Origin of the sequence: Afipia broomeae ATCC 49717, assembly GCF_000314675.2 — a bacterium.
Taxonomy (GTDB): Bacteria; Pseudomonadota; Alphaproteobacteria; order Rhizobiales; family Xanthobacteraceae; genus Afipia; species Afipia broomeae.
Genome location: NZ_KB375283.1, coordinates 555,565 through 665,457, shown reverse-complemented (window position 1 = coordinate 665,457; position 109,893 = coordinate 555,565). Strand labels below are relative to the sequence as shown.

General features: G+C 61.7%; 112 protein-coding genes, 1 other RNA gene and 1 riboswitch (1 of these 114 only partly in view). Of the genes, 62 read left to right on the top strand and 51 right to left on the bottom strand.

Annotation, left to right across the window (positions count from 1 at the left end; genetic code table 11):
• The 10 genes from HMPREF9695_RS15615 to HMPREF9695_RS15570 all read left to right on the top strand — a co-directional run.
• On the top strand, positions 1-30 hold the end of the coding sequence (locus tag HMPREF9695_RS15615) for a (2Fe-2S)-binding protein (protein ID WP_006021836.1). It extends 456 nt beyond the left edge of the window; 30 of the gene's 486 nt are visible here — the last part of the coding sequence; its start codon lies off the left edge, out of view; the stop codon is at positions 28-30.
• Complete coding sequence (locus HMPREF9695_RS15610) at positions 27-2,420, top strand: xanthine dehydrogenase family protein molybdopterin-binding subunit (protein WP_006021835.1); 2,394 nt, start codon at positions 27-29, stop codon at positions 2,418-2,420. Before HMPREF9695_RS15615 ends, HMPREF9695_RS15610 begins: the two co-directional genes overlap by 4 nt.
• Positions 2,421-2,457: 37 nt before the next feature.
• Positions 2,458-3,711, top strand: a complete 1,254-nt coding sequence (locus tag HMPREF9695_RS15605; RefSeq protein WP_006021834.1) for an ABC transporter substrate-binding protein — start codon at positions 2,458-2,460, stop codon at positions 3,709-3,711.
• Between the two features lie 58 nt (positions 3,712-3,769).
• Positions 3,770-4,654 carry a branched-chain amino acid ABC transporter permease gene (locus HMPREF9695_RS15600; RefSeq protein ID WP_006021833.1) on the top strand — a complete coding sequence of 295 codons (885 nt, stop codon included), beginning with the start codon at positions 3,770-3,772 and terminating at the stop codon, positions 4,652-4,654.
• A 15-nt stretch (positions 4,655-4,669) separates the two neighbouring features.
• Positions 4,670-5,656 carry a branched-chain amino acid ABC transporter permease gene (locus HMPREF9695_RS15595; protein ID WP_006021832.1) on the top strand — a complete coding sequence of 329 codons (987 nt, stop codon included), beginning with the start codon at positions 4,670-4,672 and terminating at the stop codon, positions 5,654-5,656.
• On the top strand, positions 5,653-6,420 hold the full coding sequence (locus tag HMPREF9695_RS15590; protein ID WP_006021831.1) for an ABC transporter ATP-binding protein: 768 nt from the start codon (positions 5,653-5,655) through the stop codon (positions 6,418-6,420). The genes HMPREF9695_RS15595 and HMPREF9695_RS15590 overlap by 4 nt, the downstream gene beginning before the upstream one ends.
• Positions 6,421-6,424: 4 nt before the next feature.
• Positions 6,425-7,129, top strand: coding sequence for an ABC transporter ATP-binding protein (locus HMPREF9695_RS15585; protein WP_006021830.1), 705 nt, complete (start codon positions 6,425-6,427; stop codon positions 7,127-7,129).
• 73 nt (positions 7,130-7,202) lie between these two features.
• Positions 7,203-8,153, top strand: a complete 951-nt coding sequence (locus HMPREF9695_RS15580; protein WP_006021829.1) for a cyclase family protein — start codon at positions 7,203-7,205, stop codon at positions 8,151-8,153.
• A gap of 15 nt (positions 8,154-8,168) precedes the next feature.
• Positions 8,169-9,476 carry a histidinol dehydrogenase gene (hisD, locus tag HMPREF9695_RS15575; RefSeq protein WP_006021828.1) on the top strand — a complete coding sequence of 436 codons (1,308 nt, stop codon included), beginning with the start codon at positions 8,169-8,171 and terminating at the stop codon, positions 9,474-9,476.
• The gene (locus tag HMPREF9695_RS15570) at positions 9,473-10,240 is read left to right on the top strand and encodes an SDR family NAD(P)-dependent oxidoreductase (RefSeq protein WP_006021827.1); all 768 of its coding nucleotides are present in this window, start codon (positions 9,473-9,475) and stop codon (positions 10,238-10,240) included. The genes hisD and HMPREF9695_RS15570 overlap by 4 nt, the downstream gene beginning before the upstream one ends.
• Positions 10,241-10,448: 208 nt before the next feature.
• On the opposite strand, the gene HMPREF9695_RS15565 is transcribed toward HMPREF9695_RS15570, so the two are convergent.
• The 5 genes from HMPREF9695_RS15565 to HMPREF9695_RS15545 all read right to left on the bottom strand — a co-directional run bounded on the left by HMPREF9695_RS15565 (position 10,449) and on the right by HMPREF9695_RS15545 (position 17,260).
• Positions 10,449-11,336 carry a 2-hydroxy-3-oxopropionate reductase gene (locus HMPREF9695_RS15565; protein ID WP_006021826.1) on the bottom strand — a complete coding sequence of 296 codons (888 nt, stop codon included), beginning with the start codon at positions 11,334-11,336 and terminating at the stop codon, positions 10,449-10,451.
• Positions 11,337-11,360: 24 nt separating this feature from the next.
• On the bottom strand, positions 11,361-12,146 hold the full coding sequence (gene hyi / locus HMPREF9695_RS15560) for a hydroxypyruvate isomerase (RefSeq protein ID WP_006021825.1): 786 nt from the start codon (positions 12,144-12,146) through the stop codon (positions 11,361-11,363).
• Between the two features lie 27 nt (positions 12,147-12,173).
• Positions 12,174-13,973, bottom strand: coding sequence for a glyoxylate carboligase (gene gcl / locus HMPREF9695_RS15555; RefSeq protein WP_006021824.1), 1,800 nt, complete (start codon positions 13,971-13,973; stop codon positions 12,174-12,176).
• A gap of 176 nt (positions 13,974-14,149) precedes the next feature.
• Positions 14,150-15,001: an IclR family transcriptional regulator gene (locus tag HMPREF9695_RS15550; protein ID WP_006021823.1), complete on the bottom strand. Its 852-nt coding sequence runs from the start codon at positions 14,999-15,001 to the stop codon at positions 14,150-14,152.
• A 90-nt stretch (positions 15,002-15,091) separates the two neighbouring features.
• Entirely contained in the window at positions 15,092-17,260 is a 2,169-nt protein-coding gene (locus HMPREF9695_RS15545; protein WP_006021822.1) for an acetate--CoA ligase family protein, read from the bottom strand.
• Between the two features lie 294 nt (positions 17,261-17,554).
• Here HMPREF9695_RS15545 and HMPREF9695_RS15540 point away from each other — a divergent pair, with 294 nt between their 5' ends.
• The 13 genes from HMPREF9695_RS15540 to HMPREF9695_RS15475 all read left to right on the top strand — a co-directional run bounded on the left by HMPREF9695_RS15540 (position 17,555) and on the right by HMPREF9695_RS15475 (position 32,271).
• Positions 17,555-18,280, top strand: a complete 726-nt coding sequence (locus tag HMPREF9695_RS15540) for a GntR family transcriptional regulator (RefSeq protein WP_006021821.1) — start codon at positions 17,555-17,557, stop codon at positions 18,278-18,280.
• Between the two features lie 37 nt (positions 18,281-18,317).
• Complete coding sequence (gene oxc / locus HMPREF9695_RS15535; RefSeq protein WP_006021820.1) at positions 18,318-20,060, top strand: oxalyl-CoA decarboxylase; 1,743 nt, start codon at positions 18,318-18,320, stop codon at positions 20,058-20,060.
• A gap of 92 nt (positions 20,061-20,152) precedes the next feature.
• Entirely contained in the window at positions 20,153-21,433 is a 1,281-nt protein-coding gene (frc, locus tag HMPREF9695_RS15530) for a formyl-CoA transferase (protein ID WP_006021819.1), read from the top strand.
• Between the two features lie 250 nt (positions 21,434-21,683).
• Positions 21,684-21,821 carry a hypothetical protein gene (locus HMPREF9695_RS26690; RefSeq protein WP_162832208.1) on the top strand — a complete coding sequence of 46 codons (138 nt, stop codon included), beginning with the start codon at positions 21,684-21,686 and terminating at the stop codon, positions 21,819-21,821.
• 524 nt (positions 21,822-22,345) lie between these two features.
• Positions 22,346-23,359, top strand: a complete 1,014-nt coding sequence (locus tag HMPREF9695_RS15520; RefSeq protein WP_006021817.1) for a Bug family tripartite tricarboxylate transporter substrate binding protein — start codon at positions 22,346-22,348, stop codon at positions 23,357-23,359.
• Positions 23,360-23,423: 64 nt separating this feature from the next.
• On the top strand, positions 23,424-23,930 hold the full coding sequence (locus tag HMPREF9695_RS15515; RefSeq protein ID WP_006021816.1) for a tripartite tricarboxylate transporter TctB family protein: 507 nt from the start codon (positions 23,424-23,426) through the stop codon (positions 23,928-23,930).
• 27 nt (positions 23,931-23,957) lie between these two features.
• Complete coding sequence (locus HMPREF9695_RS15510) at positions 23,958-25,469, top strand: tripartite tricarboxylate transporter permease (protein WP_006021815.1); 1,512 nt, start codon at positions 23,958-23,960, stop codon at positions 25,467-25,469.
• A gap of 253 nt (positions 25,470-25,722) precedes the next feature.
• A complete protein-coding gene (oxlT, locus tag HMPREF9695_RS15505; RefSeq protein ID WP_006021814.1) occupies positions 25,723-27,015 on the top strand; it encodes an oxalate/formate MFS antiporter in 1,293 nt (430 codons plus the stop codon).
• Between the two features lie 190 nt (positions 27,016-27,205).
• Positions 27,206-28,408 (top strand): ADP-forming succinate--CoA ligase subunit beta, encoded by a 1,203-nt coding sequence (gene sucC / locus HMPREF9695_RS15500; RefSeq protein ID WP_006021813.1) that lies wholly within the window; start codon positions 27,206-27,208, stop codon positions 28,406-28,408.
• Positions 28,408-29,292, top strand: coding sequence for a succinate--CoA ligase subunit alpha (gene sucD, locus HMPREF9695_RS15495; RefSeq protein ID WP_006021812.1), 885 nt, complete (start codon positions 28,408-28,410; stop codon positions 29,290-29,292). Before sucC ends, sucD begins: the two co-directional genes overlap by 1 nt.
• 553 nt (positions 29,293-29,845) lie before the next feature.
• On the top strand, positions 29,846-30,289 hold the full coding sequence (locus tag HMPREF9695_RS15485) for a CBS domain-containing protein (protein WP_006021811.1): 444 nt from the start codon (positions 29,846-29,848) through the stop codon (positions 30,287-30,289).
• Positions 30,290-30,381: 92 nt separating this feature from the next.
• Positions 30,382-31,356 carry a 2-dehydropantoate 2-reductase gene (locus HMPREF9695_RS15480; protein ID WP_006021810.1) on the top strand — a complete coding sequence of 325 codons (975 nt, stop codon included), beginning with the start codon at positions 30,382-30,384 and terminating at the stop codon, positions 31,354-31,356.
• Between the two features lie 141 nt (positions 31,357-31,497).
• Entirely contained in the window at positions 31,498-32,271 is a 774-nt protein-coding gene (locus HMPREF9695_RS15475) for a fumarylacetoacetate hydrolase family protein (protein ID WP_006021809.1), read from the top strand.
• Positions 32,272-32,454: 183 nt separating this feature from the next.
• On the opposite strand, the gene HMPREF9695_RS15470 is transcribed toward HMPREF9695_RS15475, so the two are convergent.
• Positions 32,455-33,114: a hypothetical protein gene (locus tag HMPREF9695_RS15470; protein ID WP_083875197.1), complete on the bottom strand. Its 660-nt coding sequence runs from the start codon at positions 33,112-33,114 to the stop codon at positions 32,455-32,457.
• A gap of 246 nt (positions 33,115-33,360) precedes the next feature.
• Between HMPREF9695_RS15470 and HMPREF9695_RS15465 the strand changes: the two genes are divergently transcribed.
• From HMPREF9695_RS15465 to HMPREF9695_RS15455, 3 genes are all read left to right on the top strand, one after another.
• The gene (locus tag HMPREF9695_RS15465) at positions 33,361-33,603 is read left to right on the top strand and encodes a hypothetical protein (protein WP_006021807.1); all 243 of its coding nucleotides are present in this window, start codon (positions 33,361-33,363) and stop codon (positions 33,601-33,603) included.
• An 81-nt stretch (positions 33,604-33,684) separates the two neighbouring features.
• Entirely contained in the window at positions 33,685-34,176 is a 492-nt protein-coding gene (locus HMPREF9695_RS15460; RefSeq protein ID WP_006021806.1) for a glutathione peroxidase, read from the top strand.
• Positions 34,177-34,222: 46 nt separating this feature from the next.
• Positions 34,223-34,462 (top strand): DUF3297 family protein, encoded by a 240-nt coding sequence (locus tag HMPREF9695_RS15455; protein ID WP_006021805.1) that lies wholly within the window; start codon positions 34,223-34,225, stop codon positions 34,460-34,462.
• Between the two features lie 35 nt (positions 34,463-34,497).
• Here the strand turns inward: HMPREF9695_RS15455 and HMPREF9695_RS15450 are convergent, their stop codons facing one another.
• From HMPREF9695_RS15450 to HMPREF9695_RS15440, 4 genes are all read right to left on the bottom strand, one after another.
• A complete protein-coding gene (locus HMPREF9695_RS15450; protein WP_245258781.1) occupies positions 34,498-35,139 on the bottom strand; it encodes a tetratricopeptide repeat protein in 642 nt (213 codons plus the stop codon).
• Positions 35,140-35,219: 80 nt separating this feature from the next.
• A complete protein-coding gene (locus HMPREF9695_RS27110; RefSeq protein WP_006021803.1) occupies positions 35,220-35,354 on the bottom strand; it encodes a hypothetical protein in 135 nt (44 codons plus the stop codon).
• 65 nt (positions 35,355-35,419) lie between these two features.
• The gene (locus HMPREF9695_RS15445; RefSeq protein ID WP_006021802.1) at positions 35,420-35,674 is read right to left on the bottom strand and encodes a DUF2188 domain-containing protein; all 255 of its coding nucleotides are present in this window, start codon (positions 35,672-35,674) and stop codon (positions 35,420-35,422) included.
• A gap of 97 nt (positions 35,675-35,771) precedes the next feature.
• Positions 35,772-36,683 carry a dihydrodipicolinate synthase family protein gene (locus tag HMPREF9695_RS15440; RefSeq protein WP_006021801.1) on the bottom strand — a complete coding sequence of 304 codons (912 nt, stop codon included), beginning with the start codon at positions 36,681-36,683 and terminating at the stop codon, positions 35,772-35,774.
• Positions 36,684-36,984: 301 nt separating this feature from the next.
• Between HMPREF9695_RS15440 and HMPREF9695_RS15435 the strand changes: the two genes are divergently transcribed.
• The 6 genes from HMPREF9695_RS15435 to HMPREF9695_RS15410 all read left to right on the top strand — a co-directional run bounded on the left by HMPREF9695_RS15435 (position 36,985) and on the right by HMPREF9695_RS15410 (position 41,114).
• Complete coding sequence (locus tag HMPREF9695_RS15435; RefSeq protein WP_006021800.1) at positions 36,985-37,338, top strand: hypothetical protein; 354 nt, start codon at positions 36,985-36,987, stop codon at positions 37,336-37,338.
• Positions 37,339-37,501: 163 nt separating this feature from the next.
• Positions 37,502-37,870 carry a GIY-YIG nuclease family protein gene (locus tag HMPREF9695_RS15430; protein WP_006021799.1) on the top strand — a complete coding sequence of 123 codons (369 nt, stop codon included), beginning with the start codon at positions 37,502-37,504 and terminating at the stop codon, positions 37,868-37,870.
• A 107-nt stretch (positions 37,871-37,977) separates the two neighbouring features.
• Positions 37,978-38,940 (top strand): bifunctional Delta(1)-pyrroline-2-carboxylate/Delta(1)-piperideine-2-carboxylate reductase, encoded by a 963-nt coding sequence (gene lhpI / locus HMPREF9695_RS15425; RefSeq protein WP_006021798.1) that lies wholly within the window; start codon positions 37,978-37,980, stop codon positions 38,938-38,940.
• A gap of 208 nt (positions 38,941-39,148) precedes the next feature.
• Positions 39,149-39,331 carry a hypothetical protein gene (locus HMPREF9695_RS15420; RefSeq protein ID WP_006021797.1) on the top strand — a complete coding sequence of 61 codons (183 nt, stop codon included), beginning with the start codon at positions 39,149-39,151 and terminating at the stop codon, positions 39,329-39,331.
• An 86-nt stretch (positions 39,332-39,417) separates the two neighbouring features.
• Complete coding sequence (locus HMPREF9695_RS15415) at positions 39,418-40,350, top strand: SMP-30/gluconolactonase/LRE family protein (RefSeq protein WP_006021796.1); 933 nt, start codon at positions 39,418-39,420, stop codon at positions 40,348-40,350.
• Between the two features lie 170 nt (positions 40,351-40,520).
• Positions 40,521-41,114, top strand: coding sequence for a GNAT family N-acetyltransferase (locus tag HMPREF9695_RS15410; protein WP_006021795.1), 594 nt, complete (start codon positions 40,521-40,523; stop codon positions 41,112-41,114).
• Between the two features lie 91 nt (positions 41,115-41,205).
• Here HMPREF9695_RS15410 and HMPREF9695_RS25300 read toward each other — a convergent pair whose 3' ends face one another.
• The 4 genes from HMPREF9695_RS25300 to HMPREF9695_RS15380 form a co-directional block, all read right to left on the bottom strand.
• A complete protein-coding gene (locus HMPREF9695_RS25300) occupies positions 41,206-43,245 on the bottom strand; it encodes a hypothetical protein (RefSeq protein ID WP_006021794.1) in 2,040 nt (679 codons plus the stop codon).
• A gap of 615 nt (positions 43,246-43,860) precedes the next feature.
• Positions 43,861-45,276 (bottom strand): alpha/beta fold hydrolase, encoded by a 1,416-nt coding sequence (locus HMPREF9695_RS15390; RefSeq protein WP_006021792.1) that lies wholly within the window; start codon positions 45,274-45,276, stop codon positions 43,861-43,863.
• A 315-nt stretch (positions 45,277-45,591) separates the two neighbouring features.
• On the bottom strand, positions 45,592-46,434 hold the full coding sequence (locus HMPREF9695_RS15385) for an AAA family ATPase (RefSeq protein WP_006021791.1): 843 nt from the start codon (positions 46,432-46,434) through the stop codon (positions 45,592-45,594).
• Between the two features lie 124 nt (positions 46,435-46,558).
• On the bottom strand, positions 46,559-46,804 hold the full coding sequence (locus HMPREF9695_RS15380) for a GlsB/YeaQ/YmgE family stress response membrane protein (RefSeq protein WP_006021790.1): 246 nt from the start codon (positions 46,802-46,804) through the stop codon (positions 46,559-46,561).
• 468 nt (positions 46,805-47,272) lie between these two features.
• Between HMPREF9695_RS15380 and HMPREF9695_RS15375 the strand changes: the two genes are divergently transcribed.
• The 3 genes from HMPREF9695_RS15375 to sseA all read left to right on the top strand — a co-directional run bounded on the left by HMPREF9695_RS15375 (position 47,273) and on the right by sseA (position 50,136).
• A complete protein-coding gene (locus HMPREF9695_RS15375) occupies positions 47,273-48,448 on the top strand; it encodes a vWA domain-containing protein (RefSeq protein WP_006021789.1) in 1,176 nt (391 codons plus the stop codon).
• Positions 48,449-48,758: 310 nt separating this feature from the next.
• A complete protein-coding gene (locus HMPREF9695_RS15370) occupies positions 48,759-49,181 on the top strand; it encodes a rhodanese-like domain-containing protein (protein ID WP_024920414.1) in 423 nt (140 codons plus the stop codon).
• Positions 49,182-49,281: 100 nt separating this feature from the next.
• Positions 49,282-50,136, top strand: coding sequence for a 3-mercaptopyruvate sulfurtransferase (sseA, locus tag HMPREF9695_RS15365; protein ID WP_006021787.1), 855 nt, complete (start codon positions 49,282-49,284; stop codon positions 50,134-50,136).
• 10 nt (positions 50,137-50,146) lie between these two features.
• Here sseA and HMPREF9695_RS15360 read toward each other — a convergent pair whose 3' ends face one another.
• Positions 50,147-51,049 carry a prolipoprotein diacylglyceryl transferase gene (locus tag HMPREF9695_RS15360; protein WP_006021786.1) on the bottom strand — a complete coding sequence of 301 codons (903 nt, stop codon included), beginning with the start codon at positions 51,047-51,049 and terminating at the stop codon, positions 50,147-50,149.
• Positions 51,050-51,393: 344 nt separating this feature from the next.
• Here HMPREF9695_RS15360 and HMPREF9695_RS15355 point away from each other — a divergent pair, with 344 nt between their 5' ends.
• Together HMPREF9695_RS15355 and HMPREF9695_RS15350 are read left to right on the top strand one after the other, a co-directional pair.
• On the top strand, positions 51,394-52,647 hold the full coding sequence (locus tag HMPREF9695_RS15355) for a L,D-transpeptidase (RefSeq protein WP_006021785.1): 1,254 nt from the start codon (positions 51,394-51,396) through the stop codon (positions 52,645-52,647).
• Positions 52,648-52,825: 178 nt separating this feature from the next.
• The gene (locus HMPREF9695_RS15350; RefSeq protein ID WP_006021784.1) at positions 52,826-53,566 is read left to right on the top strand and encodes an outer membrane protein; all 741 of its coding nucleotides are present in this window, start codon (positions 52,826-52,828) and stop codon (positions 53,564-53,566) included.
• Positions 53,567-53,597: 31 nt separating this feature from the next.
• Here HMPREF9695_RS15350 and HMPREF9695_RS25855 read toward each other — a convergent pair.
• Positions 53,598-54,739 (bottom strand): IS3 family transposase gene (locus tag HMPREF9695_RS25855; RefSeq protein ID WP_085947356.1). Its coding sequence is split into 2 segments (ribosomal slippage): positions 53,598-54,475 and positions 54,475-54,739, totalling 1,143 coding nucleotides; the frame shifts between segments, so codons are not numbered across the junction.
• Positions 54,740-54,753: 14 nt separating this feature from the next.
• Here HMPREF9695_RS25855 and HMPREF9695_RS15335 point away from each other — a divergent pair.
• Positions 54,754-55,218, top strand: a complete 465-nt coding sequence (locus HMPREF9695_RS15335; protein ID WP_085947403.1) for a VOC family protein — start codon at positions 54,754-54,756, stop codon at positions 55,216-55,218.
• A 103-nt stretch (positions 55,219-55,321) separates the two neighbouring features.
• On the opposite strand, the gene HMPREF9695_RS15330 is transcribed toward HMPREF9695_RS15335, so the two are convergent.
• Positions 55,322-56,278, bottom strand: a complete 957-nt coding sequence (locus tag HMPREF9695_RS15330) for a D-2-hydroxyacid dehydrogenase family protein (protein WP_006021782.1) — start codon at positions 56,276-56,278, stop codon at positions 55,322-55,324.
• Between the two features lie 241 nt (positions 56,279-56,519).
• A complete protein-coding gene (locus HMPREF9695_RS15325; RefSeq protein ID WP_006021781.1) occupies positions 56,520-56,729 on the bottom strand; it encodes a hypothetical protein in 210 nt (69 codons plus the stop codon).
• A 281-nt stretch (positions 56,730-57,010) separates the two neighbouring features.
• Between HMPREF9695_RS15325 and ettA the strand changes: the two genes are divergently transcribed.
• The 5 genes from ettA (at position 57,011) to HMPREF9695_RS15300 (ending at position 62,168) form a co-directional block, all read left to right on the top strand.
• Positions 57,011-58,660, top strand: coding sequence for an energy-dependent translational throttle protein EttA (ettA, locus tag HMPREF9695_RS15320; protein WP_006021780.1), 1,650 nt, complete (start codon positions 57,011-57,013; stop codon positions 58,658-58,660).
• 24 nt (positions 58,661-58,684) lie between these two features.
• Complete coding sequence (locus tag HMPREF9695_RS15315) at positions 58,685-59,197, top strand: MarR family transcriptional regulator (protein ID WP_006021779.1); 513 nt, start codon at positions 58,685-58,687, stop codon at positions 59,195-59,197.
• Between the two features lie 93 nt (positions 59,198-59,290).
• Positions 59,291-60,061, top strand: a complete 771-nt coding sequence (tam, locus tag HMPREF9695_RS15310; RefSeq protein ID WP_006021778.1) for a trans-aconitate 2-methyltransferase — start codon at positions 59,291-59,293, stop codon at positions 60,059-60,061.
• Positions 60,062-60,200: 139 nt separating this feature from the next.
• Entirely contained in the window at positions 60,201-60,821 is a 621-nt protein-coding gene (locus HMPREF9695_RS15305) for a TIGR00645 family protein (RefSeq protein WP_006021777.1), read from the top strand.
• Positions 60,822-60,926: 105 nt separating this feature from the next.
• Entirely contained in the window at positions 60,927-62,168 is a 1,242-nt protein-coding gene (locus HMPREF9695_RS15300; protein ID WP_006021776.1) for a lytic murein transglycosylase, read from the top strand.
• A gap of 166 nt (positions 62,169-62,334) precedes the next feature.
• Here the strand turns inward: HMPREF9695_RS15300 and HMPREF9695_RS15295 are convergent, their stop codons facing one another.
• The 5 genes from HMPREF9695_RS15295 to HMPREF9695_RS15275 form a co-directional block, all read right to left on the bottom strand.
• A complete protein-coding gene (locus tag HMPREF9695_RS15295) occupies positions 62,335-62,625 on the bottom strand; it encodes a hypothetical protein (RefSeq protein ID WP_006021775.1) in 291 nt (96 codons plus the stop codon).
• A 273-nt stretch (positions 62,626-62,898) separates the two neighbouring features.
• Positions 62,899-63,210, bottom strand: coding sequence for a hypothetical protein (locus tag HMPREF9695_RS15290; protein WP_006021774.1), 312 nt, complete (start codon positions 63,208-63,210; stop codon positions 62,899-62,901).
• A 200-nt stretch (positions 63,211-63,410) separates the two neighbouring features.
• On the bottom strand, positions 63,411-63,806 hold the full coding sequence (locus HMPREF9695_RS15285) for a hypothetical protein (protein ID WP_041712528.1): 396 nt from the start codon (positions 63,804-63,806) through the stop codon (positions 63,411-63,413).
• A gap of 278 nt (positions 63,807-64,084) precedes the next feature.
• Entirely contained in the window at positions 64,085-64,579 is a 495-nt protein-coding gene (locus tag HMPREF9695_RS15280; RefSeq protein WP_006021772.1) for a CinA family protein, read from the bottom strand.
• A 163-nt stretch (positions 64,580-64,742) separates the two neighbouring features.
• Complete coding sequence (locus HMPREF9695_RS15275; protein ID WP_006021771.1) at positions 64,743-65,408, bottom strand: pyridoxamine 5'-phosphate oxidase family protein; 666 nt, start codon at positions 65,406-65,408, stop codon at positions 64,743-64,745.
• 189 nt (positions 65,409-65,597) lie between these two features.
• Here HMPREF9695_RS15275 and HMPREF9695_RS15270 point away from each other — a divergent pair, with 189 nt between their 5' ends.
• The 3 genes from HMPREF9695_RS15270 (at position 65,598) to HMPREF9695_RS15260 (ending at position 67,415) form a co-directional block, all read left to right on the top strand.
• A complete protein-coding gene (locus HMPREF9695_RS15270; RefSeq protein ID WP_006021770.1) occupies positions 65,598-65,870 on the top strand; it encodes a (2Fe-2S)-binding protein in 273 nt (90 codons plus the stop codon).
• Between the two features lie 135 nt (positions 65,871-66,005).
• Positions 66,006-66,512, top strand: coding sequence for a bacterioferritin (gene bfr, locus HMPREF9695_RS15265; protein ID WP_006021769.1), 507 nt, complete (start codon positions 66,006-66,008; stop codon positions 66,510-66,512).
• Positions 66,513-66,644: 132 nt separating this feature from the next.
• Positions 66,645-67,415 (top strand): DUF169 domain-containing protein, encoded by a 771-nt coding sequence (locus HMPREF9695_RS15260; protein WP_006021768.1) that lies wholly within the window; start codon positions 66,645-66,647, stop codon positions 67,413-67,415.
• Between the two features lie 147 nt (positions 67,416-67,562).
• On the opposite strand, the gene HMPREF9695_RS15255 is transcribed toward HMPREF9695_RS15260, so the two are convergent.
• From HMPREF9695_RS15255 to HMPREF9695_RS15225, 7 genes are all read right to left on the bottom strand, one after another.
• Positions 67,563-67,916 (bottom strand): hypothetical protein, encoded by a 354-nt coding sequence (locus HMPREF9695_RS15255; RefSeq protein WP_006021767.1) that lies wholly within the window; start codon positions 67,914-67,916, stop codon positions 67,563-67,565.
• Between the two features lie 124 nt (positions 67,917-68,040).
• Positions 68,041-68,652 carry a hypothetical protein gene (locus HMPREF9695_RS15250; protein ID WP_006021766.1) on the bottom strand — a complete coding sequence of 204 codons (612 nt, stop codon included), beginning with the start codon at positions 68,650-68,652 and terminating at the stop codon, positions 68,041-68,043.
• Between the two features lie 58 nt (positions 68,653-68,710).
• On the bottom strand, positions 68,711-69,403 hold the full coding sequence (locus HMPREF9695_RS15245) for a YoaK family protein (RefSeq protein ID WP_006021765.1): 693 nt from the start codon (positions 69,401-69,403) through the stop codon (positions 68,711-68,713).
• A gap of 36 nt (positions 69,404-69,439) precedes the next feature.
• Positions 69,440-69,835, bottom strand: coding sequence for a hypothetical protein (locus HMPREF9695_RS15240; protein WP_006021764.1), 396 nt, complete (start codon positions 69,833-69,835; stop codon positions 69,440-69,442).
• 30 nt (positions 69,836-69,865) lie between these two features.
• Positions 69,866-70,816 (bottom strand): hypothetical protein, encoded by a 951-nt coding sequence (locus tag HMPREF9695_RS15235; RefSeq protein WP_006021763.1) that lies wholly within the window; start codon positions 70,814-70,816, stop codon positions 69,866-69,868.
• Positions 70,817-70,832: 16 nt separating this feature from the next.
• Positions 70,833-71,054, bottom strand: coding sequence for a hypothetical protein (locus tag HMPREF9695_RS15230; protein WP_006021762.1), 222 nt, complete (start codon positions 71,052-71,054; stop codon positions 70,833-70,835).
• A 114-nt stretch (positions 71,055-71,168) separates the two neighbouring features.
• Positions 71,169-71,423 carry a helix-turn-helix domain-containing protein gene (locus HMPREF9695_RS15225; protein ID WP_006021761.1) on the bottom strand — a complete coding sequence of 85 codons (255 nt, stop codon included), beginning with the start codon at positions 71,421-71,423 and terminating at the stop codon, positions 71,169-71,171.
• A 277-nt stretch (positions 71,424-71,700) separates the two neighbouring features.
• Here HMPREF9695_RS15225 and HMPREF9695_RS15220 point away from each other — a divergent pair, with 277 nt between their 5' ends.
• The gene (locus HMPREF9695_RS15220; protein ID WP_006021760.1) at positions 71,701-71,967 is read left to right on the top strand and encodes a DUF2277 domain-containing protein; all 267 of its coding nucleotides are present in this window, start codon (positions 71,701-71,703) and stop codon (positions 71,965-71,967) included.
• A 333-nt stretch (positions 71,968-72,300) separates the two neighbouring features.
• A complete protein-coding gene (locus tag HMPREF9695_RS15215; protein WP_006021758.1) occupies positions 72,301-72,741 on the top strand; it encodes a hypothetical protein in 441 nt (146 codons plus the stop codon).
• 9 nt (positions 72,742-72,750) lie between these two features.
• On the opposite strand, the gene HMPREF9695_RS15210 is transcribed toward HMPREF9695_RS15215, so the two are convergent.
• A complete protein-coding gene (locus HMPREF9695_RS15210; RefSeq protein WP_006021757.1) occupies positions 72,751-73,449 on the bottom strand; it encodes a class I SAM-dependent methyltransferase in 699 nt (232 codons plus the stop codon).
• A 231-nt stretch (positions 73,450-73,680) separates the two neighbouring features.
• Between HMPREF9695_RS15210 and HMPREF9695_RS15205 the strand changes: the two genes are divergently transcribed.
• Positions 73,681-74,118, top strand: a complete 438-nt coding sequence (locus HMPREF9695_RS15205) for a hypothetical protein (protein ID WP_006021756.1) — start codon at positions 73,681-73,683, stop codon at positions 74,116-74,118.
• A 90-nt stretch (positions 74,119-74,208) separates the two neighbouring features.
• Here the strand turns inward: HMPREF9695_RS15205 and HMPREF9695_RS15200 are convergent, their stop codons facing one another.
• The 5 genes from HMPREF9695_RS15200 to HMPREF9695_RS26415 all read right to left on the bottom strand — a co-directional run bounded on the left by HMPREF9695_RS15200 (position 74,209) and on the right by HMPREF9695_RS26415 (position 76,632).
• On the bottom strand, positions 74,209-74,715 hold the full coding sequence (locus HMPREF9695_RS15200; RefSeq protein WP_006021755.1) for a collagen-like protein: 507 nt from the start codon (positions 74,713-74,715) through the stop codon (positions 74,209-74,211).
• 139 nt (positions 74,716-74,854) lie between these two features.
• On the bottom strand, positions 74,855-75,322 hold the full coding sequence (locus tag HMPREF9695_RS15195; protein WP_006021754.1) for a DUF6691 family protein: 468 nt from the start codon (positions 75,320-75,322) through the stop codon (positions 74,855-74,857).
• Between the two features lie 4 nt (positions 75,323-75,326).
• Positions 75,327-75,755 (bottom strand): YeeE/YedE family protein, encoded by a 429-nt coding sequence (locus HMPREF9695_RS15190; RefSeq protein WP_006021753.1) that lies wholly within the window; start codon positions 75,753-75,755, stop codon positions 75,327-75,329.
• A gap of 89 nt (positions 75,756-75,844) precedes the next feature.
• Entirely contained in the window at positions 75,845-76,399 is a 555-nt protein-coding gene (locus tag HMPREF9695_RS15185) for a dTDP-4-dehydrorhamnose 3,5-epimerase family protein (protein WP_006021752.1), read from the bottom strand.
• A 95-nt stretch (positions 76,400-76,494) separates the two neighbouring features.
• Positions 76,495-76,632, bottom strand: a complete 138-nt coding sequence (locus HMPREF9695_RS26415; protein ID WP_192824440.1) for a hypothetical protein — start codon at positions 76,630-76,632, stop codon at positions 76,495-76,497.
• A 186-nt stretch (positions 76,633-76,818) separates the two neighbouring features.
• On the opposite strand from HMPREF9695_RS26415, the gene HMPREF9695_RS15180 reads away from it, so the two are divergent.
• Entirely contained in the window at positions 76,819-77,511 is a 693-nt protein-coding gene (locus HMPREF9695_RS15180) for a hypothetical protein (protein WP_024920393.1), read from the top strand.
• A 14-nt stretch (positions 77,512-77,525) separates the two neighbouring features.
• Here the strand turns inward: HMPREF9695_RS15180 and thiC are convergent, their stop codons facing one another.
• From thiC to HMPREF9695_RS15155, 5 genes are all read right to left on the bottom strand, one after another.
• The gene (thiC, locus tag HMPREF9695_RS15175; RefSeq protein WP_006021750.1) at positions 77,526-79,457 is read right to left on the bottom strand and encodes a phosphomethylpyrimidine synthase ThiC; all 1,932 of its coding nucleotides are present in this window, start codon (positions 79,455-79,457) and stop codon (positions 77,526-77,528) included.
• A 23-nt stretch (positions 79,458-79,480) separates the two neighbouring features.
• On the bottom strand, positions 79,481-80,089 hold the full coding sequence (locus tag HMPREF9695_RS15170; protein WP_006021749.1) for a thiamine phosphate synthase: 609 nt from the start codon (positions 80,087-80,089) through the stop codon (positions 79,481-79,483).
• The gene (locus HMPREF9695_RS15165) at positions 80,076-80,858 is read right to left on the bottom strand and encodes a thiazole synthase (RefSeq protein WP_006021748.1); all 783 of its coding nucleotides are present in this window, start codon (positions 80,856-80,858) and stop codon (positions 80,076-80,078) included. Before HMPREF9695_RS15165 ends, HMPREF9695_RS15170 begins: the two co-directional genes overlap by 14 nt.
• A 171-nt stretch (positions 80,859-81,029) precedes the next feature.
• Positions 81,030-81,227, bottom strand: coding sequence for a sulfur carrier protein ThiS (gene thiS, locus HMPREF9695_RS15160; protein WP_006021747.1), 198 nt, complete (start codon positions 81,225-81,227; stop codon positions 81,030-81,032).
• Complete coding sequence (locus tag HMPREF9695_RS15155) at positions 81,218-82,252, bottom strand: FAD-dependent oxidoreductase (RefSeq protein ID WP_006021746.1); 1,035 nt, start codon at positions 82,250-82,252, stop codon at positions 81,218-81,220. Before HMPREF9695_RS15155 ends, thiS begins: the two co-directional genes overlap by 10 nt.
• A riboswitch (TPP riboswitch) is annotated at positions 82,241-82,350 on the bottom strand. It overlaps the preceding gene by 12 nt.
• A 254-nt stretch (positions 82,351-82,604) precedes the next feature.
• On the opposite strand from HMPREF9695_RS15155, the gene HMPREF9695_RS15150 reads away from it, so the two are divergent.
• Genes HMPREF9695_RS15150 through HMPREF9695_RS15140 form a run of 3 tightly spaced genes read left to right on the top strand, consistent with a single transcriptional unit; the run spans position 82,605 to position 87,060 of the window.
• The gene (locus HMPREF9695_RS15150; RefSeq protein ID WP_006021745.1) at positions 82,605-84,101 is read left to right on the top strand and encodes a hypothetical protein; all 1,497 of its coding nucleotides are present in this window, start codon (positions 82,605-82,607) and stop codon (positions 84,099-84,101) included.
• Complete coding sequence (locus HMPREF9695_RS15145; protein WP_006021744.1) at positions 84,098-85,591, top strand: hypothetical protein; 1,494 nt, start codon at positions 84,098-84,100, stop codon at positions 85,589-85,591. Before HMPREF9695_RS15150 ends, HMPREF9695_RS15145 begins: the two co-directional genes overlap by 4 nt.
• Positions 85,588-87,060: a hypothetical protein gene (locus tag HMPREF9695_RS15140; RefSeq protein ID WP_006021743.1), complete on the top strand. Its 1,473-nt coding sequence runs from the start codon at positions 85,588-85,590 to the stop codon at positions 87,058-87,060. Before HMPREF9695_RS15145 ends, HMPREF9695_RS15140 begins: the two co-directional genes overlap by 4 nt.
• Positions 87,061-87,078: 18 nt before the next feature.
• On the opposite strand, the gene HMPREF9695_RS15135 is transcribed toward HMPREF9695_RS15140, so the two are convergent.
• The 4 genes from HMPREF9695_RS15135 to HMPREF9695_RS15120 form a co-directional block, all read right to left on the bottom strand.
• Positions 87,079-87,579 (bottom strand): transglycosylase SLT domain-containing protein, encoded by a 501-nt coding sequence (locus tag HMPREF9695_RS15135; RefSeq protein WP_006021742.1) that lies wholly within the window; start codon positions 87,577-87,579, stop codon positions 87,079-87,081.
• Between the two features lie 235 nt (positions 87,580-87,814).
• On the bottom strand, positions 87,815-89,371 hold the full coding sequence (locus tag HMPREF9695_RS15130; RefSeq protein ID WP_006021741.1) for a DUF4403 family protein: 1,557 nt from the start codon (positions 89,369-89,371) through the stop codon (positions 87,815-87,817).
• Positions 89,372-89,456: 85 nt separating this feature from the next.
• The gene (locus HMPREF9695_RS15125; RefSeq protein ID WP_245258780.1) at positions 89,457-90,986 is read right to left on the bottom strand and encodes a FecR family protein; all 1,530 of its coding nucleotides are present in this window, start codon (positions 90,984-90,986) and stop codon (positions 89,457-89,459) included.
• Between the two features lie 155 nt (positions 90,987-91,141).
• Positions 91,142-92,185: an MBL fold metallo-hydrolase gene (locus HMPREF9695_RS15120; RefSeq protein WP_006021739.1), complete on the bottom strand. Its 1,044-nt coding sequence runs from the start codon at positions 92,183-92,185 to the stop codon at positions 91,142-91,144.
• A 344-nt stretch (positions 92,186-92,529) separates the two neighbouring features.
• Here HMPREF9695_RS15120 and HMPREF9695_RS15115 point away from each other — a divergent pair, with 344 nt between their 5' ends.
• Positions 92,530-93,771: an extensin-like domain-containing protein gene (locus HMPREF9695_RS15115; protein ID WP_006021738.1), complete on the top strand. Its 1,242-nt coding sequence runs from the start codon at positions 92,530-92,532 to the stop codon at positions 93,769-93,771.
• 3 nt (positions 93,772-93,774) lie between these two features.
• Here HMPREF9695_RS15115 and HMPREF9695_RS15110 read toward each other — a convergent pair whose 3' ends face one another.
• Entirely contained in the window at positions 93,775-94,416 is a 642-nt protein-coding gene (locus HMPREF9695_RS15110; protein ID WP_041712525.1) for a TetR/AcrR family transcriptional regulator, read from the bottom strand.
• A 194-nt stretch (positions 94,417-94,610) separates the two neighbouring features.
• On the opposite strand from HMPREF9695_RS15110, the gene HMPREF9695_RS15105 reads away from it, so the two are divergent.
• The 5 genes from HMPREF9695_RS15105 (at position 94,611) to HMPREF9695_RS15085 (ending at position 101,401) form a co-directional block, all read left to right on the top strand.
• The gene (locus HMPREF9695_RS15105) at positions 94,611-95,864 is read left to right on the top strand and encodes an HlyD family secretion protein (protein ID WP_006021736.1); all 1,254 of its coding nucleotides are present in this window, start codon (positions 94,611-94,613) and stop codon (positions 95,862-95,864) included.
• 40 nt (positions 95,865-95,904) lie between these two features.
• Complete coding sequence (locus HMPREF9695_RS15100) at positions 95,905-97,497, top strand: DHA2 family efflux MFS transporter permease subunit (RefSeq protein ID WP_006021735.1); 1,593 nt, start codon at positions 95,905-95,907, stop codon at positions 97,495-97,497.
• Positions 97,498-97,554: 57 nt separating this feature from the next.
• A complete protein-coding gene (locus tag HMPREF9695_RS15095) occupies positions 97,555-98,691 on the top strand; it encodes a thiolase family protein (RefSeq protein WP_006021734.1) in 1,137 nt (378 codons plus the stop codon).
• Positions 98,688-99,050 carry a Zn-ribbon domain-containing OB-fold protein gene (locus HMPREF9695_RS15090; protein ID WP_006021733.1) on the top strand — a complete coding sequence of 121 codons (363 nt, stop codon included), beginning with the start codon at positions 98,688-98,690 and terminating at the stop codon, positions 99,048-99,050. Before HMPREF9695_RS15095 ends, HMPREF9695_RS15090 begins: the two co-directional genes overlap by 4 nt.
• Before the next feature lie 554 nt (positions 99,051-99,604).
• Positions 99,605-101,401: an ABC transporter ATP-binding protein gene (locus tag HMPREF9695_RS15085; protein ID WP_006021732.1), complete on the top strand. Its 1,797-nt coding sequence runs from the start codon at positions 99,605-99,607 to the stop codon at positions 101,399-101,401.
• Between the two features lie 50 nt (positions 101,402-101,451).
• Here HMPREF9695_RS15085 and HMPREF9695_RS15080 read toward each other — a convergent pair whose 3' ends face one another.
• Positions 101,452-102,291 carry an alpha/beta fold hydrolase gene (locus HMPREF9695_RS15080; protein WP_006021731.1) on the bottom strand — a complete coding sequence of 280 codons (840 nt, stop codon included), beginning with the start codon at positions 102,289-102,291 and terminating at the stop codon, positions 101,452-101,454.
• A 64-nt stretch (positions 102,292-102,355) separates the two neighbouring features.
• Positions 102,356-103,192: a class I SAM-dependent methyltransferase gene (locus HMPREF9695_RS15075; RefSeq protein WP_006021730.1), complete on the bottom strand. Its 837-nt coding sequence runs from the start codon at positions 103,190-103,192 to the stop codon at positions 102,356-102,358.
• Between the two features lie 97 nt (positions 103,193-103,289).
• Between HMPREF9695_RS15075 and HMPREF9695_RS15070 the strand changes: the two genes are divergently transcribed.
• Entirely contained in the window at positions 103,290-105,356 is a 2,067-nt protein-coding gene (locus HMPREF9695_RS15070; RefSeq protein WP_041712523.1) for a transcriptional regulator, read from the top strand.
• A 16-nt stretch (positions 105,357-105,372) separates the two neighbouring features.
• Here the strand turns inward: HMPREF9695_RS15070 and HMPREF9695_RS15065 are convergent, their stop codons facing one another.
• Entirely contained in the window at positions 105,373-106,581 is a 1,209-nt protein-coding gene (locus HMPREF9695_RS15065; RefSeq protein WP_006021728.1) for a GGDEF domain-containing protein, read from the bottom strand.
• A gap of 182 nt (positions 106,582-106,763) precedes the next feature.
• An RNA gene (gene rnpB / locus HMPREF9695_RS25310) (RNase P RNA component class A) lies at positions 106,764-107,181 on the bottom strand.
• 151 nt (positions 107,182-107,332) lie between these two features.
• Between rnpB and HMPREF9695_RS15060 the strand changes: the two genes are divergently transcribed.
• Together HMPREF9695_RS15060 and HMPREF9695_RS15055 are read left to right on the top strand one after the other, a co-directional pair.
• Positions 107,333-107,686 (top strand): YciI family protein, encoded by a 354-nt coding sequence (locus tag HMPREF9695_RS15060; RefSeq protein ID WP_006021727.1) that lies wholly within the window; start codon positions 107,333-107,335, stop codon positions 107,684-107,686.
• Between the two features lie 36 nt (positions 107,687-107,722).
• Positions 107,723-108,964: an RNA polymerase sigma factor gene (locus HMPREF9695_RS15055; protein ID WP_041712815.1), complete on the top strand. Its 1,242-nt coding sequence runs from the start codon at positions 107,723-107,725 to the stop codon at positions 108,962-108,964.
• On the opposite strand, the gene HMPREF9695_RS15050 is transcribed toward HMPREF9695_RS15055, so the two are convergent.
• The gene (locus HMPREF9695_RS15050; RefSeq protein WP_006021725.1) at positions 108,961-109,734 is read right to left on the bottom strand and encodes an N-acetylmuramoyl-L-alanine amidase; all 774 of its coding nucleotides are present in this window, start codon (positions 109,732-109,734) and stop codon (positions 108,961-108,963) included. The genes HMPREF9695_RS15055 and HMPREF9695_RS15050 overlap by 4 nt on opposite strands.
• Positions 109,735-109,893: the final 159 nt, after the last annotated feature.

Below are 109,893 nucleotides of genomic sequence, written 5' to 3'. Positions count from 1 at the left end.
GCACGCGCACGCGCGGGGCGGGTGCGATGAACGATAGCTCAATGAAGCAGCGCGGTCTTTCCGTTCTCGACCGCCCGAATTCATATATCGGCAAGACGGTGCCCCGCCCCAACCTGGGACGGCTCATGCAGGGTCGCGGCCAGTATGTCAGCGATCTGACGCTTCCGCGCATGGCGCACGTCGTATTTCTGCGTTCGCCTTACGCTCATGCCAGGATTCTGAAGATCGATGCGACCGAGGCGAAAGCGATGCCCGGCGTGATCGCGGTCGTGACCGGCGTTGAGCTCGCGAAGGTCATTTCGCCGTGGGTTGGTGTCCTGTCGCATCTCAAGGGCCTGAAGTCAGCGCCGCAGCATGCAATCGCCGTCGACCGGGCTTGCTGGCAGGGCGAAGCGGTGGCCGCCATTATTGCGACCAGCCGCGCGCTCGCCGAGGACGCCGCCGAACTTGTCTCGGTGGATTACGAAGAGCTCGTGCCGGTGACGGACATGCGCACGGCGCTCGATCCTGCAACACCGGTGATCCATCCCGATCTCGGCGATAATCTGGCTTTCGAGCGTAATCTCGATGCCGGAGCTGTTGATCAGGCGTTCAGGGAGTCCGACGAGGTCGTGGAAGCCGAGTTTGTGTTCGGCCGCCACACCGGTGTCACGCTCGAGCCGCGCGCGGTGCTTGCGGACTGGAACAGCGGCGATGAGCGTCTCACCGTTTATCTGGGCACCCAGGCGCCACATATGGTGCAGAACATTGCCGCCAAGCATCTCGGTCTTGATGAGCCGCAGGTTCGGGTTGTCTGCAAGGACGTCGGTGGCTCATTCGGCATCAAGGTCCATATCTACGCGGACGAAATGGCGACATTGGCGCTGTCGAAGCTGCTGCGCCGCCCGATCAAGTTCGTTGCGGATCGGGTTGAAAGCTTCAACACTGACATTCACGCGCGAGATCACGTTTGTAAGGCGCGCATCGGCGTCAGCAAGAACGGCACGATCAATGCATTCGAGATCGACGACGTCACCGGTATCGGTCCGTATTCGATGTATCCGCGCACCAGCGCGATCGAAGCCAATCAGGTCGTCAATTTGGTCGGTGGACCCTACACGACACAAAACTATCGGGCGCGGACCCGCGTCGTTTTCCAGAACAAGAACGTCACCTGCCAATATCGCGGCGTGGGGCATCCGATCGCATGCTCGATCACCGAGGGTCTGGTCGATCTTGCCGCTCAGCGGATCGGGATGGATCCATTCGAAATTCGGCGACGCAACCTGATCCGTGATGACGCCTATCCGTGCGGTTCGCCATCCGGGTTGAAGTTCGAGGCGCTGTCGCATCACGCCTCGCTCGACAAATTGTACGCGATGATGAATTACGGTGCGCTGCGCGCCGAGCAGGCGGCCCTGCGCAAGCAGGGAATCTATCGCGGCATTGGCATCGCCAGCTTCATCGAGGTGACTAACCCGAGCGCAGCGTTCTATGGCGTTGGCGGGGCGCGGATTTCCTCGCAGGATGGCGTCGCCGTCCGCCTGGACGCCACAGGTCGCGTAATCTGCCAAACCAGCATCACCGAGCAGGGGCAGGGATCGGAATCCCTCACCGCACAGATCGTCGGCAGCGTGCTTGGCGTATCGATGGAGCGTGTGCGAGTCATTCTTGGCGATACCGACAACACGCCTTACGGCGGTGGCACCTGGGCGTCGCGCGGCGCCGGCATCGGCGGCGAAGCTGCGTTGCAGGCGGCCAAGGTTCTGCGCAACAACATTCTGGATGTCGCGGCTGCTATTTTACAGGCCAAGCCGGCGGACCTGGATATCGTTGACAACGCCGTCGTTGACGTTCATGGCGGCCAGCAACGTATCGAGCTGCATGAGCTCGCTCGAATCGTTTACTTCAGGCCCGATACCTTGCCGCCGGGCTTCCAGCCCGAGCTGATGGCGACACGCCATTTCGTGCCGCGCGAGTATCCGTTTGCATTCACCAACGGCATTCAGGCTTCCTGGCTCGAGGTCGACACCCGCACTGGCTTTATCAAGCTGCTCAAGCACTGGGTTGTCGAGGACTGCGGCACCATCATCAATCCGCAACTCGTGGACGAACAGATCCGCGGCGGCGTCGTGCAGGGACTTGGCGCAGCGCTGTACGAACACTGCATCTACGATGAACGCGGACAGCTCACCAACGCCAACATGGCGGACTACCTGGTGCCGATGTCAGGCGAAATGCCGGATATCGATGTCGGGCATATCGTTTCTCCGACGCTGGATGGCGAGCTTGGCGCCAAGGGGGCCGGAGAAGCCGGGACAGCGGCGGCCGCCGCCGTTGTGGCCAACGCAGTGAATGATGCGCTGTCGCCGTTCAATGTCACCGTGACCGAAATTCCGCTAACGCCAAGAGTCATTCTTACCGCTCTCGGGCGCATCTGACCGACGCTACAAAACAATATCAACCTCGGAGGAATACATGGCCAAGAAGACGACAGGTTCTAACTCGATTTCGCGCCGCCGCCTGCTGACCACAGCCAGTGCTGGCGCCGTTCTGGCGGCCTCGCCGTTTCGCATCAATCTTCTTCAGGCACAGGAAGCGACGATCAAGGTTGGTTTTCCCGTTCCGCTGACCGGTCCCTACGGCACCGAAGCCCAGGACCAGGTGCGCGCAGCGGAAGTTGCTATTGCCGAATTCAACGAGGCCGGTGGTCTCGATGGTCGCAAGGCCGAGTTGCTGGTCCGCGATGACAAGCTCAATCCTGGTGAAGCGGCGACCCGCACGCTGGAACTGATCGAGAAGGAAAAGGTCAACTTCATCGTCGGCAGCCTGTCTGCTTCCGTTCAGCTTGCAGTGAACAACGTCACCAAAGAGCGCAAGATCATCTACAACTCGATCAGCCAGTCGGACGAAATCAACGAGGCCAAGGATTTCAGCAAGTACACGTTCCACGAAGCGCTCACGCCGCATCTGACCGCGGGCGCTGTCGGACGCTACGCGTTCTCGAAGTTCGGCAAGAAGGTTGCGTTCCTCACTGCGGACTATGCTTATGGCCATGAAATGGTGCGCGGCTTCCAGGAAGCCGGAAAGGCCTTGGGGATCGAAAGCCTTGTCGATATCCGGCATCCGCTCGGCACCACGGACTTCTCGGCACTGTTGCCGCGCATTCAGGCTTTGAAGCCGGACATTCTCGTCATTAGCAACTTCGGCCGCGATCAGCAGATCGCGCTCAAGCAGGCAACCGATTTCGGCATGAAGAAGAGCATGAAGATCGTTGCGCCGATCCTGCTCTATACGGGCCGCATCGCTGCCGGCGCGCAGGCATTCGAAGGCGTCGTTGGCGGAACCTCGTACTACTGGGGTATCGAAGACAAGGTTGCCTCTGCAAAGGCGTTCAACGATCGGTTCCGCAAAATGCACGGCGGCAAGGTGCCGTCGGACTACGGCGCGCTGGGCTATGCCGGCGTCAAGACGCTGCTGATGGGCGCCAAGGCCGCCGGAAGCCTCGACACAGACAAAGTCATCGCTGCTGTCGAAGCCTTGAAGTACGATTACTACAAGGGCCCTGAATATTATCGCAAGTGCGATCACCAGGCCGTGCAGTCGGTTCTGATCATCGAGTCAAAATCGAAACCCGAGAAGGGCGAGTCCGACGTGTTCAATGTGCTGGCGACTGAAGAGCCAAGCGAAAAGAACCTGCGCACCTGCGAAGCGCTCGGCCACAAGTCCTGAACTGTGAACCAGCAGACGCGCGTCCCTCGCGGGGCGCGCGTCTTACTTGGAGATAACTATGGCCGGCCTGAGCTTTGATCTGATCGCACTGCAACTCTTTACCGGGTTGGCGCTCGGCGCGATCTACGTGTTGTTCGCCATCGGTTTGTCGTTGATTTTCGGTATGCTGACCGTGGTGAACTTCGCGCACGGCGCCTTTTATATGGTTGGGGCTTACGTCGGACTGTTCCTTCTCTCGCTGGGCGGGAACTTCTGGCTCTGTCTGGTTGCCGTCCCGTTGATTGTCGGCACTATCGGACTTGTCGTCGAACGGTTCCTGATCCGGCCGCTCTACGGCCGCGGCATCGACTATCCGCTGCTGCTGACGTTTGGTCTCAGCTACGTCATGGTTGAACTGATCCGCATTGCCTTCGGCAAGAGCGGCTATCCATTCGATACGCCGGAGCTCCTTCAGGGCGCTGTCAATATCGGTGTCGGATACTTCCCGCTCTATCGTCTGTTCGTGATCGGCGTCGCGGCAGCGGTTCTGCTTGGCCTGTGGCTCTTCCTCGAGCGTACCAGCTTTGGTCTGATTATCCGTGCCGGCGCACGCGATCCGCAGATCGTTCGCGTGCTTGGCGTCAATGTGGCACGGGTATGGCTATTCGTATTCGGGATCGGCTCGGGAATTGCCGCGTTGGCCGGGCTTCTCGCGGCACCCCTGCAAGGTGTTATTCCGGAAATGGGAGCGACTATTCTCGCCGAGGCCTTTGTTGTCACCGTGGTTGGTGGCATGGGCTCCATCGGAGGCGCGGTCATCGCCGGCCTGCTGGTTGGCGTGGTCGTCAGCATGACGTCGCTGTTTGCGCCCGAAATGGCCAAGGTTTCAATCTTCGCCCTGATGGCAGTTGTTCTCCTCATACGTCCGCAAGGCTTCTTCGGCCGCGCGGGTCTCATGAGCTGAGGCGGGTATAAAGTAATGAATGAGCTTTCTCAGACCCTGACCCAGCCGGCTGTCGCATCGGCGAGCTGGTTCGATTTCGCCAAGCGTCACCGCGCGATCCTGGCGAGCATCTTTGTGCTGGTGTTTCCGCTGGTGATGCCGTTCACCGCGCTGGCGGTGAACATCCTGATTTACGGGCTCTATGCCGTCGGCTTCAATCTGCTGTTCGGATACCTCGGGCTGCTATCCTTCGGTCACGCCGCGCTGTTCGGCACCGGCGCCTATCTCTGCGGCATCGCCATCGTTCATCTCGGCTGGCCGTGGTACGTCGCGATTGGGATGGGCATTCTCGGCGGCACCGTCATGGCCGCCGCGATCGGTTCACTGGCGATCCGCACTCGGGGCATTTACTTCGCCATGGTGACGATGGCCCTGTCGCAGTGCGTTTTCTATCTCTTCTATCAAGCGGTCGATTGGACCGGCGGCGAAAACGGCCTGCGCGGTATCAACGTTCGCGTCATCGACATCCTCGGTTTCAAATTCGACTTTATCAATCCGCTGACGCGGTACTATGTCGTCGCGGCATTCGTCATCATGGCGCTCTTCGTCCTGTCGCGAATTCTGGCGTCGCCGTTCGGTGCTGTGATCGAGGCCGTTCGCGAGAATGAAGCACGCGCGCGCGCATCGGGGTATAATGTCACGCTCACGCGGCTGATCACATTCATCCTCTCTGGTGCATTCTGCGGTCTGGCCGGCGCATTGATGGCGTTGCACCTGTCCATCGTGCCGATCGAAATCCTGCACATCGAGACATCGGGCATGGTTGTCATGATGTCGCTGCTAGGCGGGATGGGCACCTTCTTCGGTCCATTCGTTGGCGCCGCGGTTTTCCTGCTGCTGGAAAATCTGGTGTCGTTGTGGACCGTTCACTGGCAATTGATCGTCGGCGCGGTGTTCATGATCTGCGTCCTGTTTTTCCCGGCGGGCATCTGGGGAACGATCTTGAAGCGGATCAACAAATGATGACTTCGACAGATACATCGCAGGTCATCCTGCGCACCACCGGCGTGAGCAAGTCGTTCGGGAAGTTCGTGGCCCTGAACAACATCTCTGCTGAATTCTCGCGCAATGCGATCACATCCATCATCGGCCCGAACGGCGCCGGCAAAAGCACCTACTTCAACCTCCTGTCAGGCGCTTTTCCTCCGTCCAGCGGCAAGGTTGAATTCGAGGGGCGCGATGTGACGAATATCGCGCAGCATGAGTTCGCGCATATGGGGATCGCAAAATCGTTCCAGATCACCAACGTGTTCCCGCTGTTGACGACACGGGAGAACGTGCGCGTCGGATTGCAGGCCTTTGTGTCGCGCTACGATATCTGGCGTCCTCGGTCCAGGCTTCCGGGTCTTATTGAGAAGGCGGATGCGCTGCTCGCGCTGGTCGGCCTTTGGGATCGCCGCGAGAGGTTGGCCAAGGAACTTGCGCATGGTGAACAGCGTGCGCTTGAGATCGGGATGGCGCTGGCCGCGAATCCTCGTCTGCTGCTGCTGGATGAGCCGACGGCGGGCATGAGCCCCGAAGAAACCCGCGTGATGATGGATCTGATCGTGAAGCTCGCGAAAGAGCGCACGGTCATTCTTGTCGAGCACAAGATGAAGCTGGTGATGGGTATTAGCGACCGGGTGCTGGTGCTTCACCACGGCGAACTGCTTGCTCAGGGAACGCCAACGGAAGTCCGCCAGAATGAACAGGTCAAGCGAGTCTATCTTGGCCAGCGGGAGCACTGAAGCGATGTTGCGCGTGGAAAATCTCAACTCCTGGTATGGCGCGAGCCATGTGTTGCAGGATATCGGCCTTGAGGTGAACAAGGGCGAGATCGTTTGTCTGATCGGCCGCAATGGCGCTGGCAAGACCACGACACTCAAGTCGATCATTGGTTTACTCGACAAGACCCGCGGATCGGTGGTGTTCAAGGATAAGGAAGTGCTGGGCCAGCCGGCTCACGTCCGCTTCGGTCTCGGTTTGGCATATGTTCCAGAGGAACGCCGCATCGTGCAGGGACTGACCGTGCGTGAGAATCTGCGGCTCGGCCTTGTTGCGTCGCCTGCGAAGAAGGAAGAAGTCCGTCGCATTGCTCAGATCGCGGAAATTTTTCCCCGTCTGGCGGAGCGGTTGGATCAGGAAGCCGTGACAATGTCTGGCGGCGAACAGCAGATGCTGGCGATTGCGCGTGCGATGATATCGAAGCCCGATCTCATCATGCTGGACGAGCCTTCGGAAGGTATCATGCCCGTGCTCGTCGACGAGATGTTCGAGTTGTTCCGGAAGATGAAGTCGGAAGGAACAACGATTCTGCTGGTTGAGCAGAACGTCGAACTGGCGCTCGATATCGCCGATCGCGCCTATGTGCTGGACCAGGGCTCGGTTGTGCATCACGCGACTGCGGCCGCACTGCTGGCCGACGATGAAATCAAGGAGCGTTACTGCTCGGTGTAGCCTGAAGAAGCTGCTCCGGGCGGTCGCTCGCCGATAAAATTATCATTCGATAAATAAGGCAAGGAATATCTCCATGAAAGTCGACAGAGCTGCAATCTATGAAGCTGCCAAGAAACTCTCGAACTGGGGCCGGTGGGGTGCTGACGATCAGATCGGAACGCTCAATAACGTGAGTCCTGAAGATGTCATCAATGCCGGCAAGCTCATCAGGAAAGGGAAGGTGTTTGCGCTTGGCCTTTCGCTGAAAGAGCCGATTCAGTCCGGCCTGTTCGGAGGCCGCTGGAATCCAATTCACACCATGCTGGCGACCGGCACCGATGCCGCAGCAGGCAATCAGGACGTTCCTTCGCCATATCTGCGCTACGCTGACGATGCGATCAACATGCCCTGTCAGGCGTCGACGCAATGGGATGCCCTCTGCCACATCTTCCTCGATGACAAGATGTACAACGGCTACGATGCCAAGCTGGTCGACGCCCGCGGCGCGAAGAAGCTCGGCATCGAGCATACGCGCGACAAAATGGCGGGCCGTGGCGTGCTGCTCGATGTCGCCAGGTTCAAGGGCGTGGAGTCGCTCGATGACGGCTATGCGATCACCAATGCGGATCTCGATGCCTGCGCAAAGCATCAGGGCGTTGAAATCCGCAAGGGCGATTTCGTCATCGTTCGCACCGGCCACCAGGAGCGATGCCTGAAGAAGAAAGACTGGTCGGGCTACGCCGGTGGCGATGCGCCGGGCATGGCGTTCGAAACCTGCTACTGGATTCGCGAGAAGGATATCGCCGCAATCTGTACCGACACCTGGGGATGCGAGGTTCGCCCGAACGAGACCAATGAAGCAAACCAGCCGTGGCATTGGGTGGTGATCCCGGCAATCGGAATCTCCATGGGCGAAATTTTCTATCTGAAAGAACTCGCGGAGGATTGCGCGCAGGACAAGGTCTATGAATTCTTCTTCACCGCCCCGCCGATGCATCTGCCGGGCGCGGCCGGGTCGCCAATTAATCCTCAGGCAATCAAGTAATCGCGGAGGCACCCGATGACAAAGTATCTCAAGCGCAGCCGTGATGCCGCCCAGCGGGCGGAAGACGATACGAAGGTCCGTACCGCAGTCGAGGGGATTCTCGCGGATATCGAAAAGCGTGGCGACGACGCGGTTCGCGAACTGTCGGTGAAGTTCGACCAGTGGGACCGCAAGGACTACCGGTTGACCGATGCGGAAATCAAAGACTGCGTCGGGCAGCTTTCCAAGCGGAACATCGACGACATCAAGTTCGCGCAGGAGCAGGTGCGCAATTTCGCCCAGCACCAGCGTAACTCGATGAAGGATGTCGAGGTCGAGACGCTGCCGGGTGTCGTTCTCGGTCACAAGAATATTCCGGTCAATTCCGTCGGCTGTTATGTGCCGGGCGGCAAGTACCCGCTGCTGGCATCCGCACACATGTCGGTCATCACCGCAAAGGTCGCCGGCGTTTCGCGCATCATCACCTGCGCGCCGCCGTTCCAGGGCAAGCCGGCTCCCGCCATCGTCGCCGCCCAGCATCTAGCCGGTGCCGATGTCATCTATTGCCTCGGCGGAATTCAGGCTGTCGGTGCTATGGCGATCGGAACGAAATCGATCGCGCCGGTCGATATGCTGGTCGGGCCGGGCAACGCCTTCGTGGCGGAAGCCAAGCGGCAGCTCTACGGCCGCGTCGGTATCGACCTTTTCGCCGGGCCGACTGAAACGCTCGTGATTGCCGACGATACAGTTGATGGCGAGATGTGTGCCACCGATCTGCTGGGACAGGCAGAGCATGGGCCGAACTCGCCCGCGATCCTGCTCACCAACTCGGAAAAACTCGCACGCGAGACAATGGCCGAAATCGAGCGCCTTCTGAAGATACTGCCGACTGGCGCGGTCGCGGCCAGGGCGTGGGAAGATTACGGCGAAGTGATCGTCTGCGATTCCGAAGAAGAGATGGTGAGAGAGGCTGACCGCATCGCCTCCGAGCATGTGCAGGTGATGACCCGTGATCCGGACTATTTCCTGAAGAACATGACCAACTACGGCGCCCTGTTCCTCGGACCGCGCACCAATGTGGCTTACGGCGACAAGGTGATTGGCACCAACCACACGCTTCCGACCAATAAGGCGGCGCGCTACACTGGCGGTCTGTGGGTCGGCAAGTTCCTCAAGACCGTGACCTATCAGCGCGTCCTGACGGATCAAGCCTCCGCGATGATCGGTGAGTACTGTTCGCGGCTTTGCATGCTTGAAGGCTTTGCGGGTCATGCCGAGCAGGCCAATGTTCGCGTGCGTCGCTATGGCGGGCGCAACGTGCCTTATGCGAGCGCGGCAGAGTGAGCGCTTTGCCCACAACGCCGGCGTTCCGGCTCGACGGGCGGCGCGCGCTTGTCACCGGGGCGGGCCGCGGCATCGGGCTCGCCGCGGCGACGGCTCTGGCGGAAGCGGGTGCGAACGTCACACTGTGTGCACGCACTGCCAGCGAGATTGACGAAGTTGCCTCCGCTCTGCGCAAAAAGGGCTTTTCGGCGGATACGCTTGCGCTCGATGTGACGGACGTCGCTGCGTTTCGTGCCGCGATGGAGGCACGCGAGCCGTATCATGCGTTCGTCAACAATGCCGGCACCAACCGGCCCAATTCCTTCACCGATGTGCCGGTGGAGGATTTCGACGCTGTCATGAATCTGAATGTGCGGGCGGCATACTTCGCCGCCCAGTCCGTTGCGCGACGGATGGTGTCGGCGGGTGTATCCGGTTCGATCATCAACATGTCGTCGCAGATGGGGCATGTCGGCGGCGTCAATCGCTCGCTCTATTGCGCCTCGAAATGGGCGATGGAAGGTTTCTCGAAGGCGATGGCGCTCGACCTTGCAGCCAGCAAGATCCGCGTCAACACGCTGTGCCCGACCTTCATCGAGACGCCAATGACCAAACCTTTCTTTGAAAATGCGGCGTTCAAAGAGAGTGTGCTACAGAAGATCAAGCTCGGTCGCCTTGGCACAGTCGAGGATCTGATGGGGGCGATCGTTTTCCTCGCCAGCGATGCATCTGCGCTGATGACCGGTTCGTCCCTGATGATCGACGGTGGATGGACCGCCGACTAGAGGTTGGCCTCCGCGCCGCGCTGCTATGGCAAGTGCAGAGGCGCCGCGTCGTAGATCTGGATTGTCGGTGGTTCAGCGAGCAGCCCGCGCAGGGCTTTGACAAGACCGCGTGACTCCGGGACCCGAAAGTAACGGCGCGAATAAAAAAGCGGCGCGGTGTTTCTTCATCGCGCCGCCAAAATCAGCTCAATGGTGATTGTCGCCGACCTTAGCCCTTTGCAACCTCGTGGTTAGCCATTGTTTCCAGCGCTTTCACCATTGCGGAGTGATCCCAGGCCTTGCCGCCGTGGGCGACGCAGGCATTGAAGAGCTGTTGCGCCGTCGAGGTGTTTGGCAAAGATACGCCGAGTGCCCGCGCGCCTTCCAGCGCGAGATTGAGATCTTTCTGGTGCAACTCAATGCGGAAGCCGGGATTGAATGTGCGCTTGATCATGCGCTCCCCGTGCAATTCGAGAATACGCGACGTGGCAAGTCCTCCCATCAACGCCTGCCGGACCAGAGTTGGATCGGCACCAGCTTTCGAGGCGAACAGCAGACCCTCGGCGACGGCCTCGATAGTGAGTGCCACGATGATCTGATTGGCGACCTTGGTGGTCTGGCCGTCACCGTTACCGCCGATCAGGGTGATGTTCTTGCCCATCTTCTCGAACAGCGGTTTGACGGTATCGAATGCGCCTTGCGGCCCGCCCACCATGATGGTCAGCGATGCAGCCTTCGCGCCAACTTCACCCCCGGAGACCGGCGCGTCCAGATAATCAGCGCCTTTCGCATTGACCTTTTTTGCAAATTCCTTCGTCGCGATCGGCGAAATCGAACTCATGTCGACGACGATTTTGCCTTTCGAAAGTCCTTCCGCAACGCCGCCGGTATTAAAGAGTACCGATTCAACGTCGGGTGTGTCGGGGACCATGAGGATGATGACGCTGGCTTTCTCAGCGATCTCCTTGCCTGATTTGCACGCCGTGGCGCCAGCGGCAACGAGGTCCTTGGAGGCAGCGGATTTCTCCAGAACAAACAGGCGATGTCCGGCGGCTTGCAGGTGGCCCGCCATCGGCCGTCCCATAATTCCAAGGCCGATGAACCCGATATCGGTCATTCTTTGATCTCCCTCGTTTTTTAATTACGCATCGACCGTATGCGGTTCGTACCACCCAAGACCGTCCAGGGTGGTGGTCTTCGGCTTGTACTCACAGCCGATCCAGCCACGATAGCCGATCTCGTCCAGATAGCGAAACAGGAAGGGATAGTTGATTTCGCCGGTGCCGGGCTCGTTGCGGCCGGGGTTATCTGCAAGCTGGATATGCGCGATACGGCCGAGATGCCTTTTCATGGTTGGAGCGATGTCACCCTCCATGATCTGCATGTGATAGATGTCATATTGAACAAAGAGGTTCTCGGAGCCCACTTCCGAAATGATCTGGAGTGCCTGCTCTGTTCCGGTGAGGAAGAAGCCGGGAATATCGCGGGTGTTGATCGGCTCGATCAGCAGCTTGATACGGTGCTTCGCGAGTGCATCTGCAGCGTAGCGAAGATTCTCCACCAACACGGCGCGAAGCTCCGCAGAGTCGGAGCTGGCCGGTGTAATGCCGGCAAGGCAATTTACCTGACGGCAGTCCAGTGCCTTGGCGTATTCGATGGCGCGGCTGACGCCATCGCGGAATTCTGCGACCCGATCGGGAAGGATTGCGATTCCCCGTTCACCCGCGCCCCAGTTGCCTGCCGGAAGGTTATGCAGCACCTGGGTGAGACCATGCTGCTGCAACTGCTCGCCAAGCACTGCTTTTTCGTAGTCATAGGGAAACAGATATTCCACGCCCGCGAACCCGGCCGCCTTTGCTGCCGCGAAACGGTCGATGAACGGCAATTCGTTGAAGAGCATGGTCAGATTGGCTGCAAATTTTGGCACGGCGGAATGTCCTTTTCCTGTTGGTCGTTAGACGGGCAGCAGCTCGCCGCGGGACGTCTTTTCCGGACTTGCTGGCGTGTCATCAAGCGGCAGGTCGAGCACTTCCTCGAATTCGACGATATTGTCGATCTCGGTGCCCATCGCGATGTTGGTGACGCGTTCGAGAATGAATTCGACCACGACCGGGACGCGGTACTCCGCCATCATCTCGCGTGCGGTTGCGAACGCCGCCTGCGCATCTTCAGGGCGGGTGACGCGAATTGCCTTGCAGCCGAGACCCTCGGCGACGGCGACATGATCGACGCCGTAAACGCCCAGCTCCGGTGCGTTGATGTTTTCGAACGAAAGCTGCACGTGGTAGTCCATGTCGAAGCCGCGCTGCGCCTGACGGATCAGACCCAGATAGGAATTGTTCACGACGACATGGATGTAAGGCAGCTTGAACTGCGCGCCGACGGCAAGCTCCTCGATCAGGAACTGGAAGTCGTAATCGCCGGACAGTGCGACGATCTCGCGTTCCGGATCTGCGGCACGGACGCCCAGCGCTGCGGGCAGGGTCCAGCCGAGCGGGCCGGCCTGTCCGGCATTGATCCAGTTGCGCGGGCGATAGACGCCAAGGAATTGCGCACCGGCGATCTGCGACAATCCGATCACGCTGACGTAGCAGGTGTCACGGCCGAACGCCTTGCTCATCTCTTCATAGACGCGCTGTGGTTTGATCGGCACGTTATCGAAGTGGCTCTTGCGCAGCATGGTGCGCTTGCGGTCCTGTACGGCCGCGGGCCACGCCTGGCGCTCTTTGAGCTTTCCGGCCTTGCGCCACTCCTTCGCTACCGTAACGAATAGTTCAAGCGCTGCCCTGGCATCCGAGACGATGCCGAAATCTGGATTGAACACGCGGCCGATTTGTGTGGGCTCGATGTCCACATGCACGAACGTGCGGCCCTTGGTGTAGGTTTCGACTGATCCGGTGTGGCGGTTAGCCCAGCGGTTGCCGATGCCGAGCACGAAGTCCGACTCCAGCATCGTCGCATTGCCATAGCGGTGGCTGGTCTGAAGGCCGACCATTCCGGCCATCAGAACATGATCGTCCGGGATTGCGCCCCAGCCCATCAGCGTTGGCACCACGGGAACATTGACGATCTCGGCAAACGCGACGAGAAGGTCGGATGCGTCGGCATTGATGACGCCGCCGCCCGCCACGATCAGCGGGCGTTCGGCAGCATTGAGCATTTCAAGTGCTTTCTCGACCTGCTTGCGCGTTGCGGCTGGCTTGTAGACGGGAAGCGGCTCATAGGTCTCGTCGTCGAATTCGATTTCGGCGAGTTGCACGTCGAGTGGCAGGTCGATCAGCACCGGACCGGGGCGGCCGGACCGCATGATGTGAAATGCCTGGCTGAAAACCCGCGGCACCAGCGCTGGTTCGCGCACGGTGACGGCCCATTTCGTCACGGGCTTGGCGATCGACTCGATGTCGACAGCCTGGAAATCTTCCTTGTAGAGGCGGGCGCGGGGAGCCTGTCCGGTGATGCACAGGATCGGGATCGAATCCGCGATAGCCGAATACAGTCCGGTGATCATGTCGGTGCCGGCCGGGCCCGATGTCCCGATGCAGACGCCGATGTTTCCCGCCTTGGCCCGGGTATAACCTTCGGCCATATGCGACGCGCCTTCGACGTGGCGCGCGAGAATGTGATTGATCGATCCGCGTTTTTTCAGTGCCGAGTACAGAGGATTGATCGCGGCGCCCGGAACGCCGAACGCACAGACGACGCCTTCCTTCTCAAGGATACGCACCGCCGCATCGATTGCCCGCATCTTCGCCATGTCACACCTCGAATGGGTTAAGTTCGGATGCAATCATCGCGAGGCGTGCTGGCCGGCTCAACGGCCATCAATTTGTTTCCCGCGATACGATGCCCGCGCGAAAATCTCTCGCGCGATCAAATGCCTAGGATGAAGTAAAAGTGAAAACGGTTTCGGCGAACCGGGCCGCGCGGCAGTCAGCTTTTTCGCGCAGCAGGGGGCATGATTCCGCCAAGCGCAACCGTCAGTTCGGCAGCGACGTCGCGCACGATGTTACCGATGACCGGCAGGCGTTCGTCGGTGAAGCGGGAGGTCATGCCGGAAACTGAAATCGTGGCGAGTGGCTCACTGCAATCGTTGTAGACCACGGCGGCAACGCATCGAAGTCCAATGCGGGCTTCTTCGTCATCCACCGCATAGCCTTGCTGCCGGATTATTTGCAGCGCTTTGAACAGTTCGCCGGGCCGCACGATGGATTTCTCCGTCAGCCTCGGCATTCCCTGGCGATGGATGATCGCGCTCACATCTTCATCGGAATAGGTCGCCAGAACGGCCTTGCCGACCCCGGAGGCCACCATCGCCACGCGGCCGCCAACCTTGGTGAGCGAGCGCATGATCTCGCGGCTTTCCACGCGCGTCAGAACGATGATGGTTTCGTCGTCGACAACCGCGAGATTCGCGGTTTCCCGCGTCAGGTCTCGAAGTTTGCGCAGGTACGGCATGGCATGGGCGACAAAATTCCGCCGCCGCGCGAACGTCGAGCCGACGGAGAAGCTGCGCACGCCGATGTGCCACTTGGCTTCGCTGCGGTCGAATTGCACGAAACGGCGCTTTTCCAGCGTCGTCAGCAAACGGTGTACGGTTGATGTGGACAGGCCGGTGCGCACCGCCAGATCGGTGAGCCGGTAGCCTTCATCGTCTTCGGCAAGGGTCTCTATCAATGTCAGGGCGCGGTCGACGGACTGAACACCGCCATCCCGGCCTTCGGTCTCTGTCTCAATGCCGACACGGGGCTCGACAGATTTTCGCCGGATCACGCTTTTCTTCATTCGCCTACCTACGGCCCGCGGATAGAAGTGAAGGTCGCGCTGGGAATAAAGCGGGTGCCGCCTTTGGAGGGCGGCACCCATTGTCAGAACTTACAGCAGGCCGGCGCCGCGTGCCCACTTATATTTTGCACCAAGCACTTCGACCGGAAGTTCGGTCGAGTACGCGTAAGCCGGGATGCCGTTCTGATAGAGGTATTCAGCGGCTTCCTCGACCTCGACGTCACCGGCCAACGAGGCGACCATCGGCTTGCTGATGCCCTTGGCCTCCATCTCCTTCTTCACCTCGACCATATTCCTGGCGAAGACCATTGGCGGCGTGACGATGGTGTGCCAGTAGCCGAGGATCAGCGAGTGAATGCGGTCATCCGACAGGCCGAGCTTCACGGTGTTGACGTAGGTGATCGGCGGTTCGCCGCCGGTGATGTCCACCGGGTTGCCAGCCGCGCCGAATGGCGGGATGAATTTGCGGAACGCCGCATCGAGGTCCGGCGGCATCGCCATCAGCGACAGACCGTTGTCGACCACGGCGTCCGACAGCAGCACGCCCGAGCCGCCTGCGCCGGTGATGATGAGCACGTTCTCGCCCTTCGGGGTCGGCAGCACCGGAATGCCGCGAGCGAATTCGAGAAGCTGACGCAGCGAGCGGGCGCGAATGACGCCAGACTGCTTCAGTACGTCCTCATAGATCTTGTCATTACCGGCGAGTGCGCCGGTGTGCGACGACGCTGCCTTCGCGCCGGCGGAGGTGCGGCCAGCCTTGAGGACGACAACCGGCTTCTTCTTGGAGACACGCTTGGCGGCTTCCGCGAAGGCGCGGCCGTCTTTCAGATCCTCGCAATGCTGCGCGATGATCGTGGTGTTCGGGTCCTGTTCGAAGAAAGCGAGCAGATCGTCTTCGTCGATGTCGGACTTGTTGCCGAGACCGACAATCGCCGACACGCCCATCTTGGCGGACCGCGAGAAGCCGATGATGGCCATGCCGATGCCGCCCGACTGCGATGACAGAGCGGCGTGGCCCTTGACGTCATAAGCGGTGCAGAAGGTCGCGCAGAGATTGGCCGGTGTGTAGTAGAAGCCGTAAATGTTCGGCCCCATCAGGCGGATGTCGTATTTTTTGCCGACCGCGACGATCTCTTCCTGAAGTTCGGGCGCGCCAGCCTCGGCGAATCCCGACGGGATCAGCACGGCGCCGGGGATTTTTTTCTCGCCGCATTCGGCGAGTGCTGCGGCGACGAACTTGGCAGGGATGGCGAATACCGCCGTGTCGATGACGCCGGGCACATCCTTGACGCTCTTGTACGCCTTGATGCCCATGATCTCATCCGCTTTCGGATGGATCGGATAGATCTGGCCTTTGTACCCGCCGTTAATGAGGTTCTTCATCACCGAGTTACCGATCTTGCCGGCTTCGGACGACGCGCCGATCACCGCGACCGCCTTCGGCATCATGATGCGGTTCATCGCAGTGACGATTTCGTCATTCGAGCGCGGAGCAGGACGCGGCTTGTAGTCGAAATCGACGACAATGCGCACGTCTGCGGCGATCGCGTCTTTCTTGGTGGCGAAAACCGGGTTGAGATCGAGTTCCACGATTTCAGGGAAATCGCTGACGAGCTGCGAAACGTTGACGATGATAGCCGCCAGAGCCTCGCGGTTGACCGGATCTCCGCCGCGAACGCCGTTCAGCATTTCGTGGGCTTGAATTCCATCGAGCATGGAAAGCGCATCGGCATTGGTTGCAGGCGCGAGGCGGAAGGTGACGTCTTTCAGAACTTCGACCAGAACGCCGCCGAGGCCGAAGGCCACCAGCTTGCCGAATGAGCCGTCGGTAATCGAGCCGACGATGACTTCGGTGCCGCCCAGCAGCATCTGCTGAACCTGGATGCCTTCGATCTTGGCATCGGCCTTGTACTTCTTGGCATTTGCCAGAATCGTCTCATAAGCCTTTTCAGCGTCGGCGGCTGTTTTCACGCCGACAATCACGCCGCCTGCTTCGGTCTTGTGGAGAATGTCGGGGGAAACGATCTTCATCACCACCGGGAAACCCATGCCGGTCGCGATCTTAGCGGCCTCGGCGGCGGACTTTGCCACGCCTTCCTTTGGGACCGGAATTCCGTAAGCATCACAGACCAGTTTGCCTTCCGGCGCGGTCAGGCTGGTGCGCTTGTCGGCCTTTACGGCGTCGAGAATTCTCCGAACCTCAGCTTTTGCCTGTTGTCCGACGTCGATCTTGCGAGCTGCGTCCTGCGAATGAGCCATTACACTTCCTCCTGTCACGTCCATTTTTGAAATCTGGTTGCGCGCGGGTTGTCGGACGGTCGTTCCCGAGCGCTTAGATCACCACATCTTGGCGTTTGCCCGCACGGATTGAAGCGTGCAGAGACAAAATGTCCATCTTTGGCATTTGGTATGCCAAGAACCATCTTTGTCAAGCCTATTCACTAGGCCCTGCGGCACCGGGCGCGTTGCTTGACATGCTGGCATCTGGTATGCCAAGAACCTAAGCAACGCTTCCGTGGTATACAGCCCCTCTGGAAGAGAGGGAGATGATTCATGGCTACTCAGAAAATCTCAAAGGCACCATTGAATGAGCAGGACATTGCGATCGTTCGCATTGCGCCTGAGGCAAGTTTCAAAAACAAGGCCTATGACGCTTTGAAAGAAGCCATTCTCAAAATGGACATCTACGCCAGCCCCGAGCCCGTGATGCTCGACGAGCGCGCGCTGTCGGAACATCTGGGTGTCAGCCGTACGCCGATCCGCGAAGCGATCGCGATGCTGGAGCAGGACGGTTTCGTCAAGACGGTTCCACGCCGTGGCATCGTGGTCGTGCGCAAGACCAAGGCCGAAATCGTGGACATGATCCGGGCATGGGCTGCGCTCGAGAGCATGGCCGCGCGTCTCATCACTACGACGGCGCGCAAGAAAGACATTTCGGCGCTGCGCAACTTCTTCAAGGATTTCAACAAAGACCGGCTGCCGCAGGATCATATCGAAGAGTATTCGAAAGCGAACATCGCGTTCCATCAGGCGCTGATTTCGCTGAGTGAATCTCCGGTCCTGGTCGATATGACCAACGACATCCTTCTGCACGTGCGTGGCTACCGGCAACTGACGATTGGGCGGACCGACCGCACCGCGGTGTCTTTGCCGGAGCATCTTGCCATCATCGAAGCGCTTGAGGAGCGCGACACCGAGCTCGCTGAAAAGCGCGCCCGCGATCACACGCTTGGGCTTGCGACCTACGTCGAAACCCATGGACAGGAAATCTTTACGTAGACCAGACGATCAAAAAAAGAGACTAGGGAGGCCACCGATGCTGACGGCAGCGAGTAAGTTAGAGGCGACGACTGCGAATGATGCAGAGCAGGAGCTGACAGATGGTTTTCATCTGATCATCGACGCGCTCAAACTTAACGGCCTCAATACGATCTACGGCGTGCCGGGGATTCCGATCACGGACTTTGGTCGCATGGCGCAAGCGGAAGGCATTCGTGTTCTTTCGTTCCGCCATGAACAGAATGCCGGTTATGCCGCGTCGATCGCCGGCTTCCTGACGAAGAAGCCGGGCGTCTGTTTGACGGTGTCGGCACCGGGCTTTCTTAACGGCCTCACAGCGCTCGCCCACGCCACGACAAATTGCTTCCCGATGATCCTGATTTCCGGCTCGTCGGAACGCGAAATCGTCGATCTTCAGCAGGGCGACTACGAAGAAATGGATCAACTCGCGGTCGCGAAGCCGCTATGCAAGGCGGCGTTCCGTGTGCTGCATGCGCAGGACATCGGTATCGGCGTTGCGCGTGCGATCCGTGCTGCGGTGTCGGGCCGTCCCGGCGGTGTCTATCTCGATCTGCCGGCGAAGCTGTTCGGTCAGGTTATGAATGCGGACGCCGGCAAGAAGTCGCTGGTGAAAGTCATCGATGCGGCGCCGGCACAGATTCCGGCACCCGACTCGGTGAAACGCGCGCTCGACGTGCTCAAATCGGGGAAGAAGCCGCTCATTATCCTTGGCAAGGGCGCGGCTTACGCACAGGCCGATGATGAGATCCGCACTCTGATTGAGAAAAGCGGCATCCCGTTCCTGCCGATGAGCATGGCCAAGGGCCTTCTGCCCGACACGCATCCGCAATGCGCCGGTGCGGCACGCTCCACGGTGCTGAAGGACTCCGACGTCGTCATGCTGATTGGCGCGCGCCTCAACTGGCTGCTGTCGCACGGCAAGGGCAAGACGTGGGGCGACGCGCCGAAGAAGTTCATCCAGATCGACATCGAGCCGAAGGAAATGGACTCCAACGTCGAGATCGTCGCGCCAGTGGTCGGCGACATCGGATCGTGCGTCTCGGCGCTCGTGCAGGGCATGGGCAGTAACTGGCAGACCCCGCCGGCGGACTGGATCAAAACCGTCCAGACCAAGCGCGACGACAACGTTGCCAAAATGGCTCCGCGCCTGATGAACAACAACTCGCCGATGGACTATCACGGCGCCCTCGGCGTCCTGCGCACCATCATCAAGGAGCGTCCCGACGCGATTCTTGTCAATGAAGGCGCAAATACACTCGATCTGGCGCGCGGCATCATCGACATGTATCAGCCGCGCAAGCGCATCGACGTCGGCACCTGGGGCATCATGGGTATCGGTATGGGTTACTCCATCGCCGCTGCGATTGAGACCGGCAAGCCGGTGCTCGCGGTCGAGGGAGACAGCGCATTCGGCTTCTCCGGCATGGAGGTGGAGACGATCTGCCGCTACAAGCTGCCGGTCTGTGTCGTGATCTTCAACAATGACGGCATCTATCGCGGTACCGACGTCAACCCCTCGGGTGGCCCGGACGTGGCACCTACGGTGTTCGTGAAAAGCGCACGTTACGACAAGATGATGGAGGCCTTCGGCGGGGTCGGAGTCAACGCGACGACTCCCGACGAGTTGAAGCGAGCGGTTAACGCGGCGATGGATTCGGGCAAGCCGACACTCATCAATGCGGTCATCGATCCCGCTGCAGGCAGCGAAAGCGGCCGCATCGGCAATCTCAACCCTCAAAGCGTCTTGAAGAAGAAATAACTGGTCACACGGCAGGGAGCATGTCGCTTCCTGCCGATTTCAGTCCTCGCACTCGGCGTCAGAAGGCGTCGACCGATACGGAGTATTATACGATGACACAGGCGCTGAAGGGCGTTCGGATTCTCGATTTCACCCACGTCCAGTCAGGACCGACGTGCACGCAGTTGCTGGCATGGTTCGGCGCCGACGTGATCAAGGTGGAGCGTCCCGGCGTTGGTGACATCACCCGCGGCCAGCTGATGGATGTCCCCAATGCGGACAGCCTCTATTTCACGATGCTGAACCACAACAAGCGTTCGATCACGCTCGACACCAAGAACCCGAAGGGCAAGGAAGTCCTCACCGAGCTGATGAAGAAGTGCGACGTGCTGGTCGAGAATTTCGGTCCGGGTGTGCTGGATCGTATGGGCTTCCCCTGGGAAACCATCCAGAAAATCAATCCGAAGCTCATCGTCGCCTCGATCAAGGGTTTCGGCCCCGGTCCCTACGAGGATTGCAAGGTCTATGAGAACGTCGCGCAGTGCACCGGCGGTGCTGCATCGACCACCGGTTTCCGCGATGGTCTTCCTCTGGTGACGGGTGCGCAGATCGGCGATAGCGGCACCGGCCTGCATCTGGCGCTCGGTATCGTTACCGCTCTCTATCAGCGTTCGACCACCGGCAAGGGCCAGAAGGTTACTGCGGCAATGCAGGACGGCGTGCTCAATCTGACGCGCGTCAAGATGCGCGACCAGCAGCGTCTGGCCCACGGTCCGCTCAAGGAATACAGCCAGTTCGGCGAAGGCATTCCGTTCGGTGATGCTGTGCCGCGCGCTGGCAACGATTCCGGCGGTGGCCAGCCCGGCCGCATCCTGAAGTGCAAGGGTTGGGAGACCGACCCGAACGCCTACCTCTATTTCATCACGCAGGCTCCGGTCTGGGAAAAGATCTGCGACGTAATCGGCGAGCCCGGCTGGAAGACGCATCCGGACTACGCCAAGCCGGCGGCGCGTCTGCCGCGTCTGAATGAGATTTTCGGACGCATCGAACAGTGGACCATGACCAAGACCAAGTTCGAGGCGATGGAAATTCTCAACAAGGACGACATTCCGTGCGGTCCGATTCTGTCGATGAAGGAAATTTCCGAGGACAAGTCTCTCTATGCCACCGGTACACTCGTCGAGGTCGATCATCCGACCCGCGGCAAGTACATTTCGGTCGGCAATCCGATCAAGCTATCGGACAGCCCGACCGTGGTGACGCGCTCGCCACTGCTGGGCGAGCATACCGACGAAATCCTGAAGCAGGTTCTCGGCTTTAATGACAATCAGGTTGCGGAGATTCACAATTCGGGTGCTCTTTCGCCACCCCGTAAGGTCGAAGCAGCCGAGTAAGCATCTGACTTGCGAGACCAAAGGCCGGCGAACTTCGCCGGCCTTTTTTGTGGTTTTTAGATACCTTCAAGTCATTGATACTGTGTGGGAAAGTTGAGACATTTCGTCGCGTGCAAGGCCGATATTGCGATGCACTAACGCAAATGCTGCTATGCGGAATCTCGTATTGAGTCTGGCATCTGGTATACCTAGATTGGCCGTGACGCAGCGCGATGCCAGCGCTGAATTCATCGTTCTGAAAGGCCTTCCCATGTCCAAGACTGCTTCGATCGGCTTTGCTTCTTCCAACGGGCTGTTCCGTCAGCTGATTGCTTTCGTTGATAATTTCCTGATGAAGAGCGCCCAGATTTCCGCCAAGAATGGCGATCTGCCGCGGTTCGGACTCTGAGGATTAAGGTACTGAGCGATCGCAGATAATCGCGAGCATCGTCTTAAATGACATTGTGAAAGGCCCCGGTTTTCCGGGGCTTTTTTGTTGAGCGCGCACACTGGCCAATAGTGCAGTGCCGCACTGTGGTGTCTAGAATAACTCTTGTGTCCTGGCATATCGCATACAACGATGCCTTTCAGGCAGCAGCTGTCGGTTTTCAATAGAACAGCGCGCCTTGGGAGAGGGACCATGGCTGATACCGTTCTCACGGTGTCCAGGCGGCCGCGCCGAAAGGCGGATGGCGTGGCCATGGCTGTTGGCGCGAACTTCCCCACAACGATCCTAGCTGACCCGTTGCGGCGACATGGCTGTGAAGTTGCCATGCAGCGTGCATCGGATTCAGCCGTGACTACTCTTCACGAACGTTTCTGGAGGCAGACGAACAGACGTCACCAGGGATCGAACTCCGCAGGCTGCCGTAGGCAGATTTTTGGAATTAAGCCGCCGTTGAGCGGCGTGAAACAACGGGTGGGAGAAACGCAATGATGTTGTCGTCTTATCGAACGTTAGGTCTTGCACTGGGAGTTGGAGCTTCGCTGGGTTTCGCATCCAGTCCCGCCTCGGCGGCATGGGAGCCGACCCGGCCGGTGGAGATCGTGGTTCCCGCCGGCACCGGCGGCGGCGCGGACCAGATGGCCCGCACCATCCAGGGCATCATCACCAAGCACAATCTGATGAAGCAGCCGTTGGTGGTGGTGAACAAGGCCGGCGGCGCCGGCGGTGAAGGTTTCCTGGATCTCAAAGGTTCAGCAGGCAACCCGCACAAGCTGGTGATTACCCTCTCCAACCTTTTCACGACCCCATTGGGAACCGGCATTCCGTTCAGCCACAAGGATCTGACGCCGGTCGCGATGATGGCGCTGGATGAGTTCATCCTCTGGGTGAATGCGGACAGCCCGTACAAGTCCGTGAAGGACTATATCGAGGCCGTGAAGGCGAAGCCCGGTGAGTTCAAGATGGGCGGCACAGGATCGAAGCAGGAAGACCAGATCATCACTGTAGCGATCGAGAAGGCGTCCAACACCAAGTTCACCTACATTCCCTATCGCGGCGGTGGCGAAGTTGCGGTCCAACTCGTCGGCAAGCATGTCGATTCCACGGTCAACAATCCGATCGAAGCCGTCGCGCAATGGCGTGGCGGAGCCGTCCGCCCGCTCTGCGTGTTCGACGCGAAGCCGCTCCCCTACAAGGACGCAGTCGCCGATGGAAAGTCATGGGGCGACATCCCGACATGCAAGTCGCAAGGGCTAGACGTCGAGTACGTGATGCTGCGCGGATTCTTCACATCGCCGAAGGCGACCAAGGAGCAGGTCGACTATTACGTGGATGTGTTCAAGAAAGTTCGTGAAACACCCGAATGGCAAAGCCTGATGAAGGATGGTGCCTTCAATCAGACCATGATGGTCGGTCCTGAGTATTCGGCATGGGTCGATAACGAACAGAAGCGGCACCAGTCATTGATGAAAGACGCCGGCTTCCTGGCCGCACCACAATAACTTTAACGACGGATGCTGCCGGCGGACAGGTTCCGCCGGCAAAGGCTTCAGCGTGGGGAAAAATATGAGCGAGCATTCTTCTGGGGTTGGTCAGCGCGGGCCGTCGCATCGATGGACGGAGTTCGGCGTTGGCGTGTTCTGCATCCTGTTCGGGGTGATCACGATTATCGGGAGTATGAAAGCGGGAGCTGGATGGGGGGCGGACGGTCCCAAATCTGGATTCTTTCCCTTCTACATCGGCATTATCATTGTGCTGGCGAGCTGCGTGAACTGCATCCAGCTTCTGATGGAGCCTGATGACGGTCAGCTCTTCGCGGATTGGGGACAGCTTCGCCAAGTCCTCTCCGTCTTCGTGCCGACCACCATTTACTGTCTGAGCATCCCCTATCTCGGCATCTATGTCGCCTCGGTGCTTCTCATTGCTCTGTTCATGAAGTGGCTCGGCAAATACCCGTGGACTACAACTGCTGCCGTAGCGCTCGGCACGCCGTTAGCAGTCTACCTGTTCTTCGAAAAATGGTTCCTCATTCCGCTGCCAAAAGGCCCGCTGGAAGAGTTGCTTGGTCTCTAAATTCCCGCTGCGGCTGAGGACATTGACATGGAAGAAATCGTAAATCTGTTTCACGGCTTCGCGACGGTACTGCAGCCGTTCAACATCCTGGTCATGGTGATCGGGATCGTTCTCGGTGTGGTGATCGGAGTGCTGCCGGGTCTCGGCGGCGCGAACGGCGTGGCAATCCTTTTGCCGCTGACGTTCAGCATGCCTCCGACCTCGGCGATCATCATGTTGTCGTGCATCTACTGGGGCGCGCTGTTCGGGGGCGCCATCACGTCGGTGCTGTTCAACATCCCCGGCGAGCCGTGGTCCGTGGCCACGACGTTCGACGGTCACCCAATGGCGCAGAAGGGCAAGGCCGGTGAGGCACTCACTGCGGCATTCACATCGTCATTCGTCGGTGCATTGTTTGCCGTGATCATGATCACGCTGGTGGCGCCGCTGGTGGCAAAATTCGCGCTTCAGTTCGGCCCGGCAGAAAAATTCGCGGTGTTCTTCATCGCCTTCTGCAGCTTCATTGGCATGGGCAAGGAGCCGCCGTTCAAGACAATTGTCGCGATGATGATCGGCTTCGCGCTGGCGGCGGTTGGTCTTGACAGCATCACGGGACAACTGCGTTTGACCTTCGGCTTCTCCGAAATGCTCAGCGGATTCGATTTCCTGATCGCGGTCATCGGGCTCTTTGGAATTGGCGAGATTCTTCTCACGATGGAGGAGGGGCTCAATTTCAGAGGAAAGCCGGCCAAAATCAACGCACGGGTGGTGTGGGACACATGGAAAGAACTCCCGCGTTATTGGGCGACGTCACTGCGCTCGTGTTTGATCGGTGTATGGATGGGTGTTTCGCCGGCCGGTGCGACGCCCGCGTCGTTCATGAGCTATGGCATCGCCAAGCGCATGTCGAAGCAGGGCAAGAATTTCGGTAAGGGTGAAATTGAGGGCGTGGTCGCGCCCGAGACTGCGGCGCATGCCGCAGGCACGGCTGCGCTGTTGCCCATGTTGTCACTTGGCGTTCCGGGGTCGCCGACGGCTGCGGTGCTGCTCGGTGGCTTGCTGATCTGGGGATTGCAGCCCGGACCGCTGCTGTTTGTCGAGCAGAAGGAATTCGTATGGGGCCTGATTGCCAGCATGTACCTCGGCAATTTCGTCGGATTGATCGTGGTGCTGACTTGCGTGCCGCTGTTCGCTGCGATCCTGCGCATTCCGTTCAGCATCATCGCGCCGGTCATTCTCGTCCTCTGCGCAATCGGCGCGTACACGGTGCACAACAACACCTTCGATGTCGTAATGATGATGGTGTTTGGCGTGGCCGGTTACGTCATGAAGAAGTGTAACTATCCGATGGCGCCGCTGGTTCTTGCCATCGTGCTTGGCGACAAGGCGGAGGAAGCATTCCGGCAAGCGTTGCTTGGATCGCAGGGCAGCCTCGGCGTCTTCTTCTCGAACGGTCTTGTTGGATCGATCATGACGTTGGGATTGATCGCCCTGTTCTGGCCTTTGATCTCGAGCGGCTGGGCGCGGCTGTCGTCCCGCGCACCGAAAACGGCAATGTAAGTAAAGAGAAAGAGCGTCTGCGTTTCGGATATTTGGCGCCGGTCGCAAGGCTTCTCTGAAAGACGATTGTCCTATTGAATGGCCCCGGCAATCACCGGGGCCATTTTTCTTGCGCAAACCCATGTCGGAGGTGCATAGCTAAAAAGTCACAGTTCCCTCGAATACCTCTTGCAATCTGGCATATCATATACCAGCCTCCGCGCCTGTAGCGTCTGCCGAACTTTAACAGAGCAAGGGCGCACTCGGAGGAACGATGACGGATACGGTTCATACGGCGGCCCCGGCGGCTGCGCGCGTCAGCGATACCTATCGCTGGGTCCAGTTGGCGATCGGCGTTGGCGCCATGGTGATGATCGCGAACTATCAATACGGCTGGACGTTCTTCGTCCCCGACATTCAGAAACAATTCGGATGGGATCGCGCATCGATCCAGTGGGCGTTCACGTTGTTCGTGCTGTTCGAAACGTGGCTGGTCCCCGTCGAAGGCTGGTTCGTCGACAAGTATGGTCCGCGCATCGTTGTTCTTGTCGGCGGTGTTCTTTGCGCGATCGGCTGGGCGATCAATGCGCAGGCGACAACGCTCAATGGTTTCTACCTTGGCATGATCATCGCGGGCATCGGCGCCGGCGGTGTCTACGGCACCTGCGTCGGCAACGCGCTCAAGTGGTTTCCCGACAAGCGCGGTCTGGCGGCGGGCATCACCGCTGCCGGCTTTGGTGCTGGCTCCGCGCTCACGGTCGCGCCGATCCAGGCCATGATCAAGAACGATGGCTTCCAGAACACCTTCCTCTATTTCGGCCTGGGGCAGGGCATCATCATCGTGATCCTCTCGTTCCTGATGTTCGCACCGAAGGCGGGACAGGTGCCGCCGCCGGTGGTGAATGCCGCGCTTCAGCAGACGCGCCGTAACTACGCGCCGACTGAAGTCCTTCGCCATCCGATTTTCTGGCTGATGTATTTCATGTTCGTTATCGTCGGCGCGGGCGGACTGATGGTGACTGCGAACCTCAAGCCGATCGCGGTTGACTGGAAGGTCGACAGCGTTCCGGTCACGCTGATGGCCATGACGATGACTGCGGTGACGTTTGCCGCGACGATCGATCGCGTGCTCAACGGTCTGACACGGCCGTTCTTCGGATGGATCTCCGACATGATCGGCCGCGAGAACACCATGTTCATTGCGTTCGGCATGGAAGGCATCGGCATCTACCTGCTGTACCTCTGGGGTCACGATCCGGTCTGGTTCGTGCTGCTGTCGGGCTTCGTGTTCTTCGCCTGGGGCGAGATTTACTCGCTCTTCCCGTCGACCTGCACGGATACATTCGGATCGAAGTTCGCGACCACCAATGCGGGCCTGCTGTACACCGCGAAAGGAACGGCAGCGCTGCTTGTGCCTGCCGCGAACTACATGCAGCAAAGCTCGGGCACGTGGGACATGGTCTTCATCGTGGCGGCCGGCGCGAACATTCTCGCTTCGCTGCTTGCCATCATCGTGCTGAAGCCCTGGCGCAAGTCAGTGGTCGAGAAATCGATGGCGACGGCCTGACGCGCAACGACCTGACTGTCTCAAGAGCGCGCTCATCTCCGGATGGGCGCGTTTTTCTTTTCCTGACCCGATTGACTCATACCGGATGAGTGGGGCAATCTCTGGTATACATAATACAAGACAGGGATTTGATCTCATAAGCCCTGAAAACAGGGCGTTTCTTGACCTCGGTCATGACGGGAGGATTGCGATGAATATCCACGAATATCAGGGCAAGGCGGTCCTGAAGACTTTCGGTGTGCCGGTGTCGGCAGGCGCGCCCGCGTTCACTGTCGATGAAGCGATCGCTGCGGCAAAGTCGCTGCCGGGTCCAGTCTATGTCGTGAAATCGCAGATCCATGCTGGTGGCCGCGGCAAGGGCAAGTTCAAAGGATTGCCGGCAGACGCAAAGGGCGGCGTGCGGCTGGCGAAGTCGATCGATGAGGTCGCAAGCTTCGCCAAGGAAATGCTCGGACGCACACTGGTGACCGTGCAGACCGGACCCGCAGGCAAGCAGGTCAACCGCCTGTACATCGAAGACGGCTCCGAGATCGCAAAGGAATTCTATCTCTCCATGCTGGTCGATCGCGAAACCTCGCGGATCGCATTCGTGGTGTCCACCGAAGGCGGCATGGACATCGAGAAGGTTGCGCACGATACGCCGGAGAAGATCGTGACCTTCTCCGTCGATCCTGCGACCGGCGTGATGGCGCATCACGGTCGCAAGGTTGCGCAGGTTCTTGGCCTGAGTGGCGATCTCGCCAAGCAGGCTTCGATCCTCACCTCGCAGCTCTACAACGCGTTCGTCGCCACCGACATGGCGATGCTGGAGATCAATCCGCTGGTGGTGACGAAGCAGGGTGACCTGCGTTGTCTCGACGCCAAGATCAATTTCGATTCCAACGCGCTGTATCGTCACCCTGAACTGATGAAGCTGCGCGACCTCACCGAAGAGGACGAGAAGGAAATCGAGGCGTCGAAGTACGATCTGAACTACATCGCGCTCGAAGGCACCATCGGCTGCATGGTCAATGGCGCCGGACTCGCGATGGCGACCATGGACATCATCAAGCTCTACGGTGCCACGCCGGCGAACTTCCTCGATGTCGGCGGCGGTGCGACCAAGGAAAAGGTCGCCGCGGCGTTCAAGATCATCACCTCCGATCCGAACGTGAAGGGCATCCTGGTCAACATCTTCGGCGGCATCATGCGTTGCGATGTCGTCGCCGAAGGCGTGGTCGCAGCGGTGCGCGAGGTCGGCCTCGGCGTGCCGCTGGTGGTCCGCCTCGAAGGCACCAATGTCGAACTCGGAAAGAAGGTCATTGCCGAATCCGGATTGAATGTTGTGGCCGCAGACGATCTCGACGATGCCGCGCAGAAGATCGTTCGCGCCACACGAAAGGAAGCCGCGTAATGTCCATCCTCATCGACAGCAATACCAAGGTGATTTGCCAAGGTTTTACGGGGAAAAACGGCACCTTCCATTCCGAACAGGCAGCGCTCTACGGCACGCAGATGGTCGGCGGTACCTCGCCCGGCAAGGGCGGCTCCACCCATCTCGGCCTGCCGGTGTTCGACACGGTGGCGCAGGCGCGTGAGGCCACCGGCGCGGACGCCAGCGTGATCTATGTTCCGCCGCCAGGCGCGGCGGATGCAATCTGCGAGGCGATCGACGCCGAAGTGCCGCTGATCGTCTGCATCACCGAAGGCATTCCGGTGACCGACATGGTGCGGGTCAAGCGTGCGCTTGAAGGTTCGAGCTCGCGGCTGATCGGTCCGAATTGTCCCGGCGTGATGACCGCGGGTGAATGCAAGATCGGCATTATGCCCGGAAATATTTTCAAGAAGGGCAACGTCGGAATCGTCTCGCGCTCCGGCACGCTGACCTATGAGGCGGTGTATCAAACTTCAGCCGAAGGCCTCGGTCAGACCACCGCGGTCGGCATCGGCGGAGATCCCGTGAAGGGCACCGATTTCATCTCGATGCTCGAACTGTTTCTTGCCGATCCCGACACCAAGTCGATCGTGATGATCGGCGAGATCGGCGGATCGTCGGAAGAGGACGCGGCGCAATTCATCAAGGACGAAGCGAAGCGCGGACGCAAGAAGCCGATGGTCGGTTTCATTGCCGGACGCACCGCGCCTCCGGGCCGCCGCATGGGCCATGCCGGAGCGATCATCTCCGGCGGCAAGGGCGATGCCGAATCCAAGATCGCCGCGATGGAAGCGGCCGGCATCCGTGTCTCGCCGTCGCCGGCGCGCCTCGGCAAGACTCTGGTGGATGTGCTCAAGGGGTAAGCGCTCGCGCGAGTAATCGCGCGACGACGGACCGCTGATCTTTTTCATTCGCTGCGATTCATCAAGATGCCCGGGCTCGTCCCGGGCATTTTTGTTTGCGATTGATCCCGCTTTGTCATTGAGAGCGCAGCGAAGTGATCCAGGTAAATCATCATCACGCGAAGACTGGATTGCTTCGTCGCTACGCTCCTCGCAATGACGAGGAAACGCATCGCATCTGTTGATTTCGCATCATTCTTCCACTTCCAGCATAAGAGAGACGATTGCTGTGCGCTTTCAACGTCTTGGCATCGGATCACGGCGCGCATCGCTGCATAAGGCGAAGTGGTGACGAACTCCGCCGCAAAGGGCGGAGTGGTGACGGCATGATGGCCGCCGTTTCGTCCGCGAAAACCGGCCGGGTCCGCCGGTGGGATACCATAGCAATTAGGAATTCGTTCCGATTGACTCTTGGCATAATGTATACCAATCTTAGCCCATCAGAGAGGACATAGCTGTCCTCCAGCATGAACCGTCCACGGGGAAGGTCATCCCCACCAGCGAGGAGGTTGTGATGAGAGTCGGAGACATCCTGAACAGGAAGAGCACCCGTATCGCCACCGTCCGCATGAACGAAACTGTCGCCACTGCGGCGCGGCTGCTGCGCAACGACAATGTCGGCGCGCTTGTCGTGAAGGACGTCTGCCGCACCGAGGGCAATGTTGCCGTCGGCATGTTCTCTGAACGCGATGTGGTGCGCGCCGTCTCCGAGCACGGGCAGGCCGGCCTTGCCATGAAGGTTTCCGCGCTGATCTCGGTTCAGAAGCTGGTGTCGTGCCAGTCCACCGACTCGATCGAACACGTGCGCGAACTGATGATCGACAATCACATTCGGCATGTGCCGGTGATCGACGACCACACACTGATCGGCGTGATCAGCATCCGCGACATCAACGCCGTGGATGGCCTTATTGCAATTCCCGAACTCGAAGCGACCCAACCTGCGTTTGTTGCCTGACGGTTCTCCCTGCAGAGCGCGATCACATGATCTCCCAGGTGGTGTGATTGCGCTCTGATCTTTTTTCGCTTCGCGATATTTCGGGAAACACCATGAAGATTTGTATTTACGGCGCGGGCGCGATCGGAGGCTATCTCGGCGTGCAGCTCGCGCGGGCGGGCGCTGACGTCAGCCTGGTGGCGCGCGGCGCGCATCTCGCAGCGATGAAGGCCAACGGCTTAAAGCTCCTGATCGGCGACGAGGAGCGGGTGGTTCATCCGCGCTGCACCGACAATCCCGCCGAGCTCGGTCCGCAGGATTTCGTCATCATCTGCCTCAAGGCCCATTCGATCACCGGCGTGATCGATGCGATGCAGCCGCTGCTCGGGCCGAAAACCCGCATCGTCACTGCGGTGAACGGCATTCCGTACTGGTACTTCTATAAGCACGGCAACGAGTGCGAAGGCTCGGCGCTGGAGAGCATCGATCCCGGCGGCCGTCAGTGGAAAGAACTTGGACCGGAGCGCGCCATCGGCTGCGTGGTCTATCCCGCGACCGAGATCGAAGCGCCCGGCGTCATCCGTCATGTCTATGGCGACCGCTTTCCGCTCGGCGAGCCCTCCGGCGAGAAGAGCGCCGATGTCGAGGCGCTGTCGGCGATGTTCGTCAAGGCCGGGCTCCAGGCACCGGTTCTAGAAAATATCCGCGACGAAATCTGGCTCAAGCTGTGGGGCAACGTCTGCTTCAACCCGATCAGCGCGCTGACCCATGCCACGCTCGATGTGATCGGCAGCGATCCGGGCACGCGGGCGGTGGCGAAGTCCATGATGGTGGAGGCCCAGACCATCGCCGAGAAATTCGGCATCAGATTCCGCGTCGATGTCGAACGCCGCATCGAAGGCGCGCGCAAGGTCGGCGCGCACAAGACCTCGATGCTGCAGGATCTCGAACGCAGCCGGCCGATGGAAATCGATCCGCTGGTCACGGTGGTTCAGGAGATGGGCACGCTGTCGAAAATTCCGACGCCGTCGATCGATATCGTGCTGGCGCTGGTGGCGCAGCGCGCCAAGATCGCCGAGCTTTATTGAGATCGTCATTGCGAGCGAAGCGAAGCAATCCAGCTTTCTTGCTTACGGACTGGATTGCTTCGTCGCCATAGCGCGTCAAAGACGCGCGTAAACGCGCTAATGGCTTCTCGCAATGACGAGCCGTAATCTGGAGATCACGCTGTGACGAGTTGGGTTCGCTTTCGCCATCAGGATCAGATCGGGTTCGGCACGCTGTCGGGCCAGAACATCACCGTGCATCACGGCGACATGTTCGACAGCCCGAAGGCGAACGGCAAAACGCTCGCGCTGGCCGATGTCGAACTGCTCGCGCCCACCACGCCGTCGAAGATCGTGGCGCTGTGGAACAACTTTCACGCGCTGGCAGCGAAGCTTGAAAAGCCCGAGCCGCCGGAGCCGCTCTATCTTTTGAAGGCGCCGACCACAGCGGCTTCACCCAATGCGGTGGTGCAGAAGCCCGCGTGGTACGACGGCAAGGTGGTCTATGAGGGCGAACTCGCCATCGTGATCGGGAAGGTTTGCCGCGCGGTTTCGGTCGAAGAGGCCGACGACTTCATTCTCGGCTACACCTGCGTCAACGACATCACCGCCGCGGACATTCTCAACAAGGACCCGACCTTTCAGCAATGGGCGCGCGCCAAGGGATTCGACGACTTCTGCCCGTTCGGCCCGGCCATCGTGACCGGTATCGACCCTGCGTCGCTCACGGTCCGCACCGTTCTCAACGGCGCTGAGCGGCAGTCCTACAAGATCTCGGACATGATCTTCTCGGCGCAGGAGCTGGTCAGCAAGATCTCGCACGACATGACACTTCTGCCGGGCGACATCATCGCCTGCGGCACGTCCCTCGGCGTCGGCGTGATGAAGGAGGCGGTGAATTCCATCACCGTCGCCATCGACGGCGTCGGCGAACTGACCAACGAATTCAGGAACTGATGTTTGGTTATCCCGGCCTTGGGTCTTTCTTCACCTCGCCCCGCGCTTGCGGGGAGAGGTCGCGAGCGAAGCGAGCGGGTGAGGGGCAATTTTCTTGTTTGATGGATGTTAGCCCCTCACCCGGAAGCTTCGCTGCGCTTTGCTTCCGACCTCTCCCCGTAAACGGGGAGAGGTGAAGAAGCCTCACCGCGAATTCTCAGGTTCGTTCTTCGTCATCTTGGTGCCGGTGAGTTCGGCGAACGCCGGGCCAAGGCCCGCCATGCGCACGAGAAGCGCGAGATCGTTCTTCTGCGTGCCGTTCAGTTGCGAATAGAATGCGCGCGTCGCGGTCTTCAGGCGGGTGATGGCGTCGCTTTCGGTGTCGAACGAATCGTCGCGATCCTTCTTCAGCCGCTTCTGATAGTCCTCGATCTGCAATGTGACCTCGCGCATCGCGCTTTCCACCGGCTGCCAGTATTTTTGCTGCGCCGGCGTAAGGTTGAGCCGCTTCTTGATGCCGGCGATCTGGGTGTCGTTCAGAAACAGCCGCGACGGCTTTTCGGATTTCGCGGCCTGCCGGCGCGGCAGCGTCACCGGCGCGTTGAGCCAGGCGCGTGCGGTCTCATACATATCATTCGGCAAACCGGCGTCCGTGCTCTCGGCAGGGGCAGGCGAGGCGATCACGCGGTCCTGCTTCATCATCGCGTTGGAGACCGGATATCGAGCCTCGAACGCCGGCTCGTCCGGCGTCAGCGACGCCGAGGCGCGCTGGAAGAACAACTGGTCGCCGAGCAGCCATCCACCCACGGCGGCAAGGGTGCCTGCGCCGCATATCAGCACGAGATATGTTGTCCTGATCGCCAATGGGTTTCTCGATCGCGGGTTTCCGGTCGCGGAAAGCCGTCAAGTCTGCCGCAAAATGTTGAACAATTGTGGCTTTCCGAGGCTCCGACTCTAGCAGGCCTCGGCGCCTCCTTGCCAATATCGGGTAAATTAGCCCATTGGGGCCACTTTCGCAGCGCAAGACAGGGCAGCCCGGATCGGTTAAAGGGAGCGCAGCAGCGACAGGTTCCCCCGTTTCGGGATCGTCACCTCGTCCGGAGAACATCAATGAGCGACAAAAAACAGGACGCCGGCAGCGCAATGGCGCAGTACGACGCAGAAGGCCGCGCGGTGCGCGCCAATATGGAAAAACTGCGCGCGCTGCGGCTCGCCAAGGAGGCTGCGGAAGCGGCATCGGCGCCCCCGCCCAAGGCGAAACGGGCAGCAGCGGCGAAGCCCGCCAAGAAGGAAGCCCCGGCGAAGCTGTCCGACTGGCTCGCCAATCAGCAAAAGGGCGGATTCCGCACCTGAGGAGAATGATCCTGAAAAGCGGGAACCGGTTTTCGGATCAGCTCATGCTCCCACAGCAGGCGGCATGACGGGAGAGCGCCATTGACGACGGTCTACGATTTCTCGGCTGCGACGCTGGACGGCGAAGAGCGTCCGCTCAGGACCTATGAGGGGCAGGTACTGCTGATCGTCAACACCGCGAGCGCGTGCGGGTTCACGCCCCAATACGCGCAGCTCGAGGAGCTGCAACGCACGCTCGGCCCGCGCGGCTTTTCGGTGCTGGGTTTTCCGTGCAACCAGTTCGGCGGGCAGGAGCCGGGCAGCGCGCAGGAGATCGCGGCGTTCTGCTCGCAGAAATACGACGTGACGTTTCCGATGTTCGCCAAGATCGACGTCAACGGCGACAAGGCGCTGCCGCTGTTCGATCACCTCAAGCGCGAGAAGCCGGGGCTGCTCGGCGCCTCGATCAAATGGAATTTCACGAAATTCCTTGTCGACCGCGCCGGCAAGGTCGTCGCGCGGTACGGCTCGACCACCTCGCCCGGCGCGATCAGCCGCGACATCGAAAAGCTCCTGTCATCCGGGACGCTGTGATTTAAGACCGCTGTAACTTCAGAATAACAAGAAGCAGGATACGACGATGAGCGAATTGCCCGACCGCCTCTCCACCGACCCCCGCAGCCCGTATTACAACGCCGAGGTTCTCTCGCGCGATGTCGGCATCCGCTTCAAGGGCGTCGAAAAGAACAACGTGGAGGAGTACTGCGTCAGCGAGGGATGGGTGCGCGTGACCGCCGGCTCGTCCAAGGACCGCTACGGCAATCCGCTGACCATCAAGCTGACCGGTCCGGTCGAGCCGTATTTCCGCGACGAGCAGTAAGTTCGATTCTGCCGCTGCCCCTTTGCGGGCGGCGGCTAATGGCGGCGCGCGTTGGCCGCTTCGGCGCGCTGCCGCGCCGTCTCAAAGGCCGCTGCGGATTCGTCGTGCCGCTCAAGCTTCTGCAGGCTGAGGCCGATGGCCGCCCAACTGTCGATCAGGCCGGGCATCAGCGCCACCGCGCGCTGATACGCCGCCAGCGCGTCTTCATACCGGGCGAGGCCGGACAGCGCGTTGCCTCTGTTGTGATGGGCCAGCGCATAGTTCGGCTGGAGCGCGGTCGCCCTGTCGAAATCGGCCAGCGCAGCCTCAAAGTTTTTCAGATCGTTGTAGACCGTGCCGCGATTGCTCAGGGTTTCGGCGTCGTCGGGAGTGATCGCAAGCGCCTGCGTGAACTGTGTCAGCGCTTCGTCCGGGCGGCCCAGCGCCTTGAGCGCAAGCCCGTGATTGTAGAGCGCGACGTGAGCGCCCGGATTGAGCTTCACGGCGGACCGCAGAAACCGCTCGGCTTCGTCGTATTTTCCGGTGCCGACAAGAATGGCGCCGAGCACACTGAGCGCCAGCGGATGATCTGACGTCCTTCGCACCAGCTTGCGAAGGGTTTTCTCGGCCTCGCGCGTGCGCCCGGCCTGAAGGAACGAGATCGCTTCACTGAACAGGATGTCGGTCGAGGCGGCCACTGTCGATCTCGCTGAAATTGATGTGGAGTTGATGTCGGCCGGTGCCGCCGGTGCTGCCGCGAACCGCGGCAGGCCGGAACTCATGGTTGGACGATATAGTATCCGCCGACGACGAGGATGAGCGCGAGCACCACGACGACGCCAAGGACGGCAGCGATGATCGCTCCCAGTCCATGCGAATCCAGCCAGTTCTGAAGTGCTCTGCCCGCTCTCATGCCCGGTCTTCTAGACCAGTTTGCGCGGAGATGGAAACCGGGGTGCGGGAAAAAGGACCGGACGGTTACCGGGCCTTTTTGTTGTCCACGACTTCGGTCACTGGCCGGTCGGTGCCCCGGACGGTTTCCTCGCGCCAGTTGCCCTGGCCGTCCTCGAACTGGATGACCTCGGTCCGGCCGGGCACCCGCTGTTCCGCCGCGGCGCGGGTGGCGGCCGCGCGCGCCGCCTCGTGGGTCGGAAAGGTCTCCGAAAACACGTTGTTGAACTTGTACGCCCAGCCGCCGTCGTGCTCGACTATCTCGTAGACCACCTTGACCATGCTGGCACCTCAAGTTTGCGGCAGGACTGGACCCTTAACTTGATCCCTGCCGCCGCCGATTTCAACGTCCTGATTGCTGCAGGTTCCAGCCGGACGGCTAACCCAGCCCGCCCAGGACATCCTCGACGATCCTGCGTTCCTCAGGCGTGAGCGGGGTTTGCGGCGCAATCGGATCGCCCACGGCATAGCCCTGCATCTGCAGCCCGGCCTTGATGCAGGCGGCGAGATTGAACCGCGCGAACACTTCGTTGACCCGCCACAGTTTGCGCTGAAGCGTGATCGCTTCGTCCCAGCGCCCCGCCTTGCACAGATCGTAGAGCTTCACGCTTTCGCGCGGCACGATGCAGGCCGGTCCCGCCATCCAGCCGACGCCGCCGATCATCATCACGGCGGCGGGAATATGCGCCGATGCCGCGAAGACGCGCATCCTGTCGCCGCAGCGGTTGATGATGGAGAGCAGGCGCCCAGTGTTGTTCGAGGCATCCTTGATGTACTGGATGCGCGGATGCTCGGCGAGGCGCGCGATCACGTCGAGGGTGAGATCGGAGCGCTGGAAGTTCGGATTGGTATAGATCACCACGGGAATATCGACGGCGTCCGCGATGGCGCGGAAGTAGGCCTCGACCTGCGCGTCCTTCACCGGGAAGTACGCTTCGAGAATGGCGAGAATGCCGTCCACACCGAGCGCCTGATAGGCCCTGGCCTGCGCGACGGCGTCTGCCGTCGATGTCGATGCTACCCCCGCTATCACCGGCACGCGGCTGGCGGTGGCCTCCACCGTCGCCTTCACCACGGTGGTGCGCTGTTCGCGGCCGAGATAGGCGAACTCGCCGGTCGAGCCGAGCGGCGTCAGCCCGTGGACGCCGGCCTTGATCATGTCGTCGCAGAGCCTGCCCAGAACATCGGTCTTGATGCTGCCGTCGGTTGCGGTCGGCGAGACGAGGTAGGGAAACACACCGTGCAAGTCTTTTGGCAAGTCTTTTGGCAGGTCTGTTCGCTGGTCGGTCATTGCGGGCTTCGCTCTCTTTGGGGCGCGTTAACGATTGACGCCTGTTTTCAACGTTTCGATTGAACTTCGCAACCCTCGCACAGCATGATGTGGACGTGCTGCGTGCATTCGACACAAGATGTCGGTCAGCCATCTGGCTAGCATGGTATGAATCGCTGATTCGGGCGCGTTTCGTTCCACCCGCGTTCCAAACCTTAAGATCGCGCAACATCCCGGCTGGTTACCCCGTCACGTTATGAGACAGTTTGCGCAGAACGTGCGGAAACATGCACGATGCCTTGAGCCAATGATGAGGTCGGACATGACGAGATTGCTGATTGCCGCTGCGTTGCTGACGCTGATGCCGCACGGAGCGATGGCGCAGGACGTGCCGGGCATCGAGATATGCACCGCCGAGAAAACCATGGAGCGCCGCACCGGCTGTCTCCAGAGCAATGTGAATTTCCTCAAGGCGTCGCTGACCAAGGCTTCATTGGAGAGCCAGCAGAAGATCGACGCCGCCAACCGGCAGATCGATGCGCTGAAGGCGACCGTGATCGGGCTGCAGAACACTGTGGCTCAGTTGCAAGGTCAGGTGCAGGCGCTGGGCAAGCCGGCGAACGGCGCAGCCAAGGACGCGCCGAAGGAAGCGCCAAAGGCGCCCGCCGCGAAGTGACACGGGCCGCCGCTAGATATTCAATGTCGTCCCCGCGAAGGCGGGGACCCATAACCACCGGGCGGAACGTTCGGGAGAAACTTTTCAACCATCCAGTGCAAACTCGACGTCAGGGAGTATGGGTCCCCGCCTTCGCGGGGACGACGTGTGGTGGGTTCATGCCATGAGTTCTGCTTCTTCATCAAAATCGAAGCGTCCCACGCGGAAAAAACCCGTCGCCTTCGTCTATGTGCTCGGCTGCCTTCACAAGGGCCGTTATATCTCCTACGTCGGCTGGACCAATGACGTGACGCAGCGGCTTGCGAAGCATAACAACGGCACCGGGGCGCGTTCGACACGCGGGCGGGCCTGGACGTTGCTGCACACCGAACCGTTCCAGACGCGCAACGAAGCCATGAGCCGCGAATGGCATCTCAAGCGCGACCGGGCCTTCCGGAAAAAGCTGATGGACGCGGTGCGGGCGGGGCAGAGCGCGTCTTCACCTCGCCCCGTTCTTACGGGGAGAGGTCGGATTGCGAAGCAATCCGGGTGAGGGGCGCTTTCGCGAAATCGTGATTATTTGCAATATGCCCCTCACCCCAACCCTCTCCCCGCAGGCGGGGAGAGGGAGCGCGTCCGCGAGATTCTCGGAAACTGTAAATGACCCCGGCGACCCCATCCCCGATCGTGATCGACGCCGCGCGCACCCGCGCCAGTCTGCCGTTCGACCGGCTGATTGCCGCATTACGCGAAGCCTTCACTGTCGGTGCGGACGTGCCGCTGCGGCACCACCATTTCATGCGGCAGCCGGACGGCTCGACCGCGACCATTCTCATCATGCCGGCATGGCAGCGCGCCTTTATCGGCATCAAGATCGTCACGATCTTTCCGGAGAACGGCAGGCGCGCGCTGCCGGGGCTGTTTTCGAGTTATCTGCTCTGCGACGGCGAGACCGGGCAGCATATCGCGCTGATCGACGGCAACGAGATCACCTCGCGGCGCACCGCGGGCATCGGCGCGCTCGGCGCGGACTTTCTCGCCCGCAAGGACGCGCGCAGGCTGCTGGTCTGCGGCTCGGGCCGGATCGCGAGCCTCACAGCGGATGCGTTTCGCGCGGTGCGGCCGATCGAGACCGTCGCGGTGTGGAATATCAACGAGGCGGGCGCAGCGCGGCTGGTGTTCGATCTCCGCGCCAGAGGCATCGACGCCCATGTCGCGACCGATCTGGAACGCGCGGTGGGCGAGGCGGATATCGTGAGCTGCGCGACGCTTGCGCACAAGCCGATCATCAAGGGTGAATGGCTGAAGCCCGGCGTGCATCTCGATCTGGTCGGCAGCTTCACGCCGTTCATGCGCGAGGCCGACGACGAGGTGTTCCGGCGCGGGCGCATCTGGCTCGATACTTACGATGCGCTGAAGGAAAGCGGCGAGCTGCTCGACCCGATCCGCGACGGCGTCATCGCGCCCAGCGACATTCGCGGTTCGCTCGCCGAATTGTGCAAGGGCGAACGCAAGGGGCGAACGAGCGACAGCGAGATCACCGTGTTCAAGGCGGTCGGCAACGCGCTGTCGGACATTGCGGCCGCTGGACTGGTGTGGAGGGATTTTTCGGCGAAGGGCTGATACGTCTGGCACGTCATTCCGGACAACGCGCTTTTGCGCGTTGATCCGGAATCCAGCTTTTATTGAGCGACTGCTGGATTCCGGGTTCGCTCGCAAGCGCTCGCGCCCCGGAATGACGACGGGGTTTGATAAGCCGGCCCCGCATCCTCGCGCTGGTCACAACGGACACGAGCCGATAGATTTTGCGTCGTCGAATGGTGAGGCCCGCATGCTGGACTGGTTCGGTGGTGATTACGGCCCGCTTCTGGGACGGTTCAGGCGATGGCTGGACGGTAAGCCAACCCGCGATTTTTCCAGCTCGCCGCCGCTTCATAAACTCGGGCGGCTTGGACTCATGGCGCTGGCGCTGATTCTTCTGATGGCGCCGCTCTGGTGGCTTTTCACACGATAGATCTGCCGTTCCCGCACTGGTCATCGCTGAATCCGCGCGATAGGTTTTCGCGCGTCAAAATCAAAAACACTGTCCGGGAGGTCTTCATGTCCAACGTCCGCGTCATCGCAACCGGTCTCGAATTTCCAGAAGGGCCGGTGGTGATGCCCGATGGCTCGGTGGTGCTGGTGGAAATCCGCCGCCAGACCCTGACGCGGGTTTATCCCGACGGACGCAAGGAGATCATTGCGAAAATTCCCGGCGGGCCGAACGGCGCGGCGCTGGGTCCTGACGGCAAGATGTACATCTGCAATAACGGCGGCTTCTCCTGGGCGCCGGGTCCGGGCGGCAACATCATGCCGGGCGCGCCGCGTCCGTCGGAGTATATCGGCGGCTCGTTGCAGCGTGTCGATCTCTCAAACGGCAAGGTCGAGACGCTGTTCACCCATTGCGGCGAACGGCAACTCAAGGGGCCGAACGACCTCGTGTTCGACAGGGAGGGCGGGCTCTGGTTCACCGATCTCGGCAAGCGCCGCGCGCACGATCTCGACGTCGGCGCCGTCTACTACATGAAGAAGGGCGGCACAGAACTCGTCGAGGCTGTGCCGCACATGCTGCCCGCCAACGGCATCGGCCTCTCGCCGGACGAGAAGACCGTCTATGTCGCCGAGACGCCGACGGCGCGGCTATGGGCGTTCGCCATCGGTGCGCCGGGACAGATCGCGCCGGTTGAGCCGATCTATCGCGGAGAAATGGGCAGGCCGATTTCCGGTCTCGGCGGCTATCAGATGTACGACTCGCTCGGTGTCGAAGCGTCCGGCAACGTCTGTGTCGCGACGCTGATCTCGGGCTGCATCTCGGTGATCGCGCCCGACGGCAAGCTGGTCGAGCAGGTGCCGACCGGCGATAACGTCACGACCAACATCGCGTTCGGCGGCCCGGAGCTGAAGACCGCGTACATCACGCTGTCCGGCAAGGGCGAGCTGATCGCGATGGACTGGCCGCGCGGCGGCCTGCCGCTGAATTTTCTGAATAAGTGAACTTAACCTCTCCCCGTTCTTACGGGGAGAGGTCGACCGCAACGCGGTCGGGTGAGGGGCTTTTTCCCAACACGCAGTGCCCCTCACCCCGACCCTCTCCCCGCGCGCGGGGAGAGGGAGCAGACAATTGCCATGACGTTGCATCAACTTGAATCTCCGCGGGGTATAAAATGACCTGGCTTTCTCCCGTCACTCTCAGCGGCCCTCACGCGCGGCTCGAGCCGCTGTCGCGGGATCACGTCGCCGGCCTCACGGACGCCGTGCGCGACGGCGAGTTGTGGAAGCTCTGGTACACCTCCATCCCGTCGCCGGAGGCGATGCCGTCCGAGATCGAGCGTCGTCTCGGTTTGCAGGCGGCGGGATCGATGCTGCCGTTCACTGTGAAGGATGCCGATGGCAAGGTCGCCGGCATGACGACCTACATGAATGTCGATGCCGCCAACCGGCGGGTCGAGATCGGCTCGACATGGTATGCACAGCGGGTGCAGCGCACGGCGTTGAATAATCAGTGCAAGCTGCTGCTGCTCACCCATGCCTTCGAGAAGCTGAACTGCATCGCGGTGGAATTCCGCACGCATTTCTTCAATCACCAGTCGCGGCGCGGCATCGAGCGGCTCGGCGCGAAGCTCGACGGCGTGCTGCGCAGTCACCAGATCGCGCCGAACGGCACCCTGCGCGACACCGTCGTGTACAGCATCACCGCGGCGGAATGGCCGACGGTGAAAGCGCACCTGACCTATCAGATGAGCGAGCGCGCGCGATAACGGCGGCCCTGGTTTTTCCGGTGTTCGTGTGACAGGCCAGTTATTCGGTGTCGATGGCGACAGCTTTGAGCCATGACGTGAAGCCTTGCGCTTAAAACCGAACTCTCAGGCCTGCGCCGCCGTGAATTCTGGTCCCGAGATTGGCATCCCCGGAAATTCCGTTCGCGACCAGGTCGGCGGTTACCGTTTCGGAAATTTTGTAGCCGATACGGACGCCATATTCGGCCCATGCGATGTTGTTTAACGCGCCGGGCGAGAGCGTGCCGATGCCTGGAACGCTTGTGACGTAGGTGGCGGACCGATTGAAGCCACCGGCCCATGCCCCCCAAACCGTTGCGTCGTACTTTCCGAAATCGCGCGCGCCTTGAAGACGCATCTTCACCACGTCCATCGCATCAGTGCCGCCGGACACGACGGCATTGAACGGATTTCCCGCGAGTTGTTCGGCATAGGCTGCGGTCTTGAGTTCCTGACGACCGTACTCGCCGGACAGGATGATCTGCGTCGCGCCGGTTCCGAACACTCCGCCCGCGCGGCCATACATGTAAGAAAGATCGCCTCTCGTATTGCCGACGCCAACCGCGGTTCCGGCGCCGTTCGCGTAGGTGCGACTGAAAGCAAGCGACGCGTTGGGCGTGATCCAGCCGCCGACTTCGACGAGCGGGCGGACGGCAGATCCGAATCCATCATAGACGTACTGAAGAGCGCCAGCCCCGATCCAGGAGTTCTTGAGTTCAGTGTTGGCGTAATCCTCACGCGCCCATGCCGCGCCGCCAATGATCGAAAAACCATTTGCTGATGTGTAACGCACGGTTCCGCCCGCCGATGCCGAGCCGCCTGACGCAAATACGCCGGCTTCGCCGCCAGCCGATGTCGGCCTGTCGCCACCGAGTAGTGGCGCGGCCAATCCATGCTGCTGGGCCGCTATGCCGCTGCGCTGGTTGGAGAGCGACGTGACCGATTGTTGTTGCGCGTCCGGACTCGTCAGACCCGCCACGATCGCGCCGGCGCCATCGTCGTAGCGCACGAGGAAGGCGCGAGTCGCACTATTGAACAGACCGGTGCCCGCGATGAACTGGCCGTCGCCACTAATCGCGTTCGCCCTCCGCAAGTCGATGCCCGTCATGTCGACTCCGGCATTCGCAAGCAAAGTGTTGAGAGATACGTTGCCGGTCGCGGCGGTCCAGCGCCAGGCGCGGGTGTTTACAAGACTGAAGTTTATGCCGGTCCACCCGACGACAACTTCGCCATTGTTGCTGACGGCTGTCGCATAGACGTAAGGACTGGTTTCTATTGGCGTGAGGTCCGTCACCACACCGTTTTTCCAGCGGAAGGCGTGACTATTTCCGTTTCCGTCATCTGACGAACCAATGACGGTCGAGCCATCGGGAGTCACGGCGGCAACTTCCGAGCCGGAGCCGCCGGGGAGCAGCAGCGGGATCATCGTGCCGCTGTTCCATCGGAAACCGATGCCGGTGCTCTGGCCGATGACGGTTGAACCGTCCGCGCTGACCTTCTGCGCGTAGGTGTCGCCAATTCCAAGCGAACCGATGTCGGTCATCACGCCGTTGAGCCACCGAAACCCGTGCACATTGACTTCGTTCGGTGCGTACGATGTTCCAACAATGACACTTCCGTTTGCGCTCACATCGTAAGCGATCGAGGTCGCAATGCCGCCCAATGAACCGAGATTGGAGACGACACCGTTGACCCAGCGGACCGCGTAGGTATTCGCTCCACCTGCATCATTGCTGTAGCCAACGACCGTCGTGCCATCCGCGCTGATCGCGTTTGCGATCGAGAAGTTGCCCCCGGAATAGTAGGGCAGAGCGACAATTCCTCCAGCGCTCGTCCATGTGACGGCGGTGGTGTTGACGTTGCCGGCAACGATCGTTCCGTTTGCGCCAAGTCCGACAATCCCGACCGTTCCGATGTCGGTCATCACACCATTGGACCAAACGAAGGAGTTTGTTTGGCCTGGATAGACGATGGTACCGGCTACCACCGATCCGTCGCTGCTAATGAAGTTTGCTCTGGAGGCCGTGCCGCCTGGCAATACGCCGAGATTGATCGGCCCGGTCACGCAGGGCGTTGTGGTGTCGCACGCCGCAAGCGCGCGACCAGACGACATCGTTGTGCTGAGGACTGCAGAAGCGGCAACACATGCGGCGCGCACTGTGCGCTGCCGATAAAAGCTCAAACCAGACACCAGACCCCGCACTTCCGGCCGCCTTTTCGGCGACTCTTGAAAGACTTAAAAAATCAATCGGACGACCTTAGCAAGAGGGGTATGAGGAAACCAAGCGCAACTGTTTGGTTCCATTGTTGAACACCGGTTTTCGACAACACTGTGCCTTTACGGAAACATGCCGCGCAACGTAAGCAGCCATCATAGGGCTGTTCCAGAATTAACCCGCGCAGCAAGCATTAAGGTTTAAACGCAGGTTTCGTTGCGCGCGCAAACCGCCGGACTAACGTCTGATTGCGGACAATTGCCCATGTCCGTTAACGACAAGACGGGGCCGTCGGCCGGTATACTGCGATCGGCGGCCTCCGCCATGAGGCAACCATGTCCGAGGCTGTACTCGTTCTTGTTCTGGTGTTCGTGGCCGGTTTTGGCATCGGCTACGGTGTGCGATCCCAGATGGTCATCCTGCGCCGAGCCAAGGCCCGCCGCAGGATGTGATGTGCCCGCCGCGCGGAAGCGTGACGCGCCCGCGGCGCCGGCGCAAGCGAACCGATAAATTCAGGTGACGCCGAGGAATCGGCGGATCTCGTCGAGAAAGATCGGCAAGCCCGGATCCTGTTCGAGCGGGATGTGATTTTTGCCCGGCAGCGTGACGAGGCGTGCGCCCGGGATACCTGCTGCAAGCTCCCGGCCTGCCGCAATCGGCACCCTTCGGTCATCGCGGACATGCATGACAAGGGTGGGCACCTTGATTTGCGGCAGCAGATCGCGGACGTCGAAGTTGATCACCGTTTCCAGATATCTGACGGCGCATTCAGCCGACGCGCTGACACGCTGGGCTTCGTTGAAGGCGTCCATCTGTTCCTTCGTCGCAGCGGGGATCATCGACGCGGTAAAGAGTTGCCGGAAGGTTGGCTCATTCGCGCCCCAGCCCAGCTTCATCAGCGTTTTCATCGCGTCGAACTGCTCGCGTGCGGCGGGCGTCACGTTCGGGCTCTTGTAGACGCCGGCGGCAAAGCCTCCATAGAGGATCAGATGCGAAACCCGTTCCGGATGCCGGATCGCGAATGCGATCGCCACCGCGCATCCTTGAGACAACCCAAGAATCGGAAACCGGTCCAGTCCCGCCGCGTCAGCAACACTCTCCATGTCGCTCACCCAGTGATCCAGCGAGATGTTGCCGACGTCCCAATCCGACAGCCCGTTGCCCCGCGCGTCGAAGCGGACCAGCGAAAAGCTCGAGGCCAGTTCGAGCAGGAGACCGCGGAAGATCGGCAGTTCCCAGTCGTATTCGAGATGCCCCAGCCAGTGTGCCGTGCGCAGCAATGGCGGGCCGTTGCCGACCTTCGCGAAAGCCAGCCGTACGCCGTCCGCCGCCTTGCAGTAGCGGATCTCCTGTTGAAGATTCGCGCCGGTCAGAATGCGCGCCGCCTTGGATGCGCCGTCATGGAGGTCGATCGCAAAGACCTCGATCGGCCGTGCGATGTTCTTCAGGTTCTGACGGCCCATTTCGCGGAACTGAAGCTTGAGCTTGCCTTCGATCTGATCGAGCACCTGCCGGGAAATACAGATGCCGCCCCTCGGCGCGATACTCTCCAGCCGCGCCGCGACATTGACGCCGTCGCCGAAGATTTCGCCGCCGTCCTCGATCACATCGCCGATGTTGATGCCGATGCGGAATTCGAGCCGGCTCTCCTCGGGCACCTTCGCGTTCCGTGTAATCATCGCGCGCTGGATTTCGACCGCGCAGCGCACGGCTTCAACTGCACTGGCGAACTCCGCAAGCAATCCGTCGCCGGCGGTGTTGATGATGCGGCCGCGATGTTTCCTGATCCGCCGGTCGATCAGGTCGTGGCGGTGCGCCTTCAACTGTGCGTGGGTGCCTTCCTCGTCGGCGCCCATCAACCGGCTGTAGCCGGCGACGTCCGCGGCGAGAATGGCTGTCAGGCGGCGATCGACGTGCTTCTTGGTCACGCGGCACCTCGCATCCGAGGCGGCCAGTCTATGCGGGCGGGGCGGCAGTGGCCAGCATGGCGTCGCGCTTCATTCTGACCCGGTGGCAAGGGCCTTGTTCCCGCGCGGGCGCGCTCAGCATTCCGCGTCGTCCCCGCGAAAGCGGGGACCCATAATCGCCGAATTCACGTTAAAGCGAGATGCCTGCGCCGCTGTTTCAGCGCCAAGCCAGAACGATGGGCTGGGGTGTCTGGGTCCCCGCTTTCGCGGGGACGACCAGTTGAGGAATGGTGCGTCGTTCGAGAACGCACGCCATTCAGCAAACAGAGACCGCACTCACACTTCCCGGCGGCTCAGGAACGCGAGACGCTCGAACAGGTGCACGTCCTGCTCGTTCTTGAGCAGCGCGCCGTGCAGCGGCGGGATCAGCTTGCGCGGATCACGTTCGCGGAGCTGCTCCACGGTCATCTCTTCGTTGAGCAGCAGCTTGAGCCAGTCGAGCAGTTCCGAGGTCGAAGGCTTCTTCTTGAGGCCCGGCACTTCGCGCACCTCGAAGAAGATCTTCATCGCTTCCTGCACCAGACGCTTCTTGATGTCCGGGAAGTGGACCTCGACGATCTCGCTCATGGTGTCGATGTCGGGGAACTTGATGTAGTGGAAGAAGCAGCGGCGCAGGAACGCGTCCGGCAGTTCCTTCTCGTTGTTCGAGGTGATCATGATGATCGGGCGCTGCTTCGCCTTGATTGTCTCGCCGGTCTCGTAGACATGGAATTCCATGCGGTCGAGTTCGAGCAGCAGGTCGTTCGGGAATTCGATGTCGGCCTTGTCGATTTCGTCGATCAAGAGCACCGGGCGCTTCTCGCTGGTGAACGCGTCCCACAGCTTGCCGCGCTTGATGTAATTGGAAATGTCCGACACGCGCGGATCGCCGAGCTGGCTGTCGCGCAGGCGCGAGACGGCGTCGTACTCATAGAGGCCCTGCTGCGCCTTGGTGGTGGACTTGATGTGCCAGGTCAGCAGCGGCGCATCGAGGGCCTTGGCGACTTCTTCCGCCAGCACGGTCTTGCCGGTGCCGGGTTCGCCCTTCACGAGCAGGGGACGTTCGAGCACGATCGCGGCGTTGACCGCGACCTTGAGATCATCGGTGGCGACGTAATTCTTGGTGCCGGTAAATTTCATCGAAGGTTGCCTTGGTGAGTTTGTCTGGTTCGTTTGTTCTGTTGGAAAGAATGTCGCCGCCGTTTCGTTTCAAACAAGAAGCGACCGCTTTGTGGGCGGCCGCTTCCCGAAGCCGTTTAATCCGTCAGGCCCGGCGGATCAATGAGAGGATGACCAGCACGACGATGCCGCCGATCGCTGCGTTGATGATTTCGCCGACCATGCCGACGCCGAGCCGAATGCCGAGCTGCGGCAGCAGCCAGCCCGCGACCACCGCGCCGACGATGCCGACGACGATGTTGCCGAGAAGTCCGAAGCCCGCGCCCTTGACGATCAGGCCGGCCAGCCAGCCCGCGATCGCACCGACGATAATCCAAGCAATAATGCCCATGGACCAAACCCCTTGTTTAAAACGCTGCGACTCCCGCTGCGGGGTGTCGCGCGTCCCCGGTCAACGCCGCGAACTGTCTCCGGCCGGAGCAGTCCGGGAGGCGTCAAACAACAGTTTAAATGAAATGGCACACGGCGCCAGTGTCCCCGATCCGAAGTTCGCCTTGTTTTTGCAGCACTTTCCAAGCGAACTTCGGATCGAAAGGGACACCGGCAAATCATAATTGCCCGTGTGATTTCAGTTCACAAAGTCCGCCAGAAACGTGCAGCAACTCTGACGGACTTTGTGAACTATCACACGGGCTGGTGCCAGTGCTGTTTTTGAACGCAAACCTGCCTTGCAGGGCGGTTTTCCTCAGCCGCGCAGGCAGACGGGCGGCTCGTAACCCTGTAGTTTCATTGCTCTAGCCTGTCAGTGCGGACGATGCCCGCCCTTGACGGAAGCGGCTTCGGAGGCGATCTAGGTCCCATGTTCCTGCAATTCTTCACATCGCTGCGCGACGCGCAGGTTCCGGTTACGCTGCGTGAATATCTGACGCTGATGGAGGCGCTCGACGCCAATCTCGCGGATCAGAGCGTGGAAAATTTCTATTATCTGTCGCGCGCCTCGCTGGTGAAGGACGAGCGCAATCTCGACAAGTTCGACCGCGTGTTCGGTACGGTGTTCAAGGGACTGGAGAGCCTGCTCGACGCCATGGAGAAGGCCGAGATTCCGGCGGAGTGGCTGCGCAAGGCCGCCGAGAAATATCTCACCGAGGAAGAGAAGAAACAGATCGAGGCCATGGGCTGGGACAAGCTCATGGAGACTCTCAAGAAGCGTCTCGAAGAACAGAAGAAGCGTCACGAGGGCGGCAGCAAGTGGATCGGCACCGGCGGCACCTCGCCGTTCGGCGCGAACGGTTACAATCCCGAAGGCGTGCGCATCGGCCAGGAGAAGAACCGCAACTTCTCGGCGGTGAAGGTCTGGGACAAGCGCGAGTTCAAGGATCTCGACGGCAACGTCGAACTCGGCATCCGCAACATCAAGGTGGCGCTGCGCCGCCTGCGCAAGTTCGCGCGCACCGGTGCGCCTGACGAACTCGATCTCGACACCACCATCAAGGAAACCGCCAACCACGGCTATCTCGACGTGCACATGCGCCCCGAGCGGCGCAATGCCGTGAAAGTCCTGATCTTCTTCGACATCGGCGGATCGATGGACGGCCACATCGCGCAGGTCGAGGAACTGTTCTCGGCGGCGAAGGCCGAGTTCAAGCACATGGAGTACTTCTACTTCCACAACTGCCTTTATGAAGGCGTGTGGAAGAGCAACAAGCGCCGCTTCACCGACCGCACCCCGACCTGGGACATCCTGCACAAGTACCCGCACGACTATAAGGTCGTGTTCGTCGGCGACGCCTCGATGTCGCCCTACGAGATCGTGGTGCCGGGCGGGTCTGTCGAGCACGTCAACGAGGAGCCGGGCTCGGCGTGGCTGGAGCGTGTGACGCGCACCTATCCGCACACGGTCTGGCTCAATCCGGTCGCGCGCAAGCACTGGGATTATTCGGAATCCACCACCATCATCCGCAAGCTGTTTTCCGAGCGCATGTTCCCGCTGACGCTGGAAGGCCTGGAGGGCGCGATGAAGGAATTGACGCGGTAGTTTTCTCCCTCGCCCCGCGCTTGCGGGGAGAGGGGCATCGCGTGATTTTTCATGTTGTCGTCCCCGCGAAGGCGGGGACCCATAACCCTAAGCCATCGTTATCGTGCTCTCGGCGTTCCAGCTCTTCGGCTCTTAAAGCTATGACAGTGAGTATGGGTCCCCGCCTTCGCGGGGACGACCCGTTGTGAGATGTTGTATTCTCCGTCATGCCCGGGCTTGTTCCGGGCATCCACGCCTTTAAGGTGGCGGGCAAGACGTGGATAGCTGGAACGAGTCCGGCCATGACAAGAAACGAAAGAGCTGCCCCCAAATGCCTTCCACCATCACCCGCGGCTACAAGAAACTGCTCGACGAGGCCAACGCCCAGATCGAGACCATCAATGCGGCTGAAGCCGTCGAACGTTTTCCGCAGGGCGGCGTGGGACAGGATGAAGTCGTGATCGTCGATCTGCGCGATCCGCGCGAGATCGAACGCGAGGGCCGCATCCCCGGCGCATTCCATTGCCCGCGCGGCATGCTGGAATTCTGGATCGATCCGGAAAGTCCCTATGCCAAGCCCGTGTTTCAGGAAGACAAGAAGTTCGTGTTCCAGTGCGCGTCGGGCTGGCGTTCGGCGCTGGCGGCCAAGACCGCGCAGGACATGGGCCTCTCTCCGGTGGCGCATCTCGGCGGCGGCTTCACCGCATGGAAGGCCGCCGGCGGTCCGATCGAGAAGGTCGAGAAGAAGACTTAGTTCAATCATGAACCGTCACACGCGGGCTTGACCCGCGTGTCCATCTTGAAAGATGGATTGCCGGGTCAAGCCCGGCAATGACGATTGAGGAAGAATGCCCATGCCCACCACCGATCCTCTCGTTTCCACCGAATGGCTGGCCGCGCACCTGAACGATCCGCGCGTGAAAATCCTCGACGCGACGTTCAAGCTGCCCGGCGTGCTGCCGCTGCCGAAGGACGACTATCTCGCGCAGCACATTCCGTGCGCGGTGTTCTTCGATGTCGACGCGGTGTCGGATCACGCAAGCGCGCTGCCGCATATGTTTCCCAGCGCCGAGCAGTTCGGCCGCGATGTCGGCGCGCTCGGCATTTCCAATGACGATACCGTCGTCGTCTATGACGCGGGCGGATGGGTCGCCGCGCCGCGCGCGTGGTGGATGTTCCTGTCGTTCGGCCACCAGAATGTTCGCGTGCTCGATGGCGGGTTGAAGAAGTGGCTGGCGGAAGGCCGCGCGGTCGAAGGCGGCGAGGTGAAGCCAAAACCCGCGGCGTTCAAGGCGGCGTTCGATACAAAACGCGTGCGCAGCATGCAGCAACTGATCGGAAATCTCGAAACCAGGGCCGAGCAGGTGATCGACGCGCGGCCGAGCGCGCGCTTCGAGGGCAGCGTGCCGGAGCCGCGTCCGGGTCTTCGCGGCGGACATATTCCCGGTGCGCGCAGCGTGCCCTATGCGGGGCTGTTCGATGCCGGCACCGGCGCGATGAAGCCGCTCGGGGAACTGCGCGCGGCGTTCACCGGCGCGGGCGTCGATCTCGACAGGCCGATCGTCACGAGCTGCGGCTCGGGCGTGTCGGCCGGCGTGCTGACGCTGGCGCTGTACCGGCTCGGGATTGCCGACACCGCGCTCTATGACGGCTCATGGGCGGAGTGGGGCGAGCAGGGCGGACCGCCGGTTGCGACCGGGCCGGCATAGCCGGGCCGTCTTAACCGCCGAACAGCGGAAATGCTTTTTGCTGCTGCCGCAATTGTTCAGCCCGTGCGCGTTCCTCCGCGCGGGCGCGAGCGACCTGACGCCGCTGTGCGACGGCGAGCGGATTGACGCGGCGGACTTTCTTCGCCGCAGGACGGGGGATCGTCGCGGAGGCCGTTGCTTCCGTCGATCGTTCCAGAGACGCAACCGTCTCCGTCGATCGCGGTTCGGAGGCTTCGGTTTCCGAGGGCTTGGCCTCGGTTGGCTTCGCTTCGGGTGATTTCGTGTCCACGCGCTTCGGTTCAGCCAGGCGAGTTTCGGACATCGCATCGACAGCTTTCGCTTCGGAGATCCTGAACTCGGAGGCCTTCACGTCGGCGGGCCTTGCTTCAACCGGCTTCGCTTGCTGCGACTTCTCGTCCTGAACCTTCGTCTCGGGCGCGCCGGCTTCGGACGTCTGGATATCGGTGGATTTGACGTCCGCAGCCGATGTCTCCGCCGCAGGAGCCTCGGCGCTGGGCTGTGCATTCAGGGCGGCGGCGGTCTCTGCTGGCGGAGTAGGTTCGGCCGGAGTTTGCTCGGCGCTCCTGGCCGCGTCGCCGGTATCCGGTTTCGCGATCTCGGCCGGCTTTCCGTCCGGCAGGTTGCGCGGAATGTCGCGGATAATGGCCTGCTGGCGGATTGTTCTCTCCGGAGCCGGCTTCGCGTTCAGCGCCTCGACCCGCAGCATCGCCAGCGTCGGTCCGCTCATCTCGAACTGCGGCGCCAGCATCGGCTGCTGCGCCAGCCGCCATGACGGCAGGCTCGCGAATTCCTCATGCGCCGCGCGCAGCAGCGCGGCCGCGCCGAGGCCGAAGATCAAAATGGAGATCGCCAGCACCGTGGTCGCGAACAGGAGTCGGAGTCCGGGGAGCATGGTGAGGTGTCCTGCCTTCGGCGGCGGAGGCGCGAAGGTCTTCGAGCCAAAACTGAACGCATGTGAACGCTGGTAAACGCAAATCTGGACGCTGATGGGTGGGCAAAAGGCCACGAATCAAGCCCCTTGAGAAGGATACCGCACGCCATGGATTTGCCCGAAAAAAGTTCGGCCGGGGCTGGGGACTGCGTCACATTGTCGGGAACCTGTTGCACGGCTGCAATCTCGCGAAAAAGTCAGCCATTCCGGGCGCTTTTTTCCAACGAATGTCTTGAATGCGCCGCTATCCTGCGCGAACTGCCGTTAACGATACGGTGGCGGGTTCGCGCTATATAAGGGGCATGATGTTCAATCGGCTTTCCAAGGGTTTTTCTGCCAGGTCTTTCACGACGGCTTTTGCGGTTTCCGCAGTGGCCGGCCTCTCGGGTGCATCTGTCGCACTGGCGCAGTCCTATCCGCCGCCTCCGGGCTATTCGCAGCCGATCCAGCCTGCGCCCTATGATGCGCGGGACGATCGCGGCGTGCCGGATTTCGACCGCCTCGACGGCGACGACCGCGGCACCGCGCTGTCGCCTCCGGGCTATCAGCAGCAGCCGAATTACCAGCAGTCCGCTCCGCAGCAGCAGAGCTACCAGCAGCCGGGCCTCGACCCGCGCGGCCCGGTGATGTCGCCGGACGATCCGCGTTATGGCCGGCCCACGGCCTATTCGCCGCCGCCAGCCTATTCGGATCGCGGTCCTGCACCACCTGCCTATTCAGATCGCGGCCCCGCGCCGATCTACAGCGACCGCGGTCCGCCGCAGGGCGCCGATTTTACCGACCGTCCGCGTCCGCCTGGGACAGTGGATGGCGCGCCGACGGGTGCGCTCGATCTGCAGGCGCCCGGCACGGCGCAAGGCGCCAACGGCCGCTCCGTGATGTCGGCATTGCCGCCAGAAGAGCAGCCGGAAACCGGCCCGCGCAAGGAATTGCCCGAGCGCCTGCGCCGGCAGGAAGTCAATTATCCGACCAAGGAGCCGGCGGGCACGATCATCGTCGATACGCCGAACACGCAGCTCTATTACATCCTCGGCAATGGCCGCGCGATCCGCTACGGCGTGCGCGTCGGCCGCGACGGCTTCACCTGGACCGGCGTGCAGAAGATCACCCGCAAGGCGGAATGGCCGGATTGGCATCCGCCGGCGGAAATGATCGAGCGCCAGCCTTATCTGCCGCGCTTCATGGCGGGCGGCGACGGCAATCCGCTCGGCGCGCGCGCGATGTATCTCGGCTCGACCGTGTACCGCATCCACGGCACCAACCAGCCCTCGACCATCGGCCAGTTCGTATCAAGCGGCTGCATCGGCATGCTCAATGAAGATGTGACCGACCTGTTCGACCGCGCCAAGGTCGGCACCCGCGTTGTGGTGCTGCCGGGCGGCAAGCCGCCGGCTCTGTCGCAGCCGGTGACGGCATCCGCGCAGCCGTATCAGGGCGGACCTGCGCCCGCGCCGATGGCGAACGGTGCTCCTGCACCGCGTCCGACCGCATCGATGGGCGTGCCCAATCAGGGGCCGACGGTCGTGCCGCCGATGCCTGCGCCGGTCACCATCCGGTAAATCAGGATTTCAGTTCGAATGAAAATGCCCGCGCCTGTCGCGGGCATTTTTGTTTGGGCTCGCAGTGTCAAAGAAGCCTATCGACAGAGTTCCACGCTGTTGCCCGCGCGCTACAGTAACGACCTTCGACTCTCCTTAAGGTGCAGCCAGATTTCATTGTATGTTTTTGAGGAATTTCATGAAAAAGCTTTTGGCCGCTGCTGCGGTTGCCGCTCTTGGCGCAACCGGCGCACACGCTGCTGACATCGCGGCGCGCCCCTATACAAAAGCGCCATTGGCGGCTGTCTCAAGCTGGACGGGCTTCTACGCCGGCCTCAACGTCGGCTATGGTTTTAACGATCCGGTTGCGACCTTTGCGCCCAATGACGTTGTATCCGCGAACGTATTCAACTTTTCCAATCCAAACCCGGCGGCGTCGGTTGCATACGATGTCAAAGGCGTTCTTGGCGGCGCGCAGGCTGGTTACAACTGGCAGGTCTCGCCGAATTGGCTGATTGGTCTGGAAGCGGATTTTCAGGGCAGTGACATCAAGGGATCGGCGGCCACGCCCTACGCGCTCATCGGTCGGCCCGGGCAGGTTAACGCCGAGCAGAATGTTGAATGGTTCGGAACGCTGCGCGCGCGCGCTGGATGGCTCGCGACTGACAAACTCCTCGTTTACGGAACGGGTGGCCTGGCTTACGGCTCGGTCCACGCAAACTCCACCCTCAGCAACACGATAGGCTATACCGCAACGGGTGGTGGCTTCGGTGCCGCGTGTCCTCCTGCTTCAGGAGCTTGCTACACGGGACCAACGACAAAAGTGATGACCGGGTACACCGCTGGCGGCGGCTTTGAATACGCAGCCTGGCGAAATGTTTCTTTCAAAGCCGAGTATCTCTACGTCAATCTTGGAAGTAGCAGCATCACTTCGGCTTGACCGGCCCCCACTGAGTGGTCCGATCGGAATGTTAGTTTAGGGATTGCATTTTGACTACCTCCTTTGGTGCTGGCCAGACGATGGCTTCGGGTGCCGGTGGTCGATATCCAAGCGATGAGTGTGGACGCACCGTGTTGTAGTGACGTCGCCAGTTTTCGATCACGATCTGGGCCTCCTTCAATGTGTAGAAGATTTCGCCGTTGAGCAGTTCATCGCGCAGCTTGCCGTTGAAGCTCTCGCAATAGCCATTCTCCCACGGACTGCCCGGCTCGATGTAAGCAGTCCTGGCTCCGACGGTGGCGATCCAATCCCGCAGCGCCTCGGCGACGAACTCAGGGCCATTGTCCGAACGTATGTGCGCAGGGATGCCCCGCGAGACGAACAGCTCGCAGAGCGCTTCGATGACGTCAGTTGCTTTGAGCTTCCGCGCGACACGGATGGCCAGGCTCTCACGGCTGAACTCGTCGATGATGCACAACATCCGGAACGCCTTGCCGTCGTGGGTGCGGTCGGCGACGAAGTCATAGGACCAGACATGGTTGGGTCGCTCCGGCCGCAGACGGATGCATGAGCCGTCGTTGAACCAGAGACGCCCGCGTTTAGGTTGTTTTAGGGGGACCTTCAGCCCCTCGCATCGCCAGATCCGCTCAACACGCTTCTTGTTCACCATCCAGCCGGCTCTGCGAAGCAACGCCGTAATTCGGCGATATCCGTAGCGGCCATATTGGCGGGCAAGCTCGATGATGTCGGCAGTCAAAGCCGCCTCGTCATCGGGTGTCGTTGGAGTCTTGCGCTGCGTCGATCGGTGTTGACCCAAAGCCCGGCACGCCCGTCTCTCGGAGATGCCAAGCTCGGCTGTTACATGATCGACGCAAGCACGGCGTCGGGAGGGGCTTAGAAGTTTCCCTTTGCGGCCTCCGCCAGGATCAGCTTGTCCAGCGTCAGATCCGACACCGCTCGCCGGAGACGATTGTTCTCAGTCTCCAGCTCTTTGAGTCGCTTCACCTGATCGCCCTTCAGGCCACCGTACTCGTTTCGCCATCGATAGTACGTTACTTCCGTCACGCCTATCGCTCGGACTGCGTCTGCTACCTGCCGGCCCTGTGCCATCAGCACATCAACCTGCCGCAGCTTCGCAACGATCTCTTCAGCCGTATGCCTCTTCCTTGCCATTGATCTTATCCTCCATCCGAAAATCATACTTCAGGGAGGACCACTTCAAAGGGGGCAGATCATTTTACGCAAGCGTATTTCCGGACAGCAAAGTCAACGCCGTGCACAAGGCACCGACCGATTATCCCTCCGGCAAAAAGGGCGACACCATCACGGTGGATTTCACCGTGGCGGGCATTCCCTATATCGGCCTGAACGGCGGCCCGATCTTCAAACACAACGAAGCGTTTTCGATCTGCATCGCAACCGACGATCAGGCGGAGACTGACAAATACTGGAACGCCATCGTCGGCAACGGCGGCCAGGAAAGCGCCTGCGGCTGGTGCAAGGACAAATGGGGCATCTCGTGGCAGATCACGCCGCGCGTCCTGACGGACGCGATGGCCAAGGGCGGCGAGGAAGCCAGGCGCGCGTTCGAAGCGATGATGACCATGAAGAAGATCGACGTGGCCGCAATCGAGGCCGCGATACGCGGGTGAAGGCTCGTCCATTCGTCGTTGCGAGGAGCGTAAGCGACGAAGCAATCCATATCCTTGCAAAGAGTGGATTGCTTCGCTTCGCTCGCAATGACGGGTGAAGCAGTTAGGTCATCACCCGCACCGGCGCGCCGCTGAGCCACGCGGCGATGTCCTCGACCATGTCGCCATAGTAGCGCCGGTAGTTGTTCTCGGTGACGTAGCCGAGATGCGGCGTCAGCACGACATTGTCGAGCTTGCGCAGCGGATGATCGATCGGCAACGGCTCCACTGAAAACGTATCGAGGCCCGCACCGGCGATCGCCTTGCGCGCAAGCACATCCAGCAGCGCGGCTTCATCCACAATCGGTCCGCGCGCGGCGTTCACCAGATAGCTGGTCGGCTTCATGCGTGCGAGATCGTCGCGCGTGATGAGCCCGCGCGTGCGCTTGCTCAGGATGACGTGGATGGTGACGATGTCGGCGGTCGCGAATAATTCGTCCTTCGTGGCGTAGGCGACGCCCGCCGCGGCGCAGGCCTCCGGCCTCAGGTTCTGGCTCCAGGCCATCACGTTCATGCCGAGCGCCTTGGCGATCGTGGCGACCTTCGTGCCGAGCTTGCCGAGGCCGACGACGCCGAGCGTCATGCCCTCGACGTCCTGCCCCATGGTGGTCTGCCATTGCTCGCCGGCGTGCATGCGCGCGTTCTCGAAGCCGATTTTGCGGGTCAGTTCCAGCATCAGGCCGATGGTCAGTCCCGCTGTGGCGTTGCCGACGCCGCCGGTGCCGCACACCGTGACGCCGCGCTCTTTCGCGGCCTCGAGGTCGAACGAGGCGTTGCGCATGCCGGAGGTCAGCAGCAGTTTCAGCTTCGGCAGCGCGGTCAGCATCTCGCGCGGAAACGGCGTGCGCTCGCGCATGGCGCAGACGATCTCGAAATCCTGCAACGCGCGCAGGGCTTCGTCCTGTGAGGCAAACGGCTTGTCGAACACGGTGATGTCGATCCGGTCCTTGAGCGGGGACCAGTCGGCGAATTTCAGTGCGACGTTCTGGTAGTCGTCGAGAATTGCGCAGCGCAGGGGCATTTGTTTGCTCTCTTTGTTATGTCCGCAAGAAATCGCGGTACAACCCTCTCCCCGTTTACGGGGAGAGGGTTGGGGTGAGGGGCGCACGCGCGGCTTGCCCCTTACCCGGATCGTTTCACGATCCGACCTCTCCCTGCAAGCGGGGAGAGGTGACGCATGTCGTAAGCGGCGCGCAGTCGTCATCCTTCGAGGCTCGCAAGTGCTCGCACCTCAGGATGACGACCGATTGTCTTGGAAATTTTTACTTCGCGGTCTTGCCGAGTTTCCGCGCGCAGGCGGGGCCGGGGCCGCGCATATAGTGCCGTTCCGGGTGATAGGGGTCGAAGGCCGCCCTGATGAAGGTGCGCCAGAATTCGGCGATCTCGGCCAGCAATCCCTTGGATGAGGAGGCCGTGCGGGGGGCGGACAGGTCCGCGATGCCGGGTGTGATCGATGTGCTGTGCGTCGTCATGGCTTCTGCTCGACGATCTGTATTCTTGATTCGTATGACGCTTGCGTATTGGTCGCGGCGCGCCTGTCCGCGGTTCGAACCGGCAGGTTGCGCGGATTCGATTAAAAAGCCGTTTTCGCCGCGGCAATGGCCTCAGATCGCTGGAAAATTCTCTCGGCAGCCTTTCCAAAACCCTACCTTTGAAGGGCGTGCCGGTTGCCCTTTGCGGTTCCCGCCGCTACATCAACGGCAGCAAATTTCCCCGCACAACGAAGGTTTTCCGGAACCGTCAAAGGATCACGATGGCTCGCCAGTTCGTCTACTTCATGCAGGGTCTGACCAAGGCCTACCCGACCCGCAAGGTGCTCGATAACGTGCATCTGTCGTTCTATCCCGACGCCAAGATCGGCGTGCTCGGCGTCAACGGCTCGGGCAAGTCGACGCTGCTGCGGATCATGGCGGGCATAGACAAGGACTATAACGGCGAAGCCTGGGTCGCCGAGGGCGCGCGGGTCGGCTACCTCGAACAGGAGCCGCAGCTCGACGCCACCAAGACCGTGCGCGAGAACGTCATGGAAGGCGTCGCCAAGCAGAAGGCGATCCTCGACCGCTACAACGAACTGGCGATGAACTACTCGGACGAGACCGCCGACGAGATGACCAAATTGCAGGACGAGATCGAGGCCGCGGGCCTGTGGGATCTCGACAGCAAGGTCGATCAGGCGATGGACGCGCTGCGCTGTCCGCCGGACGATGCCGACGTCACCAAGCTCTCGGGCGGTGAACGCCGCCGCGTCGCGCTGTGCCGCCTGCTGCTCGACCAGCCGGACCTGCTGCTGCTGGACGAACCGACCAACCATCTCGACGCCGAGTCTGTGTCGTGGCTGGAAGGCCATCTGCGCAACTATCCCGGCGCGATCCTGATCGTGACCCACGACCGCTACTTCCTCGACAACGTCACGGGCTGGATTCTCGAACTCGACCGCGGCAAGGGCATTCCCTACGAGGGCAACTATTCGCAGTGGCTGGTGCAGAAGCAGAAGCGCCTGGAGCAGGAAGGCCGCGAGGACGCCGCGCACCAGAAGACGCTGGCGCGCGAGCAGGAGTGGATCGCCTCATCCCCGAAGGCACGTCAGGCCAAGTCCAAGGCGCGCTATCAGCGCTATGAGGACCTGCTCAAGCAGGCCAGCGAGAAGCAGACCCAGACCGCGCAGATCATCATTCCGGTGGCCGAGCGTCTCGGCAACAACGTGGTGGACTTCGAGGGGCTCAGCAAGGGCTTCAACGATCGCCTTCTGATCGACAATCTCACCTTCAAGCTGCCGCCGGGCGGCATCGTCGGCGTGATCGGCGCCAACGGCGCGGGCAAGACCACGCTGTTCAAGATGATCACCGGACAGGAAAAGCCGGATGCCGGCACCATCACCGTCGGTGAGACGGTTCATCTCGGCTACGTCGATCAGTCGCGCGATGCACTCGACGGCAAGAAGACCGTGTGGGAGGAAATCTCCGGCGGCAACGACTTGATCCTGCTCGGCAAGAAGGAAGTGAACTCGCGCGGTTACTGCTCGGCGTTCAACTTCAAGGGCGCGGACCAGCAGAAGAAGGTCGGCGCGCTGTCGGGCGGTGAACGCAACCGCGTGCATCTCGCCAAGATGCTCAAGTCCGGCGCCAACGTCCTGCTGCTGGACGAGCCGACCAACGACCTCGACGTCGACACGCTGCGCGCGCTCGAAGAGGCGCTGGAGGATTTCGCCGGCTGCGCCGTGATCATCAGCCACGATCGCTGGTTCCTCGACCGCATCGCGACGCATATCCTTGCCTTCGAGGGCGACAGCCATGTCGAATGGTTCGAAGGCAACTTCCAGGACTACGAGAAAGACAAGATGCGCCGTTTGGGGCAGGATTCCGTGATCCCGCATCGCGTGAAGTACAAGAAACTGACGCGGTAGCGCAGCAAGGGTGGCCGGGGGCAAATGGGGGACGACGACAAGGCATTGACGTCTGAGGAAATCAGCGCCTCCGCGCCGGTCACATTCCAACTCAGCGAATGCACGATCGATGCGCAGGAGCGCGCCGCACTGGCCATCGATGTCGCTTACGTTCAGTGGCGTGCGGACTTTCGGCGCACGGTGATCGCCGCCGGCGTGCTGAACCGGCCATGGCGCAGCGTGTTCGAGGCCGACATGATGTTCAGCATCGTGGCGCATCGCTGGCTGGCCGAGCGTCCGATCACGCACAAGGAGCTTGCGACCTATTTCGAGATCTTCGTGACCGAAGCGACAGTCTCGCGACATCTCGATGACATGGAAGAAAGCGGCATGATCGTGCGTCAGACCGATCCCGACGACCGCCGTCGTATCTTTCTGCTGCCGACGCGGCGGCTGGAGACCATCGGCCACGGATATCTCCAGGCGAGAATCCGTCTCATGCGCGAAAACGGTTTTGTCTGGGTGGGGCGCAACGAAGCCGCCAACGATCTTGCATGAGCCGGCGCTGAAGGGCAGACCTCACGCTCGGGTAATCTGGCCATCGCTTGCCGGGTGACGTAGAAAGGTCATCCGAAAGCGTGGAGCGTCACGATGGCCGACTGGGATGCGCAGCAATACCTCAAATTCGAGGACGAGCGGACGCGGGCGGCCCGCGACCTGCTGGCGCAGATTCCGGTTCAGGACGCGCGGGGTGTTGTGGACATCGGGTGCGGGCCGGGAAATTCCACCGAGCTTCTTGCCAGGCGCTGGCCGCAGGCCAAGATCACCGGCATCGATACCTCCGCGGACATGCTGCGCCAGGCCCGCGAGCGGCTGCCGCAGCACACCTTCATCGAGGCCAATATTTCCCACTGGGCGCCGCCGCCCGGCACCGACGTGCTGTTCGCCAACGCGATCTTCCAGTGGGTGCCGCACCACCTCAAGCAATTGATGCGTCTTGCCATGGCGCTGCCGGACGGCGGAGCGATGGCCGTTCAGATGCCCGACAACATGGATGAGCCGTCGCATGTGCTGATGCGCGAGGTTGCGCGCCTGCCGCAATTTCATACCCAGCTCGCGCACGCGCTGGAGGCGAGGGGCGAGTTGCCGAAGCCCGGCGTTTATTACGACGCGCTGCGGCCGCTGTGCCGGCGGATCGATATCTGGCACACCATCTACAATCACGTGCTCGAGGATGCCCCGGCCATCGTCGAATGGGTCAAGGGCACGGGACTGCGGCCGTTCCTCGATCCGCTCGAAATGCCCGAGCGCCGGGAATTCCTGGAGGCCTATACCGCGCGTATCGCCGCGAGCTATCTGCCTCAGTCCGACGGCAAGGTGCTGCTGCGGTTCCCGCGGATTTTCATCGTGATCGTCAAGTAGCGCCGCAGCCTGACAAATCTGACGCGATGATGTCGAATCGGAAAATCCACTGCGGTTAAACGCCGCGACAGCACGCCTCGACAGAATCTGACATGTTCCTTAGCTGAGTACCGTCCGAAAACGGCCAGCCGGAGCACACATGTCCCTTACGCCCGATACCCCCTTGCCACCACGAGGCGATACCTCGCTGCGTCCGATCCCGATGCTGATCTTCGGATCGCGCTGGCTGCAATTGCCGCTCTATGTCGGTCTGATTGTGGCCCAGGGCGTTTACGTCATTCTGTTTCTGAAAGAGCTCCTGCACCTCATCACCCATTCGTTCGACTTCTCCGAGCAGCAGATCATGCTGGTGGTGCTCGGTCTGATCGATGTGGTGATGATCTCCAATCTTCTGGTGATGGTGATCGTCGGCGGCTACGAAACCTTCGTGTCGCGGCTGCATCTCAAGGGGCATCCCGACGAGCCGGAATGGCTGAGCCATGTCAACGCCAGCGTGCTGAAGATCAAGCTCGCCATGGCGATCATCGGCATTTCCTCGATCCACCTGCTGCGCACCTTCATCGAAGCGGGCAACCTCGGCGGGGCGGGCCGCACCACCAACTATACCGAAGCGGGCGTGATGTGGCAGACCATCATCCACGGCATGTTCATCCTCTCCGCCATCGGCATCGCCTATGTCGACCGGATTTCAAACGGGCCGGTGCTGGCGCCGAACGGCGAGGGCGGGCATGGCGGCACGAAGGGACATCACGGGCACTGACGCAGCCACGCGAAAGCCGTCATTGCGAGCGAAGGATGAACATGGAATTTCTCCTTCTTCCCTCATTGCGAGCGAAGCGAAGCAATCCATATCGGACCCGCAGCGATGATCGATAAAAGACTGGATTGCTTCGTCGCTGCGCTCCTCGCAATGACGTTGTTTCTGATTCCGCATTCTTCACGCGCCGCCGACGCCGGCTTCACGAACTTCGTCGCCTCGCTGTGGCCCGAGGCGCAGAAAGCCGGTGTCTCGCGCGCGGTGTTCGAGCGCGAGACGCGCGGGCTGGAGCCGGATTACAAATTGCCGGATCTGCTGCTGCCCGGACGTCCATCGACCGGCGCCCCGTCGCAGGCCGAATTCGTGCAGGTGCCGGCGGATTATTTGAAGGAGGCCAGCATCGCGCGGCTTGCCGCCCACGGCCGTACCCTGATGCAGCAGCATGCCGCTACCCTGAAGGCCATCGAGCAGCGCTTCGGCGTCCCCGGCACGATCATCCTGGCGATCTGGGGCCGCGAGACCGACTACGGCCGTTACGCGCTGCCGTATGACGGCCTGCGGGTGCTGGCGACACAGGCCTATGTCGGGCGGCGCAAGGACCAGTATCGCGGCGAATTCATCGAGGCGCTGAAGCTGATCCAGAACGGCGATGTCACGCGCAAGGATCTGCGCACCTCATGGGGCGGCGCGACGGGGCTGACGCAGTTTCTGCCGTCCGAGTTGTCCAAGCACGGCGTCGATTTCGACGGCGACGGCCATATCAACATCTGGACATCGGTGCCGGATGCGCTTGCCTCTGCCGCGCAGCAGTTGAAGAACAAGGGCTGGGAGCCGGGCCTGCGCTGGGCTTATGAGGTTCGCGCGCCGGCCAACGCGGATTGCTCGCAGGGCGTGCCGGAAGTGACCCGGCCGATCTCCGAATGGGTGCGTCTGGGCTTCGTGCCGGTGCACGGCCTGCGTTTGTCCGCCGCCGAGCAGGCGCAGGAGGCATCGCTGCTGCAGCCGGAGGGAATCTACGGGCCCGCATTCCTGACCACGAAGAACTACTTCGTCATCAAGGAATACAATTTCTCCGATCTCTATGTGCTGTTCGTCGGCCATCTCGCCGACCGCATGGCGGGCGGCCAGCCGTTTGCGACGCCGTGGTCGGCGTCCACGCAACTGCGCAGCGCCGATGTCGAGGCGATGCAGAAGCATCTGACGCGGATCGGCCTCTACTCGTCCAAACTCGACGGCAAGGCCGGAATGCAGACCCGCGCGGCGCTCGGCGCCTATCAGAAGCAGGCCGGGCTGAAGGTCGATTGCTGGCCAAGTGCGGACGTGCTGCGCGCCATGAGCGCGGGGCGATAACTCGTCATTGCGAGCGAAGCGAAGCAATCCACTCCTAAGAAGACAAGCTGGATTGCTTCGTCGCTGCGCTCCTCGCAATGACGGAGCTTCTTCAAAAACAAAAAACCCGGCCGCAAGGCCGGGTTTTGAAACGCATGTCTCACGACGCAATCGTGAGAAATTCAGATCAATCGCAAACCTGAACGCGGCGAACGCGCCAGCCGTAACCGTCCCAGAAACGCTCGCGCACGAGGCGGCAGGCGGGTTCTTCAACGTACACGGGGCCCGGAGCGTAGCCGTAGCCGTAAGCCGGACGGCTGTTGGCGATCGCGGCACCGGCGATCGCGCCGCCGAGAATGCCAAGGCCAACGCCGGCGGCAACAGCGCCACCATCACGCGCCTGAGCGGCAGGCATCGCGGTTGCAAGCGAACCAGCGATCGTCGCGACCGCGAGGAACGCTGAAAGAACCTTCTTCATGTTTATCTCTCCTCAGATCACGCCACAGCCCGGCGCAAGGCGATTGGTCTGCAAGAAGCCAATGACGGAACTCAAGATAGCCCGATTTGGCCCCCGTTAGAAAGTACCGGCGTCATCCCCCACCGGCGATTCAGCATTGTCCCGGCGCCAATATAGCGGATTCTGGCCCCCGGACCTTTACAAAAAACGCCCCGGAGCGGCTTTTGCCGTCCGGAGTGTACCTTTCTTCCAAGCCCGGACGGCCAAAAAATGGCCGCCCGATGAACGGTTGCGTCAGTTACAAACCTGCACGCGGCGGACGCGCCAGCCGTAACCGTCCCAGAAGCGCTCACGCTGCCAGTAGCACGGCGCGCCACCGTAATAGACGGGGCCGGCGCCGTAATAGCCGTAGCCTGGGCCATAGTAACCGCCGCTGTTTGCAATCGCCGCGCCTGCGATGGCGCCGCCGAGGATGCCGAGGCCCACGCCGGCCGCGATGCGCCCGCCGCGCGCTTCGGCCGGTGCCGGGGCTGCGAGGGCGGTGACTGCGACAGTGGCGGCAGCGGCAACTGCCAAGACGATCTTTCTAGCGCCGATCTTCTGCATGGCTTTCACCTTTCATCGTTGTGACCGTTAGATAACGGGTCCCGGCGGTGAAGGTTTCACAGTTGCGTTGAACGGGATCTGAATGGAGGGGCCGGATTTCAGCCATCATCAGGCGCGGGCATAAGAAAAACGGCGCCTCGCGAATGCGAAGCGCCGCCGGAATTTTCGAAAGCCGCGCGGATGATCCGCGTGGCCGATGATCAGAACAGCGAAGCGTACTGCTGCAGACCAGCCTTTTGCACGAGGCCCATCGCCGTGCGCTTCTGGTCTTCATCGAGGGTGGCGAACAGCGCCGAGGCTGCCGGAGCGAAGCGGCGGACGGCGGCTTCGTTGACCTGCGGTTCGCGGGCGAGCGCACGCAGTGCGTTGGCGACTGCGGGCCAGTACCTTGCCTGTTCGGCCTTCAGTTTCAGCGCGGCGCGATAGCGCATGATGGCGACTTCGCTCATCGCCGACTGGAACATCGAAATCTTCTTTTGAGGCGCGGCGGTTTCGGCGCCGACGGACGCAGTGAAGTCCTGAGCGGAGGCGGGTGCAGTGACGGCAATTGCCAGCGTGGCAACAACAGACGCAATCGCGATTGGCAATCTTCGCATTTGTCTCACTTCTGTGTGGGGAATGATGGTGGCGAGGTACGTGCCATATGTGACCAAAATGCGATGGGTTGAGTTAACAAACCCAGAAAATCCGGGTTGATGCACCATTAAGGTTTAGGGGCCGGATTTGTTCCCAAAAAACAATGCTATATTTGCAGCCGTAACATTCGCTCACGAAAGGTGAAGCGGGTTCCTTGGTTAATTCAGGAACATGAACGACGGAATCTGCCGATAAATGCTGGATATTCGCAATGATCGCGATTCGGGAACCATTCAACTCAGTGCGCGGAATCCATCGTTTCGGCGAACAGCTCGAGCGAGCGAAGCGCGAAGGCGCGCATGTTGGCGATGCGATTGCTGTCGCCGGTCTCGAGCGTAATGGCGCGTGCGAGCGGTCCCGCAACCGCCATGCATGAATGCCCCGCGGCGTCGCCGTAACGGTTGCCGCTTGGGCCGGTCGCGCCGGTCTCGCTCAGGCCCCACGTGGTGTTGAGAAGTTCGCGCGCGCGGTTCGCCAGCAGGGTGGCATAAGGCTCGGTCGCCCCGCGCATGCCGATGGCTTCCATTTCTTCCTTCGTGATGTTCACCAGCGCCGCACGCGCACGCGGCGTGTAGATCACGCCGCCGCCGCGGTAGTAGGCCGATGCGCCGGGTACGGAGAGCAGCGCTGCCGAGATCAATCCGCCGGTGGAGGACTCCGCGACGGCGATGGTTTCTTTTCGCGCGATCAGGGACGCGGCGATTTTTTCCGCGAGCGGCAGCAGCTTTTCCATAACGGGACTTTCAGTATGAGGGCGACGTAAGCGGTACGAGAGGAGAGTCCTGATGCAAGATGATGTCTGTCTCTCTGCTCGTCCCCGCGAAAGCGGGGACCCAGATATTGAGTACTGGATTCCCGCTTCCGCGGGAATGAGCGGATACCTGTATCGGCGCAGATCAGAGCTGCGTCTTGTAACGCGCTTCGACAGCGTCCTGACTTTCCGGCGTGCCCTGGCCGGTCTGCTCGTGGATGACCTCAGAGATGCTCGGCTGAGCCGAGCGCGCCACGCGCGCCTCCGGCGACCACAGCTTCGAGCGCATCAGCGCCTTGCCGCAGTGGAAATAGACTTCGCGCACGGCGATATCGAGCACGGCGCGCGGCAGCTTTCCGAATTCGATCATGGTGGCCAGCACGTCGGCGTCGGCCGAGAGCTTCGCGTTACCGCCCACGCGCAGGGTTTCATCGAGGCCCGGCACGAAGAAGATCAATTGCACATAGCCGCTGCCCGACAGCACGTTGCGGAAGCTGTCGATGCGGTTGTTGCCGGGGCGGTCCGGCATCAGGAGGCGCGTCTCGTTTTCAATGCGGACGAAGCCGGGATTGCCGCCGCGCGGGGAGGCATCGACGGTGCCGTCGGGACCCGCCGTCGCCAGCACGCAGAACGGTGACATGCCGATGAAATTGGCGGCATGGCGGTCGATGCGCGGAAGCTGTTTCGCGATCACGCGGTCGGTGGGCGGCGCGTAGATGGCGCCGAGGTCGTCAGGTCCGATATGCGTCACGCCGTCGTGCTCCTGCTTCTTGCGATACGGACGTTTAACCCAATCTGCAGCGCCCTGCATTTGGCGGCTGCGCCACAGCGCTGAAGTCCCTTTCAGCTTGCAGGCAGGTTCCGTTTAGATCGATTCTAGATTGGATTGCAGCGGCTTAGCCAGTTTGGAATAGCTTAAAACTGGCTGTTTTCCTTTTGCATCGGGGGCTGCGGTTTAATACCTGTTGGTCAACAGTCCTTACAGGTTCTCCAGACATCCATGATTGTTTGTTCCTGCAACGTCCTGACTGACCACGACGTGCGTAACGTTGTGACCCAAGCCAAGGATTTCCCGCGCACGGCCGGGCAGGTCTATGGCTGCCTGGGCTGCAGCGCCGAATGCGGCCGTTGCGCCCGAACCATCAAGAAAATCATGGACGAAGCACTGGGCGCCTGCGCCAAGGCTTGCTGCTCGGGATGCCCCCATAGCCAGCACGAAGCCGCGAACGAAGACCAGCAGCCGGTCGTCCTTCTGGCCCAGGCCGCCTGCTAAACACCTTCAGACATTCAAATTTCCCCAGCCCCTCCCGGTCCCTCGGCCCGGGGTTGTACTTGCCCGTAATCTCATTTAGAACGCTTCTAAATTGAATTGGGACCGTCAAGCGGCGGTTCCGCAAGGGAGTGCAACATGAAGGGCGACCCGAAGGTCATCGATTATCTTAACAAGGGACTGCGCAGCGAACTGACGGCGATCAATCAGTACTGGCTGCATTTCCGGCTGCTCAATCATTGGGGCCTGAAGAGCATGGCCAAGCATTGGCGCAAGGAGTCCATCGAGGAGATGCACCACGCCGACCGCTTCACCGACCGCATCCTGTTTCTCGACGGCTTCCCCAACATGCAGGTGCTGGATCCCTTGAGGATCGGCCAGAACGTCAAGGAAATCCTGGAATGCGATCTCGCCGCGGAAGTCGGCGCGCGCACGCTTTATCAGGAGGCGGCGACCTACTGCCACAGCATCAAGGACTACGTCTCGCGCGACCTGTTCGAGAGCATCATGAAGGACGAGGAGCATCACATCGACTTCCTCGAAACCCAGCTTGATCTCGTCGAGCGCATCGGAATCCAGCTTTACGAACAGAAGCATGTCGGCGATATCGGCGACGACAATCCGCCCGAAGGCGAGGGGCACTGATCGCTCCTGCCATCAATCCAATTGAAGACAAAGGCCCGGACCGCTTGCGCGGCTCCGGGTTTTCTTTTGGCTCTTACTTGCGCCGAAAATGCTCTAGCCTCGCCGGCAACAAAAACATTCGGGAGAAACGCGATGACCTACGACTGGCCCGCGATCGTCGATGATCTCAACACGCTGCTGAAGCTTCGCTCGATCCCGTTCGGCATGAAGATGTTCGCGCGGCGCGAGGACATGGAAGCGATCCCGAAGATTCGCCGGCCGCAATCGGTGCACACGCTGGATCAGATCGTGGCGCAGGCGGCGCGGATCGGCTGGACGGTCGGCATCACCAGCGACGATCTGGTCGGCGCGCAGTGCCGCGCCGTGGTCGGCCTCGGCGGCGCCAAGACCGAGGCGTGGCAATCCGGTCAGCACATGACCGGCGTGTGGTTCTCGACGCAGCAGGATGCGCAGGCCCATCAGGAAGCGATGCACTGCGTGCCGGACGGACAATACGATGCGCTCGCGGTCGGTCCGCTGTCGTCCGGCAAGCTCGATCCGCCGGATATCGCGCTGTTCTATGCGACGCCCGGTGCGATGATCTATTTCATCAACGGATTGCAGTGGTCGGGCTACAAGCGGTTCGACTGGAGCGTGGTCGGTGAATCCGCCTGCGCGGATTCATGGGGCCGGGCGCTGACCACGCGATTGCCGAGCCTGTCGATTCCATGTTTCGCCGAGCGCCGCTACGGCGGCGTGCTCGACGAGGAAATGCTGATGGCGACACCGCCGGAATATCTCGTCAGCGCCATCGCCGGCATGAAGGCGCTGTCGAAGAACGGATTCCGTTATCCGTTCGCACAGTATGGCGTGCAGCAGGACGTGCGCGCCGGCATGGCGGTGAGTTATCCGGGCAGGGCGTAGGGCGCATCTGAAGACCAACACGCGTCATTGCGAGGAGCCATGAGCGCGTCTTGGACGCGCTTTGGCGACGAAGCAATCCAGCTCTTTCCTGTAGCTATGGATTGCTTCGCCCCGCTCGCAATGACGATCGGGAGACGCCTGCGTTCCTCACGATCCGTCCGCCGGCACGAAGCATGTGATCTCGATGTTGCCGCGGATTGTGACATACCACACCACGGCGCCGCCGGTGGGATTGCCGCCGGTGCGGATGATCGCCTTCTCCGGCACCAGCCACCACGAACCCTCGATCGGCACCCAGTAGCTGCCCTCGCGGACATCGTAGTCGGTGCGATGGCCATCCGACACGTCGCAGCACGGCACGCCGGCCGGACTGCGCGCATCCCTGAACCATTTGCGGATGTGTTCGGGGACATCGCCGAATTGCCCGCGATCGACCGCGAGGGCCGCAGCAGCAGACAGCGTCAGCGGAATCATCAGGGCAAGGCGAAGCGGCCACCTCATGCGATCCTCCGCGATCAGAATCGTCAGGAGTTTCGGACGGCCATCTGAAGGCGTCCAGACACACCCGCGCGAGGCGCCGTGTTCTTCCCGCGCATAGTTGAGGCACGATGCATCGCAGCATCGGTTACGCCTTCGCGGCGCGCTTCTTCTTTTTCGTCTCTGGCGGCGGCGCGGGAGGCGTCAGCGGGCAGCCGGCAAACGCGGCTTCAAGCGCGGCAGGCGCGCCGTCGAGCTTGAATTCGGCGGTGGTGCGTCCGGCGGCGAGCGAGCGAATCCGGATTACGAGCGTGTTTGAGGCCGCAAGTTCGTTGACGAATGTCGTCACCGCCGCCCGGTCCTCGATCACGACGGTCCGGTATTCCTGAAGAAAGCGCGCGGCGATGTTGTCGTGGCCGGGCTTGTCGTCGAAGCGATAGCCGAGCGTCGAGTTCGGGTCGGTGCCGACCTTGAACTCGAAGGCGAAGCGCACCATCGGCTTGCCATCGAAGCAGGTGAGCTGCATCGAAGCCATCTTGGCGTAATCGGCGAAACTGTTGGAGGCGTTGTCGACAATCAGCATCGCGCTCGGCACCGGAACGCCGGTGATGCGATCGGTCTGCTTCTCGATCTTCCAGTTGCCGGACGTTGTGGTTGCCGGGGTGGCCACATAAGGATCGCGCATGGCGCACGCGCCAAGGCCCGCGCTCAAGCCTGCGCCCAGCAAGACGGCCATCACGGCGAACGCGACACGACGCACAACGCAATCCCCAGCCCGTCCTTATCCTGCAACCGGAGCGGGTAGGGCGCAAGCGGGTTTATGCCGGGCGTGTTTCCTCGACCCGGATTATCGCGGCGGCGAAACCGACGGCGACCGAGAGCGCCAGACACCAGAAGCCGACATAGACATACATCACCGCAGCGACAGCGCAGCCGGACGCGAAGAAGCAGATCGCAAGCGCAAGGCGGCTGAAACGGGTTTTCACCGCCACACGCTCCTCGGGTTTGGTGCCGGTGAGGAGATCGACGGCGTCAAGCGTGACCTGCACGGTCGATCCGGTCATCATGGTGGACGGCGGCAGGCTGGCCATGTGCACGCGCTGCACGGCGTTCTGCATGGCCATCGCGGCGACGCCGGCAAATCCGGTCAGCAGCGCCATCGGCGTGTTGGCGTCGGGAAACGGGCCGTACTGCACGGCGAGAAGAAAGAACGCCAGCAGACATGCGACTTTAACCCCGAGCAGGATCTGCATCGCAGGCAGACTATGCGCGCGCAGCGCAATGCCGGCGAGCCGGGCGAGCGCGATCACCGCGACGAATTCGGGGAGCGCCAGGATCTTGCCGACGATGCCGTGGCTGCCGTGGACCAGCGCCGCGCCCAGCGTGACGAAGTTGCCGGTGACATGCGCGGTGAACAGCCCGGCGAGACCGAGGAAGCCCGCGGTGTCGACGAAGCCGCCGTTGAACGACAACAGTGCCGCGACGACATTGGATCGGGTGATCTGTTTCATATGCAGATACTCGCGCTCGCAGTTGAAGTCACCAGATCATGGTATGTGCCGGATCACGCGCAGAATTCGCAGCAGGATCGACGAATTATAGAAAGCGTAGCCGGCCAGGACGGCCGCCGTGCCTGCGGGAATCCATCCAAGAATCAGGCCCCAGAACTCGAATTCCGAGATCAGGATAGCGTACAGAATTATCACTGTTAAAGAAGCGCCGAGAAATGCAGAAGCCATGCGCACCCGGTGTTCCGCCTTGTCGGCTGTGTCCCGTCTCTTGACGGCAATGAGCTTGCCCGAAGAGTAAATTTGATAACTTACGGCTTCATCGCCGATAAAGGGGCGGCCTTCCTTCGCCCAATGAAAGGCGTCGGCGCGATCCTCGAATGTCCTTTCGTTGGTCGCGCCATCCAGTGACTTCAGTCGGACCTTAAAAGTCATCCCGTGTGTCCCGGTTAGGCGTGCGCCGGTCTAGGTTTCATCATCTGCGAACAGCCCCACTTCTTCGCGCACGGCGTCGATCGGCTGGATCGCAGCCGACCAGAAATCCCACTCCGGAGCGAACAGGTCGGCGGTGGTGTCTTCACCGCGCGCCCAGGCGTAAAAGAATTCCTCCGGCTCGAAGGCGCCTGTCGCAGCGCCGGCGACATCGTTGAGCGGAATGCCGAGATGCCAGCTCAGCATCACCGGCAGAACGTGGCCCGACATGGCATTGACGCGATGCATGGTCGCGGTCAGCGTCGATGTCATCAGTTCGCCGCGCGGCGAGGTATCGTAACCGGCGAGCACGTGGGTGGAATCGTGCGGCACGGCGAATTCGAAATTGAGCGCGGTCGGCTCGCCGGGATAGGCGTAACGGTTGGCCTGATAGAACATCGCAAATGCATGGCCGAACGTGTTGTCCGGCAATCGCGCCAGCGCGTGAAATCGCGTCGCCAATGCGGGATCGGGCTCGGTGTCGTAGGGCTGCAGCCACGGGCCCGTCTCGTCGGCAGTCCATGTACGGCCGGTCACGCTTTCGAGATTGGCGAGGAGCATGTGGGCCTTGGCGTCTTTCAGATCGCCCAGCGCGATGCGCGCAAGATCATGGACAAACTCGTCCTTGACGCCGAGCGAGTCCGCAAGCTTCACGACCCCGCTGAGCTTCGCGGTGTTGATCGTACCGTCGACGAGCGCCATGACCGCTGCGAAACTCACGGCCTGCGCGGCAAGAGCGGGATCTTCGGCAAGTTCGGCCTGCCGGTGGGGACTGAGCGGCGTCAGCCCCGCGAGGCCGAACTGCGGCTCAAGATGAAAAATGTAACGCGTGGCCGCGGCGATGGTCTCGTGGTCGATTTCGGTCGGCATTCCCTCGGTGGCGGCAATGCCGAGCATCACGGCAAGGGTGCTGCGGGCCTGATCCAGCGTCGCGGGAATGTGCATGGGTTCTGCCGCGTTCCTACCTGAACTGCGTCTGGCAGAGCGGACTGAGCCTTCTGACGTTCTTCTGCATGCAGGCGGTGATGCGCTTCACGTCCGGGACGAACTCCCGGCAGTATTTCATCGCGTCCTTGCGGCAGGCACGGCGCTGCTCCGGCGTGCCCGCGGCATGTGCCGACGAGGCGTAAGCCATGGCGATGGCCGCACAGGCGGCAAGGATTTTGACGAGCGGTCGGGTCATAATCAGGGTCCTGGTGAGGGAACCGTAACCCGATCGTTCTCGCCCATCAAACGGTAAACCGGTGCTGGCGAACTCCGGTTTTTCGTCTGGCATAATCCTGGACCAGCATCATCGCTAATGATGTGCAGGGACCTCAGCGCCGTCTGCCGAATACTGCCGGATCTTGTTGCGCAGTGTGCGCACCGAGACGCCGAGAACCCGAGCCGCATGGGTGCGATTGCCCTCACAGCGGGCAAGCGTTTGCAGGACGAGTTCGCGTTCGATTTCCTGGACTGTGGCGCCGATGAGCAGCGGGACCACCTGGCCCGGTGCCACGGCCGGCGCATCAGGCAATAATTGCGATGCGCGTACGTGCATTTCCTGGGTCATCGAGACCTCCTGACCACTGCTGCACCTGTCAGGGACGCAGACTATATCCAAGGTTCTCCGATCTCAGCCCAGGTTGAGGGTGGGCCGATAGGGTTAACAGGACCTTAATTTCCGGGATAACCCGTTCATGGAACTCGTGAATTGGAACCCGATGGAACCGCGCGGGATCGCAGGAGAAATCGGATCGGCTGCGAACGCACGCCTAAAATTTGCGCGTCTCACCGCCGGGAATTAAGTGAGATGCAGGCCCGCGCCGGGCGTGAAGGGAAGAAGACTCATGTGCCGCAACATCAAAACGCTGTTCAACTTCGAGCCGCCCGCCACCGAAGACGAAATTCACGCGTCGGCCTTGCAGTTCGTGCGCAAGCTCTCCGGCTTCAACGCACCGTCGAAGGCGAATGAAGAAGCGTTCAACCGCGCTGTCGCCGAAGTTTCCGACAGCGCGCGCAAACTGCTGACGTCGCTGCACACCCACGCGCCGGCGCGCGACCGTGAGGTCGAGGCAGAGAAGGCGAGAGAGCGGAGCCGGGCGCGGTTCGGCTAAACGCAAAACGGGCCAGCGAGAGCCGGCCCGTTTTCTTTTGCGTTGCGAAGTGCTTCAGGAGCGCGGCATTGCGATCGGCACGAACCTCGGATCGCTGGCGCGGCGGTCGATTGCCGCGACTCGCAGCAGGGCTTCAAGCTTCAATAAAAAAATTTCCGCCAACATTGTCATAATCCCTTCCGGTTGACTGTATGGAAGTTGGACGCCGACTCAACGCCGCGCGTTCAATGTCTGAAATAAAACTATGCCTCGCCGTTGTCGTTCGCAATGGTCTTGCCGCCGGATGATAGGAAGTTAACGTTACGCACCACCATTGGGGATCGGGGGCATTTGATGAAACGTGTCGTCGCACCGCTGCTGTTCATCCTCTCGCTGGGCTGCGCGGCGTCTGTCGCGCAGGCCGACACCTCGGACCGCTTCGCCATGGGCGGCTGGATCGAGAAATTCCAGCCGGCCATCGATCAGGCCAACGCCAGCGGCGAACTGTTTCGTATCCGCGGTCATTGCCAGTCGAACTGCACGCTGTTTCTCGGGGTGCGCAATGTCTGCGTCGAGCGCAGTGCGCGGCTGCTGTTTCACGCCGGTCATGGCCGCGGGCCCAACAGGTACGTCATCAACGCCGGTTCGACCCAGCGGATGCTGAACGCCTACAAAGGAAAGCTGCGGCAGTATGTCGTCGCGAACGGCTATTTGGAAAAGCTGGAGTTCAGCACGATCTCCGGCGCACGGATCATAGACGAGTTCGGCTACAGGGAATGTCCGCGCGGCGGGTGATGCCGCGCGTCACGCCGCGCGCTGCGCCAGGAAGCCCCAGTCCCACGGCAATTGCCGGGACAGCCGGGGCTTGCGCAGGCCGTCCACCGACCAGGGATAATACACCTTGGCGATCCGTGTGACCTCGAAGCCGGTCCCGGAGACGGTGGAGATCAATTCGTCGCGCTCGTAGAATTTCTGCCAGACGCCGTCACGGTGAACGAGGCCGCCCGCCTTGATCCTGTCCGCCGACGCGCCGAGTTTGTTGACCATCAGTTGCGACTCCATCGACGGCACCACCACCAGCGCAAAGCCTTTTGGCTTGGTGACATCGGCCATGGTCGACCACAGCGCATCGCGCTTGGCCTGACGCGGCGAGGTGATGACGTTCAGACAGACCGTCAGGTCGGCGACGGTGCCGAGGACTTTCGCGGACTGGGTGACATCCATCGCGAGCCATTTCGCGTTCGGAAGGTCCGCGCACCGCTTCCTTGCACGCGCGACAATGCGCGGCGCGAAATCGATTCCGGTGATCCGCTCGAAGCGGTGTCCGAATTTCTTGACGAAGCTGCCGACTCCGCAACCGAGATCGACCAACTCAAGATTTTTCCGCGAGCGGCAGGCCGCAGCAACGAAGCGCGGCATCTGCCCGCTCGTCTCGTCCGTCACGATGTCGCACACCAGCGACTCGAATTTGGCCGCGTGCAGATCCCATTCAACTCGATTCACAGGAACCTCCGCCGGTCATTGTGACGCCCGAATCGATTAAACAACAGAAATCGGCGCGGCGATATGCACCGCAGCGCCGAATCTGTTGATCGATTCTGCTGCTTCAGGGTTCCGCTTGCGCCATTGGCGTTTTGCGAATCTGCGCCGTGGGCTAGTGTTGATTCGGTTTTGTCGGTCCTCTTCGCAGCATCTGCTGCTCATTCCTCGTCCACACCAATCCGGAGAATCCCCATGCGTTTGCCATCTGCCATTCGCGCCGCGCTGATCGCCGTGACGGCGCTCATCGGAGCCGGCCTGTCGTCGGCCCATGCCGACAGCGGCACCGTGTCGCTCGTCATCTACAAGGCCGGATGGTTCATCGGCGGTTCGGGCGGCACCGGCACGCTGAACTTCCGCGGCAGGTCCTATGCGCTGTCCACCGGCGGCATCGACTACGGTCTGGTGTTCGGCGGATCGAAGACGGTGCTGCGCGGCCGGGTGAGCAACATCAACCGTCCGTCGGATGTCGCCGGTGTCTACGGCGCGGCGGGCGCGGGCATTGCGGTGGGCCGCGGCGCACGCGCGATCGTTCTCACCAACCAGAAGGGCGCGGTGCTCGAACTCTCCGGTCAGCAGACCGGCCTGATGGCCAACGCCGATCTGAGCGGTCTTGCGATCACGCTGAAGTAAACTTGCGCAACCGCTGCGCTCGCTCAAAGGAAAAAGGCCGGACGCGAGTCCGGCCTTTTGTTCGATATCGCGAGGTGTCGCGGCTTGTCGCTATTTCTTGTCCTTGCGATGCTTCTTTTTCTTCTTGTGATGCTCGTCGTCATCATCATCGCTGTCGTCGTCGAGCGCGCCCGCTGCAAGAGCCGCGGCGTGGCGGGAGGCAGCTTCCTGCGCCTCGCGCTCCTTCGCTTCCTGCTCGCGCTTGCGGCGATGATCTTCCCATGCGTCGAAAATCGTTTCGAGCCAGGGAAGGATTTCCTCGAAAGAAGGCAGGCGGCCGGGCGGCCCCTGTTCGCCGCGCGGGCCTTGCGGGCCCACGGGGCCTTGCTTGCCCTGCGGACCTTGTTCGCCGCGCGGGCCCTGCGCGCCGGGTTTGCCCGCCGGTCCGGCTTCGCCGCGCTTGCCCTGCGGTCCTGCTTTGCCCGGCATCCCCGGCTTGCCGCGCGGACCTTCCGGCCCGGGCCGGCCCGGATGTCCTTGCGGTCCCGGCTTTCCGGGTTTTCCCTGCGGGCCTGGCGGTCCGCTCCGAGGTTGCCGTGTGGTCGCGTCGTTCGCCACGTCTGCACTCCAGGTAATTTGCTACAAGTGATTTGCTACAGGTGAATTGCTACAAGTGATTTGCTACGCCGCCCTTCTAGCAGCGTTTTCATGACTGCCATAATTCAGCGGAAGGACGCCGCCTTTGAAATCGGCGGCGCTAGCCGTCTCCGCCTGCTGCAACAGTGGCTTGCGCGGTCTGTCGCGCAGAGGCGCGGGATCTGTTCCAGGCATCATGGCCCAGCATGCCGACAGCCATCGCGGCGACGAACACGATCACCGGCAGGCTCAGCCCTGCGAGATTGACCAGCGCCGGGCCGGGGCAAAGACCGGCCAGACCCCAGCCGATCCCGAACAGAGCCGCGCCGGTCACCAGCGGTACGTCGATGTCCCTGCGCGTCGGCCAGAGCGACTGCGCGGCAAACACCGGCGCGCCCCGCCGCCGTGCGAGCACAAAGCCGATGCTTGAGACCGCAACCGCACCGGCCATCACGAAAGCCAGCGTCGCGTCCCACGCGCCGAAGATGTCGAGGAAGCCGAGCACTTTCGCTGTATCCGTCATGCCGGAGATCAAAAGGCCCGCGCCGAAAATGAATCCACAGGCGAAACTCACGAGAACGAGCGGCATCGCATCAGCCTCCCACCCCATGACGCACAACGGCGACGGTGAGGATCGCGGCCGCCATGAAGATCGCGGTGGCGACAAGCGAGCGCGCGGACAGCCGCGCCACGCCGCAGACGCCGTGACCCGAGGTGCAGCCGCCGCCCATGCGGCTGCCGAAGCCGACCAGCAGACCCGCGATGACGATCACGATCAGACTCGCGGGCATGGCGGGTGAGGGGAGCGGCGTGCCGGTGGCGAGTGCCGCGGTCAGCGGCGCTGCGATCAGGCCTGCGATGAAGGCGAGCCGCCAGCCGCGATCGCTTATTGCGGGCGAAAGAAGCCCGCCAAAGATGCCGCTGATGCCGGCGACGCGTCCGGTCAGCAGCATCAGCATCGCTGCGGCGAGCCCGATCAGCGCGCCGCCGATCAATCCGGAAAGAGGCGTGAGGTTATGCATGTGCGCTCCATCGAGGCGTGCCGGGTCAGCACGAAGCATATCATAACGCACGATTGCGCGCGCTTACCCTTTGACCGGCGATGACGGCCTCAATCCCGGAAGCTGAACGGAATGCGCGGATCGTCGATCGGCAAGCGGCACTTGTCCGGATCGCGGGGATTGTAAGCCCTTGTCGGCATATTGGTGAACGTCGCGTCCTCGCCGAGATTTTGCACGGCATGAACGACGAAAGGCGGAATGCGCAGCAGGCCGGGCCGCTCCTTGCCGAGGATCAGAACCGAAAGCTTGTTGAAGGTCGGGCTGTCCTGCCGGATGTCCAGCAGCACGACCCTGAAGCGGCCGCGCGTAAAGGCCAGCCGGTCGGACTGATGGCGATGATACACCCAGCCGCGGAGCGATCCGGCTTTGGCCTCCACCTCATAGACATGCACGATGGGCTCGCTCAAGCCGTGGCGCGTGGTGAGAAGTTCGGTCAATCCGCCACGATGATCGGCGCGCGTGACCAGCGGCGTCACCGTGACACCGTCGATCAGATCGGCGACAGGCGTTGCGGCGGCCGCTTGTCCCGGCACAAACGGTGCGTCCTGAACGAAATCGTCCGGGGTGAGGAAGGTGGCGGGGGTGGGTTTGTTTGACGTGATCATGGACGTGCCGTCTGACTTGAAGGCGTGACCTATACACCAGCCGGCCCGGAGGGGAAGGTGATTTGGGGCGTGGAGGCTGGCGACAAGCCCCGCGACTAAGGTGACACGCCGGTCGTGACATCCGTCACGGGTGAAAGAAGTTCACCGAAGATGTTTGTGATCCCGGCGATGCGTCCCGTCAGCAGCATCAGCGGGCTGCCGAGGAGTCCGGCGAGACGTGTGAGGTTGTGCATGGCCGGAGCGTATTACAAATCTGCGACAGGATTCGTAGCCCGCATGAAGCGAAGCGGAATGCGGGACAAGCGGGCCTGAATCGAACTCCGGATTGCGCTATGCTCCATCTGGGCTACGCTTGCTAAGAGGCAACAGTGGACAAAGCGGACACAAACTCGATCCTGCGAAGGTTAGTGAAGATTCTCATGAGTGTGCGTTTTTGGTTCGTGTTGAACTCACTCGCGCTGCTTTTGCTATTGATTGTCGATTTTGGGTTTATGGCCGCTCTGAAAAAATCAGAGTGGTGGCCTGATTTATTCAGCGTTCTCACGAATCTTCTAACTGGTGGGATCATTTCCTTTTTGTTCTATTTTCTGGTCGTGGTGGTCCCAGAAAGACGCAGAAGATCTGTCATCAAAACAAATTTGGCAAAAATGTATCGCCGTGTAAAATTGGATATTCTTTGGCAGATTGTTTTTGCAAGCATAAAAGGTGGTCGTCATGATCTTTCTACAAGCCTAGACGAGGTTGAAAGATTATTGGACGTTAACGCGTTTAAGGCGGCATTCGAGCACGGTCGAGAATCAAATGACGGATTCTATGCCTTTGAAAATCAAATGGACGATAAGACGAGCGAATTTCTTGAGATCATTTTAAATTTAGAAATTCTCGCCAAGCAGATCGAATACGTTCTTTCTCACTATGCTATTGATAATCAAAATATCTTCGATTTTTTTAAGCGTCTCGAGGCGTTTCTAATAAAGATGCGGCATCTTCAGCCTGGATATGACGAATCCAAAGCTCTTTGCAGGTTTATTTGGGAGATATTTGCTGGATTCGACTTTGTCGACGGCTATCGAGGCTATGATGTCGTGGAGAAAATGATCCACGACATCTAAGGCGATAATGTTTATCACAACACCTTGTTGCTCTCTTTCGCGGCGCCCGCCTCGCCATAGACCTGTCCGCCCATCTTGACGAACTTCTCGCTCATCTGCGCCATGCCGTCGGCGATCACGCCGGAGATGGACATGCCGACGCCGGGGAGCTTGCCGTCGAGATTGAGCGCGGCCTTCTCGTTGTCGCCGAGGGTTGCCGCGTAGTCGCGCACGTCCTGCGTGATCTTCATCGAGCAGAATTTCGGCCCGCACATCGAGCAGAAATGCGCCACCTTGTGGGCTTCCTTCGGCAGCGTCTCGTCGTGATAGCTGCGCGCGGTGTCGGGATCGAGGCCGAGGTTGAACTGGTCCTCCCAGCGGAAGTCGAAGCGCGCGCGCGACAGAGCGTCGTCGCGGAGCTGCGCCGCCGGATGACCCTTGGCGAGATCGGAGGCGTGTGCCGCGATCTTGTAGGTGATGACGCCGACCTTGACGTCGTCGCGGTTGGGCAGGCCGAGATGCTCCTTCGGCGTGACGTAGCAGAGCATCGCGCAGCCGAACCAGCCGATCATGGCTGCCCCGATGCCCGACGTGATGTGGTCGTAGCCCGGTGCAATGTCGGTGGTCAGCGGCCCGAGCGTATAGAACGGGGCTTCGCCGCACTCCTTGAGCTGCTTGTCCATGTTGATCTTGATCTTGTGCATCGGCACATGGCCGGGGCCTTCGATCATCACCTGGCAGCCCTTGTCCCACGCGATCTTGGTCAGCTCGCCCAGCGTCTCGAGTTCGGCGAACTGCGCGCGGTCATTGGCGTCCGCGATCGAGCCGGGGCGCAGGCCGTCGCCAAGCGAGAACGAGACGTCATACTTGCGCATGAGGTCGCAGATTTCCTCGAAGTGGGTATAGAGGAAGCTCTCCTTGTGATGGGCGAGGCACCACTTTGCCATGATCGAGCCGCCGCGCGAGACGATGCCGGTGACGCGGTTGGCGGTGAGATGGATGTAGGGCAGGCGCACGCCGGCATGGATGGTGAAATAATCCACGCCCTGTTCGCACTGTTCGATCAACGTGTCCTTGTACAGCTCCCAGGTCAGCTTGACCGGATCGCCGTCGCACTTCTCCAGTGCCTGATAGATCGGCACGGTGCCGATCGGAATCGGTGCGTTGCGCAGAATCCATTCGCGGGTGGTGTGGATGTTGCGGCCGGTGGAGAGGTCCATCACGGTGTCCGCGCCCCAGCGGATCGCCCACACCATCTTGTCGACTTCTTCCTCGACCGATGACGTCACGGCGGAGTTGCCGATGTTGGCGTTGATCTTGGTCAGGAAGTTGCGGCCGATAATCATCGGCTCGAGTTCGGCGTGGTTGATGTTGCAGGGGATGATCGCGCGGCCGCGCGCGATCTCGCTGCGGACGAATTCCGGCGTGATGAACGCGGGAATTTCGGCGCCGAACGACTCGCCGTCCTTCAGGGCGGCTTCCGCGCGCTCCAGTTGCTGCTTGCGGCCGAGGTTCTCGCGTGCCGCGACGTAGATCATTTCCTTGGTGATGATGCCCTTGCGGGCGAACTCAAGCTGCGTGATCGGCGCATCGCCGACGCCGCGGATCGGCTTGTGGTGCGCCTTGAAGGCCGCGGCAGCATGGGACGCGCCGACATTGCCGTTGTCTTCCGGCTTGATCTGGCGGCCTTCATATTCCTCGACGCCGCCGCGTTCCTTCACCCATGCAAGGCGATGGCGCGCCAGACCGGCGTTGACGTCGATGATGACGTTCGGGTCGGTGTAGGGGCCGGAGGTGTCGTATACGGGCAGATTGGGCTCACCCGCGCCCTCGGACAGAATGATCTCGCGCAGGGGGACGCGCAGGTCCGCCGCCTCGTCGGGCGTCACGTAGATCTTGCGCGACGACGTCAGGCCGCCGGTGGTGACGGCGGGCTTGATGTCGGCCGTGTTGATTTGTTTGTTCATGGCGTCCTCCTTTGAAGGATGTCTCAGGCAGCTTCTGGATAATCGGTGAGCCAGGCGCGCACGCGCGCGTCCGGATCGGCGTTCTGGGTGACGTCGCTGACGACGGCGATGGAGTTCGCGCCAGCGGCAAAAATCATTTCGGCCTGTTCGAGCTTGATACCGCCGATCGCGACCAGCGGAATGTCGCCGATATCGAGCTTCCACGCGGTGATGCGCTCGACGCCCTGCGGCGCGAAGCGCATCGCCTTCAGGGTGGTCGGAAAGATCGGGCCGAGCGCGATGTAGTCCGGCTTTTGCCGGAGCGCGTTGTCGAGTTCGTCTTCATCGTGCGTGGAAATGCCGAGCGTCAGGCCGGCACGGCGGATCGCAGGAACGTCGGCCTCCGCGAGGTCTTCCTGGCCGAGATGCACATGCTGCGCGCCCGCGTCGATCGCCGCGCGCCAGTAGTCGTTCACCACAAGCCTGGTCGGCGTGCCTTTGGTGACGGCGAGGGCTTCTTTCACAATGGCGAGCGCCGCCGCGTCGTCAAGATCCTTCGCGCGCAACTGAATGGTGCCGGCGCCAAGCTTTGTCAGCCGCGCGACCCACGCGACGCTATCGACCACGGGATAGAAACGATCAGGATACGGCATGCCAGAATGGTGTCCCAACGACAGGGGTTGACGGAGAAGCGAAATCGCGCGCGCCCATCAGGCCCGCTTGGTATCCGGCGCGGCCGGCTTCGGCGGCGAGACGGAAGGCGTTGCCCATGGCGACCGGATCGTCGGCCTTGGCGATGGCGGTGTTGAGCAGCACGGCGTCATAGCCGAGTTCGAAAGCCTCAGCGGCGTGGGACGGCGCGCCGATGCCGGCGTCGACCACGAGCGTGATGTCGGGGAAACGGGCGCGCAGCAGCTTCAGCGCATCGCGGTTGGTGATGCCGCGTGCGCTGCCGATCGGAGAGGCCCACGGCATCACAACCTTGCATCCGGCATCGACCAGGCGCGAGGCGACACTCAAATCCTCGGTGCAGTAGGGGAACACTTCGAAGCCGTCCTTGATCAGGATTTGTGCGGCTTCGACAAGGCCCACGACGTCGGGCTGCAGCGTCTCGTCATCGGCGATCACTTCCAGCTTGATCCATGGCGTGTTGAACAGTTCGCGCGCAAGTTTCGCCGTGGTCACGGCTTCGCGCACGCTCTTGCAGCCGGCGGTGTTCGGCAGCACGGTGACTTTCAGCTCGCGGATCAGCGACCAGAACTGATCGCCGGTCTTGCCGCCTGCGGTTTCGCGGCGCACCGACACAGTGACGATCTCGCTGCCGGCGGCGCGGATCGCGTCCTGCATGATCTTCGGCGAGGGATAGAGCGCGCTGCCGATCAGCAGGCGCGAGGAGAATTCGCGGTCGTAGAATTTCAGCATGGGGCGTGCCTCGCGCGACTCCCTCCCCCCTTGCGGGGGAGGGTTGGGGAGGGGGGTGAGCTGCAAGGACGGTGGTTGTGATACCCCCACCCCCGACCCCCCCTCCCCACAAGGGGGAGGGGAGCGGATGGTGCGAGCCTTCGCGGAGACAACATGGAGAGATTTTTCATTTCATCCCCCCTGCCGTGGCGTGAGGATTTCCACTGAATCATTGTCGTTGAGCGCCGTCTCGGCCCAGCGCGCGCGCGGCACCACGTCGTAGTTCACCGCGACGGCCAGATGCGTGCCTTCATATTCAAGTTCAGCCAGCAGCGCGTCGACGCGCGTAGCCTTGGTCTCGACCCGTTCGCCGTTGACGATCAGGAACATTGCATCACCTCGTTGTCGATGGCGCCGCGCTCGACATAGGCGAGCGTCAGTTCGGCAAGGGCAGGCGCCAGCAGGAAGCCGTGGCGATAAAGCCCGTTGACGGAAATGCGCTTCGCGTCGATCGCGATGCGCGGCAGGTTGTCAGGGAAAGCCGGGCGCAGGCCCGCGCCGATCTCGACGATCCGCGCCTCGGCGAAGGCCGGATGCACCGCATAGGCCGCTGTCAGCAGTTCCAGCGCGGAGCGCACGCTGACGCCGGTGTCTTCGGCTTCGACAGTGGTTGCGCCGATCATGAAGCGGTTGCCGTCGCGCGGAATGATGTAGAGCGGCCAGCGCGGATGTATCAGCCGAACCGGGCGCGACAGTTGCACCTCCGGCGTCTCGATGATCACCATCTCGCCCTTGACGCCGCGCAGATCGCGCGTGCCAGATTCTCGTGCTGCAAGTCCGCGGCAATCGATCACGATGCCGTTTTTGATTTCTTGGGCGATCTTGTCGGGCTCGCAGTCGCTCTGGAATTTGATCGCGGCGCCCGCTTCGGCAAGTTGCTTATGCAGCTTCGGCAATACGGCGCGCGGCTCGACATGGCCTTCGCCGGCAAAGAACAGCGCTTCGCGAAAGCGGCCGTCGAGCGACGGCTCGAGTTCTGCAATGCCGGATGCATCGAGACGTTCATGATCGGTGGTGAGCTTGGCGAAGCGCTCAAAGTCCGTGCGGTCGCGCGGATGCGACACCACGAGCGAACCATGGAACGGCGTCTCGGGAAGCTGTTCGCGCCACAGATCGAGCGAGCGGATGCCGAGGCGGGTGATGACCGGTTCGGAGGCTTCGCGCTCGCACCATGGCGCCAGCATGCCGCCGGCCCAGTGGCTGGTCGCCTGCGTCATTTCGGCGTCACCGCGCTCGTGCAGAGTGACGTCATAACCCGCGCGCGCGAACAGCAATGCCTGCCATGACCCGGCAATGCCCGCACCGATAATGTTGACGGAAGATTCCCCTCGCGGAGATGTGGCTTTCTGTAACATCCCTGTCCCTTCGCCGGCATGACCCGGATCAGGTTCAAAGGGTCACCGCGCATCACGCGGTATCTCAGCTCCACGCCGGAGCCCCCCTCGGAACATCAATACGATAGACCCGATGATCCGGGGTTTCAATGGCCGGAGCCCCGACGTGGCATGGCTTTTCCGCATCGTGGGAACGCGTTTGCGCATTTCGCATCGCAAAGATTGACGCAGAACGCCGCGGGTAAGGGTTCGTTGACCTTGCCGGGGCGCGATTTGAGGCCGTTCCACGCCGGTTTCCGGGGCCCGAGTTTACCCGGAATTATGCCGCCGGTGGTTAGGTCGCGGAAACAGGTTCCGCACTTCAGGATCAATAATGAGCATCGCCAGTCTCGATCACATCGGGCACAAGCCAGGCACGGCCGGGAAAACCCTCGGGCAGGTGCCGGCATGGCTGTGGTTCGGTGCCGGGCTGTTTCTGTTGTTCGTGATCGGCGGCAATCGCGCGCTGCAGGATGCAGACACCTACTGGCAGATCGTGGTCGGGCAATCGATCATCGATCATCGTGCGCTGCCGCAGACCGACGTCTATTCGTTCACGCGATTTGGCGCGCCGTGGATGTCGTCGTCCTGGCTGGCGCAGGTTCTCTATGCCGCCTCATACGCGATGGCCGGCTGGGCCGGGCCTGTGATCCTTGCCGCGCTCGGAACGGCGGCGGCATTCGCGCTGCTGGTCTATATCCTGTGCCGGTACTTTTCGGCGGCGCATGCGATCATCGTGGCGATGGCCGCGGTGCTGATGTCCGCGCATCATTTCGTGGCGCGCCCGCATCTGCTGGCGCTACCGGTGATGGTGGGGTGGGTTTACGGTCTGGTGAAGGCCAGCGATGCGCGCAGGGCGCCGTCACTCTCGCTGCTGCCGCTCATTATACTGTGGGCGAACCTGCACGGCGGCTTCGTGCTCGGGCTGGCGCTGATCGCGCCGTTTGCGCTCGATGCGCTGTGGAATGCGGAGGCGTCGCAACGAGTCTCGCTGGCATTGCGATGGATGGCATTCGGCATCTGTGCGCTGGTTGCAAGCTGGATCACGCCTTACGGATGGAACTCGCTGCTGGCGGCGCGCCAGATCCTCGATCTCGGCGATGCGATGCCGCTGATCGCCGAATGGCAGCCTGCGGATTTCAGCAGTCTCGGTGTGTTCGAGATTTGTCTGCTGGCGGCGGTGGCCGCGGCGCTCTGGCGCGGCATCGTGCTGTCGCCGCCGCGCATTCTGCTGGTGCTCGGCTTGCTGCACATGGCACTCTCGCACAACCGCAATATCGAAGTGTTCGCGCTGCTGACCCCGCTGGTGGTTGCGGGTCCGCTCGCTGCGCAGCTCGGAAGAGCTGAAGCCGTTGCGCGGACGAGAAGCTGGATCGGCGTTGTCGCTGTTGTTCTCGGTGTCGTGGTGGCGACCACGGCCTTTGCCGTGAGCCACGCCTTTTCACCGATGGCTGCACAGACACCGGCTGCCGCGGTCGATGTGCTGAAGGCCCGCAAGGCATCGCGAATTCTCCACAACGCCGGCTTCGGCGGCTATCTCATCACGCAGGGCATTCCGACCTTCTTCGACGGACGCGGCGAACTTTATGGCGCGGCGTTCCTCGTCAAGACATTCGATGCGCTCGCGCTCCGGGACGTCGACGGATTTCTCGGCCTGCTCGACAGTTACAAGATCGACGCGACGCTGCTGACGCCGGACACGCCTGCGGCCGGACTTCTCGACCGGCTCGACAGCTGGCAGCGCATCCACACCGACGGCATCGCCGTCGTCCACGTGCGCAAGCCCGGCGCGGCCAATCCAGCAGTCAAACCGGAAGGCGCTGCGCGATGACCGCACAGGCAATCGACGCAGCACCGGTGGAGCGCTGCACCCTGCCGCTGTGGGTCGGCCTTATCGTCTATGCCGTGCTGCTGAGCACCGGCAACCGGCTGCTGATCGATCCAGATACATTCTGGCAGGTCGCGGTCGGACAGTGGATGGTCGATCATCGCGCCGTGCCGGTGACCGATGTGTATTCGTTCACGATGCAGGGTCAGCCCTGGATGTCGACGCAGTGGCTGGCGCAGGTCATCTTCAGCCAGGTCCATGGATGGTTCGGCTGGGCGGGGCTTGTCGTGCTGACGGCGCTGGCGATCGCCGTGACGTACATGCTGCTGACGCGGTTCCTGGTCCGCTATTTCGGCGACACGCCGGTGATGATCCTGCTTCCGGTATCGTTCCTCATCGGACTGCCGCATTTCTACGCGCGGCCGCATGCGCTGGCGCTGCCGGTGATGGTGGCGTGGGTTGCGGCATTGCTGTCGGCGGCTGAGCGGCGGCAAGCGCCGCCGTTCGTCTTGGTCCTGCTGATGACGCTGTGGGCGAACCTGCACGGCGGTTTCGTTCTCGGTCTGATGCTGATTGGTCCGATCGCGCTGGATGCGGTGCTGAACGCCGAAGCGCCGGCGCGGCTGCGGCTGTTGCTGCGCTGGTTTGTGTTCGGTCTGGTTGCGCTCGCAGCGAGCTGCCTCACGCCCTACGGCTGGAATTCGCTGCTGGCGGCGCGCGCCATTCTCAATCTCGGCGAAGCGCTGACCCTGATCCGCGAATGGGCGCCGGCCGATTTCAGTTTCCTCGGTCCGCTGGAGGCCGGGGCGCTGCTGATTATTGTGCTTGCGTTCCTCAAGGGCGTGAAGCTGCCCTTGATGCGCACCGTGCTGTTCGTCGGTTTGCTGTACATGGCCCTGGCCCACATCCGCAATGCGGACGTCTTTGCCCTGCTGGGGCCGATGGTGGTCGCGGCGCCGCTCGCCGCGCAATTCGGCGGGCGAAACGGCGAGGCGGGCCTGACCTTTCCACAGCCTCAGGGCATCGCGGCAGCACTGACCGTTGTCCTGATGGCCGGCATGACCATGGCGGCGCTTGCCATGGGCCAGTATCGCCCGGCGGAAAACATGTCACCGGCCGCGGCGGTGCTGACACTGAAACAGCATCAGGCGAAGCGGGTGTTCAACGATTACGACTTCGGCGGCTACCTGATCTCGCAGGGTGTCGCGCCCTATATCGACGGACGCACGGAATTGTACGGCGAGAAATTCGTGGTCGAGCACAGCGCGGCGAGGGGCCTGCGCAATCCGGCAAGCTTCTTCGACCTGCTGGAGCGATACAAGATCGACGCGACGCTGCTGCGCAAAAAGACGCCGGGCGCGCAACTGCTCGATCAGATCGACGGCTGGCGCAGGGTCTTCGCCGACGACGATGTCGTCGTTCATGTCCGCGACGCGAATGCGCGTCATACCGTCCAGCCCAACGTCAAACCGCCTGAAGGCGCCGCGCGATGACGGCGCAGGCCAGCGATGCTCCGGCAAGGTGGTTGTCGTTGCCGCTGGTGACGGGCGTCTGCGTCTACGGGGGACTGCTTGCGCTCGGCAACCGGATGTTGGCGGATCCCGACACGTTCTGGCAGATCAAGGTCGGCCAGTGGATTCTCGATAGCGCCGCCGTTCCGCAAGCCGACATCTTTTCCTTCACGATGCAGGGCCAGCCGTGGATCTCGACGCAGTGGCTCGCGCAGGCCTGTTACGCACTCGCTTTCTCGGTCGCGGGCTGGGCCGGGCCGGTCATCCTGACCGCCGCGTCGATCGCGGCGGCATTTGCACTGCTCGCGCGGTTTCTCGAACGGCGTCTGGATACGTTCGTCGTGCTCATTCTTCTGCTGGCAGCGCTCGCGATAGCGTCGCCGCATTTTCTGGTGCGGCCGCACGCGCTCGCCATGCCGGTGATGGTGGCCTGGGTCATGGGCTTGATCGCGACGGCTGACCGCGGCGGTGTGCCGTCGTTCTGGCTGCTGCCGCTCATGACCCTTTGGGCAAACCTTCACGGCAGTTTTGTCTTCGGCCTCGTGCTGATCGGGGCGATCGCACTCGACGCGATGATGAGGGTGGAGCGGCCTGCGCGCGTGCAGTTGTTGCTGCGCTGGTTCGTGTTCAGTCTCGTCGCACTCGCGGCGAGCTGCATCACGCCCTATGGCTGGAATTCGCTGCTCGCGGCCCGCAACATTCTCAATCTCGGCGCTGCGCTGTCGATGATCACCGAATGGCGTCCCGCGGACTTCACGCGCTTCGGTGCTTTCGAGGGCGTTCTGCTGCTTGGGCTGGGAGCGATCCTGTTGAAGGGATTGAAGCTCCCCTTGATGCGGATCGTGCTCGCGCTCGGGCTGCTTCACATGGCGCTGGCGAGCGCGCGCAACGCCACCGTGCTGGCGTTGCTGCTGCCGATCGTGCTGGCTGCGCCGCTGGCGGCGCGTTTCGCCCAGCCGGCGATATTGCCGGCGAATGCCACACGGCTACGGTCGATGGTTGCAATCGCGGCGCTGGTGCCGGTTATCGCGATAACAGGATTTGCGATGGCGACCGGCCGATACGCGCCGCCGTCCGGCATTGCGCCGGCCGTTGCGGCATTGAAGGAGCGTGGCGTGTCGCGCGTGCTGAACGACTACGACTTCGGTGGCTATCTGATCTGGTCGGGAGTGCCCGTCGCGATCGACGGGCGAACCGAATTGTATGGCGAGCGCTTCATGGTGGATGTCGATCGCGCCATGACTCTGAAGAGACCCGATGCGCTGTTCGATATGCTCAAGTCATACCGCATAGACGCCACCCTGCTATGGCGGCGGACACCCGCCGCGCAACTGCTCGATCATGTCGACGGCTGGAAGAAAGTTTTCGCCGACGACAATGTCGTGGCGCATGTGCGCGATCCATCGGCGCGTCATCCGGCCGAGCCGGAGATAAAGCCGGCTTCAAACTGAAGCCGGCCTGCTTTCTTATCAGTGATGGTGGCGATGATGACGATGCCGCCGCGCGGGCAGCACCTGCGCGTTCGCGTCGAACAGCGTGATCGACGGTTCAGCCTGCGCCTGAACCTGCTGACGCGGCAGAAGGCCCTGACGTTTCGCCGCATAGTAATAGCCGCCTGCATAATAGGAGACCGCGCGGTTGTGATTGCCGCCCGCCGCCTGATACGCGCCGGCGAGATACTTCACGGCGTAGGTGAGGTTGGTGTCGGGATCGAGCAGGCCTTGCGCGGTGCCGGTGTAGCCAAGGCTGCGCGCGGTCGCGAGTTTGATCTGCATCATGCCGTAATTGCCCTTGCTGACGGCGCGCGGATTGTAGCGGCTCTCGCGCACGATCACGCGATGCACGAGTTCCGCGGGAACTCCGTTTGCGGCGGCGTGACTGGCGACCATCGACTCGTAGTTGGCGCGCTGTGCGCTGGCGGGATGAATCAGGATCATCGCCGCGGCTGCGGCGAGCAAGACTCGTTTCATGATGTAAATCCTCAGCAATGAATTCTTGGAGATGGGTTCAGCGCGGGCACTCTGTGCAGGCGCGACGACTGGCCCGGCTCAACGGCCATGGGCGCAAGCGGTTCCAATGCGGAGCAAATGTGGAGAGAACGTGTCGCGAGTGTTAACGCGGGAACTCACAGGAATTAACGCTCTGATATGAGCAGCTTGCAGCTATGCGAACATGCGGATGAGCTATGCGCCAGCGATTGCGCGTTCACTGCTGCAAATTCGGCAGCGATGTCACCGCGACACTGATTGAACCTTCCGCTTCCGCGATGATCCGCAGCGTGTTGGAATCGAATGCAATGCTGCCGAGGCGCACGCTCGACACCGATGCTTCGACACGAATGCCTTCATCGTTCTTGCGGAAATCCGAGACGATCGCCGAAATTTTCTGCTGCGCGTTCGCAGCGAATGTTTTCAGATCGATGGTGGCGCGCTGCTCGAGCGCGCGTTGCAGATAAGGGATCGCCGGGCGCGCAGCGGCCCCTAACAGGCCGAATGCAGAATCGGATTCGACCGCGAGTTCGAGATCGGTCAGCCGCAGGATCTGTTGCGCCTGATCCAGCACCGGGCGGCACCAAATGTGTATCGTGGCTTCGCCGCCGAGGCCTAACCAGCTCCTCTTCTCCCTGGCGTTGACGAGCAGCGAGATCAGGAGCCGCTGACCGGCGGCGGCAACGCTCGCGCTTTTCACCGTGACATCGACCGAGCCGCTGCCGTCTTCAGGAAACGTGCGCCCCTTCAACTGCGTCGCGACGATCTTGCTGACTTCAGTGAAGGGCAGATCGATCGGCACGCCGATGGCGATGCGGCCGCGATCCGGCGGCGGTACAATGTCGAGATTTGTCGGGAACGGGCAATCCGGCTTGGTCTCAGCGGGAAGCACGCGCGTCTCCGCCTGCAGGCCGAGCATGAAGTTCACCGAGTTGGGATCGATGCGCGGCTGGGCCGCCATCGCGCGCACCGGCCGCATCTCCAGCCAGAGCGTCGGCATTCCCACCGCCGCCGGAGGCAGCGGGATCGAACGGCAAAGTTTTGCCCATTCGCGCCGCGCATTCTGTTCGAGCGAGCGATCATTTCGCAGTCGCGCCTGTAACTGCGCCATCTGTTCGTTGACCGTCTTGTCGATCAGCGGCTTGACCTGTGCCGGCACCGCGACTTTCGCGCCTGCGATGGTGAGACTGCTTTCGCCGAGCGTCACCTGTGCGGTCAGCCTCGGATCGATCCGCCACTCCCGCAGGACTTCGGGCTTTGAGGTGATCGCGACATTGCCGTGGATCGCGGCATTCGCATTCAATTGTTTGATATTCACACTGCCGAGCTGCTTGACGGCGTTGCTGCCGAGCACGTTTCCAAGCGCATTGCCGAGCGCGGTGCCGCTTGCCGCCGACAGCGAGCCAAGCACGGTCAGCTTGCCGTCGAGCGGTGTCGACAGCGACAGCGCGTTCTGCACGCCGCTTGCGGCAATCGGCCCGCGCGTCACCGTCCAGTTGATGTCGGCATTCTGGAGAATCTGGCTGACGGGATTGTCCGCCTTGCCCCCGACATTGCGCGGCGCGGCGCGGTCGAGCCCGTCGCGGAGCGCGGCGATCGAGATGGAAATGGGGGTGAGGATTTCGGAATTGCGCGAGACCGGCGGGAGCGGCGGCAGCTTCGCCAGCACCGGCTTCTCAACTGTCGTCGGCCAGAACCTGTTCATCGCATAAAGACTGGCGGCGAACGATGCGACGAGCACCGCCAACCCGAGCAGGATGAATTTCAAGCGCATAGCGACTCCGGCAGCGTCATGACAACGATGCTACAGGCGGTGTCCGCGGCACGCCACCCCGCGTGAGGCAGCGGTATGGATCAACCTATCGGAGCAACTCTTTCGGCAGCTTGTCCTTCGGTGTGCCCGGCAGCTTTTTCTGCAAGGCAGGGACTGCGGGCTGGCCGGGACGCGGTACTGCTGATGGCACCTGCGGAATGCCGAGACGGTTCGGCACACCGAGCCGGTTGAGAATTCCCGCCGGACCTTGCATCGCCGGCGCACTCGGCACCGCGGATGGCCGCTGCAAACCGCCCGGCACGCCGGGTTGTGGTTGAAGCGCGGGCCGGTTCGCGAGGCCCGGCTGGCTCGGAAGCGCCGGCCTTGACCCCAACTGACCCGGTGCGCCGGGTGCTCTTTGCAGTCCGCCCCGGTTCGGCAAACCGGGGCGCCCCGGTTGGCCAGTGCCCGGCTGCAAATTGCCGCGCTGTCCCGACGGGTTTTGCAGGCCCGGCCGTCCCGGCTGGCCAGGTTGATTCAGGCCCGGACGATTTGGCTGGCCGGGCTGATTGCGCAGGCCTGGCTGGTTCGGCTGTCCCGGCCTGTTGTTCAGGCCGGGCTGGTTGATGCCGCCGCGTTGACCCGGCTGATTCAGGCCGGGGCGCTGGCCGGGCTGATTGAGTCCGCCGCGCTGCGGAGCGTTCGGATTGAAGCCGGGCCGTCCGAAGGCCGGCGGACGATTCGGATTTTGCAGACGGAAGTTGCGCTGCTCCATCACAACCCGCCGTCCGATGTCCTGCATATTGTGAACACGCTGCATGAAGCCGCGATCGCGCGCGATCATCTGCGTGGACATCACCATCGGCATCGCGGACATGCGCATGCCGAAGCCCGGCACCATCGTGCCGCGCACGGTGAAGCCGCTCGCAGCCTGGGTCAGCATGCCGAGCGGCGCGCCGTCGCGCGCCCTGACCTCGATGCGGCCGACCTTGCCGTCGGCGTCGGGATAAAGCTTGACCCCGACATTGCTGGCGTTGGCGGTCCCGGCCGTTGCGCCCTCGGGCACTTCGACAAGGCCTGTCGTGCCGCGAATGCCGAGCGTTGCGGTCGGCGTTTCGATCTTCATGTCGCCGGTCTTGGCAACCGCAGCAGCGACGAAGGCCATGGTGCCGCGCGTGACGTTGAGAAGCGCCGCGTTATCCTTGGACCCTTCCTGGTAGACGAAATTGTCCACGGCCACGCGCGAGCTTGCGGAGAGATTGAGCGTGGTGTCATCGCTGAACGTGACGCCGAGCGTCGAGTTCTTGCCGGTCTGAAGAACGTCGCCCTTGAAGATGTCGTCTTGCAGTTTCAGCGGACCGGTCATGCCGCCGCGCGTGACGGTTGCGGTGCCTTTGAGGATGGCGACATTGCCGGCGGGTTCGTCGCTGGCCTGTTGAGACGGATCTGCCGCAGGCTGATCGGCTGGAACGGACGGCGTTGTTTGCGCGGACGGTGCGGACGAATCCGCCGGCACCGGGGCGGGGTTCGCCGGCTGCGCGGGTGCGGCCTGTGCGAGCTGGATGATGTGTTCTGCATGGGCGGGCGCAAAGGCGAGGCCGCACAGCATCGATGCAACGAGCAGGGCAGAGCGCATCAACATATTCACCTGCTCGGGGAGCAATCTGAAAGGCCGCACAATGGCATCATTTTTGACAGCCCTCGCAGGGCGATGCAACGCCACGCGCTCTGACAGCCGGATTTTTCATTGCAATTGTGATGCGAAAGAGGTGGCGGTTCAAACCCCGCGCGTCATCGCTCGGGCGCGATCGTGCCGCCGGCGCGGCGCCAGGCCTCGATGCCGCCCTGGATATGGCGGGCGGTGGTAAGCCCGGCTTCCTGTGCAGCCTGCACGGCCATCGCGGATCGTTCGCCGAACGCGCAATAGAACAGCAACTGATTGCTGGTGGACGTGCCGAGCTGGTGAAGGACGCCGCCCGGTTTCACATTGTCTTCGAGAGCGGGGTAGGGCGCATGCAGCGAGCCCGGAATCACGCCGTGCTTCTCGCGCTCGCGCCGTTCGCGCAGATCGATAAGCACGACGTCGGATCGGCCGGCCAGATCCTTGGCTTGCGAGGCCGTCAGCGCCCAGCCGCGCCGCGCGACTTCGTCCTGCGCCAGACCCATATGCAGGTTGGCCGGCACCGCCACATCCATCATCTTCGGATTCGGCAGGTGCAGGCTGTTCATCAGGTCGACGTATTGATCGACCGACTTGACCTGCAGCCGCGGGTTACAGGCCTTTTCCTCGCCGATGGTCGAGACCGTGTCGCCCTTGTAGTCGTGCGCCGGAAAGATGAGCGTCTGGTCGGGCAGCTTCAGCAGCCGTCCGAAGATCGACTCGTATTGCGCGCGCGGGTCACCGTTCTGGAAATCGGTGCGTCCGGTGCCGCGAATGAGCAGCGTGTCGCCGGTGAAAACCCGATCGGGCAGGATGAAGCTGTAGGAATCATCGGTGTGGCCCGGCGTGTAGAGCACGTCGAGGCTAAGGCCCTCGATGTCGATCTTGTCGCCGTCGGAGACACGCATCGAAACGACATCGACGCCGCTCTGCTCGCCCATCACGGTGATGCAATGGGTCTTGTCTCGCAGCGCTCCGAGGCCGGTGATGTGATCGGCATGGATATGCGTATCGACCGCCTTGATCAGCTTGAGATCGAGGTCGTGCAGAAGCTGGATGTAGCGGTCGACCTTTTCCAGCACCGGATCAATGATCAGTGCTTCGCCGCCGCGGCGGCTCGCAAGAAGATAGGTGTAAGTGCTGGAAACGCTGTCGAAGAGCTGACGGAAAATCATGGAACCATGATTGCAGATTCCTGTGAGCGATCAAGGGTGGACCGCGTCACTCAATCTGATGATCCGCTTGGCGACAATATCTCTAGAACATGCCCAGCACGATCGCGCCGACCAGAATAAACGACGCATACGCTGCAACGACGCTCAGAGGTCCGACGATGGTCATGGGGAATCTCCCTTGGCTCAACGCTGGGTCATGTAACGCGGACGCTACCAAGACGTTCCCCCTTCAAAAAAGTCAGAGCTGCTGACGGATCATCGGCCGCGGCGCGCCAACATGGTTAAAAAACCTTGAATAACAATGCGTTGAAGAGTCTTTAATTATCTTCGGTGAACTTGCGCGGATGACGCGTGGAGTGAGTTGGTTCGTCGTCGGCTCCCTTGTCCTTGTTGCGCTGGCGGGTTGCGGCCGCGGTTTCATGACCGCCGAACGCGAACCTTGGCGGGCTGAGGCGGAGAAGGCATGCCTGAAATCCGGTGCGGTCAAGGAGACTGCCGATCTCGTCCGCATCGATCCGATTTCCGGCCCTGGCGCGTGCGGAGCTGAATTCCCGCTGAAAGTGGCGGCACTCGGCGAGCCGATGAGCAGCCTCGGTTACGCCGACGACCTGCGTCCGCCCGGAAGCATCGGCAATCAGCCGCGCTGGCCGGCATCGCAACCGCAGTCTCCGTCCTATCAGCCGTCTTATTCGTCGTCGCAGCCGCCATCATATCCATCATCATCTTATCCGTCGCAGCAGCCGTATCCGGCGGCGCGTTCGCCGTCGTATCCAGAGCAGGCCGGCGCGCCGATGCGGTTGAATGCGCCGGGAACAGAGCCGCCGGATGAGGAAGATCTGGCGGGAGCTCCTGACTCCGCGTCGCCGACCATCAGCCGCCCGCAAACCCGCGCGCCCTATGCCGCGCAGCCTTATCCTCCCGCGAGCCAGCCTTACACGCCGCCGCGTCTCGGCCCTTCGCAGGGCTCGCCGGTGAACGGGTTCGGCGCTGTTGCGGTGAAGCCAGCGGCAACGCTGGCGTGCCCGATCGTCTCGGCGCTCGACCGCTGGCTGGCGGACGCGGTTCAGCCTGCGGCGCAGCGCTGGTTCGGCTCGCCGGTCGCGGAGATCAAGCAGATTTCGGCCTACTCATGCCGCGGCATGAACGGCAATTCGCGCGCGCATATTTCGGAGCATGCGTTCGGCAACGCGCTCGATATTGCCGCATTCACGCTGGCGGACGGGCGGCGCATCTCGGTCAAGGATGGCTGGAAAGGTTTACCGGAAGAGCAGGGCTTCCTGCGCGATGTGCAGGCCGCCGCGTGCCAGCAGTTCAACACCGTGCTGGCGCCGGGATCGAACGTCTATCACTACGATCACATTCACGTCGATCTGATGCGCCGCGCCAGCGGACGCATCATCTGCCAGCCTGCGGCTGTGTCCGGCGAGGAAATCGCGGCGCGCGCGGCACCACGCGGCTATGCGCTGCGCGATGGCGGCGTCACCGGCTCGATCGGGCAGCGGGTGAAACGGATGTTCGCGCGCGGTCCGCTGTCGAAGGAAGACCAAGAGTCGATCGAAGACGAATCCCGGATCAGGGAGCGCTGAGCTTTAGCTCTTGCTGGAAGCGCGATAGCCGGCAAGGAAAACTCGCGTGGCACTGTCGACCACCGTTGCGATTTCCTTTTTTGTCGGGGCAGGCTTGACCTGAAAGACGTAAGGCTGAAACAGCGTCGCCTGGCACATCATCATGAACTGTGCACCAGCGAGATAGCAGTCGTCGATCGCAAGCTCCCCGGCTTTGACCCGCGCTGCAAGATAATCGCCGAGCAGGCGCATGGTGTGGGCGATAACATGATCATAGAAACGCCTGCCGACATCCGGCATCCGTTCCGCGATGGCCATCACGGTTCTGACCGCTGAACCGCCATCCGGGCGGCACACGATTTCCAGATAGGCGCGGCCGAATGCGCGCAGGCTGGTTTCGGCATCCTGCGCCGGGTCGAAGTTGAACGCCTTCTTGCCGTGCTCGAGACTTTCCTGTTCGACGATGGCCTCGAAAAGCCGGTTCTTGTCGGTGAAATAGACGTAGAGCGTGCCTTTGGAGACGCCAGCGGCGCGGGCGATCTCGTTCATGCTGGCGCCGTCGAAACCCAGATCCATAAAAACACGCCGTGCGCCATCCATGATCTGATGGCGCTTCGCGCTGTCGTCGTCGCCGGACGCGACCGTCAGGTGGCTCTGTGTAACCATTTGTTTAGTCTGTTTTTTCGTTCCGCTGTGGATCGCGCCGCCGGAAAGAATACGGGAACCCATAATACGGTATCCAAGTATCGCCTTAAAATACATTTGACCGAACCGTTCGGTCAATGATAATTTTGTCGCAGGTCGGGTTGCCGCTATCGGCGCCAGGCGTGTGTTTGAGTTTAGAATTTAAGGAAATAGTGATGGCTGTGCCTGCCCGAGACCAGGTCGCAAGGGTTGTCCACCCCAAGCCTGATGCATCTGACACCGATGCATCGCACGCCGTTCCGGCGGCGGAGATCGAGCAGCGTTCACGTCCTGCGGAACAGCCGGCTCCCGAAGCGCCGGTGGCGGATGGATCGGATGATGCCGTCGGGCAATCCGCCAAGCCGAATTCCAAAACCCGCAAGAGGGTTCTGGTTGGCGTCGGCGCGGTGGCTGCGCTTGCCGGCATCTATTTCGGCTACCACTACATGGTCATCGGCCGTTACATGGTGACCACCGACGACGCCTATGTGCGCGCCAACAACTCCACCATGGGCGCGAAGATCGCCGGGCACATTTCCAAGGTGATGGTGGGCGATAACGCGCGCGTCGGCGCGGGCAATGTCCTCTTTATGATCGACGACGGCGACTATCAACTGGCTGTCGAAAGCGCGCGCGCCAAGGTCGCGACGCAGGAAGCCACCATCGAGCGCATCGGCCGCCAGATCGCAGCCCAGCAGAGCCAGGTCGATCAGGCTAGGGCACAGCTCGTTTCGGCCGAGGCCGGGATCAAGCGCGCGCAGTCTGACTTTGAACGTCAGGAATCGCTGAGCACGAAGGGCTTCGCCTCCAAGGCGACTTTCGATGTGTCGCAGGCCGGTCGCGATCAGGCCGTTGCCGCGGTGCAGGCCGCGCGGGCCACGCTTGAAGCCGCGGAAACGCAGGTCGACGTCATCAAGTCGCAGAAGGCTGAAGCCGAAGGCCAGTTGCAGGAACTGCGCGCGGCGCTCGCGAAAGCCGTGCGCGATCTTTCGTTTACGGTGGTGCGTGCGCCGGTGGACGGAATTTTCTCCAACCGCATCGTCAGTGTAGGTGACTACGTGCAGCCCGGTCAGCGACTGGCCAATGTGGTGCCGATCGACGACGTCTATATCGATGCCAACTACAAGGAAACGCAGCTCGGCCGTCTGAAGCCCGGACAGCCGGTCTCGATCACTGTCGATGCGGTGTCGGGTCGCACCATCAACGGCGTTGTCGACAGCCTCGCGCCGGCCTCGGGCTCGGTGTTCACGCTGCTGCCGCCGGACAATGCCACCGGCAATTTCACCAAGGTGGTGCAGCGCGTGCCTGTCCGCATCCGCGTGCCGTTCTCGGTGGCGCGGGAAAACCTGCTGCGGCCCGGCATGTCGGTGATCACGACCGTAAACACCAAGCCAAACCCGGACCACGTCGATCCGATCGCGGCGCGATAATAGCACAAGGTCCCGCATCGCGGGCCTTTAGGACAACGTGATGTCGTCAAACACCGCATCGCCAACCATGGACGGCATTCCGGCGTCGCCGGCCGTTCCCGAGACGATCAGCACGCGGCGGCTGATCGCGTTCCTCATCATGGTGTTCGGGATGTTCATGTCGATTCTGGACATCCAGATCGTCTCGGCATCGCTATCCGACATTCAGGCTGGCCTTTCGGCAAGCTCCAGCGAAGTCTCCTGGGTCCAGACCGCATATCTGATCGCGGAAGTGATCGCGATCCCGCTTTCGGGTTTTCTGTCGCGCGCACTCGGCACGCGACTTCTTTTTGCGATCTCCGCTGCGGGTTTCACCGCGGCGAGCTTCATGTGCGGCCTGACATCGACCATCGAGCAGATGATCCTCTGGCGCGCGGTTCAGGGGTTTCTCGGTGCGGGCATGATTCCGACGGTGTTCGCGTCGGCCTACACGATCTTTCCCCGTTCCAAGATGCCGATGGTGACGCCGATCATCGGCCTTGTGGCGACGCTGGCGCCGACGGTCGGCCCGACGGTCGGCGGTTACATCACCGACGTGATGTCATGGCACTGGCTGTTCTTTATCAACATCGTTCCCGGCATCGGCATCACCATTGGTGTGTGGATGCTGGTCGATTTCGACAAGCCGAACTTCAAGCTGCTCGAGAAATTCGACTGGTGGGGGCTGGCATCGATGGCTGGTTTCCTCGGCGCGCTGGAATATGTGCTCGAGGAGGGTCCGCAATACGACTGGTTTCAGGACCCTTCGGTGTTCTGGCTGGGCATCGTCTGTGCGTTCTCGGCGTTCGTCTTCTTCTGGCGCGTGCTGAGGGTCAAGGAACCTATTGTCGATATCCGGGCCTTCACCGACCGGAATTTTGCACTTGGCAGCATGTTCTCGTTCTGCGTTGGCATCGGGCTGTACGGGCTCACCTACATCTATCCGCGTTATCTCGCGGAAGTGCGCGGCTACAGCGCCTTGATGATCGGCGAGACGATGTTCGTTTCCGGCATTGCAATGTTCGCCACCGCGCCGCTGGTCGGAAAGCTGATGACCAAGGTGGATCTGCGCTATCTGATCGCGGCGGGCCTCATCATCTTTGCCATCGGTTCCTGGCAGATGACCTGGATCACGCGCGATTACGATTTCTACGAATTGCTGTGGCCGCAGGTCTTCCGCGGTGTCGGCATGATGCTGGCGATGGTCCCGGTGAACAATATCGCGCTGGGTACGCTGCCGCCTGACCGCCTCAAGAACGCCTCCGGACTTTTCAACCTGACGCGCAACCTCGGCGGCGCGGTGGGTCTTGCGATCATCAACACGGTGCTCGATCACCGGACCGATCTGCATATTTCGCGGCTTCATGATCGCGTGACATGGGGCAACGCGATGGCGGTCGAGACGCTCAATATGCTGACGCAGAAATTCCAGGGCGCAGGCAATGCCTCGCTGATGGCGATGAAGCAGCTGTCGCAGATCGTGCACCGGCAGGCGGTGGTGATGAGCTTCGGCGACGCCTTCTTCATGCTGACGTGCTTCTATCTCGTGCTGAGCACGCTGGTCTTCTTTGTCCGCAAACCCAACGTGATGGGACCGCCGCCGGACGCGCATTGAAGATCGCCGGCAGCCGTGGCAAACCACGGTACGGTATCTCAATGACACGAGTGGCGAATGAGTTTCATCAGCGGCGTCGGACTGACCGCATTCGGAAAACATGAAGGCCGCTCGACGCTCGATCTGATGACCGAGGCGGCCGAAGGGGCACTGTCGGATGCAGGCCTCAGGCGTGCGGATATCGACGGTCTGCTGACCGGTTACTCCACCACCATGCCGCATCTGATGCTGGCGACCGTGTTCGCCGAGCACTTCGGTGTGCGGCCGTCTTATGCCCACGCCATTCAGGTCGGCGGCGCCACGGGTCTGGCGATGGCGATGCTGGCGCATGAACTGGTCGAGGCGGGAGTCGCCAAAACCATTCTCGTCGTCGCGGGCGAGAACCGACTGACCGGACAGGCGCGCGACTCGGCGATGAGCACGCTGGCTCAGGTCGGCCATCCCGATTACGAGGTGCCGCTCGGCCCGACCATCCCGGCCTATTACGGATTGCTCGCCTCGCGTTACATGCGCGACTACGGCCTGACGCAGGCCGACATGGCGGAATTCGCGGTCTTGATGCGCAACCACGCGATGCTGCATCCCGGCGCGCAGTTTCACGATCCGATTACGGTGGCCGATGTGCTGGCGTCGCGCGAAATATCCTCACCGCTGAAGCTGCTCGATTGCTGCCCGGTGTCGGACGGCGGCGCGGCCTTTATCGTCAGCCGCGAGCCGACCAGTGACCATCATGTGCGCGTATTGGGCTGCGGGCAGGCGCATCTGCATCAGCACGTCACGGCAGCGAAATCGTTGTCCGATGTCGGTGCGGCAGTCGCGCTGAAGCGGGCGCAGGACAAGGCGGGCGTCGCTCTGAGCAATATCAGGTATGCCGGCATCTATGACAGCTTCACCATCACGCTGGCGATCCTGATCGAGGAGCTTGGCCTCGCGCAGCGCGGCGAGTCCGCCGCGCGTGCGCGAGGCGGCGATTTCGGCATCAACGGTGCGCTTCCGCTTAATACCCATGGCGGACTGTTGAGTTACGGTCACTGCGGCTGCGGCGGTGCGATGGCGCATCTGGTCGAGACGCAATTGCAGATGACGGGAAGGGCAGGGCAACGGCAGGTGCGCGACGCATCGCTGGCGCTGCTGCACGGCGATGGCGGCGTGATGTCGTCTCATGTCAGCATGTTTCTGGAGCGGGTGCGATGAGCGAAGCGATCGACCTGAAAGGCTGGACCGACGGCGCCGATGCAATCCTGTATCAATCGTGCGGCGCGTGCCGCCATCTCTGGTATTTCCGCCGCGCGTTCTGTCCGTCGTGCGGAGACGCGTCGCCGCAGACTCACAAGGCAAGCGGCAAGGGTGTGGTTTATTCCACGACAATCGTTCGTCGCGCGGCGACGCCGGACGCTAAGGCGCACGTGCCATATGCGATCCTGCTGGTCGATATGGCGGAAGGCTTTCGCATGATGGCGCATGGCGACATTGATTTGTGCATTGGAGATCAAGTCGTCGCGGAATTCAGGCCCTTTACCGGCCTGCGCACGCCGTATTTCGTCAGAGCGTGAATGTTGCTTTTTACCTCTCCCCGTTTACGGGGAGAGGTCGCGAACGAAGTAAGCGGGTGAGGGGCTGTGTTTGGGGCATGTTGAAAATGCCCCTCACCCCAACCCTCTCCCCGCAAGTGCGGGGAGAGGGAGAAGAGATGCGATGTGTCGTCGCGCGGACATTGCCGAATTTCAATCAGCCGGTACAAAATTTGCCGCAATTATTGCCCAAAACATCATCACCGGCTCACGCAACGTTGAGTCAGCATTGCTCGAACGCGGGAGGATCGCATGGATTTGAAGTTTGCGTTTATCGCGACCCCGCGAGTCCTGCGCATTCGCGCCTCGGCATTCGGATACCCCATCGGTTAACCCCGCGGTCCTCCGCGCAAGGTTGCCGGCCGCCATCGGTTCTCCGATGGCCTGTCCGTGGTCGTCCGGTTCGAGTTGTCGCGAACCTTCGCTGACCAGATTCCACAACCTGTTTCTTTGACACGTGACGATTGCGCGCGGCGCTGCCCGCTGCGTCGTCCTTCATTTGGAGTCGGCTTGCGCCTGCGCAGCCGAAACATGCCATGACTCTGTCTCGTAATAAAAAGTCCGCCTTACGCGCGGTGCTTCCATTCGTCTTCCGCCACTGGCGCAATCAGCCGGCGCGGCTCTCCGTGGTTGCCGGTGGCCTGATCGCCGCTGCGGCTGCGGACGTCTTCATGCCGCTGTTCGCCGGAAAGCTGGTGGACTCAATTGCGCGAGCCGATCCAGCCGCGGCGCGTCACGGCGCAATGATCGCCTTCGGCGCGATCGTTGCGCTCGGTCTTGTGGCGATGATCACTCGCTTCATCGGCCTGAAGGCGATCATCCCGTTCACCCTGCGCATCATGTCGGATGTAGCGCAGAACGCCTTCGTGCGCATCCAGCGCTTCTCCACCGACTGGCACGCCAACAGCTTTGCCGGTTCGACCGTGCGCAAGATCACGCGCGGCATGTGGGCGCTGGACCTGCTGAACGACACGATCCTGATGGCGCTGATCCCGTCCCTGGTCGTGCTGCTCGGTTCGACCATCCTGGTCGGCTGGCACTGGCCGGTGCTGGGTGCGGTGATCTTCCTGATGACCGCGATCTATGTCGGCCTCACGGTGGCCCTGACCACGAACTACATCGCGCCTGCCGCGCAACTGTCCAACGCGCTCGACACAAAGGTGGGCGGCACGCTGGCCGATGCGCTGACCTGCAACGCGGTGGTGAAGTCGTTCGGTGCGGAAGCCCGGGAGGACGGGCGTCTCGGCAGGGTGCTCGGCAAGTGGCGCCGCCGCGCGACCCGGACATGGTCGCGCTACACCTATGTCGGCACGGCGCAGCATGCCGTGCTGGTGTTGATGAGCGTGACTGTGATCGGCGGAGTGCTGCTGCTGTGGGCCGCGGGCCGTGCTACGCCGGGTGAGGTGGCCTATGTGGTGACGACCTATTTCGTCATTCACGGCTATCTCGGCGACATCGGTCAGCACATCAGCCATCTCCAGCGTTCGGTGAACGATATGGAGGAACTGGTGGCGATGCACGACGAGGTGATCGGCATTGCCGATGCGCCCGATGCGAGGCCGATCAAGGTCGCCGGCGGCGGCATCGTGTTCGACGATGTGACGTTCCACTATCGCGGACACGACACGCCGCTCTACGACCGGCTTGCGGTCAGCATCAGGCCCGGCGAGCGCGTCGGTCTGGTCGGCCGCTCCGGCTCCGGCAAGACGACCTTCGTCAAGCTGGTGCAGCGGCTGTACGACGCAACTGGCGGCCGCATCCTGATCGATGGGCAGGATGTCGCCAAGGCCACGCAGCAGTCGCTGCGCAGCCAGATCGCCATCGTGCAGCAGGAGCCGACCCTGTTCCATCGCTCGCTCGCGGAGAACATCGCCTATGGGCGGCCGGGCGCGAGCATGGCGCAGATCGAGGAAGCGGCGCGTCTTGCCAACGCGCATGACTTCATCATGCGGCTGCCGAAGCGTTACGAGACGCTGGTGGGCGAGCGCGGCGTGAAACTGTCGGGCGGCGAACGTCAGCGTGTGGCGCTGGCGCGGGCCTTCCTTGCGGACGCGCCGATCCTGATCCTGGACGAGGCCACATCAAGCCTCGATTCGGAATCGGAAGCCTTGATTCAGGAGGCGATGGACCGCCTGATCCAGGGCCGCACCGCGATCGTGATCGCGCACCGTCTGTCGACCGTGCGCAGCCTCGACCGTATCCTCGTGTTCGACCGGGGCCGGATCGCGGAAGAGGGGACGCATGCCTCGCTCGCGCGGCGTTCCGGCGGCATCTACCGCTCGCTGTTCGAGCGGCAGGTGCTCGAACTCGACCGCATGTCGGCGGCGGAGTAAGGCCTTGTCCCACAAGAACGCGAAGCCGGAATCGAGAGGTTCCGGCTTCGTCACCCCGCGGCGCAGCCGTCGAACACGCAACGCTTTTCGACGCGGGTGATGTGGTCGGCGACCGCGCGGGCAGCGTCTTCGGGATGGGTCAGGATCATGAAGTGCGCAGCGCCTTCGGTCGTCACGAGCGATGCGCCCTTGATGTAGATGCTCAGCAGTTCGTTGGCGCGTTTCACGGCCGGGTGACTTTCTGCACCCCGCACGACCATGACGGGAATATCGATACCGGCAAGCACCGGCGGGAACAGCTCGAAGGCATAAGCGCTCGCCCAATCGAGAATGTTGACGTGTGTCGTCTCCATTGCATAGGCGCGGACACGGGACGGCCATGACGCGAAGGTGCCGCTGCCGCCGTAGAAGTCGATCATCGATGAAATTGCTTCTTTGTCTCCGCTGCGGAAGGCTGCGAAATAGGCATCGGACATTTCCCGGAACGTGCGGTAGTGCCGGTACTCGCCAATTTCCCGCAGGATGTTGACCGCCGGAGCTTCCATGATCGTCAGGCTTTGTAACGGCACCCTGGCGCGCAGTGCGACGGCGAGCGAAGCAAGGCCGCCAAACGAATGACCAACCAGGTGGACAGGGCCGCCCGCTCGCCGGATGACGGCCTCAATAAGTTCGGCCTCATGAGCGATCGAAGGATTACGTGCAGTGCGCCGCTCCTTGGTTCCGCCATAGCCGAGCAGGCTGGTGGTTATGCACCGAAAACGGCCGTTCAACGCGGAGATCACCGGCCGCCAGGCGGCGCCGGTGCTGCACGAGCCGGGCACGAACACGATGCTCGGGCCGTCGCCGGTCTCGTCATAATCGAACGCGTCAATGATTGGTTCGGCGATCATCTGCTTGTCCTGACATCGGTTAGTTGAAACGGGCTGCGGCAATCGAGACGCAGCCCGTCCGCATTCAGCGCTTGTTGATGACGATCTCGAGATACTCGCTCGGCACAACCACGGTGTGGTCGCCGGAGCGGTTGAACTGGGTAATGAGGGCTCTGATGTCGCGCTCCAGAGCCGATTGCGCCGTGGCGTCGAGCGCCGCAAACGCCTTGAGCACCGGCCCGTAATAGGTCTTGAAGACGTCCAGCCAGTGATCCTGCGAGCGATAGCGGAAAGTGAAATGCCGCTGGGCAGTCACAATGGACGAGGCGTCGGGCTCGAACATCTCCTGGATCCGCTCCCGCGTGCCCCACAGGGCGGGGGACTTCACACCCGCAGGCGGGGGAACGTGCTTGCCGATGGTCTTGAACAACTGGCCGATGAAGCCGTCGGGCGTCCAGTTCGCAAGGCCGATTTTGCCGCCCGGCTTGCAGACGCGAACCAGTTCGCTCGCGGCGAGGTCATGGTTCGGAGTGAACATCACCCCAAAGGTCGAGACCACCACGTCGAAGTTGTCATCGGGAAACGGCAGCGCTTCCGCATCGGCTTCGCGGATCGTGAGATTGAGCCGGTCGGCAGCCGCACGCTCCCGGGCGCGTTCGAGCAGCGCGCCCACATAGTCGGTCGAAGTGACATCGCACCAGCGGCGCGCGGCAGCGAGAGACACGTTGCCGTTGCCGGCTGCGACATCCAGCACGGTTTGCCCTGCGCGTATGTCGAGCGCTTCACACAACTGCTCGCCGACGATCTGTAGTGTGGTGCCGACAACGGCGTAATCGCCGGACGACCAGGCTCCTTGCTGGCGGGCCTTGACCGCCGTAAAGTCGATGGGTGCCTTGCTAGCGGTATCGACGGAAGTCAGCATGGTTCTTCTCCGATTGTCCTGGGATAGCCCCGCGAGCGGGGCAAGCATTGGATCCGGTCATCTGCGCCATTTCCTCGACGTACCGTAGCGGCCGCACATGGAGACGAGCGTGGTAGCCGGCGTGGAAAAGCACGTGGAATCGGGTCGCGCCGGCCGCGGTGATTTGTCGCTGCAGGTGCAATTGCTTGGCGCCCTGACGATTTCCCGAAACGGCGGTGCGCTGAAGTTGCCGGCGTCGCGCAAGGTGCGCGCGCTTCTCGCCTATCTGGCGCTGGCTCCGCATGCTGTGCCGCGAAGCCAGCTTTGCGAGCTTTTGTGGGATGTTCCGAGCGATCCGCGCGGCGAGCTTCGCTGGTGTCTCAGCAAGCTGCGAAGTGTCGTTGATGAGCCGGATCGGCCGCGCGTTGTGACCGATGGAGATACTGTCGCGTTCGATCTGACGGATTGTTTCGTTGACGCGGTCGAGATCGCGCAGGCGACACAAACGGGACTGGACGCGCTGCCGCCTGAGCGGCTGCGCGCGCTGTCGTCGTTGTGTCACGGAGAATTTCTCGAAGGCTTCGAGATCGATCGCAACCCTGCTTTCAACACCTGGCTCACCGCGCAGCGCCGCCAGTTTCGCAGCCGCCACGCGGCGTTGCTTGAACGGCTCGCCGGAAGCGAAGCTGGCGTTGAGGTGTTCGGATATCTGGAGAAATGGCTGGAGCTCGCGCCGTTCGATCTGCGCGTTCACGAAAATCTCCTCAACGCGTTTGCCCGGCACGGCCGGATTCGTGAGGGTGAAGATCATCTGTCGGCGACGGCACGGCTGTTCGATGCCGAGGGTCTCGATTGCGCGCCGATCCGGGAGGCGTGGCGGGCAGCTCGGGCCCATGCGGACGGATCGCCGAAGCCTCAGGTTCATGCGGTTGATCTGTCGATCGTCGCGCCGACCGGGACCAACAGCATCATCACACCTGCCGAGAGTGTCATCACGTCACCTCGCCGAGCCTCCATCGCCGTCATGCCGTTTGTCGAACGGACCGCCGAGGCGTCGACGGCCCCCGGCGGGCCTGCGGGCGGTCTCGCTCATGACCTCATTACGAGACTCGCAAAGCTGCGAAGTCTCTTTGTCATTGCACAGGGCACGGTCTTCGCCTTGAGCGAGCGGCATGTGGGGCCGGAGGAAGCCGGCCGCATGCTCAATGTGGATTATGTTGTCAGCGGATCGCTGCAACGTCGGGGCGACCGCCTCATCGTGACCGTCGAACTCGCCGAGACCCGCTCCGCCCGGGTGGTGTGGGCGGAGGTCTTCGATCAGAAGTCAGACGATGCATTCTTCGTCCTCGGTGAAATCGGCGACAGGATCGTTGCGTCCATCGCGAACGAAATCGAGATGATCGAGCGCAACCGCGCGATGCTGAAGCCGCCCAGCTCGCTGGATGCCTGGGAGGCCTATCACCGCGGCCTGTGGCACATGTATCGATTCAACAAGGCCGACAACGAGCGCGCGCAACAGTTTTTCCAGACGGCGGTACATCTCGATCCCACCTTTTCGCGGGCGTATGGCGGTCTGTCCTTCACCCATTTCCAGAACGCATTTCAGGGATGGACCAGGCGCGAGCCGGAGGTTGAGCGTGCCTTCGATGCCGCCGGTCAAAGCCTGATGGCCGACGACCGCGATCCCGGCGCGCACTGGGCCATGGGCCGGGCCCTGTGGCTGCGCGGGCATCAGGATCAGTCGCTCGTCGAACTGGAGCAGGCGATCGACCTCAGTCCGAATTTTGCGCTCGGCCACTACACGCTCGCGTTCGTTCATTCGCAGGGAGGCGATCCGCGGGCTGCCGTGCGGTTCTCCGACCATTCGCGTCACCTGAGTCCGTTCGATCCGCTGCTGTTCGGCATGCTCGGCGCCCGCGCGATGGCGCTGGTAAGGCTCAAGCAGTTTGATGAGGCTGCGGAGTGGGGCCTCAAGGCCGCCGCCCGTCCCAACGCCCACGCGCATATTCTGGCGATAGCCGCTTACTGTCTGGCGCTGGCAGGCCGCCTTGAAGAGGCACGTGCTCAAATGGCGGCGATCCGCAAACGACTTCCCGGATATCGTGTCGATGATTTTCTGACCGCCATGCAGTTCGCACCGGAGAGCGCCGAATTGTTCCGGCAAGGGGCACGGCGCATCGGCTGATCCGGGCGCCGAATGACTAACGCAGGTTGACCGTTTTGCGGCTGATCGCGTTGTGGTCCTGAAAATCGTCGCCGTCGTTCAACGAAGGAACAAGATGCGGCGCCACCGTGTAGACGGCGTAGCCGCTTCTCGTTCGTTTGGCCTGATAGAGCGCCTGATCGGCGCGGGCGAGCAATTCGTCCGGTGCGAGCGCGTCGTCCGTCAGCAGCGCAATGCCGACGCTGGTGCCGATCTCGATGGTGTAGCCGTTGACGCTGTAATAGCTGCCGATGTCCTCGACGATGCGGGAGGCCAGTCCGGTGGCTTGTTCTCGCTCGGCGACGCCGGTCTGCACCAGCACGAACTCGTCGCCGCCCAGCCGCACCAGCAGGTCGCTTGCCCGGGTCAGGCGGGTCAGCCGCCGCGCGACTTCCCTGAGAATCGCGTCGCCTGCGGGATGGCCGTAAAGATCGTTCGCCGCCTTGAAGCGGTCGAGGTCGAGGCTGTGCACGGCAAGGCCGTAGCCGTTGCGCTGTGCATCGCCGATTGCAAGTTCAAGCCGCTCGTTCAGTTCAAGCCGATTGGACAAGCCGGTCAGCGCGTCCTGCCGTGCAAGCCCCGCGAACTGCCGTTTCAGGGTAATCTGGCTGACGGTGGTGTTGTAGCTGTGCCGGATGACGTCGAACGCGCCAACCAGGAGAATGCCGGTCATCAGCGCGAGGCTCAGGTAGATCGGCCCGCCATGGATGATGCCGGCGACAGGGGTGGGTATGCTGATAATGAGAAGATTGACAATCGCAAGCCGTGGCCGGTGTGCGACCCGCATCAATGTTCCCGCGCAATATGTCGACAGCATCCCGACGGCCAGCATGTGGATCGTCGGATCGGCGAGCATGAAACAGCGCACGCCAATCGCGCTGATGACCAGGGCGCTAGCGATACTTCGGCTGACGTAACGTCGCTCCCAGAGCGTGACGTCAGCACGGGAGAGCGGTTTACCGGATGCCGCATGACGATAGCGGCGCATCATGACAATGCGCTCGATCGAGATCAGGACGATGGCAATGGTCAGTCCGAGAACAGTCAGGTCGCCGGTGTGCAGGGAGATGGCCGAGCCGATCACGCCCTGGCTGATGGCGACCACGACGACCGAGGGGGCGGCGGCAAACAGCTCGTCGATCAGTTCGGCATAGACACCATCGGAAAGCCGTTCCGCCGCCAGCCATTGGAGGGATCGAAAGTGCATCGTCTGCTCGCCAGTCCGCCTCGATCATGTGGGGCGATGCTACAGACGGCGAGTAAAACGAAGGGCTTGGGGATTGTTTCAATTTTAATGATTCGGAACTGCGGCCCAAAACTGGCGAGGGGTCCGGCGTATTCCGCCGAACCCCTCATTCTTGCGCATGATCTCTTTCGGATCATGCGATCGGTATCAGCCGGCCTGTAAGCCGGGTTCTGTAGGGCCTGAGTGGTTCGCACCACGCAGACGTGACGGCCATTCCTCTGGGACGCAAGTTACCTTGCGCCTCAAGCAACCTACCCGGACAGCGGGCCTGACATCGCCCCGCGGAGTTATCGCCCGAGAGCGAACTTTCCACTGTGCCGTCCCTATTCGGTTTTGCTCCCGGTGGGGTTTGCCATGCCGTCTCTATTGCTAGAAACGCGGTGCGCTCTTACCGCACCTTTTCACCCTTACCTTCACGGAGTGAAGGCGGTTCGTTCTCTGTGGCACTTTCCCTGGGGTCGCCCCCGCCGGGTGTTATCCGGCACCGTATGTCGATGGAGCCCGGACTTTCCTCCCCGGCGACCTTTCGATCCTTGCCGGAGCGGCCGTCCAGCCGACTGACAGATGAGGACATGAGCGTTCCCGGCAGTCGCGTCAAGTCAAATGCGGTGCGGCGGGCCTCTCAAATAATTTATGCTGAAGATGTCGTTCGGGCCTCGCCCCGTTCGTCTAGGGTTACGGCGAACCGCGCCGGTCAAACGGAGTGACCCACATGCAGTATTTGTTGCTGATCTATCGAAACGAAGCAGATGAGGCCAAACGGAGCGAGGCTGAAGCCAAGGCAATGACCGACGAATACGGCGCGTTCACGCAATCCATTATCCAAAGCGGGAACTTCAAGGGCGGTGACCGGCTTCACCCGACGTCGATGGCGACCACGGTGCGCGTGCGCGACGGCAAGACCCTGACCACCGATGGCCCGTTTGCGGAAACCCACGAGCAACTCGGCGGATACTACATCGTCGACGCGAAGGATATCGATGCAGCGCTGGCGATTGCAGCCCGAATTCCGGGCGCCCGGGTCGGTTCGATCGAAGTCCGGCCCATCTACATGTACAACAACTAGCAGAATGCCGCGGTCCACGTCCTGATGGGCAAGGCGATGACGATCGCTGACATCGAAGGCATATTCCGCAATGAGGCGGGTCGCGCGCTTGCGACGCTGATCCGCCTCGTCGGAAGTTTCGATCTTGCCGAGGATGTGTTGCAGGAAGCTTTTGCCGCAGCGTTGGAACGCTGGGCGAAGAACGGCGTGCCGTCAAATCCGCGCGCATGGTTGATCAGCACCGGCCGCAACAAGGCCGTCGATCGTATCCGCCGCGAGACCGCGTTTCGCGCGAAGGAAGGCCAGATCGCCCGTGAGGTAGAACTGCTTGGCACAAACGTGGTGGACGGCGATGGTTCGGCGGACGCGGTTGACGACGACGCGCTGCGGCTGATCTTCACCTGCTGTCATCCATCATTTGCCATCGAAACCCAGGTCGCGTTGACTCTCCGGACGATCTGCGGCCTGACGACGGGGCAGGTTGCGCGTGCTTTTCTGACCAGCGAGGACGCAATGGCGCAGCGTCTGACCCGCGCCAAGCAGAAAATTCGCCTCGCCGGAATTCCCTATGAAGTGCCGCAGCACGATGCGCTGAATGCGCGGCTGCACGGTGTGCTTGCGGTGGTCTATCTCGTTTTCAACGAAGGTTATGCCGCGACCGCCGGTGAGGCGCTGATGCGGCCGGACCTTGCACGGGAAGCGATCCGGCTGTGCCGCTTGCTCGATGTATTGATGCCGGGGCGAAGCGAGATTCGCGGCCTGCTTGCGCTGATGCTGCTGCACGATGCACGGCGCACCAGCCGCGAGACAGCGGAGGGTGACATCGTACTGCTGGAGCATCAGGACCGCACGCTATGGGATCGCGTCCAGATCGCCGAGGGACTGGCGCTTGTCGAACAGGCGCTGTCGGAGCCGGGCCGCCCCAATTCTTACGCGGTGCAGGCGGCCATCGCAGCGCTGCATGCGCGTGCGCCAAGTTTTGCGGAAACGGACTGGCCGCAGATTGCGGGACTCTATGAGGTGCTGGTCCGGATTGCGCCGTCGCCGGTCGTCGCACTCAACCACGCCGCCGCCATCTCGATGGTCGATGGACCGGCCAAGGCGCTGGCGCTGGTCGATGCTCTTGCCGCGCGCGGCGAACTCGACGGCTATGGTCTGTTGCCTGCGGTTCGTGCGGACCTGTTACGGCGGCTGAAATGCAGCGATGAAGCGCGCGCCGCCTACACGCAGGCGCTCGAATCCACCAGCCTTGAACCGCTGCGGCGTCTCTATCTGCGCCGTCTCGCGGAACTGGACTAGCTCACGAGCGCTTCTTTCGGCATAAGCGCGAGCAGATCGTTCAACGTCGTCAATGTCGATGTGTCGGCGATGCCATCGATCCGCTCCGGACGGAAGTGCCGCTGGAAGGCGGCAACCACATCCATGGTGGCAGCGTCATAGAGTCCGTTCAGCGGAACGCCGTAACCGAAGCTCGCCAGCAGCTTTTGCAGGGCGAGTACATCGTCGCCGGATTGTCCGAGCATGGTCTGCACGCCGCGCACGATCGGCGCAGGTTCGACCCAGAGGCCGACGCCGGAATCCGCCAGCAGCCGCCACGGAAATTTCTCGCCGGGATCTTTCTTGCGGCCCGGCGCGACATCCGAATGTCCGAGGATGCGATGCTTCGGAATATCGCGGCGGATCATGATGCCCTTGCACAGCGCGATCACCGCCGCGATCTGCCGCAATGGAAAATCGGTGTAGCCGAGATCGTGGCCCTGATTGACGATCTCGATGCCGATCGAAAGCGAGTTGATATCGGTCTCGTTGCCCCACGACGATGCGCCAGCATGCCAGGCGCGATTGGACTCGCGCACGCACTGGACGATGTTGCCGTCCTCGAGCACGACATAATGTGCGGAGACTTCGGTGCCAGTCGTACACAGCCGCACGATCGCACTCGCGGCATCGGCCATCCCGGTGTAGTGCAGCACGATCATGTTCGGCGCCAGCACGCCCTTGCGGTCGCCGAAGTTCGGCGATGGCGTGACGGTCGACACGACGGATGAATCGGGCACGAAGCTCAGCATGTCAGCAGGTTCCCCCAGGAAAGTAATCGGGACGCTGACGCTTCGATCCAAATCCAGCAGACTCAAACGATCCTCGCGGCATACAGGGACTCGAAACTGGGCGAGAGAAGGGCGGTAGCGGGCTAGTGGTCCGATTCTGACATTCGCTTCGCGGACTCG

What these genes read in the sequence shown, in the direction of transcription:
- HMPREF9695_RS15585 (WP_006021830.1), top strand. Translation starts at nt 6,425, where the DNA reads ATGTTGCGCGTGGAAAATCTCAACTCCTGGTATGGCGCGAGCCATGTG.
- HMPREF9695_RS15185 (WP_006021752.1), bottom strand. Translation starts at nt 76,399, where the DNA reads ATGATCACGTCAAACAAACCCACCCCCGCCACCTTCCTCACCCCGGAC.
- HMPREF9695_RS15315 (WP_006021779.1), top strand. Translation starts at nt 58,685, where the DNA reads ATGGGGGACGACGACAAGGCATTGACGTCTGAGGAAATCAGCGCCTCC.
- HMPREF9695_RS15610 (WP_006021835.1), top strand. Translation starts at nt 27, where the DNA reads ATGAACGATAGCTCAATGAAGCAGCGCGGTCTTTCCGTTCTCGACCGC.
- frc (WP_006021819.1), top strand. Translation starts at nt 20,153, where the DNA reads ATGACACAGGCGCTGAAGGGCGTTCGGATTCTCGATTTCACCCACGTC.
- HMPREF9695_RS15485 (WP_006021811.1), top strand. Translation starts at nt 29,846, where the DNA reads ATGAGAGTCGGAGACATCCTGAACAGGAAGAGCACCCGTATCGCCACC.
- HMPREF9695_RS15545 (WP_006021822.1), bottom strand. Translation starts at nt 17,260, where the DNA reads ATGGCTCATTCGCAGGACGCAGCTCGCAAGATCGACGTCGGACAACAG.
- HMPREF9695_RS26690 (WP_162832208.1), top strand. Translation starts at nt 21,684, where the DNA reads ATGTCCAAGACTGCTTCGATCGGCTTTGCTTCTTCCAACGGGCTGTTC.
- HMPREF9695_RS15065 (WP_006021728.1), bottom strand. Translation starts at nt 106,581, where the DNA reads ATGCACTTTCGATCCCTCCAATGGCTGGCGGCGGAACGGCTTTCCGAT.
- HMPREF9695_RS15350 (WP_006021784.1), top strand. Translation starts at nt 52,826, where the DNA reads ATGAAAAAGCTTTTGGCCGCTGCTGCGGTTGCCGCTCTTGGCGCAACC.
- HMPREF9695_RS15510 (WP_006021815.1), top strand. Translation starts at nt 23,958, where the DNA reads ATGGAAGAAATCGTAAATCTGTTTCACGGCTTCGCGACGGTACTGCAG.
- HMPREF9695_RS15130 (WP_006021741.1), bottom strand. Translation starts at nt 89,371, where the DNA reads ATGCGCTTGAAATTCATCCTGCTCGGGTTGGCGGTGCTCGTCGCATCG.
- HMPREF9695_RS15260 (WP_006021768.1), top strand. Translation starts at nt 66,645, where the DNA reads ATGACCTACGACTGGCCCGCGATCGTCGATGATCTCAACACGCTGCTG.
- HMPREF9695_RS15270 (WP_006021770.1), top strand. Translation starts at nt 65,598, where the DNA reads ATGATTGTTTGTTCCTGCAACGTCCTGACTGACCACGACGTGCGTAAC.
- HMPREF9695_RS15465 (WP_006021807.1), top strand. Translation starts at nt 33,361, where the DNA reads ATGAGCGACAAAAAACAGGACGCCGGCAGCGCAATGGCGCAGTACGAC.
- HMPREF9695_RS15370 (WP_024920414.1), top strand. Translation starts at nt 48,759, where the DNA reads ATGCCTTCCACCATCACCCGCGGCTACAAGAAACTGCTCGACGAGGCC.
- HMPREF9695_RS15325 (WP_006021781.1), bottom strand. Translation starts at nt 56,729, where the DNA reads ATGACGACGCACAGCACATCGATCACACCCGGCATCGCGGACCTGTCC.
- HMPREF9695_RS15090 (WP_006021733.1), top strand. Translation starts at nt 98,688, where the DNA reads ATGAGCGAAGCGATCGACCTGAAAGGCTGGACCGACGGCGCCGATGCA.
- ettA (WP_006021780.1), top strand. Translation starts at nt 57,011, where the DNA reads ATGGCTCGCCAGTTCGTCTACTTCATGCAGGGTCTGACCAAGGCCTAC.
- HMPREF9695_RS15140 (WP_006021743.1), top strand. Translation starts at nt 85,588, where the DNA reads ATGACGGCGCAGGCCAGCGATGCTCCGGCAAGGTGGTTGTCGTTGCCG.
- HMPREF9695_RS15275 (WP_006021771.1), bottom strand. Translation starts at nt 65,408, where the DNA reads ATGCAGGGCGCTGCAGATTGGGTTAAACGTCCGTATCGCAAGAAGCAG.
- HMPREF9695_RS15550 (WP_006021823.1), bottom strand. Translation starts at nt 15,001, where the DNA reads ATGAAGAAAAGCGTGATCCGGCGAAAATCTGTCGAGCCCCGTGTCGGC.
- HMPREF9695_RS15055 (WP_041712815.1), top strand. Translation starts at nt 107,723, where the DNA reads ATGACGATCGCTGACATCGAAGGCATATTCCGCAATGAGGCGGGTCGC.
- HMPREF9695_RS15125 (WP_245258780.1), bottom strand. Translation starts at nt 90,986, where the DNA reads ATGCGCTCTGCCCTGCTCGTTGCATCGATGCTGTGCGGCCTCGCCTTT.
- HMPREF9695_RS15355 (WP_006021785.1), top strand. Translation starts at nt 51,394, where the DNA reads ATGTTCAATCGGCTTTCCAAGGGTTTTTCTGCCAGGTCTTTCACGACG.
- oxlT (WP_006021814.1), top strand. Translation starts at nt 25,723, where the DNA reads ATGACGGATACGGTTCATACGGCGGCCCCGGCGGCTGCGCGCGTCAGC.
- HMPREF9695_RS15085 (WP_006021732.1), top strand. Translation starts at nt 99,605, where the DNA reads ATGACTCTGTCTCGTAATAAAAAGTCCGCCTTACGCGCGGTGCTTCCA.
- HMPREF9695_RS15305 (WP_006021777.1), top strand. Translation starts at nt 60,201, where the DNA reads ATGTCCCTTACGCCCGATACCCCCTTGCCACCACGAGGCGATACCTCG.
- HMPREF9695_RS15420 (WP_006021797.1), top strand. Translation starts at nt 39,149, where the DNA reads ATGCTGGACTGGTTCGGTGGTGATTACGGCCCGCTTCTGGGACGGTTC.
- HMPREF9695_RS15430 (WP_006021799.1), top strand. Translation starts at nt 37,502, where the DNA reads ATGAGTTCTGCTTCTTCATCAAAATCGAAGCGTCCCACGCGGAAAAAA.
- HMPREF9695_RS15520 (WP_006021817.1), top strand. Translation starts at nt 22,346, where the DNA reads ATGATGTTGTCGTCTTATCGAACGTTAGGTCTTGCACTGGGAGTTGGA.
- HMPREF9695_RS15095 (WP_006021734.1), top strand. Translation starts at nt 97,555, where the DNA reads ATGAGTTTCATCAGCGGCGTCGGACTGACCGCATTCGGAAAACATGAA.
- thiC (WP_006021750.1), bottom strand. Translation starts at nt 79,457, where the DNA reads ATGAACAAACAAATCAACACGGCCGACATCAAGCCCGCCGTCACCACC.
- HMPREF9695_RS15415 (WP_006021796.1), top strand. Translation starts at nt 39,418, where the DNA reads ATGTCCAACGTCCGCGTCATCGCAACCGGTCTCGAATTTCCAGAAGGG.
- HMPREF9695_RS15165 (WP_006021748.1), bottom strand. Translation starts at nt 80,858, where the DNA reads ATGCTGAAATTCTACGACCGCGAATTCTCCTCGCGCCTGCTGATCGGC.
- tam (WP_006021778.1), top strand. Translation starts at nt 59,291, where the DNA reads ATGGCCGACTGGGATGCGCAGCAATACCTCAAATTCGAGGACGAGCGG.
- HMPREF9695_RS15100 (WP_006021735.1), top strand. Translation starts at nt 95,905, where the DNA reads ATGTCGTCAAACACCGCATCGCCAACCATGGACGGCATTCCGGCGTCG.
- HMPREF9695_RS27110 (WP_006021803.1), bottom strand. Translation starts at nt 35,354, where the DNA reads ATGAGAGCGGGCAGAGCACTTCAGAACTGGCTGGATTCGCATGGACTG.
- HMPREF9695_RS15285 (WP_041712528.1), bottom strand. Translation starts at nt 63,806, where the DNA reads ATGCGAAGATTGCCAATCGCGATTGCGTCTGTTGTTGCCACGCTGGCA.
- HMPREF9695_RS15150 (WP_006021745.1), top strand. Translation starts at nt 82,605, where the DNA reads ATGAGCATCGCCAGTCTCGATCACATCGGGCACAAGCCAGGCACGGCC.
- HMPREF9695_RS15225 (WP_006021761.1), bottom strand. Translation starts at nt 71,423, where the DNA reads ATGACCCAGGAAATGCACGTACGCGCATCGCAATTATTGCCTGATGCG.
- HMPREF9695_RS15105 (WP_006021736.1), top strand. Translation starts at nt 94,611, where the DNA reads ATGGCTGTGCCTGCCCGAGACCAGGTCGCAAGGGTTGTCCACCCCAAG.
- HMPREF9695_RS15455 (WP_006021805.1), top strand. Translation starts at nt 34,223, where the DNA reads ATGAGCGAATTGCCCGACCGCCTCTCCACCGACCCCCGCAGCCCGTAT.
- HMPREF9695_RS15440 (WP_006021801.1), bottom strand. Translation starts at nt 36,683, where the DNA reads ATGACCGACCAGCGAACAGACCTGCCAAAAGACTTGCCAAAAGACTTG.
- bfr (WP_006021769.1), top strand. Translation starts at nt 66,006, where the DNA reads ATGAAGGGCGACCCGAAGGTCATCGATTATCTTAACAAGGGACTGCGC.
- HMPREF9695_RS15240 (WP_006021764.1), bottom strand. Translation starts at nt 69,835, where the DNA reads ATGACTTTTAAGGTCCGACTGAAGTCACTGGATGGCGCGACCAACGAA.
- HMPREF9695_RS15050 (WP_006021725.1), bottom strand. Translation starts at nt 109,734, where the DNA reads ATGCTGAGCTTCGTGCCCGATTCATCCGTCGTGTCGACCGTCACGCCA.
- lhpI (WP_006021798.1), top strand. Translation starts at nt 37,978, where the DNA reads ATGACCCCGGCGACCCCATCCCCGATCGTGATCGACGCCGCGCGCACC.
- HMPREF9695_RS15110 (WP_041712525.1), bottom strand. Translation starts at nt 94,416, where the DNA reads ATGGTTACACAGAGCCACCTGACGGTCGCGTCCGGCGACGACGACAGC.
- HMPREF9695_RS15590 (WP_006021831.1), top strand. Translation starts at nt 5,653, where the DNA reads ATGATGACTTCGACAGATACATCGCAGGTCATCCTGCGCACCACCGGC.
- HMPREF9695_RS15255 (WP_006021767.1), bottom strand. Translation starts at nt 67,916, where the DNA reads ATGAGGTGGCCGCTTCGCCTTGCCCTGATGATTCCGCTGACGCTGTCT.
- HMPREF9695_RS15385 (WP_006021791.1), bottom strand. Translation starts at nt 46,434, where the DNA reads ATGAAATTTACCGGCACCAAGAATTACGTCGCCACCGATGATCTCAAG.
- HMPREF9695_RS15080 (WP_006021731.1), bottom strand. Translation starts at nt 102,291, where the DNA reads ATGATCGCCGAACCAATCATTGACGCGTTCGATTATGACGAGACCGGC.
- hisD (WP_006021828.1), top strand. Translation starts at nt 8,169, where the DNA reads ATGACAAAGTATCTCAAGCGCAGCCGTGATGCCGCCCAGCGGGCGGAA.
- HMPREF9695_RS15435 (WP_006021800.1), top strand. Translation starts at nt 36,985, where the DNA reads ATGACGAGATTGCTGATTGCCGCTGCGTTGCTGACGCTGATGCCGCAC.
- HMPREF9695_RS15180 (WP_024920393.1), top strand. Translation starts at nt 76,819, where the DNA reads ATGAGTGTGCGTTTTTGGTTCGTGTTGAACTCACTCGCGCTGCTTTTG.
- sucD (WP_006021812.1), top strand. Translation starts at nt 28,408, where the DNA reads ATGTCCATCCTCATCGACAGCAATACCAAGGTGATTTGCCAAGGTTTT.
- HMPREF9695_RS15220 (WP_006021760.1), top strand. Translation starts at nt 71,701, where the DNA reads ATGTGCCGCAACATCAAAACGCTGTTCAACTTCGAGCCGCCCGCCACC.
- HMPREF9695_RS15060 (WP_006021727.1), top strand. Translation starts at nt 107,333, where the DNA reads ATGCAGTATTTGTTGCTGATCTATCGAAACGAAGCAGATGAGGCCAAA.
- oxc (WP_006021820.1), top strand. Translation starts at nt 18,318, where the DNA reads ATGCTGACGGCAGCGAGTAAGTTAGAGGCGACGACTGCGAATGATGCA.
- HMPREF9695_RS15540 (WP_006021821.1), top strand. Translation starts at nt 17,555, where the DNA reads ATGGCTACTCAGAAAATCTCAAAGGCACCATTGAATGAGCAGGACATT.
- HMPREF9695_RS15230 (WP_006021762.1), bottom strand. Translation starts at nt 71,054, where the DNA reads ATGACCCGACCGCTCGTCAAAATCCTTGCCGCCTGTGCGGCCATCGCC.
- sucC (WP_006021813.1), top strand. Translation starts at nt 27,206, where the DNA reads ATGAATATCCACGAATATCAGGGCAAGGCGGTCCTGAAGACTTTCGGT.
- HMPREF9695_RS15070 (WP_041712523.1), top strand. Translation starts at nt 103,290, where the DNA reads ATGGAGACGAGCGTGGTAGCCGGCGTGGAAAAGCACGTGGAATCGGGT.
- HMPREF9695_RS15120 (WP_006021739.1), bottom strand. Translation starts at nt 92,185, where the DNA reads ATGATTTTCCGTCAGCTCTTCGACAGCGTTTCCAGCACTTACACCTAT.
- HMPREF9695_RS15235 (WP_006021763.1), bottom strand. Translation starts at nt 70,816, where the DNA reads ATGCACATTCCCGCGACGCTGGATCAGGCCCGCAGCACCCTTGCCGTG.
- HMPREF9695_RS15290 (WP_006021774.1), bottom strand. Translation starts at nt 63,210, where the DNA reads ATGCAGAAGATCGGCGCTAGAAAGATCGTCTTGGCAGTTGCCGCTGCC.
- HMPREF9695_RS15360 (WP_006021786.1), bottom strand. Translation starts at nt 51,049, where the DNA reads ATGCTCCCCGGACTCCGACTCCTGTTCGCGACCACGGTGCTGGCGATC.
- HMPREF9695_RS15155 (WP_006021746.1), bottom strand. Translation starts at nt 82,252, where the DNA reads ATGTTACAGAAAGCCACATCTCCGCGAGGGGAATCTTCCGTCAACATT.
- HMPREF9695_RS15600 (WP_006021833.1), top strand. Translation starts at nt 3,770, where the DNA reads ATGGCCGGCCTGAGCTTTGATCTGATCGCACTGCAACTCTTTACCGGG.
- HMPREF9695_RS15135 (WP_006021742.1), bottom strand. Translation starts at nt 87,579, where the DNA reads ATGAAACGAGTCTTGCTCGCCGCAGCCGCGGCGATGATCCTGATTCAT.
- HMPREF9695_RS15330 (WP_006021782.1), bottom strand. Translation starts at nt 56,278, where the DNA reads ATGCCCCTGCGCTGCGCAATTCTCGACGACTACCAGAACGTCGCACTG.
- HMPREF9695_RS25300 (WP_006021794.1), bottom strand. Translation starts at nt 43,245, where the DNA reads ATGTCGTCTGGTCGCGCGCTTGCGGCGTGCGACACCACAACGCCCTGC.
- HMPREF9695_RS15190 (WP_006021753.1), bottom strand. Translation starts at nt 75,755, where the DNA reads ATGCATAACCTCACGCCTCTTTCCGGATTGATCGGCGGCGCGCTGATC.
- HMPREF9695_RS15515 (WP_006021816.1), top strand. Translation starts at nt 23,424, where the DNA reads ATGAGCGAGCATTCTTCTGGGGTTGGTCAGCGCGGGCCGTCGCATCGA.
- HMPREF9695_RS15295 (WP_006021775.1), bottom strand. Translation starts at nt 62,625, where the DNA reads ATGAAGAAGGTTCTTTCAGCGTTCCTCGCGGTCGCGACGATCGCTGGT.
- HMPREF9695_RS15145 (WP_006021744.1), top strand. Translation starts at nt 84,098, where the DNA reads ATGACCGCACAGGCAATCGACGCAGCACCGGTGGAGCGCTGCACCCTG.
- HMPREF9695_RS15245 (WP_006021765.1), bottom strand. Translation starts at nt 69,403, where the DNA reads ATGAAACAGATCACCCGATCCAATGTCGTCGCGGCACTGTTGTCGTTC.
- HMPREF9695_RS15595 (WP_006021832.1), top strand. Translation starts at nt 4,670, where the DNA reads ATGAATGAGCTTTCTCAGACCCTGACCCAGCCGGCTGTCGCATCGGCG.
- HMPREF9695_RS15300 (WP_006021776.1), top strand. Translation starts at nt 60,927, where the DNA reads ATGATCGATAAAAGACTGGATTGCTTCGTCGCTGCGCTCCTCGCAATG.
- sseA (WP_006021787.1), top strand. Translation starts at nt 49,282, where the DNA reads ATGCCCACCACCGATCCTCTCGTTTCCACCGAATGGCTGGCCGCGCAC.
- HMPREF9695_RS15215 (WP_006021758.1), top strand. Translation starts at nt 72,301, where the DNA reads ATGAAACGTGTCGTCGCACCGCTGCTGTTCATCCTCTCGCTGGGCTGC.
- HMPREF9695_RS15380 (WP_006021790.1), bottom strand. Translation starts at nt 46,804, where the DNA reads ATGGGCATTATTGCTTGGATTATCGTCGGTGCGATCGCGGGCTGGCTG.
- gcl (WP_006021824.1), bottom strand. Translation starts at nt 13,973, where the DNA reads ATGGCGAAGATGCGGGCAATCGATGCGGCGGTGCGTATCCTTGAGAAG.
- HMPREF9695_RS15115 (WP_006021738.1), top strand. Translation starts at nt 92,530, where the DNA reads ATGACGCGTGGAGTGAGTTGGTTCGTCGTCGGCTCCCTTGTCCTTGTT.
- HMPREF9695_RS15410 (WP_006021795.1), top strand. Translation starts at nt 40,521, where the DNA reads ATGACCTGGCTTTCTCCCGTCACTCTCAGCGGCCCTCACGCGCGGCTC.
- HMPREF9695_RS15195 (WP_006021754.1), bottom strand. Translation starts at nt 75,322, where the DNA reads ATGCCGCTCGTTCTCGTGAGTTTCGCCTGTGGATTCATTTTCGGCGCG.
- HMPREF9695_RS15580 (WP_006021829.1), top strand. Translation starts at nt 7,203, where the DNA reads ATGAAAGTCGACAGAGCTGCAATCTATGAAGCTGCCAAGAAACTCTCG.
- HMPREF9695_RS15565 (WP_006021826.1), bottom strand. Translation starts at nt 11,336, where the DNA reads ATGACCGATATCGGGTTCATCGGCCTTGGAATTATGGGACGGCCGATG.
- HMPREF9695_RS15205 (WP_006021756.1), top strand. Translation starts at nt 73,681, where the DNA reads ATGCGTTTGCCATCTGCCATTCGCGCCGCGCTGATCGCCGTGACGGCG.
- HMPREF9695_RS15445 (WP_006021802.1), bottom strand. Translation starts at nt 35,674, where the DNA reads ATGGTCAAGGTGGTCTACGAGATAGTCGAGCACGACGGCGGCTGGGCG.
- HMPREF9695_RS26415 (WP_192824440.1), bottom strand. Translation starts at nt 76,632, where the DNA reads ATGCACAACCTCACACGTCTCGCCGGACTCCTCGGCAGCCCGCTGATG.
- HMPREF9695_RS15605 (WP_006021834.1), top strand. Translation starts at nt 2,458, where the DNA reads ATGGCCAAGAAGACGACAGGTTCTAACTCGATTTCGCGCCGCCGCCTG.
- HMPREF9695_RS15480 (WP_006021810.1), top strand. Translation starts at nt 30,382, where the DNA reads ATGAAGATTTGTATTTACGGCGCGGGCGCGATCGGAGGCTATCTCGGC.
- HMPREF9695_RS15375 (WP_006021789.1), top strand. Translation starts at nt 47,273, where the DNA reads ATGTTCCTGCAATTCTTCACATCGCTGCGCGACGCGCAGGTTCCGGTT.
- thiS (WP_006021747.1), bottom strand. Translation starts at nt 81,227, where the DNA reads ATGTTCCTGATCGTCAACGGCGAACGGGTCGAGACCAAGGCTACGCGC.
- HMPREF9695_RS15170 (WP_006021749.1), bottom strand. Translation starts at nt 80,089, where the DNA reads ATGCCGTATCCTGATCGTTTCTATCCCGTGGTCGATAGCGTCGCGTGG.
- HMPREF9695_RS15075 (WP_006021730.1), bottom strand. Translation starts at nt 103,192, where the DNA reads ATGCTGACTTCCGTCGATACCGCTAGCAAGGCACCCATCGACTTTACG.
- HMPREF9695_RS15280 (WP_006021772.1), bottom strand. Translation starts at nt 64,579, where the DNA reads ATGGAAAAGCTGCTGCCGCTCGCGGAAAAAATCGCCGCGTCCCTGATC.